At 34.1% G+C, this 96,304-nt stretch carries 94 protein-coding genes, 1 tRNA gene and 1 riboswitch (1 of these 96 running past the window's edge); of the genes, 86 read left to right on the forward strand and 9 right to left on the reverse strand.

Features of this window, described 5'->3' with window-relative positions; genetic code table 11:
- On the reverse strand, positions 1-1,041 hold the 5' portion of the coding sequence (locus tag CBF36_RS03385) for an SPFH domain-containing protein (RefSeq protein ID WP_125956635.1). It extends 183 nt beyond the left edge of the window; the window shows 1,041 of its 1,224 coding nt (coding positions 1-1,041); the start codon lies at positions 1,039-1,041; its stop codon lies off the left edge, out of view.
- A gap of 177 nt (positions 1,042-1,218) precedes the next feature.
- Here CBF36_RS03385 and dnaX point away from each other — a divergent pair, with 177 nt between their 5' ends.
- The 22 genes from dnaX to CBF36_RS03495 all read left to right on the forward strand — a co-directional run bounded on the left by dnaX (position 1,219) and on the right by CBF36_RS03495 (position 24,532).
- Entirely contained in the window at positions 1,219-2,943 is a 1,725-nt protein-coding gene (gene dnaX, locus CBF36_RS03390; RefSeq protein ID WP_125956637.1) for a DNA polymerase III subunit gamma/tau, read from the forward strand.
- Positions 2,944-2,966: 23 nt separating this feature from the next.
- Positions 2,967-3,281, forward strand: coding sequence for a YbaB/EbfC family nucleoid-associated protein (locus CBF36_RS03395; protein ID WP_125956639.1), 315 nt, complete (start codon positions 2,967-2,969; stop codon positions 3,279-3,281).
- A 60-nt stretch (positions 3,282-3,341) separates the two neighbouring features.
- Positions 3,342-3,938 (forward strand): recombination mediator RecR, encoded by a 597-nt coding sequence (gene recR, locus CBF36_RS03400; protein ID WP_125956641.1) that lies wholly within the window; start codon positions 3,342-3,344, stop codon positions 3,936-3,938.
- A gap of 17 nt (positions 3,939-3,955) precedes the next feature.
- Positions 3,956-4,621, forward strand: a complete 666-nt coding sequence (gene tmk, locus CBF36_RS03405; RefSeq protein WP_125956643.1) for a dTMP kinase — start codon at positions 3,956-3,958, stop codon at positions 4,619-4,621.
- 5 nt (positions 4,622-4,626) lie between these two features.
- The gene (locus tag CBF36_RS03410) at positions 4,627-4,956 is read left to right on the forward strand and encodes a cyclic-di-AMP receptor (RefSeq protein ID WP_071457136.1); all 330 of its coding nucleotides are present in this window, start codon (positions 4,627-4,629) and stop codon (positions 4,954-4,956) included.
- A complete protein-coding gene (locus CBF36_RS03415) occupies positions 4,956-5,900 on the forward strand; it encodes a DNA polymerase III subunit delta' (RefSeq protein ID WP_125956644.1) in 945 nt (314 codons plus the stop codon). Before CBF36_RS03410 ends, CBF36_RS03415 begins: the two co-directional genes overlap by 1 nt.
- A 12-nt stretch (positions 5,901-5,912) precedes the next feature.
- Positions 5,913-6,731, forward strand: a complete 819-nt coding sequence (locus CBF36_RS03420; protein ID WP_125956646.1) for a PSP1 domain-containing protein — start codon at positions 5,913-5,915, stop codon at positions 6,729-6,731.
- A gap of 12 nt (positions 6,732-6,743) precedes the next feature.
- The gene (locus tag CBF36_RS03425; protein ID WP_125956648.1) at positions 6,744-7,076 is read left to right on the forward strand and encodes an initiation-control protein YabA; all 333 of its coding nucleotides are present in this window, start codon (positions 6,744-6,746) and stop codon (positions 7,074-7,076) included.
- A gap of 45 nt (positions 7,077-7,121) precedes the next feature.
- Positions 7,122-7,988, forward strand: coding sequence for a 16S rRNA (cytidine(1402)-2'-O)-methyltransferase (gene rsmI / locus CBF36_RS03430; protein ID WP_125956649.1), 867 nt, complete (start codon positions 7,122-7,124; stop codon positions 7,986-7,988).
- Positions 7,989-8,159: 171 nt separating this feature from the next.
- Positions 8,160-10,310 (forward strand): coiled-coil domain-containing protein, encoded by a 2,151-nt coding sequence (locus CBF36_RS03435; RefSeq protein ID WP_125956651.1) that lies wholly within the window; start codon positions 8,160-8,162, stop codon positions 10,308-10,310.
- A 17-nt stretch (positions 10,311-10,327) separates the two neighbouring features.
- Positions 10,328-11,998, forward strand: a complete 1,671-nt coding sequence (locus CBF36_RS12255) for a glucosaminidase domain-containing protein (protein WP_165865369.1) — start codon at positions 10,328-10,330, stop codon at positions 11,996-11,998.
- A riboswitch (purine riboswitch) is annotated at positions 11,986-12,083 on the forward strand. Its footprint overlaps the gene before it by 13 nt.
- Positions 12,084-12,135: 52 nt before the next feature.
- Complete coding sequence (locus CBF36_RS03445; protein ID WP_125956653.1) at positions 12,136-12,708, forward strand: xanthine phosphoribosyltransferase; 573 nt, start codon at positions 12,136-12,138, stop codon at positions 12,706-12,708.
- Positions 12,709-12,890: 182 nt separating this feature from the next.
- On the forward strand, positions 12,891-14,060 hold the full coding sequence (locus CBF36_RS03450) for an ATP-grasp domain-containing protein (protein ID WP_125956654.1): 1,170 nt from the start codon (positions 12,891-12,893) through the stop codon (positions 14,058-14,060).
- Positions 14,047-14,673 carry a GntR family transcriptional regulator gene (locus tag CBF36_RS03455; protein ID WP_165865370.1) on the forward strand — a complete coding sequence of 209 codons (627 nt, stop codon included), beginning with the start codon at positions 14,047-14,049 and terminating at the stop codon, positions 14,671-14,673. Before CBF36_RS03450 ends, CBF36_RS03455 begins: the two co-directional genes overlap by 14 nt.
- 12 nt (positions 14,674-14,685) lie before the next feature.
- Positions 14,686-15,603 carry an aldo/keto reductase gene (locus CBF36_RS03460; protein ID WP_125956658.1) on the forward strand — a complete coding sequence of 306 codons (918 nt, stop codon included), beginning with the start codon at positions 14,686-14,688 and terminating at the stop codon, positions 15,601-15,603.
- Between the two features lie 18 nt (positions 15,604-15,621).
- Entirely contained in the window at positions 15,622-16,500 is an 879-nt protein-coding gene (locus CBF36_RS03465; RefSeq protein ID WP_125956659.1) for an ATP-binding cassette domain-containing protein, read from the forward strand.
- A 1-nt stretch (position 16,501) separates the two neighbouring features.
- Positions 16,502-17,257 carry an ABC transporter permease gene (locus CBF36_RS03470; RefSeq protein ID WP_165865371.1) on the forward strand — a complete coding sequence of 252 codons (756 nt, stop codon included), beginning with the start codon at positions 16,502-16,504 and terminating at the stop codon, positions 17,255-17,257.
- A 179-nt stretch (positions 17,258-17,436) separates the two neighbouring features.
- Positions 17,437-18,414 (forward strand): GMP reductase, encoded by a 978-nt coding sequence (gene guaC / locus CBF36_RS03475; protein WP_125956663.1) that lies wholly within the window; start codon positions 17,437-17,439, stop codon positions 18,412-18,414.
- 156 nt (positions 18,415-18,570) lie between these two features.
- A complete protein-coding gene (locus tag CBF36_RS03480) occupies positions 18,571-20,301 on the forward strand; it encodes an ABC transporter ATP-binding protein (protein WP_125956664.1) in 1,731 nt (576 codons plus the stop codon).
- Positions 20,294-22,069, forward strand: coding sequence for an ABC transporter ATP-binding protein (locus CBF36_RS03485; protein WP_416340691.1), 1,776 nt, complete (start codon positions 20,294-20,296; stop codon positions 22,067-22,069). The genes CBF36_RS03480 and CBF36_RS03485 overlap by 8 nt, the downstream gene beginning before the upstream one ends.
- Before the next feature lie 226 nt (positions 22,070-22,295).
- A complete protein-coding gene (locus tag CBF36_RS03490) occupies positions 22,296-22,985 on the forward strand; it encodes a response regulator transcription factor (RefSeq protein ID WP_125956668.1) in 690 nt (229 codons plus the stop codon).
- The gene (locus tag CBF36_RS03495; protein ID WP_125956670.1) at positions 22,985-24,532 is read left to right on the forward strand and encodes a HAMP domain-containing sensor histidine kinase; all 1,548 of its coding nucleotides are present in this window, start codon (positions 22,985-22,987) and stop codon (positions 24,530-24,532) included. Before CBF36_RS03490 ends, CBF36_RS03495 begins: the two co-directional genes overlap by 1 nt.
- Before the next feature lie 51 nt (positions 24,533-24,583).
- On the opposite strand, the gene CBF36_RS03500 is transcribed toward CBF36_RS03495, so the two are convergent.
- The 3 genes from CBF36_RS03500 to CBF36_RS03510 all read right to left on the reverse strand — a co-directional run bounded on the left by CBF36_RS03500 (position 24,584) and on the right by CBF36_RS03510 (position 25,954).
- A complete protein-coding gene (locus CBF36_RS03500; protein ID WP_125956672.1) occupies positions 24,584-25,090 on the reverse strand; it encodes a thioredoxin domain-containing protein in 507 nt (168 codons plus the stop codon).
- 17 nt (positions 25,091-25,107) lie between these two features.
- On the reverse strand, positions 25,108-25,701 hold the full coding sequence (gene clpP, locus CBF36_RS03505; protein WP_125956674.1) for an ATP-dependent Clp endopeptidase proteolytic subunit ClpP: 594 nt from the start codon (positions 25,699-25,701) through the stop codon (positions 25,108-25,110).
- A gap of 181 nt (positions 25,702-25,882) precedes the next feature.
- Positions 25,883-25,954, reverse strand: a tRNA-Arg gene (locus CBF36_RS03510).
- Between the two features lie 62 nt (positions 25,955-26,016).
- On the opposite strand from CBF36_RS03510, the gene rpoN reads away from it, so the two are divergent.
- From rpoN to CBF36_RS03565, 11 genes are all read left to right on the forward strand, one after another.
- A complete protein-coding gene (gene rpoN / locus CBF36_RS03515; RefSeq protein WP_125956676.1) occupies positions 26,017-27,360 on the forward strand; it encodes an RNA polymerase factor sigma-54 in 1,344 nt (447 codons plus the stop codon).
- Positions 27,361-27,532: 172 nt separating this feature from the next.
- Positions 27,533-28,570 carry a sugar-binding transcriptional regulator gene (locus CBF36_RS03520; protein ID WP_125956677.1) on the forward strand — a complete coding sequence of 346 codons (1,038 nt, stop codon included), beginning with the start codon at positions 27,533-27,535 and terminating at the stop codon, positions 28,568-28,570.
- A 43-nt stretch (positions 28,571-28,613) separates the two neighbouring features.
- Positions 28,614-29,618, forward strand: a complete 1,005-nt coding sequence (gene gap / locus CBF36_RS03525) for a type I glyceraldehyde-3-phosphate dehydrogenase (RefSeq protein WP_079348009.1) — start codon at positions 28,614-28,616, stop codon at positions 29,616-29,618.
- 90 nt (positions 29,619-29,708) lie between these two features.
- A complete protein-coding gene (locus CBF36_RS03530; protein WP_125956679.1) occupies positions 29,709-30,896 on the forward strand; it encodes a phosphoglycerate kinase in 1,188 nt (395 codons plus the stop codon).
- A 21-nt stretch (positions 30,897-30,917) separates the two neighbouring features.
- On the forward strand, positions 30,918-31,673 hold the full coding sequence (tpiA, locus tag CBF36_RS03535; RefSeq protein WP_125956681.1) for a triose-phosphate isomerase: 756 nt from the start codon (positions 30,918-30,920) through the stop codon (positions 31,671-31,673).
- Position 31,674: 1 nt separating this feature from the next.
- A complete protein-coding gene (gene gpmI / locus CBF36_RS03540) occupies positions 31,675-33,201 on the forward strand; it encodes a 2,3-bisphosphoglycerate-independent phosphoglycerate mutase (RefSeq protein WP_125956683.1) in 1,527 nt (508 codons plus the stop codon).
- 103 nt (positions 33,202-33,304) lie between these two features.
- Entirely contained in the window at positions 33,305-34,606 is a 1,302-nt protein-coding gene (gene eno, locus CBF36_RS03545) for a surface-displayed alpha-enolase (protein ID WP_125956685.1), read from the forward strand.
- Between the two features lie 174 nt (positions 34,607-34,780).
- Positions 34,781-35,719 carry a restriction endonuclease gene (locus CBF36_RS03550; RefSeq protein WP_243637966.1) on the forward strand — a complete coding sequence of 313 codons (939 nt, stop codon included), beginning with the start codon at positions 34,781-34,783 and terminating at the stop codon, positions 35,717-35,719.
- A gap of 211 nt (positions 35,720-35,930) precedes the next feature.
- The gene (locus tag CBF36_RS03555; RefSeq protein ID WP_125956687.1) at positions 35,931-36,878 is read left to right on the forward strand and encodes a hypothetical protein; all 948 of its coding nucleotides are present in this window, start codon (positions 35,931-35,933) and stop codon (positions 36,876-36,878) included.
- Positions 36,879-36,920: 42 nt separating this feature from the next.
- Entirely contained in the window at positions 36,921-37,274 is a 354-nt protein-coding gene (locus CBF36_RS03560) for a hypothetical protein (RefSeq protein WP_125956688.1), read from the forward strand.
- A gap of 176 nt (positions 37,275-37,450) precedes the next feature.
- Positions 37,451-37,777 (forward strand): hypothetical protein, encoded by a 327-nt coding sequence (locus CBF36_RS03565; RefSeq protein WP_125956690.1) that lies wholly within the window; start codon positions 37,451-37,453, stop codon positions 37,775-37,777.
- 256 nt (positions 37,778-38,033) lie between these two features.
- Here the strand turns inward: CBF36_RS03565 and CBF36_RS03570 are convergent, their stop codons facing one another.
- Entirely contained in the window at positions 38,034-38,975 is a 942-nt protein-coding gene (locus CBF36_RS03570; RefSeq protein ID WP_243637967.1) for a sugar-binding domain-containing protein, read from the reverse strand.
- A 211-nt stretch (positions 38,976-39,186) separates the two neighbouring features.
- On the opposite strand from CBF36_RS03570, the gene CBF36_RS03575 reads away from it, so the two are divergent.
- The 18 genes from CBF36_RS03575 (at position 39,187) to CBF36_RS03660 (ending at position 59,929) form a co-directional block, all read left to right on the forward strand.
- On the forward strand, positions 39,187-40,323 hold the full coding sequence (locus tag CBF36_RS03575) for an NAD(P)-dependent malic enzyme (protein ID WP_125956693.1): 1,137 nt from the start codon (positions 39,187-39,189) through the stop codon (positions 40,321-40,323).
- 18 nt (positions 40,324-40,341) lie between these two features.
- On the forward strand, positions 40,342-41,646 hold the full coding sequence (locus CBF36_RS03580; RefSeq protein ID WP_125956695.1) for a 2-hydroxycarboxylate transporter family protein: 1,305 nt from the start codon (positions 40,342-40,344) through the stop codon (positions 41,644-41,646).
- A gap of 25 nt (positions 41,647-41,671) precedes the next feature.
- A complete protein-coding gene (gene citC / locus CBF36_RS03585; RefSeq protein ID WP_125956697.1) occupies positions 41,672-42,712 on the forward strand; it encodes a [citrate (pro-3S)-lyase] ligase in 1,041 nt (346 codons plus the stop codon).
- A 17-nt stretch (positions 42,713-42,729) separates the two neighbouring features.
- Positions 42,730-43,026, forward strand: coding sequence for a citrate lyase acyl carrier protein (gene citD / locus CBF36_RS03590; RefSeq protein WP_125956699.1), 297 nt, complete (start codon positions 42,730-42,732; stop codon positions 43,024-43,026).
- Positions 43,026-43,916: a citrate (pro-3S)-lyase subunit beta gene (citE, locus tag CBF36_RS03595; protein WP_125956701.1), complete on the forward strand. Its 891-nt coding sequence runs from the start codon at positions 43,026-43,028 to the stop codon at positions 43,914-43,916. The genes citD and citE overlap by 1 nt, the downstream gene beginning before the upstream one ends.
- Positions 43,917-45,452, forward strand: coding sequence for a citrate lyase subunit alpha (citF, locus tag CBF36_RS03600; protein ID WP_125956703.1), 1,536 nt, complete (start codon positions 43,917-43,919; stop codon positions 45,450-45,452). It begins immediately after the preceding gene.
- Positions 45,453-45,464: 12 nt separating this feature from the next.
- A complete protein-coding gene (citG, locus tag CBF36_RS03605; RefSeq protein ID WP_125956705.1) occupies positions 45,465-46,865 on the forward strand; it encodes a triphosphoribosyl-dephospho-CoA synthase CitG in 1,401 nt (466 codons plus the stop codon).
- Positions 46,866-47,050: 185 nt separating this feature from the next.
- Positions 47,051-47,818: an ankyrin repeat domain-containing protein gene (locus CBF36_RS03610; protein ID WP_125956707.1), complete on the forward strand. Its 768-nt coding sequence runs from the start codon at positions 47,051-47,053 to the stop codon at positions 47,816-47,818.
- A 223-nt stretch (positions 47,819-48,041) separates the two neighbouring features.
- A complete protein-coding gene (secA, locus tag CBF36_RS03615; RefSeq protein ID WP_125956709.1) occupies positions 48,042-50,570 on the forward strand; it encodes a preprotein translocase subunit SecA in 2,529 nt (842 codons plus the stop codon).
- 64 nt (positions 50,571-50,634) lie between these two features.
- Positions 50,635-51,730, forward strand: a protein-coding gene (prfB, locus tag CBF36_RS03620) for a peptide chain release factor 2 (RefSeq protein ID WP_125956711.1) whose coding sequence is annotated in 2 segments (ribosomal slippage) — positions 50,635-50,706 and positions 50,708-51,730 — 1,095 coding nt in all. Because the reading frame shifts where the segments join, the coding sequence is not laid out codon by codon here.
- Between the two features lie 125 nt (positions 51,731-51,855).
- On the forward strand, positions 51,856-52,542 hold the full coding sequence (gene ftsE, locus CBF36_RS03625) for a cell division ATP-binding protein FtsE (RefSeq protein WP_125956712.1): 687 nt from the start codon (positions 51,856-51,858) through the stop codon (positions 52,540-52,542).
- On the forward strand, positions 52,535-53,422 hold the full coding sequence (gene ftsX / locus CBF36_RS03630) for a permease-like cell division protein FtsX (protein ID WP_125956791.1): 888 nt from the start codon (positions 52,535-52,537) through the stop codon (positions 53,420-53,422). Before ftsE ends, ftsX begins: the two co-directional genes overlap by 8 nt.
- A 117-nt stretch (positions 53,423-53,539) precedes the next feature.
- A complete protein-coding gene (rapZ, locus tag CBF36_RS03635) occupies positions 53,540-54,436 on the forward strand; it encodes an RNase adapter RapZ (RefSeq protein ID WP_125956714.1) in 897 nt (298 codons plus the stop codon).
- Entirely contained in the window at positions 54,433-55,425 is a 993-nt protein-coding gene (locus CBF36_RS03640; RefSeq protein WP_125956716.1) for a gluconeogenesis factor YvcK family protein, read from the forward strand. Before rapZ ends, CBF36_RS03640 begins: the two co-directional genes overlap by 4 nt.
- An 18-nt stretch (positions 55,426-55,443) precedes the next feature.
- A complete protein-coding gene (gene whiA, locus CBF36_RS03645; RefSeq protein ID WP_125956717.1) occupies positions 55,444-56,376 on the forward strand; it encodes a DNA-binding protein WhiA in 933 nt (310 codons plus the stop codon).
- Between the two features lie 153 nt (positions 56,377-56,529).
- Positions 56,530-56,871, forward strand: coding sequence for a putative DNA-binding protein (locus tag CBF36_RS03650; RefSeq protein ID WP_125956719.1), 342 nt, complete (start codon positions 56,530-56,532; stop codon positions 56,869-56,871).
- Between the two features lie 12 nt (positions 56,872-56,883).
- Complete coding sequence (ffh, locus tag CBF36_RS03655) at positions 56,884-58,317, forward strand: signal recognition particle protein (RefSeq protein WP_125956721.1); 1,434 nt, start codon at positions 56,884-56,886, stop codon at positions 58,315-58,317.
- Between the two features lie 166 nt (positions 58,318-58,483).
- Complete coding sequence (locus CBF36_RS03660; RefSeq protein WP_125956722.1) at positions 58,484-59,929, forward strand: amidase family protein; 1,446 nt, start codon at positions 58,484-58,486, stop codon at positions 59,927-59,929.
- 21 nt (positions 59,930-59,950) lie between these two features.
- Here the strand turns inward: CBF36_RS03660 and CBF36_RS03665 are convergent, their stop codons facing one another.
- Positions 59,951-61,165, reverse strand: a complete 1,215-nt coding sequence (locus CBF36_RS03665; protein ID WP_125956724.1) for an FtsW/RodA/SpoVE family cell cycle protein — start codon at positions 61,163-61,165, stop codon at positions 59,951-59,953.
- A 190-nt stretch (positions 61,166-61,355) separates the two neighbouring features.
- Between CBF36_RS03665 and CBF36_RS03670 the strand changes: the two genes are divergently transcribed.
- Positions 61,356-62,519 (forward strand): MFS transporter, encoded by a 1,164-nt coding sequence (locus CBF36_RS03670; RefSeq protein WP_125956726.1) that lies wholly within the window; start codon positions 61,356-61,358, stop codon positions 62,517-62,519.
- A 78-nt stretch (positions 62,520-62,597) separates the two neighbouring features.
- On the forward strand, positions 62,598-63,566 hold the full coding sequence (locus CBF36_RS03675; protein ID WP_125956728.1) for an asparaginase: 969 nt from the start codon (positions 62,598-62,600) through the stop codon (positions 63,564-63,566).
- 194 nt (positions 63,567-63,760) lie between these two features.
- Here the strand turns inward: CBF36_RS03675 and CBF36_RS03680 are convergent, their stop codons facing one another.
- Positions 63,761-63,952 carry a YjzD family protein gene (locus CBF36_RS03680; RefSeq protein WP_125956730.1) on the reverse strand — a complete coding sequence of 64 codons (192 nt, stop codon included), beginning with the start codon at positions 63,950-63,952 and terminating at the stop codon, positions 63,761-63,763.
- 132 nt (positions 63,953-64,084) lie between these two features.
- Between CBF36_RS03680 and dnaE the strand changes: the two genes are divergently transcribed.
- The 20 genes from dnaE to CBF36_RS03780 all read left to right on the forward strand — a co-directional run bounded on the left by dnaE (position 64,085) and on the right by CBF36_RS03780 (position 84,968).
- Complete coding sequence (gene dnaE / locus CBF36_RS03685) at positions 64,085-67,405, forward strand: DNA polymerase III subunit alpha (protein ID WP_125956731.1); 3,321 nt, start codon at positions 64,085-64,087, stop codon at positions 67,403-67,405.
- A 176-nt stretch (positions 67,406-67,581) separates the two neighbouring features.
- A complete protein-coding gene (gene pfkA, locus CBF36_RS03690; protein WP_125956733.1) occupies positions 67,582-68,544 on the forward strand; it encodes a 6-phosphofructokinase in 963 nt (320 codons plus the stop codon).
- A gap of 37 nt (positions 68,545-68,581) precedes the next feature.
- Positions 68,582-70,336 (forward strand): pyruvate kinase, encoded by a 1,755-nt coding sequence (gene pyk / locus CBF36_RS03695; protein WP_125956735.1) that lies wholly within the window; start codon positions 68,582-68,584, stop codon positions 70,334-70,336.
- Between the two features lie 171 nt (positions 70,337-70,507).
- A complete protein-coding gene (locus CBF36_RS03700) occupies positions 70,508-71,668 on the forward strand; it encodes an MFS transporter (RefSeq protein ID WP_125956737.1) in 1,161 nt (386 codons plus the stop codon).
- A gap of 170 nt (positions 71,669-71,838) precedes the next feature.
- Positions 71,839-72,585, forward strand: coding sequence for an NADPH-dependent oxidoreductase (locus CBF36_RS03705; RefSeq protein ID WP_125956739.1), 747 nt, complete (start codon positions 71,839-71,841; stop codon positions 72,583-72,585).
- Positions 72,586-72,616: 31 nt separating this feature from the next.
- Positions 72,617-73,525, forward strand: coding sequence for a YitT family protein (locus tag CBF36_RS03710; RefSeq protein WP_243637968.1), 909 nt, complete (start codon positions 72,617-72,619; stop codon positions 73,523-73,525).
- Positions 73,526-73,745: 220 nt separating this feature from the next.
- Positions 73,746-74,186, forward strand: a complete 441-nt coding sequence (fabT, locus tag CBF36_RS03715; protein WP_117972919.1) for a fatty acid biosynthesis transcriptional regulator FabT — start codon at positions 73,746-73,748, stop codon at positions 74,184-74,186.
- Positions 74,187-74,204: 18 nt separating this feature from the next.
- The gene (locus CBF36_RS03720) at positions 74,205-75,173 is read left to right on the forward strand and encodes a beta-ketoacyl-ACP synthase III (protein WP_125956741.1); all 969 of its coding nucleotides are present in this window, start codon (positions 74,205-74,207) and stop codon (positions 75,171-75,173) included.
- A gap of 20 nt (positions 75,174-75,193) precedes the next feature.
- Positions 75,194-75,439 (forward strand): acyl carrier protein, encoded by a 246-nt coding sequence (locus CBF36_RS03725; protein WP_125956743.1) that lies wholly within the window; start codon positions 75,194-75,196, stop codon positions 75,437-75,439.
- A gap of 67 nt (positions 75,440-75,506) precedes the next feature.
- On the forward strand, positions 75,507-76,481 hold the full coding sequence (fabK, locus tag CBF36_RS03730) for an enoyl-[acyl-carrier-protein] reductase FabK (RefSeq protein WP_125956745.1): 975 nt from the start codon (positions 75,507-75,509) through the stop codon (positions 76,479-76,481).
- Between the two features lie 3 nt (positions 76,482-76,484).
- A complete protein-coding gene (gene fabD / locus CBF36_RS03735) occupies positions 76,485-77,429 on the forward strand; it encodes an ACP S-malonyltransferase (RefSeq protein WP_125956747.1) in 945 nt (314 codons plus the stop codon).
- Positions 77,430-78,164 carry a 3-oxoacyl-[acyl-carrier-protein] reductase gene (gene fabG, locus CBF36_RS03740; RefSeq protein ID WP_125956748.1) on the forward strand — a complete coding sequence of 245 codons (735 nt, stop codon included), beginning with the start codon at positions 77,430-77,432 and terminating at the stop codon, positions 78,162-78,164.
- 10 nt (positions 78,165-78,174) lie between these two features.
- Positions 78,175-79,413 (forward strand): beta-ketoacyl-ACP synthase II, encoded by a 1,239-nt coding sequence (gene fabF / locus CBF36_RS03745; RefSeq protein ID WP_125956750.1) that lies wholly within the window; start codon positions 78,175-78,177, stop codon positions 79,411-79,413.
- 1 nt (position 79,414) lies between these two features.
- Positions 79,415-79,885 (forward strand): acetyl-CoA carboxylase biotin carboxyl carrier protein, encoded by a 471-nt coding sequence (gene accB / locus CBF36_RS03750; protein WP_165865372.1) that lies wholly within the window; start codon positions 79,415-79,417, stop codon positions 79,883-79,885.
- A gap of 12 nt (positions 79,886-79,897) precedes the next feature.
- Entirely contained in the window at positions 79,898-80,326 is a 429-nt protein-coding gene (gene fabZ, locus CBF36_RS03755; RefSeq protein WP_117972911.1) for a 3-hydroxyacyl-ACP dehydratase FabZ, read from the forward strand.
- Positions 80,327-80,329: 3 nt separating this feature from the next.
- Positions 80,330-81,691, forward strand: a complete 1,362-nt coding sequence (locus tag CBF36_RS03760; protein ID WP_125956753.1) for an acetyl-CoA carboxylase biotin carboxylase subunit — start codon at positions 80,330-80,332, stop codon at positions 81,689-81,691.
- A 20-nt stretch (positions 81,692-81,711) separates the two neighbouring features.
- Complete coding sequence (gene accD / locus CBF36_RS03765) at positions 81,712-82,578, forward strand: acetyl-CoA carboxylase, carboxyltransferase subunit beta (protein WP_125956755.1); 867 nt, start codon at positions 81,712-81,714, stop codon at positions 82,576-82,578.
- On the forward strand, positions 82,571-83,359 hold the full coding sequence (gene accA, locus CBF36_RS03770) for an acetyl-CoA carboxylase carboxyl transferase subunit alpha (protein ID WP_125956757.1): 789 nt from the start codon (positions 82,571-82,573) through the stop codon (positions 83,357-83,359). Before accD ends, accA begins: the two co-directional genes overlap by 8 nt.
- A gap of 84 nt (positions 83,360-83,443) precedes the next feature.
- Positions 83,444-83,779: a metal-sulfur cluster assembly factor gene (locus CBF36_RS03775; RefSeq protein ID WP_416340690.1), complete on the forward strand. Its 336-nt coding sequence runs from the start codon at positions 83,444-83,446 to the stop codon at positions 83,777-83,779.
- A 190-nt stretch (positions 83,780-83,969) separates the two neighbouring features.
- On the forward strand, positions 83,970-84,968 hold the full coding sequence (locus CBF36_RS03780; RefSeq protein WP_125956761.1) for a tyrosine-type recombinase/integrase: 999 nt from the start codon (positions 83,970-83,972) through the stop codon (positions 84,966-84,968).
- Between the two features lie 667 nt (positions 84,969-85,635).
- On the opposite strand, the gene CBF36_RS03785 is transcribed toward CBF36_RS03780, so the two are convergent.
- Complete coding sequence (locus CBF36_RS03785; protein ID WP_125956763.1) at positions 85,636-86,166, reverse strand: hypothetical protein; 531 nt, start codon at positions 86,164-86,166, stop codon at positions 85,636-85,638.
- A gap of 631 nt (positions 86,167-86,797) precedes the next feature.
- Between CBF36_RS03785 and CBF36_RS03790 the strand changes: the two genes are divergently transcribed.
- From CBF36_RS03790 to CBF36_RS03850, 13 genes are all read left to right on the forward strand, one after another.
- Positions 86,798-87,202: a hypothetical protein gene (locus CBF36_RS03790; protein WP_125956765.1), complete on the forward strand. Its 405-nt coding sequence runs from the start codon at positions 86,798-86,800 to the stop codon at positions 87,200-87,202.
- A gap of 971 nt (positions 87,203-88,173) precedes the next feature.
- A complete protein-coding gene (locus tag CBF36_RS03795) occupies positions 88,174-88,731 on the forward strand; it encodes a helix-turn-helix domain-containing protein (protein ID WP_125956767.1) in 558 nt (185 codons plus the stop codon).
- A 24-nt stretch (positions 88,732-88,755) separates the two neighbouring features.
- Positions 88,756-89,124 carry a hypothetical protein gene (locus CBF36_RS03800; protein ID WP_125956769.1) on the forward strand — a complete coding sequence of 123 codons (369 nt, stop codon included), beginning with the start codon at positions 88,756-88,758 and terminating at the stop codon, positions 89,122-89,124.
- Between the two features lie 149 nt (positions 89,125-89,273).
- A complete protein-coding gene (locus CBF36_RS03805; protein WP_125956771.1) occupies positions 89,274-89,513 on the forward strand; it encodes a hypothetical protein in 240 nt (79 codons plus the stop codon).
- A gap of 67 nt (positions 89,514-89,580) precedes the next feature.
- Positions 89,581-90,045, forward strand: coding sequence for a hypothetical protein (locus tag CBF36_RS03810; RefSeq protein WP_125956773.1), 465 nt, complete (start codon positions 89,581-89,583; stop codon positions 90,043-90,045).
- A complete protein-coding gene (locus CBF36_RS03815) occupies positions 90,046-90,618 on the forward strand; it encodes a hypothetical protein (protein WP_125956775.1) in 573 nt (190 codons plus the stop codon).
- A 2-nt stretch (positions 90,619-90,620) separates the two neighbouring features.
- Positions 90,621-90,953 (forward strand): sigma factor-like helix-turn-helix DNA-binding protein, encoded by a 333-nt coding sequence (locus tag CBF36_RS03820; protein ID WP_125956776.1) that lies wholly within the window; start codon positions 90,621-90,623, stop codon positions 90,951-90,953.
- Complete coding sequence (locus CBF36_RS03825; protein WP_125956778.1) at positions 90,946-91,410, forward strand: hypothetical protein; 465 nt, start codon at positions 90,946-90,948, stop codon at positions 91,408-91,410. The genes CBF36_RS03820 and CBF36_RS03825 overlap by 8 nt, the downstream gene beginning before the upstream one ends.
- A gap of 16 nt (positions 91,411-91,426) precedes the next feature.
- Positions 91,427-92,287 (forward strand): major capsid protein, encoded by an 861-nt coding sequence (locus CBF36_RS03830; RefSeq protein WP_125956780.1) that lies wholly within the window; start codon positions 91,427-91,429, stop codon positions 92,285-92,287.
- Between the two features lie 70 nt (positions 92,288-92,357).
- Positions 92,358-92,801 (forward strand): hypothetical protein, encoded by a 444-nt coding sequence (locus tag CBF36_RS03835; protein WP_125956781.1) that lies wholly within the window; start codon positions 92,358-92,360, stop codon positions 92,799-92,801.
- Positions 92,801-93,148 carry a hypothetical protein gene (locus tag CBF36_RS03840; protein WP_125956783.1) on the forward strand — a complete coding sequence of 116 codons (348 nt, stop codon included), beginning with the start codon at positions 92,801-92,803 and terminating at the stop codon, positions 93,146-93,148. The genes CBF36_RS03835 and CBF36_RS03840 overlap by 1 nt, the downstream gene beginning before the upstream one ends.
- Positions 93,149-93,183: 35 nt before the next feature.
- Positions 93,184-93,636 carry a phage major tail protein, TP901-1 family gene (locus CBF36_RS03845; RefSeq protein ID WP_125956784.1) on the forward strand — a complete coding sequence of 151 codons (453 nt, stop codon included), beginning with the start codon at positions 93,184-93,186 and terminating at the stop codon, positions 93,634-93,636.
- Positions 93,637-93,679: 43 nt separating this feature from the next.
- Complete coding sequence (locus tag CBF36_RS03850; RefSeq protein WP_125956786.1) at positions 93,680-94,081, forward strand: phBC6A51 family helix-turn-helix protein; 402 nt, start codon at positions 93,680-93,682, stop codon at positions 94,079-94,081.
- 1,913 nt (positions 94,082-95,994) lie between these two features.
- On the opposite strand, the gene CBF36_RS03855 is transcribed toward CBF36_RS03850, so the two are convergent.
- Positions 95,995-96,304: transposase (locus tag CBF36_RS03855; RefSeq protein ID WP_165865373.1), on the reverse strand; the 310-nt coding region annotated here is incomplete at its 5' end.

A 96,304-nucleotide genomic window follows, 5' to 3' on the forward strand; every position in this document is an offset into this window, starting at 1 on the left:
ACATGTCCAAGTGTCATTATTTGTTTGTTTGGCCTGTTGCTGTTGCATTTGTTCTTGGTTTCCTTTAGAACTTTGGCTTAAATAATCACCCGTTGCATTCATTCCCATTCCGACACCCATAAAGCCATTGACGCTACCGTTAGGATTACTACCAGCATCTTGTAAACCTTGCGCAACAGAACCTTGTACAAACCCTTCACGAATTGATGCATCAGAAAGCATAGCACCTTTATTTCTCATATTAATTAGTTCTTGAGAGTCATCTGTGTAAGAAATGCTTGCAACCCCAACACTAACAATTTCCATTCCGCGAAGATTTGTCCATTCTTCATCTAGGGCAGAGGACATAAATTTACTTAATTCCATACTTTTAGATGGAACGTATGAAATCCGTTCACCCATCATAGACATTTGATTAATAGATGTTTGGAAGGCAGATAAAAATTCAGATAAAAATTGGTCATTGATTTCTGAGATGGTGACATGATTTTTATTTTTTGGTAAGACATTTTTATAAAAGAGAATTGGGTCAACGACTTTGACAGAATAGGTTCCATGAGCACGTAAAAATAATTCTGCATTATAGAAATTATCAAAATAATTTAAAGGACTTGGTGTGCCAAATTTAATGCCTTTAATTTCTTGTAAGTTAATGTAAATAACTTGTTGTGTTTGTGGAGGCAGACCACCAAATTTAAACCGATTAAATGATTCTTCAATGGCTCCTTTTAAATTACCAGTAAACATAGAAGGGGCACTGGCGTTGTTGACAGTGTAATAACCTTCTTCAGCTGTGAAGTCGATGATTTTACCACCATCAACTAATAACATCATAGTATTTGGGTAAACATAAACAACGGAACCGTCTGTAATAAATCCTTCTGTTCCTTTTTTATTTCCTTGACGTTTACTATCTTTTCTGACTGGTACCCCAGTTGTCATGACAGTGTCATCACTTAAATTATATGGTTCAATGACTTCTAACCATTGGTCGGCCAATCCACCGCCAACAGAGTTAACTGCAGCTTTTATTAATCCCATTATTATCCCTACTTTCATTTTTGTGACTCGATTTAGATAAGTTTACCATAGATAAAAAAACGCGACAATCGGGCGAAAGAATGATTTATTTGGTAAGGGATTGTGTAAGACATGGCTAGAAATTTTTGAACTTTTAACATATAATAGAGAAGATTGAAAATAGAGAGGAGTGTTGATGTGGCATATCAAGCATTGTATCGTGAGTGGCGACCACAAACTTTCGATGATTTAGTTGGTCAAGGCATTATCACACAAACGTTAAAACATGCCATTATGCAACAAAAAGTATCACATGCTTATCTCTTTACTGGCCCTAGAGGAACAGGGAAAACCAGTGCCGCTAAAATTTTTGCAAAAGCTATAAACTGTGAACATTCGACTAATGGTGAACCTTGCAATGAGTGTGATAATTGTAAAGGAATTACAGAAGGTAGAATTAACGATGTATTAGAAATAGATGCTGCAAGTAATAATGGTGTCGAAGAAATTCGTGATATACGAGATAAAGTAAAGTATGCACCAACACAAGTACCATATAAAGTGTACATTATTGATGAGGTACATATGTTATCAACAGGAGCATTTAACGCCTTATTAAAAACACTTGAAGAACCACCCGAACATGTTATTTTTATTTTAGCAACAACCGAACCACATAAAATACCAGCTACAATTATTTCAAGGACGCAACGATTTGATTTTAAACGAATTAATACACGAGATATCGAGCAGCGTTTAGCTTATATCTTGCAAGAAAAAAATATTTCGTTTGATGATAAAGTATTGAAAATCGTCGCTCGCTCTGCAGAAGGTGGCATGAGAGATGCGTTAAGTATTTTAGATCAGTTGATTTCATTTAGTGATGGAACATTGAGTGTGGCGGACGCTTTAGAGGTAACAGGTAGCTTAACAAGTCAAATGATGGATGATTATTTTTTAGCTTGTTTTCACTCTGATACTCAAAAATCATTAGAGTTAGTTGACAGCATGCTAAATGAAGGCAAAGAAAGCAACCGAATTGTTGAAAATTTGTTGATTCATTGCCGAGATATCTTAATGTATCAACAAGCTCCACAAGTAGTGGAAAGTCAACTACCTTCTATTAGTGAGTCATTTAAGTCGTTGAGTGAAGCGATTGATAGTCGTGTGTTGTATCAATGGATTGAAGAGTTGAACGAGATGCAAAAAAACATGAAGTTTACGTCACAACCATCCATTTATTTAGAAGTATTAACAATCAAACTATCAGAAATAATGGCAGTAAGACCCAAAAAACAGGTGAATGATTTGCCTACTCAATCAGTTACACCGACTGATATAGAAGGAAAAAATTATCAAGAGCTTGTCCAAAAAATTCAACAATTAGAAAAAAAATTGGAGACATTACAAGAAAAGGGAAGTCTTCAACAAGAAAAAAAAGCCAAAAGTAGTTCATCTAAAGCGAAACAACCTCTTTATAAAGTACCAACTGAACGAGTCTATCAAGTGTTAGAAAATGCAACAAAAGAACACCTAGTAAATGTTAGAGACGTTTGGGTTGATTTACTTCAGTTACTATCGGTTACACAGCGAGCTATGTTAAAAGCATGTGAACCTGTAGCAGCGAGTGAAACAGGATTAGTTATAGCGTTTGATTATGATATTTTGTGTCAAAAGGCAAGTAATGATGAAGAACTTCAGCAAGCGGTGTATAATAGTTTAAATCGATTGATTGGGTATACACCTAGTTTAATCAGTATTCCAAAAGATAGTTGGCAAGAATTAAGACAACAGTTTATCTCGCAAACCGATAGAACACATGACTCTGATGAAAATAAGGTAGAGCAAGTTGAAGAAGACGTGTTAATCAGTGAAGCGAAAAAAATGTTTGGAGAACAAAATATTCAAATAATAGAAGATTAAAAATAGAAATGGAGACGATAATTATGATGCGTGGAATGGGAAATATGCAAGGAATGATGAAACAGGTTCAAAAAATGCAAAAAGAGATGGCAGCAGCTAAAGAAACATTAGATGCGCAAGTCTTTGAAGCTGAAGCAGGAAATGGATTAGTAAAAATTACCATGACTGGTGAAAAGAAAGTGACAAGTATTGAGATTAATCCAGATGTGTTAGATCCAGAAGATCCTGAAATGGTTCAAGACTTAGTACTTGATGCAACGAATAAAGTCATTGAAAAAATAGACGCTGAAACGGAACGAGTAATGGGTAAATACGCAAAAGCTATCCCAGGATTATAATAAGTAAGGAAAAACAGGAGGGAGACTTCCTGTTTTTTGACAGAAAAAGGAGGGTTTTGCATGCAATATCCAGCCCCTATTGCTAAATTAATTGATAGCTATATGAAATTACCAGGTATCGGTGCCAAAACGGCGACTCGTTTAGCATTTTATACACTCAATATGAAAGAAGAAGATGTTACAGATTTTGCCAAATCATTAATAAGTGTGAAACGCGATTTGCATTTTTGTGAGATATGTGGAAATATCACAGAAGAAAAATCATGTGATATCTGTCGTAATCCAAATCGTGACCAATCAACGATTTTAGTAGTAGAAGAAACCAAAGATGTTATGTCTTTAGAGAAGGTAAGAGAGTACAAAGGATTATATCATGTACTTCATGGTGTGCTCTCTCCAATGGATGGAACAGGACCAGATGATTTAAACATTGCTAGTTTAATCAAACGATTACACAACAATGAAGTAAATGAAGTCATTATTGCAACGAATGCGACAACTGATGGTGAAGCAACAGCCATGTATTTGTCTCGTTTAATTAAGCCTTCAGGAATAAAAGTGACACGCTTGGCGCATGGATTATCTGTTGGTAGTGATATAGAGTATGCAGATGAGATTACATTGTTAAAAGCAGTTGAAGGACGAACTGAATTGTAATGGAGGATAATAAATAAATGTCACGAAATGGAGTATTTATTACGATAGAAGGCCCAGATGGCGCTGGAAAATCAACAGTTATAGAAGAATTATTAAAAAAAATGTCTCATGAGTTAAAGGTTGATGTAGTGACAACAAGAGAACCAGGAGGCATCCCGATTTCTGAAAAAATCCGTGAGGTTATTTTAAATCCAACTCATACAATGATGGACGAGCGAACAGAAGCGTTATTATACGCAGCAGCTAGAAGACAACATTTAGTTGAAAAAATATTACCAGCTTTAGAAACAAATCGTTTGGTTGTGTGTGATCGATTTATCGATAGTTCCATCGCTTATCAAGGTGCAGCAAGAGGTATTGGAGTTGAGGCAGTTCGTCAGATTAATGACTTTGCTATTGAAGGAAACTATCCTGATTTGACACTATACCTAGATGTTGAAGCATCAGTCGGACTAAGTCGCATCAACAAGGGACGGAGTGAAGCAGAGTTGGACCGTTTAGACAAAGAGTCATTGGATTTTCACGAACGAGTTCGTTCAGCTTATTTAACCTTACTAGAATCAGAATCAAATCGAATAAAAAAAGTCGATGCAAGTCAATCAATAGAAAACGTCGTAAATACTTGTTATAATTTAATTAAAGAAACTTTTCCAAGTATGTTTATTAAATCAAGTAAAGGGTGATAACAATGAAATTATTATTAGCAATTATTCAAGATAAGGATAGCTCACGTTTACAAAACAAGTTTAACAAAGAGAATGTTCGTGCGACAAAATTATCCACAACAGGCGGTTTTTTAAAATCAGGAAACACGACATTTATTATTGGGATTGAAGATGAGCGTGTGGAAGAAGTGTTATCTATCATCAAATCAGTGTGTCATTCAAGAGAACAATATATGACCCCTCCTATTTCTTTAGACATTGCTATGGATGCTCATTCCACTCACCCGATTGAAATACAAGTTGGTGGAGCGACTGTTTTTGTACTTCCTGTAGAAGGGTTCTATCATTTTTAATGAGTATGATGAAAGAAAAAGTACAGATGACACAACCGTTACTCTACTCAAAATTTAATAAGGTATTTCATGATAATATGTTGAGTCATGCTTATATTATTCAAGGAAATAATGTTGAAGAAGAAGTCTTTGCTCTATTTCTTTGCCAAGGATTATTTTGTGAGAGTTTAGATAGTGATGGTTCACCATGTGGACATTGTCGGTCATGTTTACGTATTGAACAAGATGAGCATGCAGATATTGCTAAAATTGAGCCAGATGGACAAACGATTAAAGTGGATCAAATTAGACAAATAAAATCATTTTTTACAAGTAGTGGAGTAGAATCAAGAAGGAAAGTCTTATTGGTCTTAGAATCCGAAAAAATGACTGTACAATCTGCTAATAGTTTATTAAAGTTTATTGAAGAACCAGATGGAGAAGTCTATATCTTTTTCTTGACAAATAATGCTATGTCACTGTTACCAACTATCCAATCAAGATGTCAGCTCATTCTTTTAAAGCAACTTGCAAAAGATCATTTAAAACAAGAAATACTAACATTAGATCAGCCACTAGCTCATGTTGATTTATTAGTTGAGTTAACTAATTCAGTACAAGAGGCAACAGATTTAGCAAATGATGAATGGTTTAATGATACGAGAGATTTACTATCTAGGTGGTTGGAATATTTTGAAAAGAATGATACAAGAGCGTTTCTCTTTGTTCAACAATATTTGATAAAACACGCGCAAGATAAAACACAGCAACGGCAATTATTAGATATTCTAGTAGCAATGATGAGGATAAAGATGCGCAAACAAATCAATACACAGTTTTCTAATGGTATTGACTATGTTAGAATGATTATGAACGCGACACAAGCAAAACAAAAACTAGCATCAAATGTTAGCTTTCAAAATACATGCGAACAACTAGCTTTGAGAATCATGACATCTCATTAGGAGGAATGCACTGTGATAGAAGTAGTGGGTGTGAGATTTAAACCATCAGGTCGTATTTATTATTATTTGCCAAAAAAAGGTGAACAGTATTCATATAAACAAAAAGTTGTTGTTGAGTCACAAAAAGTTAAAAATGTGGCAGAAGTTGCCTTGCCTAATAAAGAAGTTGCAAAAAATGATGTACCTGATGAATTAAATACCATACTTCAGATAGCCACTGAAGCACAACTTGAACAGGTCAAAAAAAATGAACAAGATGCACTAAATGCTTTTGATATAGCAAAGAAAAAAATACGAGAACATCAATTAGAAATGAAATTAGTTGATGTTGAGTATACGTTAGATAGAAGTAAAATGATGTTTAGTTTTACAGCTGATGGTCGTATTGATTTTCGTGAATTGGTTCGAGATTTGGCCTCAATTTTTAAAACACGAATTGAATTAAAACAAATTGGTGTCCGGGATGAAGCGAAAAAATTAGGAGGCATTGGTCCTTGTGGTAGACCATTGTGTTGTAGTACCTTTTTAGGTGACTTCGTTCCTGTTTCTATCAAAATGGCAAAAGACCAAAATTTATCATTAAATCCAACAAAAATTTCGGGCTTATGTGGTCGATTAATGTGTTGTTTGAATTACGAAAATGATGAATACGAGAGACTTCGTAAAATGATGCCAGATTTTGGTGAAAAAGTTCAAACACCTGATGGTATGGGAAAAGTAATTGGATTGAATCTTTTAAGCGAAGTGATTAAAGTAAAATTAGTCTCAAGAGAAACACCTGTTGAGTATCAATATGATGAGTTAGTAGCCAGTCAGAAAGAAAATGATTAAAGGAAGAATAGCATGGATAAAATGAAATTATATGATGAATTAGTCAATGTTGAACGTCAATTAGAAACCATGTTATTTCAAGTCAAAGAGATGAAACCGATTGTTGATAGTTTAGTGGAAGAAAATTTGAACTTAAAACTAGAAAATCAGCATCTCCATGATAAATTGGATAAATTAGAAAAGCAAGAAGCTGCAGACGACGGAAAACAAGAATTATCAAAATCAAGATTAAATTTAGAAAAATTATATGAACAAGGGTTTCATGTTTGCAAAGATTTTTATGGATCTAGACGTGAAAATCAAGAGGAATGTGTGTTTTGTTCTAGCATGATTTATGGTAAATAAGCTGGATGGGAGTATCTCCCACCAGCTTTTTTAAGGAGGAAAATAATGAACACCCAAAAAAGTTTTTCCATACAAGATACTAAAGGAAAACTCTATCTAGTTCCCACGCCAATCGGCAATTTAGAAGATATGACATTTCGTGCAGTGAGATTATTACAAGACGTGTCCTTAATCGCAAGTGAGGATACTAGAAATACTCAGAAATTGTTAAATCATTTTGACATTAAAACAAAACAAACCAGTCTACATGAACATAATTCGCATGATAAAATTCCTACACTAATTGAGTTACTAAATGATGGTCAAGATATCGCACAAGTAAGTGATGCGGGCATGCCTTCTATTAGTGATCCAGGACACGATTTGGTAGTGGCTTGTATTAAAGAAGGTATCTCAGTTGTATCCATACCAGGAGCGACAGCTGGGATGACGGCCCTTATTGCTAGTGGACTATCTCCACAACCATTTTATTTTCATGGTTTTTTACCTCGAAAAAAGAAAGACCAATTAGATGAATTAATGCGTTTGAAAACAATTAATGCAACTATTATTTTTTATGAATCACCTTATAGAGTGGAAAAAACACTTGAAACAATGAAACAGGCTTTTTCAGAAGAAACACAAGTTGTTCTTTGCCGAGAATTAACTAAATTACATGAAGAATACATCAGAGGTAGCATTAAGGAAGTGCTTGATTATTTATCAGAGCATACCATAAAAGGGGAATGTTGTTTGTTATTAGAACATGTAATTGAAGAAGAAGTGATAGCTTATGATTGTGATATGTCTATTGTGGATCATGTTAATTTAGTCTCTGAACAGGAAAGTTTGACAGTGAAAGAAGCAATTAAAGAAGTATCTAAAATAAGAGGGTTAAAAAAACAAGAAGTATACAAAGAGTATCATGCATGATTAGATTTGCTTGATGAACAGTGCGAAAAGGAATGCCCTAAAAAATCTTGCATAATAATGACTGTGTGATATAATTTCATTATATATGTACAATTTCTATAATCAACTTTTTATGCTTAATTATAGAATAGAGATACAGTAGATAGGTAAATATAGCGAGGTGAAAGTTGGTTGTTTAATAAATGGCTAAGAAGACAAAACGATAATCCAGAAAAGGATTATGAAGAAGATTACGAGTCAGAGAGCTTGCCACAAACAACAGATGAGTTGTTTTATGACAGTGATGATGATGACGATTATTATTACTACTATTATTACGAAGAAGACACAGAGACTGTTGAACCAAGTATCCCTTTAATAGAAGATGATGAACTTGAGTTTGATACTCCAGAAGAAGAAACAGGTGACTTAGAAGAGGTGACAGATCTCTATGATGAACCATTAACGGAGTATGATGAAAATACATCTTCTGATACGCAAGAAATATCTTCAACGACTGCTGAAGACGAGAGTTCTCCATCGTTCCTTGAAAGGATTGACCTAGTCGTATTAGAAAATGAAAATGCGCAACTGAAAGCGCAACTTGAGCAACTAGTGGCAGAAAAACAAACTTCTTTTGAAGAGATAGAAGAATTAAAAAGTGTACGTGAAGAAAATAAAGCACTAAACAAACAATTACAAGATTTTTCACAGTTAGTTGAAGAAAAAGAGCAGCTAACAAAAGATTTAGAGGAAACAAAAGCGTTGTTTGAAAATAGTGAGACAAAGCGCATCGAGTTAGTTGCCCAATTAGAAAATCGAGAAACAGAAGTAAATGAGTTGAAATTGGTTATTAGTGAAAATGATGCTCAACTTGCTCAACTGAATGAGGAATACACAACTTCTAATGAACAATATGATTTACAAAAATCAGAAATTATTTCTTTAACGGATGAATTAAGTAATAACGAACAAGAAATAAATACTCTGAAGGAAAGTATTTCAGAAAAAGAAATAACTATTACAAAACTTGTAAATGATTTAGAAGAGAATAGAAAAATGGTTTCAGAGTTAGAACAGTCATTAAAAGAAGTGGTTGAGCAACAAGATGATAATGAACAATTAATGAATGAAATCACTACTCTAAAAAATCAGTTGCTTGAGCAAACAGCAACTATTTCTAATCAAGAAGCAACTATTAATGAGTTAACAGAACAAAGCAATCTAACTGAAAAAGAAAGATTGAAAATAAAAGAACTTGACGCTCGCATAGTAGAACAAAATGCTATTATTTCTGAGCAAGAAGAACAGATTCAAGCATTGAAAGAAACAAATAGCATTAGTGAAGAACAACAAAAACAACTAGAAGAGATGAATCAAGTACTTGCTAAGCAAGAGTCTATTATTATTGAACAAAAAGAAAAAATTATTGAATTAACAAATGAAAATAATGATAAAGAAGAACATCACAATAAAGTGATTGAATTAAATAATCGTTTGACAGAAAAAGAACAATTGGTTGTAGAACAGCAAACGACAATTAACAAATTGTCTGAGGAAAATCGCACGTTACAAATGAAAGTTTCTGATATTGAAGAGGAATTAGAAATTACAACAATTGAATTGCTTGAATTAAAAGATATTCAGCGAGAGTTAAACGACCTACAAGAAGAACTCCAACAGTCTAAGAAATTAGAAACTGATTTAATGATAAAATATGAAGAAGAGTTAAAATTAGCACAGGAAGCTGATGAAAAACGCGAAGAAACGGAACAGGAGTTAACGAAAATGACTGAAAATCTTGAAAATCAATTAAGCAAAACAGAAAAATTAGAAAAAGAATTGGCTGAATTACGAGAAAGTCAAAGAATTATTGACGAGTTAGAACAAGAAATAAATGGTATGCGTACGCAACAAGAAAGATTAACTGCTAGTTTAACAGACTTAAGTAGTGAAAGAACGCGAGCACAAGAGTTGGAAGAAGAGGTTCAACAATTACGTGCAGGAGCTTCTCCGGATGTGGCGATGTTACAAGAAGAGCTTAGACAAACACAAGAAGAACTTAGACGTGCAAGAGCGAAATCTCAACAACAATTGGGAATGAATCAATCAGATATTGCACAAGTTATGATTGAAGCTCAAGCGAAAGCTCGCGAAATAGTTGAATCAGCTAATCAAGAAGCAAAACGAAGAATTGTGGATGCTGAATCAGAATTAAGCATTATTAGCCAAGAAGCTCGCAATTACTATAGAAAATTAGAATCAATTAAATATGAGTCTGAAAGTGTCTTTTCAGAATTACTTAGAAAACTTGAAAAAATTGGTGATATTGACCGTATATAAGGGAAGAGGGGAATACAATGAGGAAACAAGATAAAAAAGATAAAAAAATATCGAAGAGAGTCATAACGAATACTATTTTAGGTGTTAGTTTATCTGTTATGTCTGTTTGTACACCAGTTTTAGAGGTACTTGCCATCTCTAAATCTGAGAGTACATCCTCTGCCCCAAAACCGTTGTATAGTTTACATGTTAATGAAAATATTTTAAAGAGTGCCACAAGAGAAACTGAAAAAACAGAAGAAAAAACGGAAGATACAGTTCCTGTTTCTGAAGCGCCGTCATCTAGTGCTGAGTCAGAAACCACATCACCGTCTAATGATACGGGATCGACTGGAGGAGAAACTTCTAGTTCTAGTGAAGGAACATCAACATCCAGTTCTTTACAAGGAACTAGTAGTTCAACAGGAAGTAGTACCCCGTCTGGAGGAAACTCATCAACTAGTTCTAGTGCTAATAAAAAACCAGCCAGTTCATCAGCTAAACCTAGTTCATCTGGCAATTCATCGTCTAGTAGCACGAAGCCTAGTAGTTCATCGTCTTCTTCAACGAGTAGCACAAAGAAAGATACTTCAACAATTAGTTACTCACGAAATCAGTCAACAGCTGAGTTTATTGAAGAAATTGGAGAAGATGCTAGAGAAATAGGACAACAAAATAATCTTTATGCATCCATAATGATCGCACAAGCCATTCTTGAAAGTGGATCAGGTAACAGTAGTTTAGCTAGAACACCAAATTACAATTTATTTGGTATTAAGGGGTCGTATCAAGGAAATTCGGTGGAAATGGCTACTTTAGAAGATGATGGTGATGGTGGTCTATACACAATTAATGCGAAGTTCAGAAAATACCCAAGTTATAAAGAATCCCTTGCTGATTATGCGATGCTGATGTCAGGTGGTGTATCTGGACGTTCGACTTTTTATCAAGGTGCATGGAAATCTACTACGTCTGATTATAAAGAAGCCACAAAGTATTTAACAGGTCGTTATGCGACAGACTCTAGATATCATGAAAAATTAAATGGCTTAATTGAAACATATGATTTAACGAAATATGATTCAGCAAAAGTTAAAAAAGAATCTGTTAAGAAAACAAAAGAAACAGAAAAATTTATTAAAGAAATAGCACCAAAAATTGAAGAGGTAGCAGATAAAAATGATGTTTATGCATCAGTTTTAATTGCAGAAGCTATCATGAAAAGTAATTCAGGTAATAATGAATTAATGGAAAAATATAATATTTATCAAACAACAGGTAAGTTTAAAGATCAATCGGTTAAAGTGGAAACATTAAAAACAGACTTAGAATCGAATAAAACGTCATTAGATAGCAAAGAGTATAAAGTTTACAGTAGTACGGATGAAGCGATTGAAGATTATATTAGTGAGTTAAAAAAAGATGAAACAACTTTTATAGAAATGACAAGAATCAAAAAAGACACACCTAAAAAAGTTACGGCTTATTTAACTGCTCAAAACAAAGAAGATAGACGTTATCATAAGAGATTAAATGGGTTGATTGATACATATAACTTAACTAAGTATGATAAATTACCTAAAACAGTAAAAAAAGAAACTGAAGAAACAAAACCTGTTGACGTAGTCAATGAGTTAGGTGCGAACATGGTTGCTCAGTTAGCAGAAAGTTTCTCACCAACTAAATTATCATCATTAACAACAAAATAATCATCACTTATATATGGCTTTAATATGGGAAGCCGTCTCTACCTGATACCGTAAATATCAGTCTATAGGTAAATAAAGGATATAAACCTTTTTTACTTATGTAAAAAAGGTTTATTTATATTATTGGAGGAAGAAAATTGGAATTATTAAAGCAAGCAATCATTGAGCAGGGTAGAGTATTGGACGAAAATATTTTAAAAGTGGATAGTTTCTTAACACATCAAATTGATCCAAGTTTAATGAATGAGATTGGTAAACATGTTGCTGAAACTTATAAAGATAAAGGTGTGACAAAAATTGTTACCATTGAATCTTCAGGAATTGCGCCAGCTGTATTTATTGGGCTACATATGGGGTTGCCAGTTGTTTTTGCTAGAAAACAAAAAAGTTTGACAATGAATAGTGAGTTATTAACCTCAGAAGTTTATTCCTTTACAAAACAAGTGACAAATACTATTGCTATTTCAAATAAATACCTTGAAGAAGGCGATAATGTATTGGTTGTGGATGATTTCTTAGCCAACGGTCAGGCTGCTTTAGGCTTAATAGAATTATGTAAACAAGCAGGAGCTACGATTGAAGCTATTTCTATTGTTATTGAAAAATCTTTCCAAGATGGTCGTCAACTTTTAGAAGAAAAAGGATACGTTGTTGATTCGTTAGCAAGAGTTAATTCTTTAAAAAACAATAAAATAGAATTTATAGACTAAGAGTGACATCATGACCGAAAGTTTGTTGTTTGGTATAGTTAAAAAATAAATAGGTATTTATAGATGAAGCAAGCGATAGAGATAGTCTATCCTTGCTTTTTTCGTGTTTTAAGCTTTACACATACACAATAGATTGATACTATTAAAGTGTTTTAAAAGAAAAGGTGAAGGTAGTGAAAAATTTGTCGGAAATAATTTTACCTGGTAGCACAATAGGTATAATTGGCGGAGGGGTTGTATCCTATCAATTAGTACTATCTGCTAAAAAAATGGGGTATAAAGTAGCTGTTTTATCAGAACATCAAGATTGCATAGCAGGAAAAGCAGCCGACACACATTTTATTAGTGATATAAATGATGCAGTTAATTTATTAAAATTTGCAGAAATATCAGATGTTGTGACAGTGATAACAGAAAAACTGGACAAAGAAACATACAATCATTTGGGAGAAAAAACAATCTTTTCTCAAAATATGTATTCGCATTCTATAATAAAAAATCGTTATTTACAAAAACAATTTTTAGACGGTCATTCTATTAATATAGCACCATATGAATCAGCAGTTGTTGTATCAGATGTTTATGATGCAGCAGAGAGGATTGGTTATCCTTGTATTGTTAAACAAGAGCAACGTCGATTATACGGGTGGGATAATAATTTAATCATCCATAGTGCGTTTGAGATTAATCAAACAGTTCCTTTGATTCAACAAGGATTATGTGTAGTAGAATCTTATATTGAAAAACAAAGTGAGTGGGAAATAACACTCTGTGTGAATGATGAAGGTTACTACACGATATTTCCTCCTATGAGAATAGAGCCAACCAATATGGGGGAAATACCCTATATTGAATCATTTGAAAAATGGGCTGATTTAAAAAAAGAAACAGTGGCACAAATGGAGTTAATTACTAAAGTGATTGCCTCAGAGTTAGGAGTATCTGGGACAGTTAAGGTGACTTTCTTTTTAACCAATGAAGACAATTTATATGTGAATAATATCTACACGTTTCCAAGAGAGCATGATATCTTGACGATTCATTCATGTAGTTTATCTATATTTGATTTACATATTAAAAGTATTTGCAACTTCTCCTTACCTACTGTCAGACAATTAGCGCCAACTTATTTACTACCTCTTTATAAAGGAGATAAAAAAGAGCTTTTTGATTTGATGGAGAAGAAAAACAAATGGCAGTTTTATATCAATGAAGGTTTTAAAAATGATAAACAACTTGGTTTTGCCCAAGTGTTTCCAATTAACAAGCAAGAAAGTTTACAAGAAATAAAATATGCAGGATTAATCAGTGATTCTGTTGATGTTCAGGATGGTCAGAGTGAGAAAAGGTAAAACACAGAAATTAGTTTATGAGTATGTAAAAAAACAAATTGAAACAGATACATGGTTAAATGGCTATCACATTGTGGAACAAGATTTAGCCAACGAATTACAAGTTAGTCGAACGCCAATTCGATCAGCAATTGATCAATTAATTGATGAAAAGTACTTAAGAAAAGAAGCTAATCGTGGCGTCGTGGTAAAAAAAGAACGAATAAGCAATAAAGAATTTATGGAACGAACGCAGTTGATTGAGTTGCTTTGTTCGCATTACCTTTTCCAGTTGCAAATTAAAGAGTATTTGATTGATGATCAATCATTTTTACCTTTAGAAGATTTAGAGAAGCAATCATCAGATAAAGAGTATCATTATGATTTATTCTGGCGAAAATTTTTATCCCCTCTAAGTAATGAATTAATGAAGTTAACTATTTTAACACAGATAGCCTCTATAAAGTTAGTTGATTTTCCAAATGTTTCCGTAGAATTTTTATACGATGAAACGTATAAATTAAGTCAGAAATTGCCTATGTTATTATTAGAAAAAAAATTTGAAGTAGCGAGAAAAGAAATTCGTGTTTATATCAATCGCTTGAATTTAGAACTAATTGATCAACAAATATAAGGAGGAATTATCATGAAAAACATTCAACTTGGAACGTCATCAATCGAGGCGTCTCAACTTGCACTTGGTTGTATGAGAATGGCAGGTTTGTCATCAGAAAAAGCAAAAGACGTGGTGACAGCGTCAATGGATGCTGGGATTAACTTTTTTGATCATGCAGATATTTACGGTGATGGAGAGTCTGAGCGTCTTTTTGGTGAAGTCATCAAGGACTTAAATGTATCAAGAGACCAATTTTATCTTCAATCAAAATGCGGTATTAGAAAAGGGTACTATGATTTTTCCAAAGAACACATTATCTCATCAGTTGAAGGAAGTCTACAACGTTTACAGACAGATTACCTTGACGTATTAGCGCTACATCGACCAGATGCGTTGATGGAACCAGATGAAGTTTCGGAAGCTTTCTATGAATTAAAAAAATCGGGTAAAGTTCGTTTCTTTGGGGTAAGTAACTTTGCACCAAGCACGGTAGAATTGTTACAACAATCATTATCGGATAAATTGATAGTCAATCAATTACAATTTGGTTTACAACATGCTGGGATGGTGTCGACCAATATGAATGTTAATATGGAGAACGAAACAGGTATTAATCGTGATGGCTCAGTATTAGATTATATGAGACTAAAACAACTAACTGTACAAGCTTGGTCTCCGTATCAGTTTGGTTACTTTGAAGGAGTATTTATTGATCATCCAGATTTTAAAGAATTAAATGATTGTTTACAAAACATTGCTAATCGTTATCAAGTGACACCAACAGTCATCGCAACGTCATGGATAAATCGACATCCAGCTAATATCCAAACAATCGTTGGTAGTATGAATCCAAAAAGAATTAAGGAAATATCACAATCAACTGGTGTTGAATTAACACGTCAAGAATGGTATGAATTATATCAAGCATCAGGATTTACATTATTATAAAGGATAAAGGGAAAAGATATGGATATCAAAATCAATCAATTAGTAAAAAAATACGGTTCTCTAGAAGTGTTATCTGTCGATCATTTGGTGTTTGAAAGTGGAAAATCTTATGGTGTGATAGGTCCAAATGGGGCTGGAAAAACAACGTTATTTAAATGTATGACCAATATTGTTACAGATTATCAAGGAGATGTTAAAATCAACGAGGTATCTGTAAGAGAGGATAATGGTATCTTATCTAATTTAGGTATTGTATTAGATGGTGTGTCAGTTTATAAAGAAAGAACAGGCTGGTTTAATATTGAGTACTTTTCTGGATTACGTGGTGAGTATAATTTAAACAAAGCTGAGGCGTTAGCTAGAGAGCTAAACATTTCAGAATACCTTGGTAGTAAAGTGAAAACCTACTCTTATGGTATGGTTAAAAAACTTATTTTATTGATTGCACTATTACATGATCCTAAAATCTTAATTTTAGATGAGCCGTTTAGAGGATTAGATAGTGAAACGGTTGACTGGTTTAAGTTTTATTTGAAGAAAATGACCTCACAAGGTATGACATTAATCATCTCCTCACATGTCAAAAGCGATATTGAAACATTATGTGAAGAAGTGATTGTCCTTAGAAAAGGCCATCCTGTTCAGCAGATTTCTTTATTAGATATGGAACAAAAGAAGATACGCGATATAGATACATCCAATCAAGAAGCTTTCTTAGTTATTTTAGAGAATTTGAATTACTATTCTAAAGTACTTCCGAATGGTTATGTGCGATTAGATATTGAGGACGAACGATGGTCAGAAGTGAAACAATTGTTAAATGTCCAAAATATTGATATCTATGAAATGAAAAAAGTCACATTGTTGGATAATCATTTAAATGGAGGGAATAACTAGTATGACGGGAACACAAATTTTTAAAATGGAATTATTTAAATATGTACGAGATAAAACGTATATTATGTCAACAGGTATTTTAGCAGTCATTAATATTTTTGTGACAATATATTTTACGAATATTATTGATAATTACACACAATATAGTGGTCTAGAAGATAACTATTTCTTTGGTTTTATGGTTGTGTTTTTAGTATTAACAATTTTTGCCAATATGATTTTTATGTTCCTTTACCCATTTCATTTAGTGTCAATGGATTATAAAAATAATGTGATGAGCATGTTAGTATCATCTGGTGTCAATCGAACTCAGTTGTTTTTTGCTAAAATAGGCGCTATCTTTTTGTGGACTATTTTATTAACATTAGTGTTAGTTTTTATCCCATTTGCGTTAATTTTATTTAAATTATTACAAGTCGTTGATGTCCAATCGCTGATTTCAGGAATCACTCAAGGGATTAATATGGCTGGATTTTCCTTTTTAGGAATGATGGTATCTAGTTTTATTTCTTATATTAATAGTTTAGTTATCATCGCAACAGCAACGATTATGTTAAAAGGAAATAGTTTAACCTTTTTCTTATTTATAGGATTAGGAATGGTGCAATCAGCTGTAGCTAGTCTGTTGTCATTTGTTCCACTATCATTGAACTTTTCAATGACGGGTATTTTGATTATGAATAACCTTATTACAGTTGTGATGACATTAATTTTTATTTTAATTTCGTTGCATTTTATGAAGACTCAAAATCTATAATTTGTCATAAACACGAACAATAATGATATAGAAAGCAAGAACTTTAATAAAAGTCCTTGCTTTTTTTTGTTATATGGTGTAGATTATCATAGGAATGAGAAACAATATATTATTATTTTTATATAAATATTCGTCTTTTTGTTCCCTATATCACGTTTTGACTCTCTAGGAGGATGGAAATGAAGATTTTTGATTATGAAGACGTTCAATTAGTACCAAACAAGTGTATTGTTAATAGTCGTTCGGAATGTGACACAACAGTGAGCCTTGGCGGAAGACAATTTAAAATGCCGGTTGTCCCAGCTAATATGCAGACTATTATTGATGAACCAATCGCTGAATACTTAGCTTCAAATGGTTATTTCTATATTATGCATCGTTTCAATGAACAAGCGAGAAAACAATTTATTAAAGATATGCATGCTAAAAATTTATTTGCTTCAATCAGTGTAGGGGTTAAACTGGCAGAGTATGATTTTGTAAATGAATTAAAAGCAGAAAACTTAATCCCTGAATACGTGACAATAGATATCGCACATGGTCATTCTGACTCAGTGATAAATATGATTAAACATTTAAAAGAACAACTACCTGATACCTTTGTTATTGCGGGAAATGTCGGAACACCAGAAGCGGTAAGAGAATTAGAAAATGCTGGAGCTGATGCGACAAAAGTTGGAATTGGTCCTGGTAAAGTATGTATTACTAAATTAAAAACAGGATTCGGTACTGGAGGTTGGCAACTTGCTGCATTAAGACGTTGTAGCAAAGCTGCTAGAAAACCGTTGATAGCAGATGGTGGTATTAGAACGCATGGTGATATTGCAAAATCCATTCGTTTTGGTGCAACAATGGTGATGATTGGGTCATTATTTGCCGGTCATGAAGAATCACCAGGTGAAATGAAAGAAGAAAATGGCGTATTGTATAAAGAATATTTTGGAAGTGCTTCTGAATTTCAAAAAGGTGAGCATAAAAATGTTGAAGGTAAAAAAATATGGACACCATTTAAAGGAAAATTAGAAGACACACTAAATGAAATGCAACAAGATCTACAATCGTCTATTTCTTATGCTGGTGGAAAAGATGTTGAAGCCATTCGTAAAGTAGATTATGTTATCGTCAAGAATTCTATTTTTAATGGCGATATCTTCTAAGACTTTTATCAAATAATAAAACTACTAAGCACATATCAATGGCTTGGTAGTTTTTACTTTATAACAGTAAAAAAATCGGTATAAATAAAACATAATAGTAGCAGTCATTTTTTTATTGATGTATCATAAGCTCTGAAAGTAAAGAGGAGGAACAATATGGGGATTTTAATAACAAAATTAAAACAAAATAAATCTCTTGTCGGGTTGTCTTTATTTATGACTGTAATCATGGTGGCATCGCAATTGTGGCAACCAAAATTATTGCAGAAAATAATGAATTCAATTATGACTGAAGATCAAGGAGAGTTGAAAAAAGTTGGAACAATGTTGATTATTGTTGCACTATTTGGTCTAGTTGCTGGGATACTTAATACGATTTTTTCAGCACGGCTCTCTCAAGAAGTTGCATCTGATATTCGTTCAGATGGATTTAAAAAAGTACAAGAGTTCTCATTTGAAAACATCGAAACGTTTTCTACAAGTAATTTGGTTATTCGTCTAACAAATGATATCACGCAAATTCAAAATGTGGTTATGATGATGTTTCAAAGTATTTTTAGAATTCCTATTATGTTTATAGGAAGTTTTATTTTAGCTATGATGACTCTACCAAAATTATGGTGGGTGATTATTTTACTTGTCGTATTAGTGGTGTTGACGGTGATGATTGTGTTTAGCATGATGGGAAAACATTTTGCTAAAATCCAACATTATCTTGAAAAAAGTAACGGGATAGCAAAAGAGAACTTAGCGGGAATGAGAGTGGTTAAGTCTTTTGTACAAGAAAAAAATCAAATTAGCAAGTTTTCAGCCGTATCAGAAAAATTAACCAAACACACCATATCTGTTGGAAATTTATTCTCCATTATGATTCCAAGTTTTATGTTAATTTCAAATTTAGCGATTGTGATGTCGATTTATTTTACAGCAAATATCGCTAAAACAGATATTGAGGCAATTAGTGCCGTGGTATCTTTTATGAATTATTTAATGCAAATTATGATGAGTATTATTATTGGTGGAATGATGTTGATGATGGCTAGTCGTGGAATGGTATCCATTAAACGATTAAACGATATATTGGAAACAAAACCAACATTGACTTACTTACCTGAAAATGAAACCACTCCAATAAAAAATGGTTCCGTTGTTTTTGATGATGTGAGCTTTACTTATGCAGGAGACGATTCACCTACGTTAAAAAATGTATCGTTTCATGTGGATAATGGCATGTCAGTCGGGATTGTTGGTGCAACAGGTTCTGGAAAATCAACACTCGCACAACTGATTGCCAGAATGTATGATCCAACAAACGGTGTGATTGACGTTGGTGGGGCAAATCTTAAAGACGTTAGTAAAGAAGAGTTAAGAAAATCCATCGCGATTGTTTTACAGCGTGCGATTTTATTTTCCGGAACAATAGGAGACAATATTCGTCATGGGGCAAAGAATGCTGACGAAAAAGAATTGTACCGTGCTTCTTCAATCGCTCAAGCGTATGAATTTATTGAACGTCAAATGGACGGTTTTGATAGTCGAGTAGAAGAGAGAGGATCCAATTTTTCTGGTGGTCAGAAACAACGTTTGTCGATTTCTAGAGGAGTAATTGGTGATCCTAAAGTTCTGATTTTAGATGACAGCACTAGTGCACTAGATGCTAAAAGTGAAAAACTCGTAAAAGAAGCGTTAGCTAATGAATTAAATGACACCACAGTTTTTATCATTGCTCAAAAGATTTCATCCGTTGTGCAAGCTGATACTATTTTAGTGCTAGATGAAGGAAAACTAGTTGCTCAAGGAACGCATCAAGAGTTATTAAAAACCAGTGATGTGTACCAAGAAATTTATGAGACGCAAAAATCAAAGGAGGTCGAGGAATTTGACTAAGGAAAATCCAAGTGTATTGAGTTTCTTTTGGAATTATCTAAAAGTGTATAAAGTGAAGTTCTTTATTATCATTGTTGCCATCATTTTCTCGACTTACTTGCAAGTAAAAGCACCACAGTATACTGGTAAAGCAATTGAGGAATTAGCCAAGTATGCTGGAGCGTACCTATCTGTTGGACATGCTGATAAATCACCTTTTACTAGTGTGATCAAGTTATTGGTTGGATTGTATGTATTAAATGCTATTTCAATGTTTATCCAAAATATTTTAATGTCACGAGTAACCGGACAGTCTACAAATAGCATGAGAATTGGTTTGTTTAGAAAGTTACAAACAATGACCATTCGCTTTTTTGATACACACCAACATGGGGATATTTTAAGTCGCTTTACGAGTGATTTAGATAATATTTCAAATACAATGAATCAAGCGTTAATTCAAGTGTTAACCAATGTATCCATGCTAATTGGTGTCACGTTTATGATGTTTCGTGAAAATACTACAATGTCATGGATTACACTCGCTATGTCTCCTATAGCCATCATTTTTGCGATTGTTATTATTAAACAAGCCGAGAAAAAAGTTGGAATTCAACAAGAAAGTATCGGGCGTTTGAATGGCTACATTGACGAAAAAATTTCTGGTCAAAAAGTGATTATCACAAACGGACTAGAAGAAGAAACCATTGAAGGATTTGAAAAAGTTAATAATGAAGTGAAGGAAGCAACCTTTAAAGGTCAAGTTTATTCAGGGTTACTGTTTCCAACGATGCAAGGTATTTCTTTATTAAACACTGCGATTGTTATTTTTGCCGGTGGATGGTTAGTGAACAGTGGGAGTATTGAAAAAGCAGCAGGTTTGGGTTTGATTGTCACATTCATCCAGTATTCACAACAATTTTACATGCCACTAACACAAATATCATCTCAATTTAGTATGTTGCAATTAGCCTTTACTGGAGCAAAACGATTGAATCAAGTATTTGTTCAACCAGATGAACCAGATGATAAAAATTTAGAAAAATTAACAGGACTAGAGAAAAACGTCACACTGTCTCATGTTGATTTTTCATATGAAGAGGGTCGACCTATATTAAAAGATATTTCGATTGAAGCCAAAAAAGGACAAATGGTTGCTTTGGTTGGTCCAACAGGTTCTGGTAAAACAACTGTCATGAATTTATTAAATCGATTTTATGATGTCAATTCAGGTGATATCACCATTGATGGTAGAGATATTAGATGGGTGACATTAGATAGCTTACGTTCTCATATTGGGATTGTATTACAGGATTCTATTCTTTTTTCTGGAACAATTCGAGATAATATTACGTTTGGAAAGCCAGATGCAACAGATGAAGAAATTATCTCAGCTGCTAAACAAGCGAATATTCATGACTTCATTGTATCACTTGAAGATGGATATGATACACTTGTAAGTGATGAAAACAGTGTCTTTAGTGTCGGGCAAAAGCAGTTGATTAGTATTGCTAGAACAATTATCACTAATCCTGATTTATTAATATTAGATGAGGCAACTAGTAATGTTGATACAGTAACGGAAAGTCGTATTCAACAGGCAATGGAAACAATTATTGATGGAAGAACAAGTTTTGTGATTGCCCATCGTCTGAAGACAATCCTAGATGCAGATTTTATTGTCGTGTTAAATCAAGGAGAGATTATTGAATCTGGAACACATGAGTCATTAGTTGCACAAAATGGCTTTTACGCCGAATTGTATCACAATCAATTTGTATTTGAGTAGCAAACAAAGAGAGGTTTGTCATAGACGACCTCTTTTTTATGCATTATCCGTTCAAATAACATGGTATTTTAATTAAATTAAATTATAATAAGACCCGTCTATCCTAGTGAAATAAGACTTTAAGTAAATTTTAGAAACAATTATAATAGATTTTTAATCAAATTATCGTTATAATAAATAAGACTGTGAAGAATACTATAAGTTCATAAGAAAGGCATGTGTGTTTATGTCAAATAAAATATTGATTATTGAAGATGAAAAAAATTTAGCTCGTTTTGTCGAGCTTGAGTTAAAGCATGAAAAATACGAAACGGAAGTTCATTATAATGGACGGACTGGACTAGAAGCTGCATTATCACAAGATTGGGATGCGATTCTACTTGATTTAATGTTACCTGAGCTAAATGGCTTAGAAGTATGTCGTCGTATTCGACAAGTAAAAAATACACCGATTATTATGATGACAGCAAGAGACTCTGTCATTGACCGCGTATCAGGATTAGACCATGGAGCAGATGACTATATTGTTAAACCATTTGCGATTGAAGAATTATTAGCACGACTTCGTGCATTACTTCGCCGAATTGATATTGAAGGCGATAAAAATGTGGCAAAACAAACAACATTATCTTATCGTAATTTAACCATTGAAAAAGAAAATCGCGTGGTTCGTCGTGGTGATGAGATTATTGAACTAACAAAACGTGAATATGAGTTACTACTGATTTTAATGGAAAACGTCAATGTGGTGTTATCAAGAGATGTGCTGTTAAATAAAGTGTGGGGCTATGAGATAGAAGTTGAAACAAATGTTGTCGATGTATATATTCGCTATTTGCGTAATAAAATTGATGTACCAGGAGAAGATAGTTATATTCAAACGGTTCGTGGTACAGGGTATGTTATGAGATCGTGATGAGGCGATTAAAAACCAAGTTTAATTGGCCCCCTAAGTTTTCTTGGAAATCCATTACATTAAAATGGACTATTTTAACCTCATTAGTGATTTCAATATTATTTACTTTATTTGCGATTATTTCCTATCAAATTAGTACGAGACTAATGATAGAACAAGAAGAGTTGACGTTTAATCGAACGGTATCAGAAGTTACCACTCGTCTATCAAGAGGAACAGAATCATTAAGTTTTAATAGCTCTGTTTTTTATTTAAAAGAATCAACAGGCGAGTATGTAGGCGATAGGTACTATGGTGCGAACACATTAGAATCCAGTATGATGAATTTGAATAGCTTTATCTCTGAATTGTCACGACCTGAAATGGATTTAAAAGTATATAATGTTGATGGTGATTTGGTATTTGAAACGAAAAATCGTTTTGTACCGTTCAATAAAGAGGAACAATCCGAAACAAGCATAAAAACGTATGAATACGTCACAGGATTAGTTTTGTTAAAACCTGTATACTCTGACCAAACAGGTAAGTTGATTGGTTATGCTCAGGGATTTTATGACTTAGGATTTTACTATAAATTTCGAAAAGAACTGTTGCAAAATTTAATTATGATTGGCATATGTGGGTTACTAGTCAGCGTGATTGTGAGCTTTTTACTATCAACATATTTTACTAGTCCATTAAGAAAAATGGTAAAAACGTTAAATAATATTGAAACAGCTCATAAAACCGGACTTAGAATGCCTGTGCCTAAATCAAATGATGAAATCTATGACTTAGCTATGGCGTTTAACGACATGATTGAGCGTATGGAGCGTTTTATTACCCAACAGCAACAGTTTGTTGAAGATGTGTCGCATGAGCTGAGAACGCCTGTTGCAGTCATTGAAGGACATATGAATTTGTTGAATCGTTGGGGAAAAGATGATCCAGAAGTGTTGGAAGAATCTTTAAGTGCCTCATTACAAGAAATCACACGTATGAAAAGTTTGGTTCAAGAGATGCTTGATTTATCTCGTGCAGAACAATCGGACTTTCATTATAAAAATGAAACATGTATGGCAAAAGAAACCATTCAAACAACAGTTAGTAACTTTCAAATGTTGTATCCAGATTTTGTGTTTAATTTAGATGACGATGATTTAGATCATTCAGTTGAAATCAAAATGTATCGTAATCACTTTGAACAAATTTTAATTATTTTAATGGATAATGCAGTGAAGTACTCTAGAGATAGAAAAGAAGTCATTATTTCAGCATCGAAATCATATCAATATGTTGATGTGATGATTCAAGATTTTGGTGAAGGAATCTCAGAAGAAGAAATTGAAAAAGTGTTTAATCGGTTTTACCGAGTAGATAAAGCAAGAGCACGTCATACAGGAGGCAATGGGTTGGGTTTATCCATTGCTCAACAGTTAATTGAAAATTATCATGGCACAATAAATGTTAAAAGTCATGTTAATTTAGGGACAGCCTTTTATTTATCTATCCCTTATGTGGTAAAAGAACCAGCTGAACCATCAGCTCAAAAAGATGTAACAGAATGAAAAACGTATCAATCAAGGAGTTAGGTAAACTCATGATTGATACGTTTTTTATTATTTGAATAAAGCTAAAAAATCTTGGTTTGATATCTTTTGGTCAAAATCTGTCTCATCAACAATAAGTGTCGGAACAAAACGAATGGATGCGTCAAGAGCTTCTTTTACAATACTATCTAACATGTCACGGTTTTGTTGTTTTACTAAACCTAATGTTTCCTCGGCAAAGAGCTCTACTTCATCAGGAGAAAATAAATTACCCCAATCATTTTGAGTATGATATATTTTTGTTATAACATCGACTGCTTGTTCATTTGTTGGCACGTATTGATGCATGACATTACCAAGAGCTAAACCTGGAGATTCTTTGTTAAAAAGTTTGATGACATAATGAAGAATACCAGTAGATACTTCATGTGTTATCAAGTCTAATTTTTCATCCCACCATTGACGGCAGTATGGACAACGTAGATTCACAAATTCGATTAATGTATTTGGTGCTTCTTTTTGTCCGATTTTAATTCCGGTTGTGCTAGTAACTTTTGATGTGTCAATTTGTGTCATAGGTGTGACTCATCTCCTTACTTTAAAGCGGCACTATTAACCATGACTTCATCAATTAAGCCGTATTTTTTTGCATCTTCAGCTGACATGAAGTTATCTCGATCTGTATCTTTTTCAATCACTTCGATTGGTTGCCCAGTGTTTTCAGCTAAAATTTTGTTTAATCTCTCTCTTGTGTTAAGGATATGACGTGCGGCAATTTCGATTTCTGTCGCTTGACCTTGAGCTCCACCAAGAGGTTGGTGAATCATAATCTCAGCATTAGGTAAAGCAAATCGTTTACCTTTTGTTCCAGATGATAATAAGAAACTACCCATTGAGGCAGCCATACCTAACACGATTGTTTGAATGTCAGATTTGACAAAGTTCATAGTGTCATAAATCGCAAGACCTGCGGACACACTTCCACCAGGAGAGTTGATATAAAGGTAGATATCTTTTTCAGGATCTTGAGCATCTAAAAATAATAATTGTGCGATAACACTATTTGCAACGTTATCATCAATTGGACCGCTTAACATAATAATACGATCTTTTAGTAAACGTGAATAGATATCATAAGCACGTTCACCTCTAGCTGATTGTTCAATAACTGTTGGTATTAAATTCATATAAATTCCTCCTAATAGTAACGCTACTAGCCATATTTTAACATAATCTTTTTAATCTACCTAGAATTTAGTGTCATTTTAGTCAAAAAAGGTCAAAATAATAAAAAGTAAAATAAAAAGGACCAATGTCCCTAAAAATATTATGATAAAATATGATATACTTCTCTTAAAAAGAAAGTAACACGCCCTAAGGGAATCGAACCCCCGTCTCAAGAACCGGAATCTTGCGTGATATCCACTACACTAAGGGCGCATCTACTTTTATTAGTTTACCAAAAATAACGTAAATAGCAAGACGAAAAGGAGGAAAAGCCAATGAAAATGTCACAAAACTTTAGGCAAGGTCAAAGTCAAATTCAAACACAAAAATTAGCGATGACCCAACAGCTTCAACAATCGATTAAAATGTTACAATATGGCACAGAAGACCTACTTTCTTTTTTAAATGATAAAATGTTAGAAAATCCACTGATTGATGTATCCGTTTCCGAGATGGATACACAATATTTAGAACCTAAAAATTATGATGCGTCAAAAAGTGATGGAAAAACGGACTGGATCAATCAGATTCCAGAAACAACCCAGTCATTGTTTCACTATTTGATTGAACAAATCCATTTGAATTATCGTGATACCGTGTTGAGAAGCCTTAGTTTATTTCTTGTTGAGTTTATTGATACAAATGGCTATTTAACGATTTCGATAGAGGAAGCAATGAAGTTAAGACAAGCGACTTATATTGAAGTGCTTGATGCGTTGACGCTTATCCAGATGCTTGAACCTGCTGGTGTTGGTGCAAGAAATCTACAAGAGTGTCTCATGTTACAGACTGAAAGAGATAATGCAGCACCAAATCAAGCCTATCTTGTGTTAGAAGAATATTTTGATGAACTGGCTAATAGAAAGTGGCAAAAAATTGAGAAAAAATTAGGCATTTCATTAGTTGAGATTCAAGAAATTTTTGACTATATTCAAAAATTGCACCCAAATCCAGGTGCGATGTTTCATTCAGACGAAGATAGTATTATTTATCCCGATTTAGTAGTAAAAGTAGATAGAAAAGAACAGGCTATTTCTATTTCTTCAACGAAAGTGGGGAAACCAACTATTAGTTTTCAAGCAAATTATTTTGAAAAGATGTCTCGACAAGGTGGGAAAGAAGTTGAAAAGTATCTAAATGATAAAAAAAGTGAATTTGAGTGGCTAAAAAAATCATTAGATCAACGTGGTGATACTATTTTAAGAGTAGGAGAAGAAATTGTTAAAAAGCAATCCGCCTTTTTCTTAGAAGAAACCCATCCGCTCATCCCAATGAAGTTAAAAGACGTTTCAACAGCATTATCACTCCATGAATCAACTATCAGTCGAGCAGTTAATGGTAAATATTTAACAACTGATTTTGGTGTATTTGAATTAAGAAGTTTCTTTTCAACCGGAATTGAACAACAACATTCTAATGAATTAATTGCAACAAATGATATTAAACAAGTAATCAAAGCACTGATTAGTGAAGAAAATAAAGCAAAGCCACTATCTGATCAAAAAATTGTGGATCTATTAAAAGAAAAAGATATGCAAATTTCCCGTAGAACTGTGGCTAAATACCGTGAAGAATTGGGGATTCAATCATCATCTAAACGAAAAAGATTTGATAATTAAAAGAAAGTTTGAGTATCAGACTTGTATTATTTACTAAGACTTGTTATTATATGCGTGTAAGGGTTGGACAAAATAAAGGATATTTTGAATCAACCCTATCAAAATACAATACGTGGGTCAAAAAAAGTCTATGTTGGACTAGAAATGTCCCTAGGGTTGAGGAGTATCATCTATGAGCAATGATTTTGATATTATTGAACAGATTGCTCCTGACATGATTCAAGTGATTGAACAACGATTTCGTATCATGCGAAATATTTATTGGAATCAACCAGTTGGGCGTAGAAAGTTATCTGAAAAGGTTAATTTAACTGAACGAATACTTCGAAGCGAAACGGAAGTATTAAAACAATTAAATTTAATTGATGTGTCTAAAATTGGGATGTCGCTTAGCGAAAAAGGATTAAGTCTTTATAGTAATTTAGAAATAGTCATGGCAGAGCAAACGGGCAATCGCGTCCTTGAAAAAAAATTAGCAAGTAAACTTGGTATTGAACGGTGTTTGATTACGCCAGGAAATAGCGATGTTGAAAGCAAAGTGTTAGAAAAATTTGGCGAGTTAATCTCTGATATACTTTCAGCACGTTTACCTGATGGTGAAAATATTATTGCCGTCATGGGTGGGACAACAATGGCAACTGTTAGTCGGTGCATGTACAAACTAGAAACACCTGAGAGACATAATATTTTTGTTCCAGCAAGAGGTGGGATTGGTGAAACCATCCAAACTCAAGCTAATTCAATAAGTGCAACTATGGCAGAACAAACTGGTGGCGAGTTTAAAGTATTGTATGTTCCAGAGCAAGTCAGTTCTGAAACGTATGAGCTATTACTTCATGAGCCAACTGTTCAACGTGTACTAGAGTTGATATCCAAATCAAATGTTGTGATTCACAGTATTGGACGAGCACTTCATATGGCGAAACGTCGTAATATGAGTGCAAATGATTTAGCCATGCTTTCCAATGAAGGAGCTGTTGCTGAGTCGTTTGGATATTTCTTTGATCAAGACGGAGAGGTCGTCTATAAAATACCTCGAATCGGTCTTCAAATGAAAGATCTTCAAAAAATACCGTATGTCATTGCTGTTGCTGGTGGTAAAACAAAAGCTCGTGCAATAGAGGCATACATCAAAAATGCTCCTAAACAAACGTGGTTAATCACAGATGAGGGAGCTGCAAAACAGATTTTAAAAGAGGAAACTCTTTAAAATAAATAAATTTTTTTCGATTTTCTAAAGGAGGAAATCTCACATGACAGTTAAAGTAGGTATTAATGGTTTTGGACGTATCGGACGCTTAGCATTCCGTCGTATTCAAGAAGTTGAAGGATTAGAAGTTGTAGCAATCAATGACTTAACAGATGCACAAATGTTAGCTCATTTATTAAAATATGATACAACTCAAGGACGTTTCAATGGTGACGTTGAAGTTCATGATGGATTTTTCAAAGTAAACGGAAAAGAAGTTAAAGTAACTGCTAACGCTAACCCAGCTGAATTACCATGGGGAGAATTAGGCGTAGACATCGTTTTAGAATGTACTGGATTCTTTACATCTAAAGAAAAAGCAGAATTACATTTACAAGCTGGTGCTAAACGTGTTGTTATCTCTGCTCCTGGTGGAAATGACGTTCCAACAATCGTTTATAACACTAATCATGAAATCTTAACTGGTAAAGAAACAGTTATTTCTGGCGCTTCATGTACAACAAACTGTCTTGCTCCAATGGCAGACGCTTTAAACAAAAACTTTGGTATTGTTGAAGGATTAATGACAACAATTCACGCATACACTGGTGACCAAATGACATTAGATGGACCACATCCAAAAGGTGATTTCCGTCGTGCTCGTGCAGCTGCTGAAAACATTGTACCTAATACAACTGGTGCTGCTAAAGCAATTGGTTTAGTTATTCCAGAATTAAATGGAAAATTAGACGGAGCTGCTCAACGTGTTCCTGTTGCAACTGGTTCTTTAACTGAATTAGTAACAGTTTTAGACAAACAAGTTACTGTTGAAGAAGTTAACGAAGCAATGGAAAAAGCTGCTAACGAATCTTACGGTTACACAATCGACCCAATCGTATCTTCTGATATCGTGGGTATGACTTACGGATCTTTATTCGATGCAACTCAAACTAAAGTAATGACAGTTGGCGACAAACAATTAGTTAAAACTGTTTCTTGGTATGATAACGAAATGTCATACACAGCTCAATTAGTTCGTACTTTACAATACTTTGCATCATTAGCTTAATTTTAATACACCCTATCAAGATTATGGAAGCGGGGAAGCTATCGCGCTTTCTCGCTTTTTTTGTTAATTCATAAGGAGGCGTCAACAAGCATGGCAAAAAGAACAGTTGAAGATTTAGAATTAAATGGTAAAAAAGTCTTAATACGTGTTGATTTTAATGTTCCTATTAAAGATGGAAAAATTACAAATGATAACCGTATTGTTGCTGCTTTACCAACAATTAATTATGTTATCGAACATGGTGGAAAAGCAATTCTTTTCTCTCATTTAGGTCGTGTAAAAACTGAAGAGGACAAAGAAGGCAAATCATTACAACCAGTTGCTGCTCGCCTATCAGAATTACTAGACAAACCAGTTTCTTTCGTTCCCCAAACACGTGGAGCTGAACTTGAAAAAGCTATCAGTGAAATGAAAGATGGAGATGTGTTAGTTGTTGAAAACACTCGTTTTGAAGATATTGATGGTAAAAAAGAAAGCAAAAATGATCCAGAATTAGGTAAATACTGGGCTTCTTTAGGGGATGTCTTTGTAAATGACGCATTTGGTACTGCTCATAGAGCACATGCTTCAAATGTTGGCATTGCATCAAACTTACCTTCAGCTGCAGGTTACTTAATGGAAAAAGAAATCAAATTTATCGGTGGTGCTGTTGATGAGCCTAAACGTCCATTTGTGGCAATTTTAGGTGGAGCAAAAGTATCTGATAAAATTGGTGTTATTGAAAACTTAATTGATAAAGCAGATAAAATTCTTATTGGTGGTGGAATGACTTATACATTCTACAAAGCTCAAGGGAAAAATATCGGTAAATCAATTTGTGAACCAGATAAAGTTGATTTAGCTAAAGAATTACTTGAAAAAGCAGCTGGAAAAATTATCTTACCAGTGGATACTGTTTGTGCACCTGACTTTGATAATGATGCACCAACTGAAATTCATGAAAATAATATTCCAGATAACTTAGAAGGATTAGATATTGGTCCAAAAACAATTGAATTGTTCACTAAAGAATTACAAGGTGCTAAAACAGTTGTATGGAATGGTCCAATGGGAGTCTTTGAATTACCTACATTTGCTAAAGGAACAATTGGTGTATGTGAAGCTATTGCAAACTTAAAAGATGCTACTACAATTATTGGTGGTGGAGATTCAGCAGCTGCTGCAATCCAATTAGGTTTTGCTGATAAATTTACACATATTTCAACAGGTGGTGGCGCATCACTTGAATACCTTGAAGGTAAAAAATTACCAGGTGTAGAATCTATTTCAGATAAATAAGACTAATAAGGAGTCGAGAACATGCGTAAACCGATTATTGCAGGAAACTGGAAAATGAATAAAACTGTCTCAGAAGCTCGTGACTTTGCTGAAGCAGTAAAAAATAAAATCCCTAGTAACGATGTAGTGGATTCAGTGATTGGCGCACCAACTTTATTCTTAACAGATTTAGTTGAGATTGCTACAGGAACTGATTTAAAAATCGCTGCACAAAACTGTTACTTTGAAGACAATGGAGCATTCACTGGTGAAACGTCTCCAGCTGCTCTTGAAGATTTAGGTGTTGACTATGTGATTATTGGTCACTCTGAACGTCGTGAGTATTTCCACGAAACAGATGAAGACATCAATAAAAAAGCAAAAGCAATCATCGCTCACAACATGACACCAATCGTTTGTTGTGGTGAATCTTTAGAAACTTATGAAGCAGGAAAAACTGCTGAATGGATTAAAGGACAAATTACAGCAGCATTAGAAGGGTTAACAGCTGACCAAGTATCAAACTTAGTTATTGCTTATGAACCAATCTGGGCTATTGGAACTGGTAAATCTGCTGACGCAACAATCGCTGATGATATCTGTGGTGTTGTTCGTCAAACAGTGGCAGATCTTTATTCAGATGACGTAGCTGGAAAAGTTCGTATTCAATATGGTGGATCAGTTAAACCTGAAAATATCGCTGAATACATGGCTAAAGAAAATGTTGACGGAGCACTTGTAGGTGGCGCAAGCTTACAACCTGATTCATTCTTAGCATTATTGGAGGCATTAAACTAATATGGAAAAAGCACCAGTAGCAATTATTATATTAGATGGTTATGGTAAACGTGATGAAGTTACAGGTAATGCTGTTGCACAAGCGAACACACCTAACTTTGATCGTTATTGGAATAACTATCCTCACAACACACTAAAAGCATCTGGCTTAGATGTAGGATTACCTGATGGTCAAATGGGAAACTCTGAAGTTGGACACACTAATATTGGTGCGGGCCGTATAGTTTATCAAAGTTTAACTCGTATCGACAAAGCAATCGAAGACAAAGAGTTTCAAACAAATGTTGCCCTAAATAATGGGATTCAACATGCGTTAGACAATGATTCTGCGCTTCATTTATTTGGTCTATTATCTGATGGTGGGGTTCATAGTCATCAAAACCATTTATACGCTCTTTTAAAAATGGCAAAAGACAGTGGCGTAAAAGAAACTTACGTCCATGCTTTCTTAGATGGTCGTGACGTGGCACCAACTTCAGCTTATGGCTATATGGAAGAATTGCTTAACGAAATGAAAAAATTAGATTACGGAAAAGTTGCGACAGTTTCTGGACGTTTCTATGCAATGGATAGAGACAAACGTTGGGAACGTGTAGCAAAAGCTTATGAAGCGATTGTTGATGGCATTGGCGTGAAAGCGACTGATCCATTACAAGCTATCCAAGAATCTTATGACAATAAAGTAAATGATGAGTTCTTAGTGCCAGTTGTGATTGAAGAAAACGGCAAACCAGTCGGACAAGTAAAAGATAATGACTCTGTTATCTTCTTTAACTTTAGACCAGACCGTGCGATTCAATTATCAAATGCTTTCACTGACAAAGAGTGGGAACACTTTGAACGTAAAAATCATCCTGAAAATGTTAAATTTGTGACAATGACTTTATTTAATCCAAGCATTGTAGCAGAAGTAGCATTTCCACCAATTGAAATGAAAAATGTGATAGGGGAAGTTTTATCAGATGCAGGCTTAAAACAATTAAGAATTGCTGAAACTGAAAAATACCCTCACGTAACATTCTTCATGAATGGTGGACGTAACGAAGAATTCCCTGGTGAAAGTCGTATTTTAATCAACTCACCTAAAGTTGAAACATATGACTTGAAACCTGAAATGAGTGCTTATGAAGTCACTGATGCTTTATTAGCTGATATTAAAGCTGACAAACATGATGCAATTATCTTGAACTTTGCTAATCCAGATATGGTAGGACATTCTGGTATTTTAGAAGCAGCAATTAAAGCGATTGAAGCCGTGGATGAATGTTTAGGTAAAGTAGTAGATGCTATCATTGCTAAAGGTGGCGCAGCAATTATTTTTGCTGACCATGGTAACTCAGAAACAATGACAACACCAGAAGGTAATCCACATACTGCTCATACAACTGTTCCAGTTCCTGTCATTGTGACAAAAGCTGGCGCAACTCTTAGAGATGGTGGTCGTTTAGCAGACGTGGCTCCGACAATGTTAGACTTATTAGGTATTAAAAAACCTGAAGAGATGACAGGTGAGTCATTAATTAAATAATTCACGTGCTTTTCTTTGAAAGTAATCGTGAAAATGGTACAATGTTTATGGAAGATTCCTTCCGTAGCTATAAAAACAATATTCCTAAAGGAGAGAAATGTTAATGTCAATTATTACAGATATTTATGCTCGCGAAGTCTTAGATTCACGTGGTAACCCAACTATTGAAGTAGAAGTTTACACAGAAAGTGGTGCTTTTGGTCGCGGTATGGTGCCTTCTGGAGCATCAACTGGTGAACACGAAGCTGTTGAATTACGTGATGGAGATAAATCTCGTTATTTAGGTAAAGGTGTTTTAAAAGCTGTTGATAACGTAAATAACATCATCGCAGAAGAATTAATTGGATATGACGTAAGAGACCAAATGGCTATTGACCGTCGTATGATCGAATTAGATGGAACTCCAAACAAAGGTAAATTAGGAGCTAACGCTATTTTAGGTGTGTCAATTGCATGTGCTCGCGCTGCAGCTGATTACTTAGAAGTACCTTTATACCATTACTTAGGAGGATTTAATACTAAAGTATTACCTACTCCAATGATGAACATCATCAATGGTGGTTCTCACTCTGATGCACCAATTGCTTTCCAAGAATTTATGATTGTTCCTGTAGGAGCTCCTACATTTAAAGAAGCTTTACGTTGGGGTGCTGAAGTATTCCACGCATTAGCTAAAATCTTAAAATCTCGTGGATTAGAAACTTCTGTTGGTGATGAAGGTGGATTTGCACCTCGTTTTGAAGGAACTGAAGACGGTGTTGAAACAATCTTAGAAGCAATTAAAGCTGCTGGATTTGTACCAGGAAAAGACATCATGATTGGATTTGACTGTGCATCATCAGAATTCTACGAAAATGGCGTATATGACTATACTAAATTTGAAGGCGAAGGTGCTGCAAAACGTACTGCTGCTGAACAAGTAGATTACTTAGAAGAATTAGTTAACAAATACCCAATCATCACTATTGAAGATGGTATGGATGAAAACGACTGGGATGGTTGGAAACTATTGACTGAACGCTTAGGCGAAAAAGTTCAATTAGTTGGTGACGATTTATTCGTTACAAACACTGAAATCCTTTCTCGTGGTATCGAAATGGGCGTAAGTAACTCAATCTTAATCAAAGTTAACCAAATTGGTACATTAACAGAAACATTTGATGCTATCGAAATGGCTAAAGAAGCTGGATTTACAGCTGTTGTATCTCACCGTTCTGGTGAAACTGAAGATTCAACAATTGCTGATATCGCAGTTGCAACAAACGCTGGACAAATCAAAACTGGTTCTCTTTCTCGTACTGACCGTATTGCTAAATACAACCAATTATTACGTATTGAAGACCAATTAGGCGAAGTTGCTGAATACAAAGGTTTGAAATCTTTCTACAACTTAAAAAACAAATAATTAATCTTTAAATAAAGCTTATTCTAATGGAATTAAAACTGTTCGGACGTAGAGCACCCTCTAGGAAACTGGAGGGTGTTTTTTTATAATGTCTACGATATAATATAGACGAGTAATAGTTAATGTGTTTAGTCATATATTTTATAAAAGAATCGTTATGAGAGGAAGTTAAAAATGAATGAGCTAATACCAGAGTTTATGAATGTACCATTATTAGAAAGAGAAGATAGAATTATGCCTGAAGTAATCAGGTGTTTATTATCATTAGGTGGAGAAGCAAGTAAAAAAGAAATTGTTAAAGAATTAATATTGACATCAGAGACAATACCAGAAGATTATATTGAATATACACGAGTATCTAAGCAATCAGGTAAAAGTTATAAGCCGTTTAACTTTCAGTTTAATTTTGCTGTCAAAAATTTAGAATATGCTGGTTATGTAACGATACCTAAACGAGGAATAATTAAACTAACCGACAAAGGACAGTCGACAAATTTAGAATCGTTCAACAGCGATGAGATGGTAAGACAATTATCAGAGCCTGTTTTTGAAGCTAATCGGAAGAAAAAATTAGAGGTCAATAATTTACAAAATGAATATGAAAACGAAGCAGGAAAAAATGAAGAAATTGAGTTTGATAATAGTCCAGTTGATACTTGGAGAGATGTATTGATAGAAGCGTTAAAAGTTATGTCTCCTAAAAAATTTGAACTGTTTTGTCGAAGACTAGTTAAACAAATGGGTGTTGAAATAGATACTAAGATTGGTGTTCAGTTTGTGGCAGATGGAGGACTAGATGGATTTGGTTATATTACCTCTGACGAATTTAGAACAACTCGAGTGGCGATTCAAGCTAAAAGATGGGAAGGAAGTGTCTCTTCTCCAGAAATAGATAAATTTAGAGGGTCTATGGATAAGCATAACGCAGAGTTTGGTGTGTTTATTACAACATCTTCTTTTACTAAAAATGCTATTGAAGCTTCAAGAATTGGTACAAGAGTGATTACACTGATTGATGGAGATACCATATGTGATTTAGTGGCAAAATACGAATTAGAAGTCACACCAGTTATGACATATGAATTGAATGATTTTTATTTAACCGAGGAATAAGTATTTCTTACACAAATGATGAAACATAATAGACAAAAAGCGTCTCGAGAATTGAGATGCTTTTTGTCTATTATGTTTTATAAGAGTATTATTTCCTCTTACTTGTATTAACAATCAATAACAAAATAATGAACACTTTTGTTATTAATTGAATAATATGATTTGTCTTTATGTTATACTTTTCATAGAATTATTTAGTTTGGAGGAAAATATGATAAACAATAAAGAAGAATTAAATCGTTTGTTGGAAGAATTAAGTCAAAAAAATAATCAGGATAAAAAGTATATCATTCAACTTGAGTTAGCTAATACAACAGATGAAACAATAAAATCAGTATTGCAAGAAATGCTTGTGGATTTAGAAAAGGCAGAAAAAAAGAAGAAAATCCGATTATCAATTGTTGGGGTTTTGATAATTGTTATGGCTGGATTAGTATTTGGTATCAAAAAAAATGAAACTAAAAGAACAATGCCATCATCTAATGTAACAGCTATACAAACATCTCAAAGTACATCAGAAGTAGGTTCAACAGAAATAGAAACAACAACAGAATCGAGTATGATTGACGAAAAGAATTTAACAACGTATCAGATGAAACGGTGGGTAGGTGCTGTATGGGAAAAACGTTTTGAAAATTTTCCTGACTTACAAGATTATCGTTTAACCATATGTAGTGATGAAAAGGATCGACTAGTATACATTGATGTGTTGCCACCAGAAGATAAGCAAGTGGATAAGTACTGCGTGTTTAGGATTAACGAAAATGGACAACTAGAAATATCTGGTTATTATTTAGGAAAAGGTGATGTCACTGGTTGGGAAGTGATATCAGATAAATACATGGATACAACTAATGTTGAAGTAAAACCCAAAATATCTAAGCAAACTCAACAAATAACAACTAGTGAAGCAGAGACTTGGGTGAAAGATTACCTTTCTTCATCAGCCACTGAGCCAATAAATTTTGAAGACATTGGCCTTCAGTCAGAAACGGATAATGAAGGAATGATTCGAGTATCTCTTTATACATGGAATCCAGCTCATACATTCAGAACGCTATCGTCTGTTTTCCGTGTGACGAAAGATGGTAAGTTACAACAAGGCTCACCGTACTCGGAAGATGAATGGCGTGTGGTGAGTGATGAATTTATAAAATAATGTCATAGCAATTATACAAGTTAATGTTTAGAGGAGAAGTAAATGAAAAAGAAAGCTAACTATATCATTTTATTCAGTTTAATTGTTTTCTTATCAGGCTGTGGTAATCACATCGGTCAAAAAATGGAAGAAATGAAAAAAGAGAAGACTAGTCAAACAGATATCAAACCAAAAGTGACGAAACATGAAAAAAAGACGGGGAAGATTATTAACCAACCGATTGAAAATTATTCTGGGAATACTTTAACAATGCTAGACTGGGTTGTGATGCCGCAAAAAATGGAATCAAATGAAGAAGATAAAGCCAATTTTGTCTTTTATTATACTATTGATAAAACTGTCTCAGAGAAATTAAATCCCCCTAGTGAGTTTTTTAGTGTGTTTAGAATTTTTTAGGACGGAAAAGAGCTTCCTGTTGCAAATTATTCGTCACAGAACTCAGTACATGATGCTTTTTCAACAAAAACGGATAGTCCCTTTGATAATTCAGGCTTGAAAAAATTTATGCTAAGCAAGGAATTTACCTTTCTAATGATCAGTCGTCTGTTACGGTAAAGTCAAAAATAACGAATTTGGAATATGAACAAACCTTTAATATTAAAGAAAGTGATCATTTATTTAAAGTTGAAGAAGCTATTGATGACAAACCAACCGAGTCTGAAATTTTAGATATTTATGCCAGTCAAGAAGTTGGAAATATAAACCGTTCAATGTTGTCTGTCAAACAAAAAAATGAAGATGGTTCGGTAGATATTAGTATTGATACGGCGAATGGATACGTTCACTCATATTTTGAAGGAGATTATTTAATATTTGAAATGAAATCATTTGAAAATATTGAGTTACATTTACAAACAAAGTATAACTATAAAAATGGAATAGTTGAAAAGAATGAGTAAAATAGAATGATGATAGAATATATTTATCATATTAATAGTCAAAGATTTTATGTTAATGATAAAATCTTTGGCTATTTTTATATTAATTAAACAAATAACCTATTTTAGATTTAAAATATACTTTAAAATCATTTGGAGTGCATTTTTAAACAAAAATACACAATAAGTGTTATAATATATTTATTAGTTAAACATTTAATGGGTTTTGTTTTTTATTTTTATGAAAAAAGACTAAAAAAAGTTTAAGTCATCATAATTATCTATCTAATTGATCTAGTATACTAAGTGCGCTTTTTTCGTTTAAGAACATATGAGTAAAGAAGTTTCCTCTTAATGCCCCAATTAGAGCACCAGTTTTAAATTTATTATTGTTAACACATATTCTTTTTGGAATTTGAAAAATTTGTTCAAGTGACAAACCAAATGTTTTATCGTTTTCTAAATTTAAAAAATGTCCATATTGATCAAAAGGTCTACCGTAAGCAAAACCACATGTTTGATTAAAAGAATCACCAAAAAGTAGGTGCTTGTTTTGATTCCATGAATCAACGCTTGTGATGGAAGCAGGTGTTGCAACAGCTGTTAGAATAATATCTGATTTTTCAGCAGTGATTAATGTTTTTTGTAACAATGGTTCTAGTGCAAGAAGCTCTCTTGCTTGATTGTTAATAATATAAAGAGGGGCGGTGAGTGTTAGATAATTTGCTTCAAATTTTGCAGCAGCTTTTTGAACCAATCTCGTAGATCCTGCTAAAGAATGATATTTCCCTATTTCACCTACAAATTGTGTGAAAACTAAATTTTCGGTAATGGCAGGTTTAAATTGTTCGATAATTTGATAAATAGAATCCCCCCAAGATAACGAGACAACATTTGATTGGATAATATAGTCCTCAATAATTTCAGCAGAAAATTTCCAAAAATAATAATTTGAGTTTGTTAGATCTTCGTTTTCTTTTAGGATGAAAAAGGACGTGTTAAACATAGAACCCAATAATCTCTCTAGTTCATAATTTCGTTCATAAGGTGCCTGGATGTTAATCGTGATAATGCCTTGTTCTTTGGCATCGTTTAAATGTTTTAATATTTTGTAGCGGCTTAATTCATATTTTTCCGTGAGAGTTGTGATGGGGATGTCCTCAATATAATAATCTTTGGCTAAATTAATCATTAACTGATTGATGTCATTTTTTTCCATAGTAATGCTCCTTGATTTGTTATTTCTTTTATTATAGCAAAATCCTCATGTATATTCTTTATAAAAATGAAAATAAGTCATTAATTTTTTGAAAATATTAAAAAATACATACCTATAATTTTAAATATTTAAAAAATAACAATAATTATTTACAAAATTTAAAATAAAATGTATAATGTGTTTATAAAAATACAAAAAGGAGCTGAGAATTTTGAATAATGAAATTCTAGAACTACATCATGAACATATCGGCGTTTTAAGTATCCAATCAGAATTACCTGTAAAAAATGGGATTGATTTAGCAAAAGCTTATACACCAGGTGTTGCTGAATTAAGTAAACTAATCGAAAAACACAATGAACTGGCTAGAGAGTACACGATTAGTGGAAAATTAGTTGCGGTGATTTCAGATGGTTCTGCAGTATTAGGTCTAGGAAATGTTGGCCCACAAGCTGGATTACCTATTGTTGAGGGCAAGTCACTTTTATATAAAACATTTGCCAACGTTGATGCTATTCCAATGGCTGTTGATCAAGTAGAAATCGATGAGTTTGTGAAAACGATTAAAAATATGTCGCATAGTTTTGCTGGAATACATTTAGAAGATATTCAAGCTCCTAGATGTTTTGAAATAGAAGACAAGTTAAAAGAGTTGTTAGATATACCTGTTTATCATGACGATCAAGAAGGAACCGCTATTGTTGTACTAGCAGGACTTATCAACGCAGCAAAAGTAAGCAACCGCAAATTATCAGATTTAAAGATTGTGTTAAATGGTGTTGGGGCTTCAGGTGTTGCCACAGCAAAATTACTTGCAGCAGCAGGGATTACTAATGTGACGTTAGTAGACAAAGAGGGGGTATTAACCAAATCATCGGATCAATTAAATCCTTATCAGGAGCAATTATTATCATTATTTACTAAAAGAGAAGCTGGAGATTTGGCTGAGGCTGTTGTAGGTCAAGATGTATTTATTGGATTATCAACAGGCAAGGTTTTAACAGAAGAGATGATTCGGACAATGAATGACAATCCAATTATTTTTGCCCTAGCTAATCCTGTCCCTGAAGTGACGCCTGAAGAGGCTAAAAAGGGTGGAGCGAAACTAATTGCGACTGGTAGCTCGGACCATCCTAATCAAGTGAATAATGTTTTAGCATTTCCCGGATTATTTGCAGGGCTTCTAGAAGCAAAGGCAAAATCTGTTGATGAGACTTTACAATTACATGTAGCTAAAACATTAGCTGATTTAGTAGAAAATCCAACAGAAGATTATTTTATTCCAAATGTATTCGAAACTAGAATTGTTCCAGCTGTCAAAAAATCTGTCGTTGAGTTTTTTAATTAAAAGAGAAGAGGAATAACAATGGAAGAAAAAAAACAACAAACTTTTTTTGAAAAAGTATCAAAAATAAAAGTAGGCTTTATTCCGCTACCTATTTATCTTATCTTAGTTGTCGTTTATTTATTACTAACAGTCAATAAAATTATGCCAAATGACATGATGGGTGCCATTGGTATTATGACACTATTTTCTTTTATTTTAGAAGAAGTAGGAAAACATATCCCTGTGTTAAATTCATTGGGAGGGAAAGTATTAGTTGTAACGTTTTTGCCATCATTTCTAGTTTATAAATCTTGGCTACCTGAATCTTCTGTTGAAACAGTGACAGCATTCATGAAAAATAATAACTTTTTATCTTTCTTTATTGCCTTGCTGATTGTCGGTAGTATTTGTTCAATGAATCGTAAAACATTATTAAAAGCAAGTTCACGTATTATTTTGATTTTAGTGATTTGTGATATTGTCGGAGCCTTAGTTGGAACTGGTGTTGGGATGTTACTAGGTTTATCAGCATTTGAAGCATTCTTCTTTGTAGTAGCACCGATCATGGCTGGAGGTGTTGGAGAAGGGGCATTGCCTCTATCAATAGGCTATGCCGGTCTTATTGCGACTCAACAAGCGGATATTTTTGCTTCGATTTTACCATGTGTCATGTTAGGTAGTTTAGTAGCAGTTATCTTTGCTGGACTATTAAAAAAACTTGGTGAAAAACGTCCAGAGCTAACTGGTAATGGACAATTAATTGATGGAGATGACGAGCACCTAGATAATTTAAAAGGTGGAAAAGTAGATGTTGATATTGAAAAAATGTTAGTAACAGGTGTATTGGCAATTACATTGTATCTTTTAGGTGTGTGGGTGAACGATATGATTCATTTGCCAGCACCAATTGTTTTATTAGTCGCTGTTATGGGTGCTAAAATGTTAGGTTGGATTCCAAAAGATATTGAAAATGGTGGTCATTCACTTTATTCTTTAACTGTTAAAGGCATTACTCCTCCACTTCTTTTTGGTGTTGGGGTTGCGATGACACCTTGGGGATCTTTGGTTAAAGTCTTTACACATGTTCCTATGTTAATTACTATCTTTGCAACAGTATTAGCCATTGTGTTAACTGCTTATTTTGTTGGAAAAGCATTAGGTATGTATCCTGTTGATACAGCCATTGCGGTTTCTTGTTGTAGTGGACAAGGTGGTACAGGAGCATTAGCTATTTTAGCTGCTGGAGATCGTATGGAACTCATGCCATTTGCACAAGTTTCAGTCCGTTTAGGTGGTGCGATGATGGTGACAGCTGCTATATTTTTAATGAGTTTATTTGTTTAGATAGTTAGAGGAAGGGGGAATAATCATGGGTGATGAATTAAATATTAGTACACTGTTTTTAAAAGATAAACAAACGCGGCATCAGTGGGAAAGTCTTTTGCATCACCATGGTATTCTTTCAGTTACAGATAAAGATATCTTAATGCTTGATCAAACATTTGGTATTTATGATAATCAACAACTAGTTGCGACTATTTCAACTGCTTCAAACGTATTGAAATATTTAGTCATTGAGGAAGAGTATCGTGAAAATGGGAGATTGTTTAATCTGCTCGTTTCTCATGCTATCAATGTATTAGCTAGTCAAGAAATTTTTCATGTACTAGTCTTTACCAAATTAGACTATGCAAAATCTTTTCAATATTTAGGGTTTTTCAACATCATGACCACTGAGTATGGTGTATTCCTAGAAAAAGGCGATCAGTCGATTGACACGTTTCTATCACAATTGCCATTAGTGATAGGTGATTATACGATTTCTGCAATCGTGATGAATGCTAATCCATTCACTAAGGGACATCTTTATCTGATAGAAGAAGCATTGAAAAAAAGTGACTATGTTTATGTGTTTGTTGTGAGTGCAAATCAATCACTCTTTACGTCAGAAGAGAGATATCAGTTAGTGTGTCAAGGAGTTGAAAATTTAGAACGTGTTATTGTGTGTCAAGGTGGAGAATACATGGTCAGTTTAGCTACCTTTCCTTCTTACTTTTTAAAAAATAAAGAAGACATTATTTCTCACCAAACACAGTTAGATGCCTTATTATTTAAAGAGTACATCGCGAAAACCTTACATATTACCAAACGCTTGTTAGGTGAAGAACCATTATCTGAAACAACGAAGCATTATAATGAAGCCTTATTAACTTATTTACCACCAGAAATAGAAGTAGAGATTATCCCAAGAAAAACGATGAATAATCATCAAGTTATTTCGGCAACAAAAGTCAGGGAATGCATTCAAATTGGAGATTTAAAGAGGATAAAACAATTGGTTCCTACGACGACTTATGATTTTATTGTGGAACATTTAGATGAATTGCAGGAACGATTGGATAATAATTAAAGAAAAGGAAGAGAATTATGGACATAAAAAAAACAGCCATCGCAGGAACACTTGAATCCAGTGACATTCAAATCATGGTATCAACTGGTGAAAATGGCATTCAACTAGAATTAGAAAGCCAAGTCATTGAACAATTTGGAAAACAAATCAAAAAAGTTATTTTAGAAACGTTTGAAAAGTATGGTATTAAAAATGCGACCGTGAAAGCAGTTGATAAAGGGGCATTAGATTGTACCATTAAAGCACGTACAGAAGCAGCCATTCAACGTGCGATTGAAAAAGATCATGATCTAAATTGGGAGGCGTTAATCTAATGGAACGATTAAGAAGAACAATGATGTTTGTGCCAGGAAATAATCCTAGCATGATTAAAGATGCGGGTATTTACGGAGCAGATTCTATTATGTTTGATTTAGAAGATGCTGTGTCCATGACAGAAAAAGATGTCGCAAGGTTGCTTGTATTTGAAGCGTTACAAACAGTCGATTATGGTGACACTGAATTAGTGGTGCGTATTAATGATTTGCACTCAGAATTTGGTCGAGCTGATATTTTTGCTGTGGTGAAAGCTGGAGTAGATGTTATTCGACTTCCTAAAACAGAAACAGTAGAAGACATTGTTGAAGTCGAAAAAGTGATTGAAGAGGCAGAAAACTTTTTTGGCATTCCAGTAGGTACAACAAAAATGATGGCTGCAATTGAAGGAGCTAAAGGGGTATTAAATGCACCTGCTATTGCTGTTGCAAGCAATCGTTTAATTGGTATTGCAATCGGAGCAGAAGATTATGTGACAAATATGAAAACCAGACGTTATCCAGATGGAAAAGAATTATTCTTTGCTCGTAGTATGATTTTACATGCAGCAAGAGCAGCTGGTATCGCCGCATTTGATACAGTATACTCTGATGTTAATAATGAAGAGGGATTATTAGATGAAGTGAAATTAATTCATCAATTAGGATTTGATGGTAAATCTGTCATTAACCCAAGACAAATTCCTATTGTTAATAGCGTATATCGACCAACTGAAAAAGAAATCAAACATGCTAAAGATGTCGTTTATGCGATTGAAGAAGCGAAGAAAAAAGGATCAGGTGTTATCTCATTAAATGGTAAGATGATTGATAAACCGATTGTTGAACGTGCTGAACGTGTGATTATGTTGGCAAAAGCATCAGGACTTTTGGATGAAGGAGAGTTTTAAATGAAAAACAAAGTGAATCGTGACATACCAGATGAATTTTTAACAGAGTATTCTGTTTTTGAAACAACCGTAATTGATCATCAAAAAATTGATTATAAAGCCCCAACTGTCAAAGTGGTTTCTCAAAAAGATACAAAATTGGTTCATAGTATTAAAGACGTCATTGAAAAAGTTGGATTAGAAAATGGCATGACGATTTCATTCCATCATCATTTCAGAGAAGGGGATTATGTCTTTAATCAAGTGATGTCTGTCATTAAAGAGATGAGATTTAAAGACTTAACGTTAGCACCTAGCTCTTTAACAAACGTGATGAATGATATGGTTGTTGAGTGTATAAAAGAGGGTGTGATTACGCATATCACCTCTAGTGGAATGCGTGGCTCATTGGGAGAGTTTATTTCTCATGGCGGACTGGATAATCCTGTTATTTTAAGATCACATGGTGGTCGGGCAAGAGCAGTCGAACAAGGTGAGATTAAAATTGATGTGGCCTTTTTAGGAGTACCAAACGCAGATGAATATGGTAACGCGAATGCTATTCACGGAAAAGCAGTTTTTGGTTCTTTAGGATATGCGATGGTGGATGCAAAATATGCTGATAATGTCGTCTTAATTACTGATACCGTGGTACCATACCCATGCACCCCAATTAGTATTCCACAAACACAAGTTGATTATGTTGTGAAAGTGGATGAAATTGGGAATCCTGAAAAAATTGGAGCTGGCGCAACTCGTTTTACAAAAGATCCGAAAGAATTAAAAATCGCACAATTAACGAATGATGTGATTACACAATCACCATATTTTAAAAATGGTTTTTCTTTCCAAACAGGTACTGGAGGAGCTGCATTAGCAGTTAGTCGGTATTTAAAAGAAAGCATGGAAAAAGAGAACGTTAAAGCCTCTTTTGCTTTAGGTGGTATCACTAAACCAACTGTTGATTTGTTAAGTGAAGGATTTATTGATAAAGTATTAGATGTACAAGATTTTGATAAAGGTGCTGCTTTAGGAATGGCAGAACATGAAAATCAACAAGAAATTGATGCCTCATTCTATGCTGATCCATTTAATAAAGGCGCTGTAGTTAATCAATTAGATATTGTCATTTTATCAGCGCTTGAAATTGATACAAAATTTAACGTGAATGTGATGACAGGTTCTGATGGTGTATTAAGAGGTGCAATTGGTGGGCATCAAGATGCCGCTAATGCTAAATTAACAATTATTACGGCACCACTTGTACGTGGCAGAATCCCAACAGTCGTAAATGATGTAACAACTGTGATTACACCAGGAGACAGTATTGATATTTTAGTGACTGAAATAGGGATTGCCATTAATCCTAAACGTGAAGATTTAAAAGAAATTTTTGCTCAGTCAAAAGTACCAGTTTTTACAATTGAGGAATTACAAAAACGTGCTGAAACAATTGTTGGAGTGCCTGAAAAATTAGAATTTACAGACCGTGTTGTGGCACTCATTGAGTACCGAGATGGGACACTAATTGATGTTGTCAAACAAATAAAAAGATAGGTGTGAGTGTTAATGAAAAATGTATTTGAAAAAGGACATGAAATAACTTTAATGGATGCGTTAGATAATCGAGAAAATCGTGTGTCTTTACAAAAAGAATTATTAGAACGTTATCCTACAAATACATTGATTTCATTAAAAATGAACATACCTGGACCAATTAAAACAAACAATGCGATACGAAAAGTGTTCCATTCTGCAAGTGGTATTCTTCAACAGTATTTAGTGAAAAATGACGTGATACTACTTGCAGACACTAATCGTGATTTACCAACTGGGCCAGAAGGTTACTTTATAGTTGAGATGAATGATGTTGAGGCAAAAGCATTGTGTATAAAACTAGAAGATGATTTTTTGCTAAGTTCTATGGTGGATTTAGATGTTTATACCTTAACAGATGATGGGATTCAAGATATCTCTAGGCAGTCATTGAATATCCCACCTAGAAAGTGTTTCGTTTGTCAACACGAAGCAAAAGCTTGTGCTAGAAGTAAACAACACACGCTAAAAGAAATCCAACAAAAGTTAGTGACGTTGTATACTGATTATTATTTTTCTGAGATAAAACAGTCTGTTGCTCAATGCGCACAAAAAGCGTTATTGTATGAAGTAACCTGTACCCCAAAACCTGGACTGGTTGATGCAATGGATTCTGGTTCGCATGATGATATGACGATATATACATTTATAAATAGCAGTTGTGTGTTAACGCCATTCTTTGCTTCTTTTTTTGAAGAAGGATATCATTATCCTAAAGAGAAACCATTAAACGAGTTATTTGCCATGATACGTCCAATTGGAATTGAGGCAGAAAAGTCTATGAATGAGGCTACCCAGCAAGTGAACACACATAAAGGGGCAATCTTTTCTTTAGGCGTGTTAATGACAGCTTTAGGATATGCCTTTGCTCAATCGGGTTATTTTGATTTAAAACACATTCAAGACATCATAAAAGACATGTTATGTCATTTGATGGATGATTTTGATGGCGTGGGAAATAAACGTTCTGAAGACTTAACTATTGGTGAAAGATTATTTTTAGATTATGGTATTTCAGGGATTCGAGGAGCAGCAAGTAGTGGTTACTCACTAGTCTTTAATCATTCGTTGCCTTATCTAACTACCCAAACCGCTGGAAACTTTAATGAGCGAATGATTGATACGTTGTTGTATTTATTACAGTTTTCTAAAGATACAAATCTTATTAAACGAGCAGGTACTGTGGAAATATTAGATGACGCTAGAAAAAGTGCAACGGATATTTTAGCTTTCGGTGGTGTAAAATCAACTAAAGGCAATGAATTATATCTTGAGATGATACATGAATACAAAGAGAGAAATTTAAGTATTGGTGGAACGGCAGATTTATTAATTATGACGTTATGTCTTTACTTTATAGAACAATTATCATAACAAGGCTACCTATAAAATGGGTAGTTTTTTTATTTTAGGATGACATTAATTATGATTGTAAGACTTAATGTGTTTATGACACTTATTATTTTGAAAATCAAGCAGAAAAGTAGGGAATAAAATGAAAATATGGTACTATTTTATAAAAGTTACTTTTAGTAAGTAATAAAGGGAGGTACCAATTTATGAAAAAACTATTTGGATTAGTCTTTATTTTAACAACACTAACTGCTTGTTCAGATAAAGTGGTGAAAGAACAAGCGACCACTTTTGAAACGAGTACGATTGAAACAATTAGCTCTTCTACTTCTCAATCGGTTGAAGCAACAGAACAATCGTCAAGTCATGTTTTAAAGAAGTTTGAATCAGGAATGTTACTTCAAGCAGTTGGGAATAATGACGTTAATCAAGTTAAAGAAATATTATCTGATTATGATTATATAGTCGACGAGCAAAATGAGAAGGGCGAAACACCTTTAGTCATAGCGACACATAACAATCAGGTGGAAATTGCAAAATTATTAGTTGATGCAGGAGCGGATGTTAATAAACAAGATAACATTCAAGATAGTGCTTATCTGTACGCTGCTGCTCAAGGTAAGACAGAGATTTTAGCTTATATATTAGAAAATAGTACACCAAATCAAGCGATTTATAATCGTTTTGGTGGGAATGCTATTATTCCAGCAGCTGAAAAAGGGCATCTAGAAAATGTTAAATTGTTGATTAATGATGGGAAAGTAGATATTAATCATCAAAATGATTCTGGCTATACAGCTTTAATTGAAGCAGTGGCTTTAAGAGATGGATCAAAGGTCTATCAAGACATTGTGGCTGAATTGTTAAAAGCAGGAGCAGATAAAACATTAAGAGATAATTCAGGAAGAACGGCTGAAGATTATGCTAAGCAATTAGGCTATGGAAATATTCTGAAACAATTGCAACAATCATAAGTGACGTTATATTAATGAACGTGAAAGTGAGAGTAATCTTAACTTTTCACGTTTTTTTGTCTTTAGAGTTAGAAAATTTTAAAGAAATATCACTTAATCGCCCCTTTTTTTTCTTAAAGAGTTTTATTTTTCATAAACAAATGATAGAATGTATAAGATGACCTTATTATGTAAGATGTCAGTACTTCTAGGAGAATAAGGATGAGAGGGTAGGAAAGAATTCATGGCTAATTTTTTAAAGCAATTAATTGAAAATGATAAAAAAGATTTAAAACGCTTAGGACATATGGCGGATAATATTGATAAATTGGCGCCACAAATGTCAGAGTTAACAGATGATCAACTTAAAGCAAAAACAGAGGAATTTAAAGCACGTTATACAAAAGGTGAAACGTTAGATGATTTACTTTTTGAAGCATTCGCAGTTGTTAGGGAAGCGGCAAAACGTGTTTTAGGTTTGTTCCCATATAAAGTGCAAATGATGGGTGGGATTGTGTTACACGAAGGCGGTATTCCAGAAATGAAAACCGGTGAAGGTAAAACATTAACTGCCACAATGCCAGTGTATTTAAATGCCTTATCAGGTGAAGGGGTACACGTTGTAACGGTAAATGAGTACTTATCAACACGTGATGCTAGTGAGATGGGTGAGTTATATAACTTTTTAGGCCTAACAGTTGGTTTAAACATTAACTCAAAATCTTCAGATGAAAAACGTTTAGCTTATGCTTGTGATATCACTTATTCAACAAATAATGAATTAGGATTTGATTATTTAAGAGATAACATGGTTGTTTACAAAGAACAAATGGTTCAACGTCCATTAAACTTTGCGGTAGTGGATGAGGTCGATTCAATTTTAATTGATGAAGCTAGAACACCCTTGATTATTTCTGGTCAAGCTGAAAAATCAACTGCATATTACACAAGAGTGGATAATTTCATTAAAACATTAACTGAAGAAGAAGATTACAAAATTGATGTTCAATCAAAAACAATCAGTTTAACAGAACAAGGGATTACAAAAGCAGAAAAATATTTTGATGTTGAAAATCTTTACGATATTGAAAATACTTCTTTAACACATTATGTCGATCAATCTTTACGTGCCAACTATATCATGTTACGTGATATTGATTATGTGGTTCAAGAAGGTAAAGTATTAATCGTTGATCAATTTACTGGTCGTATCATGGATGGTCGTCGCTATTCAGATGGTCTTCATCAAGCAATCGAAGCCAAAGAAGGCGTAGAAATTGAAGATGAAACAAAAACAATGGCAAACATTACATTCCAGAACTATTTCCGTATGTATAAAAAATTATCTGGTATGACTGGTACAGCGAAAACAGAAGAAGAAGAGTTTAGAGAAATTTATAACATGCAAGTTATTCAAATTCCGACAAACAAACCAATTATTCGTGATGATCGTGCGGATTTATTATATCCAACACTATCAAGTAAGTTTCAAGCAGTAGTGAAAGATATTAAAGAGCGTCATGAAATTGGCCAACCAGTTTTAGTTGGTACAGTAGCTGTTGAAACGTCAGAATTATTATCTGATTTATTAAATAAAGCCAAAGTACCACATCAAATCTTGAATGCGAAAAATCACTTTAAAGAAGCCGAAATTATCATGAATGCTGGTCAAAAAGGTGCTGTAACAATCGCAACAAATATGGCCGGTCGTGGTACAGATATTCGTTTGGGTGCTGGTGTACGTGAAGTAGGCGGATTGGCTGTTATTGGGACTGAACGCCATGAATCTCGTCGTATTGATAATCAGTTACGTGGTCGTGCTGGTCGTCAAGGAGATCCAGGTATGTCACAATTCTATCTATCACTTGAAGATGATTTGATGAAGCGTTTTGGTTCTGAAAGAATTAAAGTGTTCTTAGATCGTATGAAGTTAGAAGAAGAAGATGCTGTCATTCAAAGTAAGATGTTATCTAAACAAGTAGAATCAGCTCAAAAACGTGTAGAAGGAAATAACTATGATACACGTAAGAACGTCTTGCAATATGATGACGTGATGCGTGAACAACGTGAAGTCATTTATAAACAACGTCGTGAAGTGATTATGTCAGAAGTTGATTTACAACCTGTTTTACTTGGAATGGTTGAAAGAACTGTAGATCGCTATGTTGATGGACACACTCAAGGTGAGAAAAAAGATTGGAACCTTGAAGGATTAGTAGACTTTGTTGGTTCAGCTATTACGCATGAAGATGCCATTAGCTTATCTGATTTTGAAGGTAAAACACCTGAAGAAATGAAAACATTCATTTATGACAAAGCAAAAGCTATCTATAATGAAAAAGCCGAAATTTTAAGTAGTGAAGAACAGTTATTAGAATTCCAAAAAGTAGTTATCTTAAGAGTAGTCGATACAAAATGGACAGACCATATTGATGCAATGGATCAACTAAGAGAGTCTATTGGGTTGCGTGCTTATGGGCAAAATAATCCATTGGTTGACTATCAAACTGAAGGATACGACATGTTTAATAATATGGTTGGAGCGATTGAATATGAAGTGACTCGTTTATTCATGAAATCTGAAATCAGACAAAATGTTCAACGTGAACAAGTAGCTCAAGGCGAAGCGGTCAAACCAACATTAGAACAAGGTCAAGTATCTAATGATGAGAAGAAACAACCAATTCGTGTTGACGAAAAAATTGGACGCAATGATTTATGTCCATGTGGAAGTGGCAAGAAATATAAAAATTGTCATGGTAAACCATCATAATAAATCAAGAAGCGACTTAGTCTAACTGAGTCGCTTCCCTTATTTAAAGAAAGGGAGATAAGCAATGGAGATTAGCGATATAAAAAATGAATTAAGTAAAATTGAAACAAAAATAACAAATTTTAGGGGGTCTCTTTGACTTAGAGTCTCTAGAAGAACAAATCGCTGAATGCGAGTATGAAATGGCTACACCTGGCTTTTGGGACGACAATGAATCTGCTCAGATAGTTATTGATAAAGTGAATCAATTAAAATCACAATATGATACTTTCAAAAAAACAGAAGAAGCCTATGAAGAATTAGAAATTTTATTGGAAATGGCTGAAGAAGGCGACGAAGAATCTCAAAAAGAATTAGAAGAAAAATTAGCAAAGACAACTCAAATCGTAGAAGAATACGAATTAGCACAACTACTTAATGGGGAATATGACCAAAATAATGCTGTGTTAGAACTTCATCCTGGAGCTGGTGGAACAGAGTCACAAGACTGGGGAAGCATGCTTCTTAGAATGTATACTAGATGGGCTGAATCAAAAGGATTTCAAGTTGAAACAGTTGATTATCAAGCTGGAGATGAAGCTGGGATTAAAAGTGTGACACTCTTAATCAAAGGATATAATGCCTATGGTTATTTGAAATCTGAGAAAGGCGTTCATCGCTTAGTTCGTATCTCTCCATTTGATTCTAACTCAAGACGTCATACATCCTTTTGTTCAGTCGATGTGATGCCAGAATTAACAAATGATATCAATATTGAAGTCAAACCAGATGATATTAAAGTTGACACATTTCGTGCCAGTGGAGCTGGTGGTCAGCATATTAATAAAACCGATTCAGCTGTCAGAATCACCCATATTCCAACAGGATTTGTGGTGTCTAGTCAGGCGCAACGTTCTCAATTAAAAAATAGAGAGCAAGCAATGAGTATGTTAAAAGCAAAGTTATATCAATTAGAAATTGAAAAACAAGAACAAGAAGCAGCTGCGATTAAAGGCGAGCAGTTAGAAATAGGCTGGGGTTCACAAATACGTTCTTATGTGTTTCATCCATACTCGATGGTTAAAGATCATCGAACGAATTATGAAGTGGGGAACACTCAACCAGTAATGGATGGAGAGCTAGATGGGTTTATTGATGCGTATTTAAGATGGAAATTATAATACTTTTATTTGACAGTTAACAAGTAATTGATATATATTTGTAATCAAATCCTAAAGAAGGCATGTTATACTATATTGGGATTGATTATATATTAGTCAAAATAACAAGTTGGAGAGATAAACTTATGATAGAGATGAAAAAAGTAACAAAGAAATACTCCAATGGGACAACAGCGATTCGTAACTTATCCATAACAATCAATCAAGGTGAGTTTGTTTATGTCGTTGGTCCAAGTGGGGCAGGTAAATCAACTTTCATCAAATTAATGTATCGTGAAGAAATTGCAACAAAAGGAACATTAAATGTTTGTGGATATGATTTATTGACAATTAAAAATCGTAACGTCCCTTATTTACGTCGTGAAATTGGGATTGTGTTTCAGGATTATAAATTATTACCGCAAAAAACAGTGTACGAAAACGTTGCTTACGCTATGCAGGTAATCGGAAAAAAACCGCGTGAAGTAAAACGTCGTGTTTTAGAAGTACTTGATTTAGTTGGTTTAAAACATAAGGTTCGCGTTTTTCCAGATGAACTATCTGGTGGGGAACAACAACGTGTGGCGATTGCACGTGCGATTGTTAATACACCTAAAGTACTGATTGCCGATGAGCCAACAGGTAATTTAGATCCTGAGAACTCATGGGAAATTATGGAGCTACTAGAGCGAATTAATAATCAAGGAACAACTGTTGTTATGGCAACACATAATAGTACAATTGTAAATAGAATTCGTCATCGCGTCTTAGCTATTGAAAATGGTCGTATTACAAGAGACCAAGATGAGGGGGATTATGGCTACGATGATTAGTAATTTTTTTAGACACATAGGTAGTGCATTAAAGAATCTAAAACGAAATGGTTGGATGACGTTAGCGTCAGTCAGTGCTGTAACTGTAACGTTAACACTTGTTGGAATTTTTCTAGGTGTTATTTTAAACGTTGCAAAAATTGCAGATGACATCAAAGACAATGTAGATGTTTCAGTATTTATTGATATTGGGACACCTGAGAGTGAAGTAAAAGAACTAGGTGAAAAGCTAAAAGATATTGATGGAGTAAAAGATGTTACTTTCTCTAGTAAACAAAATGAATATAAAAAATTAGTAGATAAATTAGGCGATACATGGAAACTTTTCGGTGAAGATGAGAATCCATTGTATGACGTGTATGTTTTAACAGCGGCTAATGCAGAGGATATTCCAGATATTCAAAAAGCGGCATCTGCTTTACCAAGTGTACAAAAGGCCGATTACGGTGGACGAAATTCTGATAAGTTATTTAAGATTTCTAAAGATGTGAGATTATGGGGAACGATTGCAGCTATCTTCTTACTAGGTGTGGCGGTATTCTTAATTTCTAACACCATCCGTATTACCATTATTTCGAGAAAACGCGAAATTCAAATTATGCGTCTTGTAGGAGCAAAAAATAGCTTTATTAAAGGACCATTCTTCTTAGAAGGAGCGTTTATTGGTCTTTTAGGATCAATCATTCCCGTACTACTTGTAACCTTTGCTTATCCAAGAGTGTATGTGATTTTTACGAAAAGTATGATTGCTAATGCCTCATATGATTTGATTGCACCAAGTAGTTTAATGTGGCAATTAAATACATTGTTGGTTGTTGTTGGTGTTGTCATCGGATCTATGGGTTCAGTGATGTCTATGAGACGATTCTTAAAAATATAATTTATAGGAAAGAAATAGGACAATTGTCTTATTTCTTTTTTTATACTTTTCTTTCACAGATGATACACCAGGTATGTTATAATTGAGAACAGAGAATATGAAGAAGGAGTGATGTAAATGACTGAAAACCAGATTGATAGTTTGCAATTAGTTGTCATTACTGGAATGAGTGGTGCTGGTAAGACGGTTGCAGTACAAAGTTTTGAAGACATGGGCTATTTTTGTATTGATAATTTGCCACCGACACTAATCCCTAAATTTTGGGAATTAATTAAAGAGTCAGGTAAAATCACTAAAATTGCGTTAGTTATTGACTTACGATCACGCGCATTTTTTGAAGAAATTCAAAGTATGTTAATTGAAATAGAAAATACAAAATTAGTGGATACAACCGTGATGTTTTTAGATGCCTCAGATCAAGAATTAGTGTCTCGTTATAAAGAAACAAGACGAGCGCATCCACTTGCAATGGATGGACTAGTCACAGAGGGAATCAAGAAAGAAAGAGCTTTACTTGAAGAATTAAAAGGAGAAGCACAGTTAGTGATTGATACAACAGAACTAGCTCCTAGAGAATTAAGAGAACAGATTATGAAAAACTTCAAGAAACACGATACAAATACGTTTCGTGTTGAGATGGTTTCATTTGGATTTAAGTATGGCTTGCCAATTGATGCAGATATTGTAATGGATGTCAGGTTTTTGCCTAATCCTCATTATGTGGATGAGCTGCGTCCATTAACCGGTAAAGATAAACCGGTGTATGATTATGTGATGAATTCTCAGATGACAGAGTCTTTCTATCAAAAATATGAAGAATTAATTTTGGATATTTTACCAGGTTATATAAAAGAAGGAAAAATGAGTTTAACGATCGCGATTGGTTGTACTGGAGGACAACATCGTTCGGTGGCTTTAACTGAGAGATTAGGTAAGAAAATCTCTGCAGACTATAAAACCAATATTACCCACAGAGATATGATGAAACGTAAGGAATCAGTTAATCGTTCATGAAAACGTATCGTATAAGAAAGCCTAAAATTGTAGTGATTGGTGGCGGGACTGGTTTGCCCGTCATCTTACATGGGCTTAGAGATCAAAGTGCTGATATTACAGCGATTGTAACAGTAGCTGATGATGGTGGAAGTAGTGGGCTTCTTCGTCAAAGCATTAATATGAGTCCTCCAGGTGATTTGAGAAACGTCTTAGTAGCATTATCTGATATGCCACAGATGTATGAAGATATTTTTCAATACCGTTTTAAAAAAGAAGATAATTTTTTAGCTAATCACACCATTGGAAATTTAATCATTGCGGCGATGTCTGAGATGAAAAATAGTACTTATGAAGCGATACAATTGTTAAGTAAATTTATGCATGTAGATGGACATATTTACCCAGCAAGCGAGCAATCCATGACATTGCACGCTAAATTTTCTGATGGAACAGATGCAACAGGAGAAAGCACCATCGCAAAAGAACGAAAGAAAATTGATTATGTCTATGTGACCAATACAGCAGATGGCACGCCTGTTAAACCTGCTAGAAAAGTTATTTCAAGTATTCGTGATGCAAATATGATCGTTCTTGGACCAGGTAGTTTGTTTACTAGTATTTTACCTAATTTGATGATTAAAGATTTAGGTGAAGCTGTATGTAAATCAGAGGCAGAAGTAGTGTATATTTGTAATATTATGACGCAAAAAGGCGAGACAGAACATTTTTCTGATGCGGATCATGTCCGTGTATTACATCATCATTTAGGTAAACAATTTATTGATACCGTATTGGTGAATACAGAGCCGATACCTGATAACTACATTGATCCAACCATCTATGATGAGTATTTATTACAAGTTAAGCATGATTTTCAAGGGTTGCGTGATGAAGGGTGTCGTGTGATATCGACTGACTTTTTAGAGTTAAAAGATGGAGGAGTTTTCCATGATCGCACAAAAGTAGTGGAAGAACTATTCCGTTTGGTTTTTGGAGCAAAATATTAAAAGAATGGGGTGCTTAGTGTGTCTTTTGCATCGGATGTTAAAAAAGAACTGACTACTTTGGAAGTTCATAAAGAACATGCAAAGGCTGAATTGGCAGCTTTAATTCGAATGAATGGTTCTGTAACGTTAGCTAATAGACAATTTGTATTAAATGTTCAAACGGAAAATGCTGCAATAGCTAGACGAATATATACATTGTTAAAAGATCACTATGAAGTAAATAGTGAGTTGTTAGTGCGACGAAAAATGAAATTAAAAAAAAATAATGTTTATATCGTTCGTTTGAAACAAGGAACAAAAGAAATCTTAAATGATTTAGAAATTATGGATGGCGTGATGTTTAACACGCATGTTTCAGATAGTATTATGGGGAATGAACAAAAAATGCGTTCTTATTTACGAGGGGCATTTTTAGCAGGTGGCTCAGTTAATAATCCTGAGACAAGTCGTTATCACTTAGAAATTTATTCGATGTATGAAGAACAATGCATTGATTTATGTGAGATGCTGAAATTTTATGGTTTAAATGGACGAGTGGTTGAAAGACGTACAGGTTTTATTACTTATCTAAAAGGTGCAGAAGAAATTGCCGATTTTTTAGTGTTAGTTGGGGCGACAAACGCTATGTTAAAATTTGAAGATGTTCGAATTGTGCGAGATTTACGAAATTCGGTTAACCGACTAATGAATTGTGAAAATGCCAATATGAATAAAACCGCAGATGCTGCAAAACGTCAAATTGAGAACATTCGATTAATCAAAGAAACGGTCGGTTTAGAACAATTACCCGAAAAATTAAGAGAAGTCGCAGAAATACGTTTGGAAAACCCAGAAATTAGTTTAAAAGAGCTAGGGGAGATGATTCCGTCTGGTCCAATAACCAAATCAGGTATTAATCATCGCATCCGAAAAATCAATGAATTTGCTAATAATTTAGTTCAAACAAAGTAAAAGAGGATTGACCAGTGACCTTATCTGTTAAAAAGTGTTGTTTGTTTAGCGGATAAGGGTTTTTTATGTTTTTTTCTTCTCAATATCTTGATATAAATATGGTATAATGTGAAAGTGATTGTACTAAGATAGTCAAGTTAAAGGAGGGAAAACATGGAAATTGAAAAAACCAATCGAATGAATGCTTTGTTTGAATTTTATTCAACTCTTTTAACGGAAAAACAAATGAATTATATTGAACTTTATTATGCAGATGATTTTTCTTTAGGTGAAATAGCTGAAGAATATGATGTGAGTCGTCAAGCAGTGTATGATAATATTAAACGCACAGAAAAATTACTAGAAACCTATGAAAAGAAATTACATTTGTATTCTAATTATGTGGTACGTCAAGAGATGATTGATGAAATCAAATCATTATTAAAAGCATCATACCCAGAAACAGATATGATTAATGAGTTACTAGATAAAATTCAAGAAATAGAAGAAGAGTAGGAGTTTAAAAATATGGCTTTTGAAAGTTTAACAGATCGCTTACAGGTAGCGATGAGTAAATTAAAGAAAAAAGGGACGGTAAAAGAAGAAGACGTAAAAGACATGATGCGCGAGATTCGTCTTGCGTTACTTGAAGCCGATGTTAACTTACAAGTTGTTCGTGGCTTTGTCAAAAGTGTAGGCGAACGTGCAGTCGGAGTTGAAATTCTTGAGTCTTTAAATCCAACCCAACAAATTGTTAAAGTAGTAGATGAAGAATTAACGAAAGTATTAGGTTCTGAAGCTGTTGGATTAAATAAATCACCAAAAATTCCAACTATTGTGATGATGGTTGGTCTACAAGGTGCTGGTAAAACAACGTTCACAGGAAAGATTTCAAACTTTTTAAAACAAAATGAAAATGCTAGACCTTTACTGATTGCAGCTGACGTGTATCGTCCTGCTGCGGTCGATCAATTAAAAGTCATTGGCCAACAACTAGATATCCCAGTTTTTGATATGGGAACAGATGTTGATCCAGTTGAAATTGTTCGCCAAGGGTTAGAACAAGCTAAAGAAAATAAAAATGACTATGTATTTATTGATACGGCAGGTCGTTTGCATATTGATGAAAACCTAATGGATGAGTTGAAACGTATTAAAGACTTTGCTCAACCTAATGATATTTTACTAACTGTTGATGCGATGACTGGTCAAGATGCGGTGACGGTAGCTCAAAGTTTTGATGAACAATTAGACGTAACAGGGGTTGTGTTAACAAAACTTGATGGGGACACTCGTGGTGGTGCGGCACTATCAATTCGTGCGATTACTGGTAAACCAATCAAATTCATTGGTACCGGTGAAAAATTAACTGATATCGAAGTATTCCACCCAGATAGAATGTCTAGTCGTATTTTAGGTATGGGGGATATGTTAACCTTAATTGAGAAAGCTCAAAAAGAATACGATGAAGAAAAAGCAGAAGAATTAGCGCAAAAAATGCGTGAAAATAATTTTGACTTTAATGATTTTATTGAACAATTAGACCAAGTAATGGGAATGGGTCCATTGGAAGATTTGATTAAAATGATTCCAGGGATGAACAATGTCCCAGGACTAGATCAATTACAAGTTGATCCAAAAGATGTGGCACGTAAAAAAGCCATTGTTTTCTCAATGACGCCAGAAGAACGTGAAAACCCAGAATTATTAAATCCTAGCCGTAGAAGACGTATTGCAGCAGGTTCGGGTAATTCAGTCGTTGAAGTTAACCGTATGATTAAACAATTTAACGAATCACGTAAAATGATGCAACAAATGACTAAAGGAAATATGCCAGCTGGATTAGAAAATATGATGGGTGGCGGTGTTCAAGGTAAGCTTGGTAAAATGGCCATGAACAAAATGATTAAGAAAAACAAAAAGAAAATGAAAAATAAAAATAAGAAGAAAAAGAAAAAATAGAAGGAGGCCATGAGCCTTCTTTTTTTATAAAAACAATGTTGTGTTTTTTAAGTTATTGTTATCACTTAAATCGTTTAATTAACATAATTTAATCTTATTTTATAGTAAAATCGACACCAACTAGTTAGACTTTATGTATCTTATTAAATAAAAGGAGTGTTGACGGATGAAAGATGCCACTTTTTGGGCAAATGAGATTAAACAAAAACACATATCAGTGGAAGAATTGTTAAATGAAACATATAGTAAGGTTATCAAACACAGTGAATTAAACTGTTTTGTTGGATTTGATGAAGAAAGCTATCACCAACTATTACAGTCTTTAAAAACTTCTAATCAAGAAAGTCCATTTTATGGGGTGCCTTTTCCATTAAAAAATATTGGTCAACAAAAAAAAGGTTGGATTAATACTGCTGGAGCGAAATTGATGACGGGTAATCAATCATTATTAACTGATAATTACGTGAAACAAATAGAAGCAGCTGGATTTATTCCGTTTGGTAAAACCAATGCACCTGAATTTGGATTTAAAAATGTGACGGATCCTTTACTCTATGGCGCAACAAAAAATGCGTGGAATGAAGATTATCATGCAGGGGGTAGTAGTGGTGGTGCTGCTTCAGCGATCGCTTCAGGTATTGTCCCATTAGCTGGAGCAAGTGACGGTGGTGGCTCTATTAGAATTCCAGCGAGTTTTTCTGGATTATTGGGATTAAAACCAAGTCGAGGAAATATTGTGACAGGGCCTGATGAGTGGCGAGCTTGGCAAGGCGCTTCTGTTAATTTTGTGTTGGGTGTTTCAGTAAGAGATGCAAGAGCGATGTTAGATATATTAAAACCGACACAACAAATCTCACCATTTTTAATCCCACAGACTTTTTATCAACAGAAAAAAACATTGAAAATAGCTGTTTGCAATGACTCGCCAGTTGGAAACAATGTCTCACATGCAGCAAAACAAGCAGTGGAGAAAGCTATTAAGTTTTTAGTGAGCGAAGGACACGATGTTGTTGAAATTCCCTACCCGATTAATGGAGACGAATTAATTCGAAGCTATTATACAATGAATGGTGGAGAAACATCTGCTATGATGGATTCGTTTAAAGCGCATTTGAAGCGAGATCTATCGATCAATGATATGGAGCTGATGACGTGGACGTTGTATCAATATGGTGAAACATTATCAGCTTCAGACTATGTTCAAAGTTTTTATGCATGGGATAAAGCCACTCAAGTTATGGAAGAATTATTTGAGGAGTATGATTTGTTTTTATCACCATCAGCTACCACAACAGCTCCGAAAATAATGGAGGATTTGCAAAGCAATCAAATTCGCCAATCAATGAGGATGGCACATGAATTGACTAAAAAAGAATTAGCAGAGCTAGTTTATGCAATGTTTGAAAAAAGCTTACATATAACACCTTACACTCAGTTAGCTAATTTAACAGGTCAACCTGCGATTAATTTACCAATCTATGTGGCAGAAAATGGACTACCAATAGGGGTGCAATTTATGGCAGCCAAAGGAAATGACACCCTTCTTCTTGATGTGGCAAAATTATTTGAATCTCATCAACAATTTATTTTACCAACGTACTATCATCAGTAAAAAAACATGACTAAGAGATAGCTAAATCTCATTAGTCATGTTGATTTTTTTGTAAGGTTTTATTTCTAAAGAAGAACCTTCATATAATTGATGCCGTTTTTCATCGGCACTAATATTCAGAGCAATCCCAACCAATATGGACAAGGTCATTAAGTTAGACCCACCATAACTCATGAAAGGAAACGGGACACCAGTCATTGGCATAATACTTAAAATACCACCAAGGTTGACAAACAGTTGAAGTAAAATTGCTGTGCTAATTCCAATACAAGCCAAAGAGTTAAAGGCATTAGTTGAACGAATCCCAATTGATAAAATTCTTAAAATTAGATAGAAAAGAATCATCAAAATGATAATACTGGCAATTAACCCAAGTTCTTCCATGGTGATAGAGAAAATGAAGTCCGTTTCAGCAACTGGTAAAAAGCCTTTTTTCTGAATGCTTTTCCCTAAGCCTTTTCCAAACCAGCCACCATTATAAATCGCAAAATACGAGTTAACTAATTGAAACCCATTGTTTAACTTATCTTCAAATGGGTTACTCATTACAGAAAAACGTTTATACACATGAGAAAAACGTTCAGGTATCAGCATTCCACCGTTAAACATGACAATTTGCCAGACTAGCCCAATAAACACGACAAGTCCACCAAAACTGAGAAAAGTGTATCCAGCTGGAATCCCACTTGAGAGAACCAATACAGCAAATAAGAAGAAAATAATCGCTGCTCCACCAACGTTTGGTTGGATTAACACTAATAAAATCATCCCACCAATAATGGCAGTTGGCACCATGACCGACTTGAAAAAGTCTTGATTAATGGTTTCTTGTCGCCTTGAAAAAATAAACGCACAGTAGAGAATGGTTGAAATCATAACAAACTCTGACGGTTGAAAACTAAAGCTCCCAATAGAAATCCATCTCTGTGCCCCACTTATTGTTTTTCCAAGACCTAAAACACTGGTCGCAACGAGTAAAATGTATGTGATACCAAGCATGATTTTTTGAAAGACACCAGTTTGATAAACGGTTAACTTTGTTTTATAAATAATGGCAATCAAGATTAACGAAATAACAAAAAAGATACCTTGTTTGGTTGCAATAGAAAAAATACTTTTTCCTTGTTGGTTGAGTTTATAAGAGCTAGCGCTAAAAATCATGATGATACCAATGATATTTAGTACAATATATGGAATCAAAATTTTAAAATCAATAAATTGTAATTTTTTTCTCATGGAGTAATCCCCTTTATTACGAATACATTTTTATACATACTAGACTAGTATAACAAAAAATAACGCTAAAAAAAGATGATTTAACAAAAAATAATAATTTTATAAGGAATAGGAAGAGCTTAAAGTATCCCTATCTGAACTATTAGATTAATGGTATTATAATGGAGTTGATAGCTAAGGAGAGTGTGTCATGAAAAAAAAGGTTGAAATGAATTCTTTCACAGCGATTGCCATTTTATCGATTTCATTTATTTTGACAAGTGGGGTGTCGATAAATGGCACGTTACCATTTATAAAAAAATCGCTGGAATTAACGCAAATCAAAGCAGAGTTACTTAGTACCGTTCCAAGTATTACGGTGATAATCTTTATATTATTATCTTCCAGTATCTCTAAAAAAATAGGAATGAAAAAAACAGTGGTTATTGGATTATTGCTCGTTTGTTTTGGGGGAGTATTACCAAAGTTTACCCCAAATAGTTATCTGATGATATTTATTGGTAGGTTGTTATTAGGTGCAGGATTTGGTATGTATAATGCGTTATCTGTCAGTTTTATAAATGGATTATATAGTGGAAGAAAACGTTCTGAATTGTTGGGGATTAGAAACGCGGTCGAAGGGCTTGGTCAAATGGTTTTAACGTTTGTTGCAGGATTACTTATTACCCCAAATTGGACCAATGCCTATCTCATCTATTTCTTAAGTTTACCCATCGCGTTATTTTTCTACCGCTATGTTCCAGAAGTTGCGACACAGACAGATAGAAAAAAAGCTCCCTTTTCATTAAGCAAGCCACTTGTTTTGACTGCTATTTTTGCTTCAAGTTTGGTGATGAATTCAATTGCAGTGGCTGTTAGATTTCCGTCATTAGCGATTGAGTTAAAAGGAGAAACGATTAATACTAGTCTGTTTTTATCTATTATGCCAGTTTTGGGCATTATTGCAGGATTTCTTTTTGAAAAAGTCATTCGATTATTTCGTTTTAAAGTCATCTATGTGGCATTAGGTATTAATATTCTATTTAACTTATTTGTTTATTTATCTGATTATTCTTTTAGTTTACTACTTATTGGGTTATTTATATCAAGTGTTCCAGTGGCATGGATATTACCTTATATTTTTAACCATATCGAACAAATTGCTAAAGGCGTAGATATTAATCAGTCAACATCGGTTATTTTTATTGGTTGTAATCTAGGTGTCTTGTTATCTCCGGTTATTATGAGTCTATTAAATGGATTATTTCATACAACAGATTTAAAATTCCCTTTTCTATGTTTTGTGGTATTTTATCTAATGGTATTATTAGTGATTCGAACAAATCATCATAAGATTGAGAAATTCATGAATTAAAAATGAGAATTTATTCGCCTTAGCGTTTTATGATAAAAATAAGTCTATAATGGTTTTAGAAAATGATGAGGTGAAGAGATGAAAAGAGTACTCGTTTTACACACAGGCGGAACGATTTCTATGACACAAGAAGATGGTGTAGGGGTTAGCTTATCCAATAAACATCCACTAGGCGATAAGTTTTTACCATTACCAAAAGACATAGAATTAGTGGTTGAAGAGGTGTTTAATCTACCCTCGCCACACATTACTCCTAAAGAGATGTTATTATTAAAAGAGCGTATCGTAAAAGCGCAAGCAGAAAATTTTGTGGGTGTTGTGATAACTCATGGTACAGATACGTTAGAAGAAACAGCCTATTTTTTAGAATTGACATTAAAAAATAATTTAGCCATGGTGTTAACAGGAGCGATGAGAAGTAGTAATGAAATAGGATCAGATGGATTGTATAACTTTAGACAAGCAATTATTACAGCTGCTCATGAATCAGCTCGCGATAAAGGTGTGTTGGTTGTCATGAATGATGAAATACATGAGGCGCGATTTGTTACAAAAACCCATACAACAAGTGTCGATACCTTCCGTGCCCCAACGTTTGGTCCAATTGGCATTTTATCCAAAAACAAACCTATTTTTTTAAAGGATGTTATCGAAGAAGAAGTTTACCCAATTACAACAGTGGAAGGAACCATTCCTATTATCAAAGCTTATGCAGGTATGGATGGAACATTGTTTGATTTATTAACAGAAAGAAATGTTGATGGGATTGTCATAGAAGCTCTTGGTGCAGGAAATTTACCACCTGCTGTGTTACCTAGTTTGGAAAAAGTCCTGCAAAAAAATATTCCTGTAGCACTTGTTTCAAGATGTGCGAATGGTATAGCAGAGGATATATATAGCTACGTAGGTGGTGGGGTAGAGTTAAAAAGTATGGGTGTGATGTTTGTTAGAGGCATTACCGGACCTAAAGCACGATTGCGTTTATTAGTGGCTTTAAATGCAAACTTAGATTCAACTTCTTTTAGACACTATATGACAGAGATTTAATAACTAACAAATACTGGTTTATTCATTGTTAGCTATTTATCTTTTTTAACAGTGTTTCTAATACGTTTTTGAGTAGAGAAATCTACTCTTTTTTTATACAGTTGTTTATTGTGTTACTATAAAAAAATACCCTCATATCGCTAGATGTTTATTCTAACGATATGAGGGTATTGCAAAAACTTTTTGACATGTTTTTATTTTTTCGCTTTTTTATTGTCACTTGGTGCTGCTGCTTCACCAATAAGCATGACAATAGCACAAGCAATTAAAGATACAATCACAGTTCCAGTGAAGTTATAATCAGTGACTCCGTGAAGTGCTCCACCAATATAACTAACCACTTGTCCTAATAAAATTGCCCAGATAAAAACAACAATTCTTCCCATGTTTAATGCACCTCTTTTCAAGAATTAGTTTACCAATCTTTACTTTAAAAGTAAAGGATTCATAGAGTAGTTTATGAAGAGAGAAAGGATTATTATGGTATACTAAAAAGAGAAGATTAATGGAGGGGTTTCATGAGTTTGGGACAGTTACAAGTTAGATCAGAGTATTCATTATTATCAAGTACTAATCGTATTGAAGAGCTTGTTCATGAAGCTAAAAATCGTGGTTACACAAGTTTAGCAATAACAGATATTGATACCCTTCATGGTGTCGTCATATTTTATCAAGAATGTTTAAAACAACACATCAAACCTATTATTGGAATGACGTTAACTTATAGAACAACAGAACAAATTGAAGCAGAGATCTTACTTCTAGCCAAAAATTTGTCTGGATATCATCATCTAATGAAACTTGCAACAAAAAAATCAATGACTGAAAGGCAAGAATCTTTTTCGTTAGGGGATGTATCTCATGATTTAAATGACTTGATTGCCATCCTACCTTGGCAAAAGAATGAGTTATATCAATTGCAACGAGCGACAAGCAGTGAGCAAATGGAGAAAAGAACAATAGAATTACTAGACATATTAAAGCACTGTGATGTTTATGGTGGTATAAATGTTTCGCGAGCGAAAGAGGAAGAACTAGATTTTTGGGGTTATTATTATAAAAAATATAACCTGCCGCCAGTTGCCTTACAAGATGTTCGGTATTTAAATCCTAGTGATGATTTCTCTGTTACAGTGTTAGAACACATTGACAGTGGAGAGCTGATAACGCTTGATTTTGAACAATTATCTGGTGATTATTATTTACCTCAAGCAGCAGATTTTACTAAATGGTATCATGAAAAAAATTTAGATGAGGCTTTGTCAAATATTGAAACGATTGTGTCATCCATTGATTTACAAATCCCACTACAACAAAAATTATTGCCAAGTTTTCCAGTTCCAGATAATGAAAAGGCTGATACCTATCTGCGTAGATTATGTCAAGAGGGGTTATCATTTCGCTTAAATGGTCAAGTGAATGAAACGTATCAAGCACGTTTGGATATGGAGTTAGACGTCATTCATGAGATGGGCTACGATGATTATTTTTTAATCGTGTGGGATGTGATGAAATACGCTAGAGATCATCATATCGTGACTGCCTGCCGTGGTTCTGCTGCAGGATCTCTTGTGTCTTACGTATTACAAATAACAAATGTTGATCCGATTCAGTATCAGTTACTGTTTGAACGATTTTTAAACAAAGAACGTTACACCATGCCTGATATTGATATGGATATACCTGATAACAGACGGGAAGAATTACTTCAATATGTTAACCATAAATACGGTGAAAATCGTGTTGCACAAATTGCAACGTTTGGTACCTTAGCAGCGAAAATGGCTGTCAGAGATGTTAGTCGAGTCTTTGGTTTGTCGCAAAACGAAGCGAATAAATGGGCAAATGCCATTCCAAAAGATTTAAAAATTACCTTAAGTGAAGCGTATGATAAATCAAAGACGTTACGCGAGTTAGTGGGACATTCCTATAAGAATAAATTGTTATTTGATACAGCAAAAAGAATTGAGGGTCTACCTAGACACGTATCAACTCATGCTGCTGGTGTTGTGATTAGTGATCAAGATTTGACAAACTTAATTCCATTACAAGAAGGGAATAATGGAATTCCTTTAACGCAATTTGCTATGGGAGAAGTAGAAGAAATTGGTTTATTAAAAATGGATTTTCTAGGATTGAGAAATTTATCCATTATTGGAAACGCCTTGTCATCTATCGAATACCAGACAGGCAAGCACTTTTCTTTAGAAGATATTCCTTTAGATGATGACAAAACGTTGGATCTATTTAGACAAGGAAATACCGTTGGCGTGTTTCAATTTGAATCAAAAGGAATTAAGAATGTACTACGTAAATTAGGTCCGACATCTATTGAAGATATTGCTTCAGTGAATGCCCTCTATCGTCCTGGACCAATGGAAAACATTGATACGTTTGTTAAGAGAAAAAAAGGTATTGAAGCAATTCATTACCCACATGATAGCTTGAAAGACATATTAGGCTATACATATGGTGTGATTGTTTACCAAGAGCAGGTTATGCAAGTTGCTTCAAAGATGGCAGGATTTAGTTTGGGAGAAGCAGACATTCTACGCCGAGCGATTAGTAAAAAGAGCAAAGAAGTACTTGATACCGAGCGCGAGCATTTTGTCAGTGGGGCATTGGGTCAAGGCTATACAAAAGAAGTTGCGATGCAAGTATATGATTACATTGAACGTTTTGCTAATTATGGGTTTAATCGGTCTCATGCAGTAGTCTATTCAGTGATTGCTTATCAAATGGCTTATCTAAAAGTCCATTATCCGACTGCTTTTTTTCAAGCAATCTTGCATTCGGTGAAAAATAATCCTGCAAAAATGAATGCATACATCGTAGAAGCAAAAGAAGCAGGTTTGACCATTATCCCACCTGACATTAATAAAAGTGAGTATAGTTTTACTTTTTATAAAGGATCCATTATTTATGGATTTTCTTCAGTCAAAGGAATTCGTAAAGATTTCATTCAACATATGTTGATGGTTCGAAAAGAAGGAGGACCATTTAAATCACTAGAAAATTTTTTAATTCGTTTAAGTGGAAAATGGTTAAAGAAAGCGAATATTTTACCATTAATTTATATAGGTGCATTTGACAGATTACATCAAAATCGAAAACAATTAATTATCGACTTAGATAGTATGATACAAAATATTGAATATAGTGGTGGTAGCGTAGATTTATTAGATATGTTAACCTTGAAGAAAGAAACGTGTGAAGACTTTACAATTGAAGAAAAATTAGAACAAGAAGTTGACTATTTAGGAACCTATGTGTCTGCTCATCCGGTTGATTTTTATACAAGTAAATTGGTTAATCTTCCTATTGTAAAAGCCAAAGATTTGGTGGCAAATCAAGAAGTGACAGTATTACTTTATTCATCTAATATTAAAAAGATACGTACAAAAAAAGGTGAATCCATGGCATTTATAGAAGGAACCGATCAAACTGGAAAACTATCTGTTACGTTATTTCCAACTGTTTATCGAAGTGTACAATCTATCCTTAGTGAACATGAGGTCTATGTTGTTCGTGGTAAAGTGGAGAAAAGTAAGTACAATCAAGAAATGCAAATCATAGCCAATACAGTTGAGTTAGCTAAGGATATGAAAGATATTATGAAATGTTTCATAAATATAACAGCTGAAAATGACAAAAATCAATTGTTAGCGGATTTACAAAGTACGTTATTATCGCACCATGGTGAAAATCCTGTTATTCTAGTATTTCGTCATAAAGGTCAAAATACCTTGTTAAATCAATCCTACTGGGTAGAGAAAACACCAAGTTTAATAAAAGAAGTTAGTTCTTTATTAGGTGAAGGAATGATCATATTCAAGTAATCTGTTTCTTAAAAAAACATTAGAAGAAAAAATGTATTTTCAATTTTTTTTCAATTTTTATAGGATAGGCAAAGACATTTCAAGAAAATAATGGTAGAATAGTCTTTGGATTTAAGTATTTTTTACATAATAAAAAATACAAAAGTAAGTACAACTTAGTAAAGGTGGTTATGACTATGAAACGCATCGGTATTTTGACGAGTGGTGGAGATGCACCGGGTATGAATGCGGCTATTCGCGCGGTAACACGTAAAGCCATTCATGAAGGTATGGAAGTTTATGGTATAAACTATGGATTTGCTGGTTTAGTCGCTGGTGATATTCGTAAGTTAGATGTTCCAGATGTAGGGGATATCATCCAACGTGGAGGAACTGTGTTATATTCAGCACGTTATCCAGAGTTTGCAACAGAAGAAGGTCAACTTAAAGGGATTGAGCAATTAAATAAATTCGGTATCGAAGGTTTAGTTGTTATCGGTGGTGACGGAAGTTATCATGGAGCTTTAGCATTAACAAAACGTGGATTCCCAGCTGTTGGTATTCCAGGAACAATTGACAACGATATTCCAATGACAGATTACACTATTGGATTTGATACAGCGATTAATACTGTATTAGATGCGATGGATAAAATCCGTGACACTGCAACATCACATGTTCGTACATTTATTATTGAAGTAATGGGACGCGACGCTGGAGATATCGCTTTATGGGCAGGAGTTGCCGGTGGAGCAGATGATATTATCATTCCAGAACATGATTTTGATATGGCACAAGTAGCTAAAAAAATTCGTGAAGGCCGTGACCGTGGCAAAAAACATTGTTTAATTGTTTTAGCTGAAGGCGTTATGTCAGGTCATAAATTTGCTGATCAATTAGCTGAGTATGGTGATTTCCATGCACGTGTTTCAGTATTAGGACACGTTGTTCGTGGTGGTTCTCCATCAGCACGTGACCGTGTGTTAGCAAGTAAATTCGGAAGCTTTGCTGTTGATTTACTTAAAGATGGTCAAGGTGGACTATGTATTGGTTCATTAAATAATGAAGTTGTGGCAAATGATATTGTTGCAACATTAGAAGAAAAGAAACATCAGCCAGATTTGAGTTTGTATGATTTAAATCATCAAATCTCATTCTAATATATATAAATAAAAAATACTAAGGAGCGTTTTTTACATGAAAAAAACAAAAATTGTTTGTACAATCGGTCCAGCAAGTGAATCTTTAGACACATTAGTTGAATTAATGAACTCAGGGATGAACGTCGCTCGTTTGAACTTCTCACATGGAGATTTTGAAGAACACGGAGCACGTATTAAAAACATTCGTGAAGCCGCAAAAATTACTGGTAAAACAATTGCGATTTTACTAGATACAAAAGGTCCAGAAATTCGTACTCATAATATGAAAGATGGCATCGTTGAATTAACTACTGGGGATATCGTTCGCATTGCAATGAGCGAAGTGGAAGGAACAAAAGAAAAATTCTCAATTACATACCCAGGTTTAATTGATGATGTTCATGTAGGAAGCCACATCCTTTTAGATGATGGATTAATCGACTTAGAAGTTGTTGAAATTGATTCAGTTAACAAAGAAATCGTAACAAAAGTATTAAACGAAGGCGTATTGAAAAACAAAAAAGGTGTTAACGTGCCAAACGTAAGTATTAACTTACCTGGTATCACTGAAAAAGATGCGGCTGATATTCGTTTTGGTATTGAAAACGATGTTGACTTTATCGCAGCAAGTTTCGTTCGTCGTCCAAGTGATGTATTAGAAATTACAGAAATTTTAGAACAAAACAATGCAACTCATATCCAAATTATTTCTAAAATCGAAAACCAAGAAGGTATTGATAACTTAGATGATATCTTAAAAGTATCTAGTGGTTTAATGGTTGCTCGTGGTGACATGGGTGTTGAAATTCCAACTGAAAATGTACCAGTTGTACAAAAAGAAATGATTAGAAAATGTAATGCATTAGGAAAACCAGTTATTACAGCAACACAAATGTTAGATTCTATGCAAAAAAATCCTCGTCCAACACGTGCAGAAGCAAGTGACGTGGCCAATGCGATTTATGATGGAACTGACGCAGTTATGTTATCTGGTGAAACAGCTGCTGGGGAATACCCAATTGAAGCCGTTAAAACAATGAGAAACATTGCTGTTCGTACTGAAGCTGATTTAACTGATCGTGATGCATACGCCCTTAAATTACATAGAAAAACTGATATGACTGAGTCAATTGGTCAAGCAGTTGGACATACAGCTAAAAACTTAGATATTCAAACAATTGTCGCTGCGACAGAATCAGGACATACAGCTCGTATGATTTCTAAATACCGTCCAAAAGCTCACATTGTGGCTGCAACATTTACAGATCGTGTAGCAAGAAGTTTAGCATTAAACTGGGGAGTATTCCCAACTGTTACAACTAAACCAGATTCAACTGATGATATGTTTGGTTTAGCAACTAAAATAGCCAAAGAAACAGGATTTTCTAAAGATGGTGATTTAATTATTATCACTGCAGGAGCTCCTATTGGTGAAAGAGGAACAACTAACTTAATGAAAATTCAGTTAATTGGTTCTAAATTATGTAATGGTCAAGGAATTGGTGACTCTGCTGTCTCAGCTAAAGCTGTTGTAGCTTCTTCAGCTGATGAAGCAAACAAATCAATGGAAGATGGCGCAATTTTAGTTGTCAAAACAACTGATAAAGATTATATGCCAGCTATTTCAAAAGCTTCAGCTATCATTGTTGAAGATGGTGGATTAACTAGCCATGCTGCAGTTGTAGCCATTGCTGAAAATATTCCAGTAGTTGTTGGAGTGGAAAATGCAACATCACTTATTTCTAGTGGAACAGTTTTAACAGTTGATCCACGTCAAGGATACATCTATGAAGGCGAAACAACTGTTTAATTAACAAAATAATGTTGTTTAATCAAATAAGGGTGGGAGTTGTTAACTCCTGCTCTTTATTTGTCTATGTGTATAAAAAGAGGGTTAAAAAAATATTTAGAATAACTATGGCTTTTTTTAATAGGGGTGTGTAGAATGGTCTAGATTAGACTTTTGGAAAGGAGAAAACGTATGACAAATAAAAAGAGTATGATGTATTTAGCCATTTCAAATCTATTTTTAGTGTTTTTGGGAGCAGGTTTGGTTATTCCAGTTATGCCAATGTTAAAAGAAGACATGCATTTATCAGGTTCAACAATGGGATTGATGATTTCGGTTTTTGCTGTTTTACAGTTAATCGTATCCCCCATTGCAGGTAGTTTATCAGATAAAGTTGGTCGAAAATTAATTATTGCAATTGGTATGTTAATCTTTGCTATATCTGAACTCATTTTTGGTTTGGGGCAAGTTGTTAGTTGGTTGTATATCTCTCGTGGATTAGGTGGTGTTGCAGCAGCATTAATTATGCCATCAGTGACGGCATATGTAGCAGACGTCACAACGTTTGAGGAACGACCTAAAGCAATGGGGCTTGTTTCTGCAGCCATAAGCGGTGGCTTTATTATTGGACCAGGTGTCGGTGGCTTTTTAGCGCATTTTGGGATGCGTGTGCCATTTTTTGCAGCAGCTTTTTTATCTTTTGTAGGATTTATTATGACGATGTTAATCTTAAAAGAGCCTGAAAAACAGTTGGTTCATGGACAAGTTGCAGAAAAAGGGTCAGTCATGGATATTTTAAAAGATCCAATCTTTACATTTCCGTTTGTTGTGATTCTAATTTCGTCATTTGGCTTGCAATCATTCGAATCCATCTATAGTATTATGGCAACGATTAATTTTAATTTTAGCACATCAGAAATTGCTGCAATTATTACAGTTAGTGGTGTATTGGCTTTAATTTGCCAAGTGGTATTTTTTGATGGAATCATTAAGAGAATTGGTGAAGTAGGTTTGATTCGCGTATCTTTTTTTGCGAGCGCTATATTTGTTGGTGTCATTGCTTTTACAGATAGTAAGTGGGTCGTTGTATTATCAACATTTGTGGTGTTTTTAGCTTTTGATTTATTGCGACCAGGTATTACAACTTATTTATCAAAACATGCTGGTGACAGACAAGGAACAGTAAATGGCTTAAATTCAACATTCACAAGTTTTGGGAATATATTAGGTCCTATGGCATCTGGAATGTTGTTTGATATCAATCACTTTTATCCGTATTATGTATCTGCTGTAGTACTATTATTGACTAGCTTTTTGTCATTAATGTGGAAAAAAGAATTACCAGAAAAATAAGTAAATACATTAAAAATAAAACACTTTAAATAAACATATGTTAAAAGCAAGGGATAGCTAGTCTCTTGCTTTTATTTTATGGATTCTAACCTGTTCATCATGATTTTTAAACCGACCAATGTTATACTACGATTAGTTACATGAAATTTTTCTAGAAAGGAAGTTTTAAGATGAATGAAGTGATTAATTTACAATTAAATCATAAAAGTATTAGAAAGTTTAAGGATGAAAAATTACCGCAAGATATTGTGGAAACATTAGTCGACGTTGCCCGACATACTGCAACAAGCAATTTTATGCAGTCATATAGTATTGTGTGTTTAACATCAAAAGAAAAGAAAGCAAAATTGGCTACTATTTGTAATCAACCTTATGTGGCTGAAGCAAGCCATGTATTTATTTTTGTGGCAGATCAATATCGAAATAAACAAATTGCGACAGAAAATAATCAAGAGACAACTGTCCTACACAATATGGATCGTTACATGGTTGCAATGACCGACGCTATTTTAGCTGCACAAAATGTTAATTTAGCTGCAGAAAGTTTAGATCTTGGTACTGTCTTTTTAGGAAGTATTTTAAATGATAATGAGGCAGTAAAAGAATTATTAGAATTACCAGAATTAACCTTTGCTGTTCTTGGTCTAGCTATTGGTTATAAAGATCAAGAGCCGCAGTTGAAACCACGTTTACCAAAAGAGATGATGTTTTTTGAAGAACGTTATCAAACATTTGACAATTATGTGGATAAGTTAAAAGAATACGATGATGTTGTCACGACTTACTACGATTTACGTGATGCTAATACACGTATTGACTCATTTACTCATCAGATTACACAAGGGATGAATAGAAAACCTGTGAAACGATTAAGAGTAAAATCAGACATTGAAAATCAAGGGTTTATGACAGAATAATTTAAGGATGAAATAAAGGGAGGCAGTTCGTTTGGGAAATATTACTGAAGCATATCGTAAAAATGAAGCAATTAAGCAAGGGCTAATTATTATTATTGCCGGTTTAGCCATCGCTGTTGGATTAAATATGTTTTTGATTCCCGCTGATGTTTTTTCAGTCGGCGTAAACGGGATATCGCAATTAATTTCTGGTGTTTTAGCTAAAGCTTTTAATATAAATATTGGGACAGGGGTTTGGATTTTTATATTAAACATCCCAATTGCTATTTTAGGTTGGATAAAATTAGGTCGTTCAGCTACTATTTTAAGTTTGTTAACGGTTTTGTCTGTATCTGTGATGACCATCGTTATTCCTGTTGTACAAGTGACAGATAATCCTTTAATGAATGCAATCATTGGTGGGGTATTGTCTGGGTTAGCTATTGGACTTACGATGAAATATGGATTTAGTACTGGTGGTATGGATATTGTCTCTTTAGTTTTATCAAAGACAACTGGTCGAACAGTAGGCTCATTGATGTTTATTATTAATCTGTTCATTATTGCAGCTGCTGGATTCTTATTTAGTTGGGAATCAGCATTATATACTATTATTTCAATTTTTTGTACAACGCAAGTAGTGGATAAAATACATACAAGTCATCAAAAAGTGACAGCTTTTATTATGACAAATAGAACGGAAGAAGTTATTTTTTCTGTTCAACAATCAATTGTACGTGGCATGACTTTGTTACCAGGAACTGGAGTATTTTCACGTAAAGACGTTTCGGTTATTATGATGGTTGTGACTCGCTATGAATTATATGATTTAGAACAGGCCGTCTATAATGCAGATGATAAAGCCTTTATTAATATTATTCCAACTCAAACAGTTTTCGGACAATTTTGGAGTGAAGATGATCAAAAGAAAATTAGAGCATCCAGAGTGGAGGGGTTATAAACCTCTCTTTTTTTATATTTAAAAATCTTATTATATCAATGTTTAGCACGATAATTAAGTGATGAAATAGAAATTTTATAAAAAAAAGCTTGCATTTTATAAAACTATTCCATATACTTTGATTATCAAATCATTTGATTATCAAACTATTTCACATTGCTTTTTCTTTTTTTTACCCATATACTTTGATTATCAAACAATTAAAGGAAGAGGCAAGCATATGGATGAGAAAATTACGATTGTCAATTCGCAATTAGTCAAAGTATTTAATGACATTTTAACCATTGAAGAAACTGAACTAAAAAAGAGTGATTTTTCTGATTTATCAATTAAAGAAATGCATACCATAGAAGCCATTGGTATGGGTGGAAACAAAACAACAGGTGAAGTAGCAAAAGAATTGTCAATAACCGTCGGAACATTGACTGTTGCAATCAATAATTTGGTGAAAAAAGGTTATGTTGATCGTGTGAGAAGTGAAAGTGATCGCCGCATTGTTCGATTAAAATTAACAAATAGGGGTCGATTATTTTATCGCGTCCATCAGCATTTCCATAAAAAAATGGTTGAAGCAGTGCTAGAGGATATGTCTGAGGAAGAAAAAAAAGCATTGGTTAAAGGCCTTAGTAGCTTGCATCATTTTTTAAAAAAATATTATTAAGTAAGTAGGGAGTAAGTGATGCTATATCCTAAGATAACAAAAACAGCGAAAGCATTACCGAAAAAGAAAGTCACGAATAAAGAGCTAGAAATATTTTTAGAAACTAGTGATGAGTGGATTGAGCAACGAACAGGAATTAAAGAGCGACGTATTGCTGTAGAAGAAACGACAACATCATTAAGTATTGAGGTAGCAAGAAAATTAGTAAAAGATATTGATGCTAACTCAATTGATTTAATTATCGTTGCGACAATGTCAGCTGATATGTCAACACCATCTGTTGCGTGTCTAGTACAAGAGAGTATTGGGGCGTACCAAGCACTTTGTTTTGACATTAATGCTGCTTGCTCTGGATTTATTTATGCCTTATCAGTGGCAAATAACTATTTGTCAGGAGAACATATACAACGTGCTCTTGTGATAGGAACAGATGTGATGAGTCGGCTAGTTGATTGGTCAGATAGACAAACAGCGGTATTGTTTGGCGATGGATCAGGTGGTGTTTTAATAGAAAAAACATCCGATACACCTAGTTTTATAGGAGAATTGATCCAAGCAGACGGTCGCAGATCAAGTGCTTTATATGGCCATAGTAATATAAAACAAAATCGTTTTAGTAATGTAACTGGACAGCCTTATTTGACAATGAATGGGAAACAAATTTTTGATTTTGCATTAAGGGATGTCTCGAAAAATATGGTACAGATTTTAGAAACCAATAATAAGACATCTGACGAGATTGATTTTGTATTAGCTCATCAAGCCAATTATCGTATTCTTTTAGCTCTTTCGAAAAAAACGGGAATCAAGAAGGAAAAATTTTTAACTAACGTGGCACAATTTGGTAACACGTCAGCTGCATCTATTCCTATTTTATTGGATGATGTGGTGAATAAAAAAATAGTGACACTATCTGGTAACTCATTGTGCTTATTAACAGGATACGGTGCAGGTCTTACTTGGGGAAGTCTATTAATTAAATTATAAATTTATTGGAGGAAACAACTATGACAACATTTGAAAAAATTCAGGAAATTATTGTGGATCAATTAGGGAAAGAGGAAGAAGAAGTACAATTAACAACAAACTTTAGAGAAGAATTAGATGCAGATAGTTTAGATTTATTCCAAATTTTAAATGATATTGAAGATGCTTTTGAAGAGTATGACGTCAAGATTGAAACAGATGAAGGATTAACAACGGTTCAAGACTTAGTTAATTTCGTTGACAAACAAATTACTGCAAATAAATAAGACATAAATAGCATTGGCTGTTATTAGCCGATAGCTATTTTTTTAAAACCAAAAAAGAGGTGAATCGATGAAACAATCGACAATTTGTCAACTTTTAGATATAGATTATCCCATCATTCAAGGAGCAATGGCTTGGGTGGCTGAAGAAAAATTAGCTAGTGCAGTTTCTAATGCAGGTGGCTTAGGTTTGATTGCATCAGGCCATGCACCCAAAGAGGTGATTCAAGAAAAAATTCAAGCGGCAAGAACGCTAACTGATAAAACATTTGGAGTTAATATCATGTTAATGTCTCCATTTGTTGAAGACATCGTTGACTTAGTGATTGAAGAGCGAGTAAAAGTGATTACAACAGGTGCAGGTTCACCAGGTAAATACATGAAACGTTTTAAAGAAGCAGGCATTATCGTGATACCAGTTGTTGCGTCAGTGGCACAAGCTAAACGTATGCAAAAAGAAGGAGCAGATGCGGTTGTGGTTGAAGGAATGGAAGGTGGCGGACATATCGGGAAATCTACGACCATGACGCTAGTTCCACAAGTAGCTGACGCAGTTAGTATCCCGGTTATCGCTGCAGGAGGAATTGGGGATGGACGAGGCGTTGCAGCAGCATTAATGCTTGGCGCACAAGCTGTTCAACTTGGAACTAGATTTTTAGTATCAAAAGAATCCATTGCACATGATAATTTTAAAACAAAAGTAGTTAAAGCGAAAGATATAGATACCGTTGTGACAGGAATGCTAACAGGTCATCCAGTTAGAGGGCTTCGAAATAAATTGACTCAAACATTTGAAAAAGCAGAACGCTTTGAAGGTGGTAAAGAACAACCTGATTTTGATCGATTGGAAGATCTAGGTAAGGGCGCTTTAAAACGAGCGGTCATTGATGGGGATATAAAAAATAGTTCCATGATGGCAGGCCAAATTGCCGGCATGATTAAAACAGATGAGCAAACGTGTGAAGAAATTATTCAAGAGCTCATAACTGAAACACAGGATGTTTTGAAAAATCGTTACACTGAATGGATATTGGATAAGGAGTAAATTATGACAATCGGATTTATGTTTAGTGGTCAAGGTAGTCAATATATTGGTATGGGAAAAGAATTATATGATGAATTTCCGATATTTAAGGAGCATGTTGAGTGTGCTAGTGATGTCTTATCATTTGATATGGCTCAGTTATTGTTTGAAGAAAATGATCAGCTACATCTGACAAAATACACACAACCAGCGATTTTAACCATGAGTTGTGCCACGTCAGCTGTTGTTAAACAAGAATTTGGCATAGCAGCTTCTATGGTGGCAGGTCTTAGTTTAGGTGAGTATAGTGCTCTGGTAGAAAATCAGTCACTTTCTTTTTCTGATGCGGTGGCGTTAGTTTTCAAACGAGGTGATTTGATGGCATCAGCTGTAAAAGAAGGTCGAGGGGCCATGAGTGCTGTAATTGGATTAGATAGAGAAACAGTTGAAGCGATTTGTCAGTCGATTACGCAATTAAACCACATAGTGTTACCTGTGAATTATAATATGCCACAACAGATTGTGGTTGCAGGAGATACGTTAGCTGTAACAGAGGCAGAAAAGCAATTAAGTGAGTCTGGCGCTAAAAAGGTTGTTCGTCTTAATGTGAGTGGTCCATTTCATACACCATTAATGACACAGGCAGCAGAAACATTTTTTGAAGCGTTGCAACAGATAAATTTTTCCGCTCCTAGCATTCCTTTAATCACAAATGTTACAGGGGATGTATTACCTGATACGGTTGATATTAAAGAAAATTTGACACACCAAATGATGTCGCCTGTCTATTGGGAAGAAACAGCCCATACATTTAAACGAGAATCAGTTGAAAACTTAATCGAGTTAGGTCCAGGTAAAACATTAAGTCATTTTATTCGAGCAAGTGAGAGTACGTTAAACGTACAAAATGTTGAAAATATAAAAACACTGAATCAACTTGGCAAAAAGTTGATGAAATGGGGGTACTAGATGTTTAAAGGAAAAACAGTTGTGATTACAGGAAGTTCACGAGGGATTGGGAGGCAACTAGCGATTTGTTTTGCAAAAGAAGGGGCAAACATTGTATTAAATGCAAGAAAAGACATACCTCATGATCTGATTGAAAAAATAGAATCATTGCATGTAGAAACGCATGTTGTGATTGGGGATGTACAAGAATTTGACGAGGCTAAAAAATTAATTGATGAAGCACATAATCGATTTGGACGTGTGGATGTTTTAATTAATAATGCCGGAATAACAAGAGATACCTTATTAATGAGAATGACAGAAGAGATGTTTGATGAAGTGGTGTCTGTTAACTTAAAAGGAACATTCAATACCATTCATCATGTGTCAAAATTAATGCTAAAACAACGTTTCGGTACCATCATTAATATGTCGAGTGTCATTGGAGAAATTGGTAATGCTGGACAAGCAAATTATGCAGCGAGTAAAGCAGGCATTATCGGATTAACAAAATCAACAGCCAAAGAATTGGCAGCTCGAGGTATTACGTGTAATGCAATTGCACCAGGATTTATTGAAACAGATATGACGGATCGTTTATCCGACAAAATAAAAGAAACAACGCTATCTCATATTCCGTTAAAACGATTAGGGAAAACAGATGATATTGCAGACACAGCTCTATTTTTAGCCAGTCAGTCATACATCACTGGACAAGTGATTAATGTTGATGGTGGCATGGTAATGAACGGTTAGGAGGAATTTCATGAGACGAGTAGTTGTGACAGGAATTGGTGCCGTGACGCCAATTGGAAATACAGCGCAAGAATTTTTGACAAATATTCAAGCAGGGAAAAATGGGATTGCTCCTATTACTAAATTTGATGCATCAGAGACAGGGATTCACGTTGCTGCTGAAGTAAAGGATTTTGATCCCACTCTTTATATGGAAAAAAAAGAAACCAAACGAATGGATATGTTTTCTGTTTATGGTATCTCAGCAGCTAAGCAAGCAGTTGCTGATAGTAAGATTAATATTGATGAGATTAATGCAGATCGATTTGGCGTTATCGTCAGCTCAGGAATCGGTGGGATGAAAACGATTGAAGATCAAGTTATTCGAATGCATACAAAAGGACCAAAGCGAGTGGCACCATTTTTTGTTCCGATGGCAATTAGTAATATGGCAGCAGGAAATATTGCCATAAAAGTAGGAGCAAAAGGAATTTGTACGTCAATCGTCACAGCGTGTGCTTCTTCAACCAATGCGATTGGTGAGGCATTTAGAAATATCAAACATGGTTATTCTGACATTATTTTAGCTGGAGGGTCAGAGGCAACCATTTGTGAGATAGGTATCTCTGGGTTTGCCGCATTGACCGCTTTATCAAATTCAGATAATCCAGAACGAGCGTCAATTCCTTTTGATAAAGAGCGAAATGGGTTTGTCATGGGAGAAGGTAGTGCTGTTTTAGTATTGGAAGAATTAGACCATGCGAAAAAACGAGGCGCTAAAATATATGGAGAAGTTGTTGGATATGGCTCCAATTGCGATGCAAATCATATCACTAGTCCAAGTAGTGATGGTTCTGGCGCTGGAAAATGTATGATATTAGCTATGGAAGAAGCAGGGATTACACCAGAAGATGTGAGTTATATCAATGCTCATGGAACAAGTACACCAACAAATGATGGGGCAGAAACAACGGCGATAAAATATGCCATGAAAGAATCTGCTTATACTACACCTGTATCGAGTACTAAAAGCATGGTGGGGCATTTATTAGGAGCTGCTGGAGCAGTTGAAGCGTTAGCTTGCTTGGGTGCATTAATGACTGACACTATTCCACCAACTATTGGGTTAGAAGAAGTAGATGAAGCGTGTGATTTAGATTACGTGCCAAACAAAAAACGTAACGTACCTGTTAACTATACATTAAGTAACTCACTAGGTTTTGGTGGGCATAATGCTGTTATCGCGATGAAAAAGTGGCGGGGTGAGTAGTGTGAGTATTGAATCGGTTAAAGAATTAGTGAGTCAATTTGAACAGAGTGACATTCGTGAAATGAACGTCACTGTAGAAGGGTTATCTCTCTATTTGAGTAAAAATGAAGTCAATCATTCTAATGAACCTCAAACGTTATCCAAAGTATTGAAAGAAGAAACGATGGATAGTGTAGAAGAGATAAAATCAGTTTCAACGAAAGAAAATCCTACTGATATAGAAAGTGAACCATTAGATGGAAAAATTATCACCTCACCAATTGTTGGAGTCATTTACACGTCAAGTGAACCTGGAAAACCATCTTTTGTATCAGTCGGAGACAGTGTATCTGTTGGTGACACGCTATGTATTATTGAAGCCATGAAGATTATGAATGATGTCGTGAGTGATACGTCAGGAACTATATCAGAAATATTTGTGGAAAATGAGCAAATTATTGAATTTGGTCAACCATTATTTAGAATTTCTTAGGAGGAAGAACACATGCAATTAAATGTACAAGAAATTATGGAAATCATTCCAAATCGTTACCCAATCATGATGGTTGATAGAGTATTGGAACTAGAACCTGGAAAATACGTCAAAGCAGTAAAAAATGTGACCTACAATGAACACTTTTTCCCTGGACATTTTCCTGGTGAGCCAGTAATGCCTGGCGTATTGATTTTAGAAGCACTAGCACAAACTGGATCTATTCCTTTATTAAAAAGTGAAGAATTTCAAGGGAAAACTGGTTACTTAGGAGGAATAGACAAAGTAAAATTCCGTCAAAAAGTTGTACCAGGTGATGTATTAATCATGGAAATGGAAATCATTAAACAAAAAGGGAATATTGGCATAGGAAAAGCAACGGCAAAAGTCGAAGATAAAGTTGTTTGTCAAGCGTTGATGACCTTTATTATAGGAGCATAAAAGATGTTTGAAAAAGTACTAATAGCAAACCGTGGAGAAATCGCTGTTCGGATTATTCGTGCTTGTCAAGAACTTGAAATAAAAACAGTTGCCATTTATTCTGAAGCGGATAAAGAGGCTCTTCATGTGGCGTTAGCTGATGAAGCCATTTGTATTGGTCCAGCTAAAGCAACAGATTCTTATCTTAATATGCATAATATTTTAAGCGCTGCCGTTATAACAGGTGCTCAAGCCATTCATCCTGGATTTGGTTTTTTGGCAGAGAATAGCTTGTTTGCAGAGATGTGCGAAGAATGTCAAATTACTTTTATCGGTCCAAAAGCGAAGACAATTGATGAGATGGGAAATAAAGTGAACGCAAGAAGACTGATGATTGAAGCGCAAGTCCCTGTCATACCCGGTAGTAATGGTGCTATAGACTCAATAGAGGAAGCAAAAAAAATCGCCAAAAAAATTGGTTACCCTCTGATGCTAAAAGCCGCAGCAGGCGGTGGTGGAAAAGGGATTCGTAAAGTGATGAGTGAAGAGGAGTTAGCCACTCATTTTTCATCTGCCCAAAAAGAAGCCTTAGCAGCATTTGGTAATGGTGACATGTATATTGAAAAAATTATTTATCCAGCAAAACACATTGAGGTTCAAATATTGGGTGATCATTTTGGACATGTGATTCATTTAGGGGAGCGAGATTGTTCGCTTCAAAGAAATAATCAAAAAGTCTTAGAAGAAGCCCCTGCCCATTCCTTAACAGATCAATTGAGACAAGCAATTGGTGAAACAGCGATAAAAGCGGCGAAAGCTGTGAACTATCAAAATGCTGGAACGATTGAATTTTTAGTAGACGAATACAATGAGTTTTATTTTATGGAAATGAACACACGAATTCAAGTAGAACACCCTGTGACAGAAATGATTACAGGAGTAGATATTGTTAAATGGCAATTAAAAATTGCAGCGAATCAACCTTTACTACTAAAACAGAAAGATATTCAGTTGACAGGTCATGCCATTGAGTGTCGCCTAAATGCGGAAAATCCAGCATTTAATTTTGCGCCATCGCCTGGTACTGTTTCAACGTTATTTTTACCTTCTGGATGTTTAGGTTTAAGAGTTGACAGTGCGATGTATCAGGGTTATACAATTCCACCATTTTACGACTCTATGATTGCGAAAATTATTGTACATGGAAAGACTCGTGAGGAAGCCATACTCAAAATGAATCGAGCTTTATTAGAATTGGTGGTAGAAGGTGTGACAACAAATCAGCTGTTTCAAATTGATTTATTGACCCATCCGTCTGTTGTAAAAGGTGAGTATGATACCTCATTTTTACAAACGACTTTTTTGCCAAATTGGTCTAGTGAGTAACATGCAAAAGGAGGATAAGTATGGGATTATTTAAAAAAAGAGATTATATACGAATCACTCCTGTAAAAAAAGAAACTAAATCGAGTGACAAACCTCATGTCCCTGATGGTGTATGGGAAAAATGCCCAAATTGTGCCAAAGCACTTCATCAAAAAGAATTAGGTCAAGAACGAACGTGTCATCATTGTGGTTATTGCTTCAGATTAGATGCTTATAGTCGATTAAATATGATTTTAGATGAGGGAACATTTGAAGAGATGGATACAAATTTACCTTTTAAAAATCAGATTGAGTTTCCTGGTTATGAAGAAAAGCTAAAGCAAGCGAAAGAAAAAACCGGATTAGATGAAGCTGTTGTGACAGGAATAGGACAAATTAATCAACAAAAAGTGATGATTGGTGTCATGGATAGTCGATTTATAATGGGGAGCATGAGCCATATTGTTGGAGAAAAAATCACTCGTTTATTTGAAAAAGCAACAAAAGATAAACAACCAGTTATCATCTTTACAGCGTCTGGTGGTGCACGCATGCAAGAAGGAATCATTTCTCTCATGCAGATGGCTAAAATATCTGGTGCTGTCAAACGGCATAGTGAAGAAGGATTACTTTATATGACAGTTCTCACAGATCCCACAACAGGTGGTGTGACAGCAAGTTTTGCTATGCAAGGAGATATTATTTTAGCAGAGCCGCAAGCGTTGATTGGTTTTGCAGGCCGACGTGTCATTGAGCAAACCATTCGTCAAACATTGCCAGATGATTTTCAACGAGCTGAATTTTTATTAGAACATGGCTTTGTCGATAAAATTGTGAAACGACAACATCTCAAATCTGTGTTATCACAACTATTACATTTGCATCAAGGTGGTGAAATGTGTGACTAAAAAAACAGCCAGTGATATTGTTCAATTAGCACGAGATAGTAAACGACTAACAACACGTGAGTTGATAGATGGATTAGTTGATGGATTTATCGAATGTCACGGAGATCGATACTATGGTGATGATAAAGCCATTGTAGGTGGTATAGGATTCATTGAAAAAATACCGGTGACAGTTATCGGAATCCAAAAAGGTCAAACATTAGAGGAAAATGTCCAAACAAAATTTGGCTCACCAACACCTGAAGGGTATCGAAAAGCACTTAGATTAATGAAACAGGCAGAAAAATTTAAGCGTCCTATTATGACATTAGTCAATACACCCGGAGCTTTTTGTGGAATTGAAGCAGAAGAAAGAGGTGAAGGTGAAGCTATTGCCAAAAATTTATATGAAATGAGCCAACTCCAAGTGCCTATCCTGTCAATTTTAACAGGCGAAGGCGGTAGTGGTGGTGCATTAGCATTAGCTGTAGCCAATGATGTATGGATGCTAGAGAATAGCATTTATTCGATTTTATCACCTGAAGGGTTTGCGTCAATACTTTGGAAAGACAGCAGTCGCGCTTCAGAAGCTGCTGAAATAATGAAATTAACCGCTCCTGACTTAAAGAGGTTAGGAGTAATTGATAAAATAATAAAAGAAACAGATGAGATAGGTGAGTTATCAAATGCTCAATTAATAGGTCAGTTAAAGCAAGAAATCTTAAAGCAACTTGATTATTATAAAACATGTTCCGTTTCAGAACTGCAAGATCAACGCTATGAACGATTTAGAAAATTTTAATAAAGGCATTATCTAAGTCATTTACAAACATTCATTTCTCGGTTAATATAAAAGTGAGTTTATATTGAGGGGGTAAGAATGAGTATGAGTGAATCAAAATGGACAGATGAAGAATTGAGTGCTGTACAAGAAGATATTATTGCTGCTCTTGAAACAGTTATTGACCCAGAGCTTGGGATAGATATTGTTAATTTAGGATTGATTTATGAAGTGAATTTAGATGAAGAGGGTTATTGTGAGATTAAAATGACCTTAACAACGATGGGATGTCCATTGGCAGATGTCATTACTGAACAAATCCATGATGCATTAAGTGATATAGATGAAATCAAAAAACTAGAAGTTAAACTAGTTTGGTATCCTGCCTGGACAACTGATAGAATGAGCAGATATGCCAGAATTTCTTTAGGGATAAGATAAGGCTGATATAACAGTGTTTTAACAGGTTTTTATCAGTAATCTAATCAGTATAGAACAGAATATTTTTAACAGTTACTCAGGTATCTCAGACACTTTCTGAATTACAGATGGTTATGAGGGTACTCAGAGGCAACAGTTATATAAAAGAAAGACTTTCTCTACATGTAAAAATGTAAAGGAGGTCTTTTTTGTGTTATATACAGATATTTTACTTGCTGACCTGTTACTAGAAATGGAAATAACAGACAAAGCAAGAGGACTTACAGACAAAACAGTTAAAAAGAATAGAAAGTTTTTACTTATGTTCTTTAGATATTTAGACAGTGAGTACTCTGTAACAAGTTTAAGAGAGTTACAGCCAGTTCATATAAAACAGTTCATGATCTATAAAAAGAATGAAGGGGCAGCTGAGTCTTATGTCAATGTCTTTCTAAGATGTATCAGGGCATTGTGTAAGTATGCAGAGGGTGAATGTTACATTACTGCAGAGCAAAATCCTACATTGAGAGTTAAGTGGATGAAAGAGCAAAAGAGAATTATCAGAGCATGGTCAGATGAGGACATTATTAAAATGATTAATTATTCAGAACAGAAAGTCAGAGATAGAAGAAAAAAACTTACTGGTAAAAGAGGAGCATATTCTTTGTTTATAGCAGAAAGGGACTTGCTAATGGTTCTCTTGTTAATTGATACAGGACTTAGGGTAGGTGAGTTGATGAACCTATCAAACAAGAATTTAACATCTAAAGCTGTATATGTAATCAATGGAAAAGGCAAGAAAGACAGAGTTGTTTACTGTTCCCCAAAGATTACTAAACAAAGAATGAAATATGAGAGAGCAAAGCAACTGTATTTCAATAGTAAGGAAGATATAAGTGTTCAAGATTATGTATTTGTTAATAAGGATGGCAATAGATTATCAGTTGATATGGCAGAAAGAATTGTAACAAAAATAGGACAGAATGCAGGCTGTGATAACAGTATCAGAATGAGTCCTCACACTTTTAGACATTACTTTACTCAAAAACAACTTGATTTAGGAGCTAATGTCTATGATCTACAGACACTGTTAGGACACTCATCAATAAAGACAACAGAAACTTATTTAAAATCAATCAGTTCTAAAAAGGTTTTAAAAAGAGGGCTTGAGAAAAGTCCACTCATGAATTTAAGTATAAAGAAAAACTAGATTAATTAAAGGCATAAAAAAGACTCCTGTTACAGCAGGAGTCAAGTTTGACAGTTTTACCCAGAGTTTAATTGAATAAACCAGTCATTTACTGGAATAACAAAATAAACCAGTACACTACCATTATAAAGAGTTAGGAAACTTTTATCAAGATATAGGTAGACTGGTCAGCCTCCTATTTGGACTTTCATGGGCTGAAAGAAATAACAGTAACCAGTGAGTTACATTTCATTGAAAGTGAGTCTGCTACAGGACTGATGCAAAAAAACTAGTAGGGAGTTAGATTTATGACAGTTATGTCTGACTCATACCCCCTGGAGAATGCTGCCAGTCTGTTAAAAAGTGCAAGGAAGGAGTCCTTTTGTGGGCTGCTTTTCCAACTGTATCTATACCCAAGCAGTGTTTTTAAAGTCTTGACTGCTTTGGACAGTAGGTCCTGAAATAATCTCAAGGTGGTACAGTTTGGTTTCTCAAGGGCAAGGTGAGAGAGTAAAAAGCAGTTAGTCTATACTAAAACTAGTGTTTTAAGACAGTTTTTGCTGTTCTTAGGGTAGAGTCTGCCTAAAAGCCTTGCAAGCAAGACTTGAAACAGTATTACAATGATGTATGTGTATCTGTTGTGATTTACAGATAATAAAAAAGAGCCTAAATTAATAGACTCTTAAAACTATTTATCTTTTACTGTATAGTGTTGAGTTTTAACAACTGCAGGCTCTGAAGATGAGTCATCTTGCTCAGAGAATTGAACAAGTTGTATAGTGTGTTCTCCTTCTGTAAGTTCTTCTGATCTCTTTCCAAGTTCATCTGAGTCAAGGATAACATCTGTTTGATTATGTGAGAATTGTTCTGTATCAATTTCTTTTCCATCTACAAAAATATGTGTCAGTTTTGAACCATCAAACCCCTCAACATATAGTGAAAGACCTTGTCCAAAAGTATCTTTCTTATAGAAAATAATGATTTCATCTCCATCAGCAGTGTTTCCAGATGGACTACCAATATTAAATGTACCTCCATCTACATCCTCTGGCTTAAATGTTTCTTTTTTGACAGTTTCTTTCTCTGTAGTGTCTTTCTCAATAGTTTCAACTTTTTCAGAAGAACTTTCTTTTGTTTCTTTATCTGATTTACCAGAACAACCTGCCAATAAAATTAAAGATAATAGGCTGATTGCAGATAGTTTTGTTATTTTATTCAATGCTTTCTCCTCCATTTAGTAAAGTGTTTTCATTGTTATTATACCACTAATGTATATAATTATTAAACAGTAATACTGTTATTTATATAATACATATGTAAGATTGAAATCTTGTTTGAATATAAATGAAATGTTATAGTTAAATATAAATAAGCTCTGTGTTATTGGTTGGGTGCTATCTGTTTATTCTTTATCACAAAAGCTGTAAACTGGTTTCTGCATGTTTAGGGTGGGAATGCATTGCTTATTCATTGACTTACATTAAATCAGTTTTTACTGGTTATATGTAGTCTTTTTTTTGTATAAAAATTTAAATGGCATATATGTATTTGGTCAGTAGTTGACTGGTTTTTATAGACAATTATAAGGTACTGGATACATGAGTATGTGAGTTGTTTAGATAGTGATTTTCTACTTAAAATATTTATATTGGTTATACAACTATATAATATTTCTTACACAGCTGTGTAAGTTTTCTTATACAGTTAACATTTATATTGTATTTTATTTATATATAAAAATGCATATATTAGATAATTTGCTCATAAAATTCTTGTGTTTTTTCTAAAAATTTGATATACTTATTTTGTGATAAAGAAAAAATAAAAGCAGAATTAGGAGAGATTGATTAATGATTACAGAGAATGAAAAAGTATTTAATAATGTAAAGGTTTTATTTGGTGATATAGAAAATGGTATAGATGAATATGCTGAGTTAAAAGAGGTAGTAGATGCTTTTTATCAGGACTATAAAGAGTTAACAAGCAATAAAGAAAAGTATGGTGATAGACAGGTATTGGGAATAAATATTGTATTAGCTAAACATTGTGAAGATAGTAATGTTTATGACATAGAGGCAGAGTTCAAGACAGATAGTATAAAAGAAGAGAATGGCAAAGTTATAACAGAATTTGAATGTTTAATGTCTGAGTTAAAATGGAATAGTAAAGCAGAGGTAGCAGATAGGTTGTTTAAACAGATAACTGCAGATGCTGCCATTAATGTTCCTGTAGATTTATTTGAGGTTTACAATTAAATGAGTAATACAGAGTTGTTCATGACTGGTGGACAGCTCTTTTTTTTGTGGTCTTTTTTACATAAATCACTGGATAATTCTAATTAAAATATAATGAAAAATACACTTTAAAACAGTTAAAAAGATTACTAGTTAAAACATTTTATAAAAGGATCAACAGAAAGATATAAAAGTTAAAATTGAATGGCAAACTGGCAGGCAGGGGCAAGGATGTAATTCTTTTTATTTTTATTCTTTTTTCAACAGCCTATACACTGAGTAACTGATTATCTGATTATCTATACACTGTTATATAAAAATTAAGTACTAATGTTTTTATTTAAGTTGGTCCATTCATGGACATATTTTATTACTTACTATTTTTAAAACAGTAAATACTATTATAACAAGGTTTACAACACTATATGTTTGATAGATAACCCTTAAGTACTTGCTTATATCTGTCTAACTATATATTACTGTAATACAGTATTACTGTATATACTGTAACTACAGAGTTACAACAGAAACTCACAGGGATGATTGTTGACAGATGAGCAGATGAGTAGTTGACCAGTTGGGCAGTCAATGTATGTTTACTAGAGTTATGAGCTTGTTTAAACTGGTTTACTAGAGTTGCAGTTACTGTCCTAGTCTACAATAGTTCTAATTATCCATATAATGCTGTTTAAGGTGTTTTATTGTTTATTTAATATAAATACATGTGAAATAAAATAAAAGCTCTTAGAAAGCAAATAATAGCTTTTTAAGTGTATGTGAGAATTTAACAGTTGCTTATTAGTGTTGGAACTCCTTCCAATGCTCTTTTTTTATGCCTAAAACAGTTTTAGTTAAACCAGTAAACATAATAGTGCATCAAGAAAACTTTATTTAAAAAGATTTTATATATCTGTCACACAAGCAAATAAAAAGACTATGTATAAGTATAAGACAAAATTACTAGAAAACTAGAGTAAGAAAAGGAGTTAAAAATGAGTGAAAATAAAAAGCAATTAATCAGAAAAATAACAAGAGAGCAGTTTGTTAAAGAATTACAACAATCTGAAATGCAGAAGTTACATCAACCTGAGTACAAATACATTGCCAATACTACAAAAAAGATAACTAACTATGTTGAAGATATGCCAATGCTAGTTAAATCAGAGCCAGTTGAGTTCCTGAATAACAATGATGATGTCTACAAAGATGTATTCATTCATTTCTCAGCTAATCAAGTCAGAGCTGGAATTATCAAGGAATTAGTACCTGAGGGAATTGAAAAAGGTGGAATGATTGGGGCTAGAAACTTCACTGTTTTAATGGCAATTGCAAGTTATATGGATGCAGAGGGTAAGGCATTCCCAAGCCAGAGACTATTACAAGAGATTACTGGCTTGGGAAGATCATCAATAGGAAAAGCCACAGCAGATTTGGGACAGATAAGAATAGCAGGACATAAGCTACTGACTATTGTAAAAGAAAGAGGATACAGAAATGTAGAAAAGTCTGTGTATTTTTTTAATCCTGATGCAGTCATTGAAATGATTTAATTATTAAGAGAAAGAGGTTAAATAATGGGTGAAGATAATTGGAAAGATGATGTACTAAATAAAAAAGCTAGTGGCTGGACAATCAGAAAAACTCAGGGAGATATGTTTGCAATCATAGATACAAGTAAAGCAGTTCCTTATCTGACAAAGGAAGAAATACAAGCACTTAAATCAATCACTAAACCAACTTTAGAAGATTTTGAAATATTTTATAAAGAGCTTATGGCTGATATTCATGGTGAGAATATTGTATTTGTTACAAGTAGTCTAAAGCAGGCAGAGGATGTTTTGTATGGCAGATTGTCTATAGATGATTTAAATAAGTTTCATGGCTTTGCAACACAAGAGGATCAGGAAAGAGTTAGAAATCTAATAATTGAAAGTGGATTGTGAGACCTATTTATTTTTAGATGTTTTTTTAAATAAATATTTCAAATTAGAAACTTATTACTTGAATATCTGTCATGACATAGCACCTATATATGAAAGAGTGAGACATGGTCTTAATTAATCAACCAATTCAAAATATTAGGAGGTACATGATGAGCAAAAAAGATAATCAACACAGTAAACTTTTAGATACCTATTGTCCCAAGAAACAGACAGATTATGAAGTGGCAGAAACTGTTTATTTTTTAAAAAACACATGTAAAGTCCCTTATTCAAAAATTATTAAGAGACTGGGAATATCCTTTAACACTATGAAAAGATTTTTAACTGAGCATGAAGATGAAATAAAAGCAAACCAGAAAAAAGAATGGAACAAGCAAGGCAAGAAATAACAGAAATAGCAGAACAACACAAAGACAGTAACAAGTAAATAAAAAAACTAAAAGGAGTTTATTAAAAATGGCTAATCAAGACAACAAAGTAAGCAAGAACACAAAAGGAATTGACATCTTAGCAGCAGGATTAAATCAATATTCTGAATTAATACAGGCAGAGGCAGATAAGAAAGAAAAGTTCAAAGCAGAATTTATTGAGTCACCAGAGAAATTCATTTCAAAACATGAGGTAGAGATTTACTTGAACACTCTAAATGTTAGAACAGATATTTTAGCCATTCTACAGGAGCAGCTAAATAGCTTCCAAAAAGATGCATTAGAGTTTGAAAAATACATCTATAACTCAGAGTTTGCCAATAAATCATATATGACAGCCTTAGAGCAGGTCAGCAGATTTACTGGATTAATTCAAACAGTGAACACTCTAAACCCTGTTACTTTATCAGATAAAGCAAGTATTGTTGTATCAGATGTCAAAGCAGGAACAGTAACACAAATTGATAATGCATTTGTACAAGGGGGTAAGTAGATGGCAGTTCAAAAGCTGATTTATGAAGTAGATAAAATCAAAATGCCCAGTTCAACTAAACTAGACAAAGCATTTCAAGAACTTGAAACAGTTGTAACTGACACTGATAGTTTAAAGCAAGAGCTAATAAAAAAAGTAACAGGTGAGCCAGTAAAGAAACCAACAGCCTTATCTGATTTAAAAGCACTTGTTACTAAGAAACCAACAGACAGCAAGCTATCAGAGGCAGAAGTTGGTGAGAGGATGGCAGTTCTAAATCAGTATCTGCAGGACAATGCACCTGACTTAGTGGCAACAGTAAAACAAGAATACTACAGCTATAAAAAAGCTGTTAATGATATTTGGGATCAATATGTTAAACATTTATGTATTGCTAACTCAGATGATACTGAGCAAGTAGCCACCCACCTAAGACTCTTAGTTAACAGCTATACATGGAAAATGAGACAAATTGAAGAAATTTTAAATAAGGATTTTGATGCCTACACTAGCATCAACTGTTTTATTGTTGAGTCCAAAATTGATGTAGACCTAGCTGAGGTTGAAACAGCAATCTATGGAGCTACTTTTTAACTTTGTTAAAAGACAATGGCAGATACTCACTATCAGAAATTGAGTTCTGTTTAAAGAATAAAAGTGTGTTACAGCAAAGAGCAGAGGCAACAGGCAATATGTCAGCAACAGTTGAAACAGTTATTGATGCAGAGAATTGTCTTTCTAAAGCTAATTTGACTGCTAATCAGTCTGTAGTGTTACAACTTAGATGGCTTTATAATTTTACATTAAAAGAATGTGGAAACATCTTAGGAGTGTCAGTAGAGGCAGTAAGGCAATCAGAGAACTCAGCAAAAATAAAAATACAAAAAGTATTAGATGTTTGGAATGAGGAGCTGTTAATCAATGGATAATGCAGGGTTAAAATACACCAATGCAAAAGAGTTTACTGTAAAAGTCTGGACAGGTTTAGATCAATGTAATAATAGAGCAAAGGCAAATACATATCTTTTAGATACTGTTTGTCCTGAATTACTTGCAACTCCTTTAGAACAGTTACCATCCATTGAAACAAGAAATCAGACAGTTAATGATATTACAGAAAAATATTTTGAGCTATTTAACAAGTTCCCAAGTGGGTACATTTTAGAACTGCTAGGCAATTATTTACTGTTGGACTACATTAAAGATAAAACAAAGACTAAGAATGATGAGTTGCAGTTTCTAACCCCTACCCAAGCAAAGAGAAGACACCAAAAAGAGTTCTCAGCAGTTGAAGATACTATGGATTTTCTTAAAAGTAAGCATGTCAGAAAGATGGACAGTTTAAAAAAGAAAGTAACAATTGAGAAAAAAGAAAATATGGACTAAGAAAGCAGGAAAATGAATGTCAGATAAAGATTTAACAATGTCACTTGCAGATAGCTTAAAGCTAACTCAAGACACATTACAAGCTGGAGTAATTGAGATTTTAGGAGAGGAGTCAAAGTTACTGGCTAACTTGCCTTTCAGGTATATTGATGGATCAGGACTGACTTACACAGTACAGAAAACACAAGCTAAACCACAGTACAGAACTGTTGGAGAGGCATATAAACCATCTGAAGTTGAATATGAAAACAGAACAGAGTCATTATCAATTCTAGGTGATGAAGCTGTTATAGATACATATCAAAATCAAATTGTGGCTGATTACAATGATTTAATGGCAATTGAAGTTGCTTTAAAAACAAAAGCACTTGCTCATGCCTATCAAAAAGCCTTTTTGTATGGCAATACAGAGAAAGATATAAAAGCATTTAATGGGTTAAATAAAAGATTAATTAAAAACCAGATGTTCCAGTCATCAGGTATTGTTGCAGATGATTTGGACATTTTAGCAGATGCAGTTAAAGATGCAAACTTTGCTATTATGAGTAAGTCAAAAAGAAGAAAGTTGACAAATGAAAACAGATCACTAATAACAAAATCAACTAATGAATTTGGTGTACAGGTTACACAGTATGGTGAGATTGTTATCTGTGATTTGGATGATGAAGTATTTCAAGCTGGTGATGAAGGTAGTATCTATGTTATGAGATTATCAGATGTGGATGGTGTCTGTGGCTTACAAAATGGTGGTATTAATGTAACTCCTTTAGGTCATATGACAGGGTCACCAAAGCTGAAAACAAGAATTGAGTGGTTCACTGGTATGGCTGTTTATGATGATAAATCACTTGCTAAAATTACAGAAACTAAAGAATAAAATAAAACAGATTGGGACAGTCTTACTTATGAGGCTGTCTTTTTTTATATATCAATTTAGAGGTGTATATATGATTAAAGTAAACCATGTTGAGAGCTATATTACTGACAATGTACTCCATTCTAAACAGTGGGATATGAGTTCTGAGGATGTAAAGACAAAGGCAGTAAATAACTCAATAGCCAAGCTAAAACAGATATTAAAGCCTGAGATAGAGCAAGGCTATGAGTTAGAGATTGAAGATGTAGCTTTACAAGCTGTATGGATGTTAAAAGTAGATGATAGTTTTCAGAGGGCAGAAATGGGAGCAACTTACATTGCTGTTGATGGCATCATGTTAATGTTTAGTGGCAAGGATAACACTCTTAGTCCAGATATTGCCAATAAGTTTGGTATATCACTGTTTAATGGTGTCAGAAGAAAAGCAGGCAGTTATAGAATTGCACACAGTACAAACTATAGAATACCTGTATCAGATAGTCAGAAACTAGCAAGTCAAAGAGTGAATGACTAATGGTATTAAATCTTTTCCCAACTAACAATAAGGCTATAGTATTCAGTAAGGGAAATTTTGACAGGTGGGGAGTTCCTATAAATGATAATAGAACAGGAACTGAGTATAACTGTATTGTACTAGAAAATACTAAACTTGAAAAAGTACCTGCAGGGATGGACAAGTATCAGGGCAAAGAGATAACTTTTAATGCTGTTGTTTACTTTCCTGAATTTGTAAAAGTTAAATCAGAGGACACTATTCAATATACAGATGATTTAGGGCAGACACACAAAAGAACTGTGATACAAGTTCAGGTAAAAAAGGACTTTGGGGGCAGTGTATTAGCAGTGAAAGCCTATGTATAAAACTATTAAATAGATATTAAAAAGGAGAGAAATACATGGCTAAAATAGCAGGTGTAGATGTGTTGCTTTATGTAACAGATGATAAAAAGAAAGAGGTAGCTGTTGCAGGGCAGACAGGTACAGACTTAGAACTGTCAGCAGATACTATTGATGTAACAGATAAAAACAGTAATGGATGGAAAACAGCTCTAGCAGGGTTAAAATCATGGAGCATGTCAAGTGATGGCTTTGTTGATTTAGGTGAGAATAGTTTACCACTGTTAAGAAAGTCATTCTTAGATAGAAAACCTATTCCTGTAACAATCAGAATGGGAGAAAGTACAGATGTTAAAGGAGTTACCTTTTCAGGAGATTGTTATATTACCTCATTCCCTCATTCATTTAAACAAGATGATGCAGTTACTTACTCATTAGATTTAGAGGGTGCTACTGGTTTGACTATTAAAGAGGGAGCAGATGTGACTGTAGAGTCTTTAAAAGCTAAATAAAAGCCTGTAGCTAATAAAAATGAAAGGGGGTGATATGTAATATATGAGTAATGAAGTACAAGCAAGTACAAAAGATTTGACTGTACAGCAATTAAAGGCAATCACTTTTCTTGTGGCTAAAGATGTTTATAGACTAACTGATGCACAGATTGCTGAACAGGTTGGAATTTCTACTGTAACATTGTATAACTGGAAAAGGCTACCAGAGTTCAATAAGGAGCTGCAGAAACAAGCAAGAGAACTGAACAAAGCAACTCTTGCAGATGTGTACAGTTATATCAGAAAGACTTTAAATAACCCAAAAGCAACAGATACAACTAAGGTAAAAATTGCTGAGTTAGTCCTGAAGAGCCAAGGGGAATTTAAAAACCAACAGATTGATCACTCTGTTTCTGTTACCTCAGAGAAACCACTAGATGAACTGTTTAAAGAGCTGGGAGTCTAGTAATATGTATTAAATTGAGATTATTGAACAAGTTGAAAAGTAACAATAAATATAAAAATTAAAGAATACTCTTATTGGTTAGTGTGTGGGTATGTATGGTCTACAGAGTACACATTTCTATTAGTATCTCTGTTCTTTTTTTAAATCTGATAATACCTGCCTCAATCAGAGGCTCAAGTAATGAAACACTTACTGAAATAAATAAAAAAATGTTAATGTCAAAGGGGCTACTGTGTGGAAAGCAGTGGCTCTATTCCTTTGGTTATATGTACAATAAAAGTATATTATTTATAATAGGAATACTGTTAATTACAGTAGTGAACTCTAATTTAAAACAGTGGCTACAGTTGACTACAGAATGAACTGAGAGCCTTTTAAAGTGTTCTGTAAGAATGGCTGTAACACCTGATATATAAATGTTTGTAGCAGTATTTAAACTGTCTTAGACAGCAATATAGGTGCATTCTTTTTTTAAGAGGGGGCAGGCTTTACTTTATATTTCTTCACATCTATAGATTTTAAAACAGTAGTGGGTACTTAGTTTAAACAGTGGCTATCAGTTTAAAACAGTAGGGATCATTTTAAAAGGAGGCTACCAGTCTTTAAACAGGGGGTACAGTTAAAGATACAGGGGTGCTCTTTGTTACAGTGATATACAGTAGGCTACAGTGAGGAGGTAGTAAGATACAGGTAGTAAGACACAAGCAGTAAGACATAAGCAGATAGATACTGTTGAGTACAGGTAACTACTGGTAGAAATACTAGGGAGAGTTGCCTCCTGCCCTATGTGGTAAATACTTTTATCTACTGCTTATAGTTCCAACAGATAGTGACAGATAAGTGAATAGTAGTAACAGTTAGTAACAGTGAACTCAGTTCCCTAATGCATGATACTACTGTTGGATATCACTGCATAAAGGCATGAATATACTGTATATATCACTGTTAGTTACTGTTGTTTGGTAACAAATCAATAAAATCAATGTTTTCAGTTCACTATTTTGCTCATAAAAGTGAACTCAGAAATTAAACTAATTTATTTATAACTGTTAAAACAGAACAGACAGAAAGACAAAGGGGGGCATCTGGGGGGAGGGGGGCTAAAGGCTGGGCATACTGCAGTATCACCTTACACACAATGGTTTTTACTTTAATGTTCATTTAGTTAAACAGATAGTGAACAGTGATCAACAGTAAATGACTAGTTATTAGTACAGTGATAGCAGACAAACAACAGAAAATAAATCCTACCACTAAGAGCATCCTCAAAAGTTTCTACTATAAATATACTATTTATTTACTTACTCAACTGCTCAGTATAACTACTGATAAGATGAGAAGTTAAAAAGTCTGTGGGATGCTCTTTAATACTGATGACTGTCTAGTAAAATGAATTAGAAGTCTGTCATTGGGTACTTAACTGTTTAACTGAATTTAAAGTGATTAGAATGCTCCTGTGTGCAGTAAGTTAATGTTGGATGGGTACTGGAGAGAGTTGCATGTACTTCACTGTGAAATGTCTTAGTATTCCTGTTGTTTTCTGTTATTTTTACTGGTATAATCTACTGTATAAGTACTGTAGTTGGAAGAATTTCTACTGTACTATACTGAACTGTAAAACATATCCTGCCTGGACAACTGATAGAATGAGCAGATATGCCAGAATTTCTTTAGGGATAAGATAAGGCTGATATAACAGGTTTTTATCCAGTATTTTAACAGTGAAAATTGAGCAATATTATAGTTAAGTCAGAAGTCCAGCAGAAAGTAGTTTTTGCAGTGGACTATGACCAGAAAAGTTGAGAGACTTCTCTGCCTTTTAATTTAAAAGGCTCTTTGTCAAATAGGACTGATGAGTTAAATCTATAAGATGATGAATTTGAGAGTAATCTCAGATTTATCATCTTTTTTAGTTATTTAATTTTTATAAGACCGTTTATCAAGAAAATTCTTATTCTCATGTTGCTGAATGATTTGAATCCGTATGATACTCTTTTAAGGGTTTTTATATGAGTATTCTTAGCTTCAATTTTTCCATTGGAAAAATCATAAAGAAGGGCATTGCGAATACCAGTTTCATATGCAAGTAAGTTTTCTAATTTATCTTTAAATAGCCTATCTAAGCTATTAGGTAAGTTTTTCAACAGTTCAAAAAATGAATCAGCATCTTTATTTCTAAAATGATACGTTAGTAATTGGAAGCTATCGTAGGCTTCTTTTAGA

The organism is Vagococcus bubulae, from assembly GCF_003950315.1.
Lineage (GTDB): Bacteria > Bacillota > Bacilli > Lactobacillales > Vagococcaceae > Vagococcus > Vagococcus bubulae.

Excerpts from the sequence above, each read along its gene's own strand:
- CBF36_RS03395 (WP_125956639.1), top strand. The coding sequence starts at position 2,967 with ATGATGCGTGGAATGGGAAATATGCAAGGAATGATGAAACAGGTTCAA.
- recR (WP_125956641.1), top strand. The coding sequence starts at position 3,342 with ATGCAATATCCAGCCCCTATTGCTAAATTAATTGATAGCTATATGAAA.
- tmk (WP_125956643.1), top strand. The coding sequence starts at position 3,956 with ATGTCACGAAATGGAGTATTTATTACGATAGAAGGCCCAGATGGCGCT.
- CBF36_RS03410 (WP_071457136.1), top strand. The coding sequence starts at position 4,627 with ATGAAATTATTATTAGCAATTATTCAAGATAAGGATAGCTCACGTTTA.
- CBF36_RS03415 (WP_125956644.1), top strand. The coding sequence starts at position 4,956 with ATGAGTATGATGAAAGAAAAAGTACAGATGACACAACCGTTACTCTAC.
- CBF36_RS03425 (WP_125956648.1), top strand. The coding sequence starts at position 6,744 with ATGGATAAAATGAAATTATATGATGAATTAGTCAATGTTGAACGTCAA.
- rsmI (WP_125956649.1), top strand. The coding sequence starts at position 7,122 with ATGAACACCCAAAAAAGTTTTTCCATACAAGATACTAAAGGAAAACTC.
- CBF36_RS12255 (WP_165865369.1), top strand. The coding sequence starts at position 10,328 with ATGAGGAAACAAGATAAAAAAGATAAAAAAATATCGAAGAGAGTCATA.
- CBF36_RS03460 (WP_125956658.1), top strand. The coding sequence starts at position 14,686 with ATGAAAAACATTCAACTTGGAACGTCATCAATCGAGGCGTCTCAACTT.
- CBF36_RS03465 (WP_125956659.1), top strand. The coding sequence starts at position 15,622 with ATGGATATCAAAATCAATCAATTAGTAAAAAAATACGGTTCTCTAGAA.
- CBF36_RS03470 (WP_165865371.1), top strand. The coding sequence starts at position 16,502 with ATGACGGGAACACAAATTTTTAAAATGGAATTATTTAAATATGTACGA.
- guaC (WP_125956663.1), top strand. The coding sequence starts at position 17,437 with ATGAAGATTTTTGATTATGAAGACGTTCAATTAGTACCAAACAAGTGT.
- CBF36_RS03480 (WP_125956664.1), top strand. The coding sequence starts at position 18,571 with ATGGGGATTTTAATAACAAAATTAAAACAAAATAAATCTCTTGTCGGG.
- CBF36_RS03490 (WP_125956668.1), top strand. The coding sequence starts at position 22,296 with ATGTCAAATAAAATATTGATTATTGAAGATGAAAAAAATTTAGCTCGT.
- CBF36_RS03495 (WP_125956670.1), top strand. The coding sequence starts at position 22,985 with ATGAGGCGATTAAAAACCAAGTTTAATTGGCCCCCTAAGTTTTCTTGG.
- CBF36_RS03500 (WP_125956672.1), bottom strand. The coding sequence starts at position 25,090 with ATGACACAAATTGACACATCAAAAGTTACTAGCACAACCGGAATTAAA.
- clpP (WP_125956674.1), bottom strand. The coding sequence starts at position 25,701 with ATGAATTTAATACCAACAGTTATTGAACAATCAGCTAGAGGTGAACGT.
- rpoN (WP_125956676.1), top strand. The coding sequence starts at position 26,017 with ATGAAAATGTCACAAAACTTTAGGCAAGGTCAAAGTCAAATTCAAACA.
- CBF36_RS03520 (WP_125956677.1), top strand. The coding sequence starts at position 27,533 with ATGAGCAATGATTTTGATATTATTGAACAGATTGCTCCTGACATGATT.
- gap (WP_079348009.1), top strand. The coding sequence starts at position 28,614 with ATGACAGTTAAAGTAGGTATTAATGGTTTTGGACGTATCGGACGCTTA.
- CBF36_RS03530 (WP_125956679.1), top strand. The coding sequence starts at position 29,709 with ATGGCAAAAAGAACAGTTGAAGATTTAGAATTAAATGGTAAAAAAGTC.
- tpiA (WP_125956681.1), top strand. The coding sequence starts at position 30,918 with ATGCGTAAACCGATTATTGCAGGAAACTGGAAAATGAATAAAACTGTC.
- gpmI (WP_125956683.1), top strand. The coding sequence starts at position 31,675 with ATGGAAAAAGCACCAGTAGCAATTATTATATTAGATGGTTATGGTAAA.
- eno (WP_125956685.1), top strand. The coding sequence starts at position 33,305 with ATGTCAATTATTACAGATATTTATGCTCGCGAAGTCTTAGATTCACGT.
- CBF36_RS03550 (WP_243637966.1), top strand. The coding sequence starts at position 34,781 with ATGAATGAGCTAATACCAGAGTTTATGAATGTACCATTATTAGAAAGA.
- CBF36_RS03555 (WP_125956687.1), top strand. The coding sequence starts at position 35,931 with ATGATAAACAATAAAGAAGAATTAAATCGTTTGTTGGAAGAATTAAGT.
- CBF36_RS03560 (WP_125956688.1), top strand. The coding sequence starts at position 36,921 with ATGAAAAAGAAAGCTAACTATATCATTTTATTCAGTTTAATTGTTTTC.
- CBF36_RS03570 (WP_243637967.1), bottom strand. The coding sequence starts at position 38,975 with ATGGAAAAAAATGACATCAATCAGTTAATGATTAATTTAGCCAAAGAT.
- CBF36_RS03580 (WP_125956695.1), top strand. The coding sequence starts at position 40,342 with ATGGAAGAAAAAAAACAACAAACTTTTTTTGAAAAAGTATCAAAAATA.
- citC (WP_125956697.1), top strand. The coding sequence starts at position 41,672 with ATGGGTGATGAATTAAATATTAGTACACTGTTTTTAAAAGATAAACAA.
- citD (WP_125956699.1), top strand. The coding sequence starts at position 42,730 with ATGGACATAAAAAAAACAGCCATCGCAGGAACACTTGAATCCAGTGAC.
- citE (WP_125956701.1), top strand. The coding sequence starts at position 43,026 with ATGGAACGATTAAGAAGAACAATGATGTTTGTGCCAGGAAATAATCCT.
- citF (WP_125956703.1), top strand. The coding sequence starts at position 43,917 with ATGAAAAACAAAGTGAATCGTGACATACCAGATGAATTTTTAACAGAG.
- citG (WP_125956705.1), top strand. The coding sequence starts at position 45,465 with ATGAAAAATGTATTTGAAAAAGGACATGAAATAACTTTAATGGATGCG.
- CBF36_RS03610 (WP_125956707.1), top strand. The coding sequence starts at position 47,051 with ATGAAAAAACTATTTGGATTAGTCTTTATTTTAACAACACTAACTGCT.
- secA (WP_125956709.1), top strand. The coding sequence starts at position 48,042 with ATGGCTAATTTTTTAAAGCAATTAATTGAAAATGATAAAAAAGATTTA.
- ftsE (WP_125956712.1), top strand. The coding sequence starts at position 51,856 with ATGATAGAGATGAAAAAAGTAACAAAGAAATACTCCAATGGGACAACA.
- ftsX (WP_125956791.1), top strand. The coding sequence starts at position 52,535 with ATGATTAGTAATTTTTTTAGACACATAGGTAGTGCATTAAAGAATCTA.
- rapZ (WP_125956714.1), top strand. The coding sequence starts at position 53,540 with ATGACTGAAAACCAGATTGATAGTTTGCAATTAGTTGTCATTACTGGA.
- CBF36_RS03640 (WP_125956716.1), top strand. The coding sequence starts at position 54,433 with ATGAAAACGTATCGTATAAGAAAGCCTAAAATTGTAGTGATTGGTGGC.
- CBF36_RS03650 (WP_125956719.1), top strand. The coding sequence starts at position 56,530 with ATGGAAATTGAAAAAACCAATCGAATGAATGCTTTGTTTGAATTTTAT.
- ffh (WP_125956721.1), top strand. The coding sequence starts at position 56,884 with ATGGCTTTTGAAAGTTTAACAGATCGCTTACAGGTAGCGATGAGTAAA.
- CBF36_RS03660 (WP_125956722.1), top strand. The coding sequence starts at position 58,484 with ATGAAAGATGCCACTTTTTGGGCAAATGAGATTAAACAAAAACACATA.
- CBF36_RS03665 (WP_125956724.1), bottom strand. The coding sequence starts at position 61,165 with ATGAGAAAAAAATTACAATTTATTGATTTTAAAATTTTGATTCCATAT.
- CBF36_RS03670 (WP_125956726.1), top strand. The coding sequence starts at position 61,356 with ATGAAAAAAAAGGTTGAAATGAATTCTTTCACAGCGATTGCCATTTTA.
- CBF36_RS03675 (WP_125956728.1), top strand. The coding sequence starts at position 62,598 with ATGAAAAGAGTACTCGTTTTACACACAGGCGGAACGATTTCTATGACA.
- CBF36_RS03680 (WP_125956730.1), bottom strand. The coding sequence starts at position 63,952 with ATGGGAAGAATTGTTGTTTTTATCTGGGCAATTTTATTAGGACAAGTG.
- dnaE (WP_125956731.1), top strand. The coding sequence starts at position 64,085 with ATGAGTTTGGGACAGTTACAAGTTAGATCAGAGTATTCATTATTATCA.
- pfkA (WP_125956733.1), top strand. The coding sequence starts at position 67,582 with ATGAAACGCATCGGTATTTTGACGAGTGGTGGAGATGCACCGGGTATG.
- pyk (WP_125956735.1), top strand. The coding sequence starts at position 68,582 with ATGAAAAAAACAAAAATTGTTTGTACAATCGGTCCAGCAAGTGAATCT.
- CBF36_RS03700 (WP_125956737.1), top strand. The coding sequence starts at position 70,508 with ATGACAAATAAAAAGAGTATGATGTATTTAGCCATTTCAAATCTATTT.
- CBF36_RS03705 (WP_125956739.1), top strand. The coding sequence starts at position 71,839 with ATGAATGAAGTGATTAATTTACAATTAAATCATAAAAGTATTAGAAAG.
- fabT (WP_117972919.1), top strand. The coding sequence starts at position 73,746 with ATGGATGAGAAAATTACGATTGTCAATTCGCAATTAGTCAAAGTATTT.
- CBF36_RS03720 (WP_125956741.1), top strand. The coding sequence starts at position 74,205 with ATGCTATATCCTAAGATAACAAAAACAGCGAAAGCATTACCGAAAAAG.
- CBF36_RS03725 (WP_125956743.1), top strand. The coding sequence starts at position 75,194 with ATGACAACATTTGAAAAAATTCAGGAAATTATTGTGGATCAATTAGGG.
- fabK (WP_125956745.1), top strand. The coding sequence starts at position 75,507 with ATGAAACAATCGACAATTTGTCAACTTTTAGATATAGATTATCCCATC.
- fabD (WP_125956747.1), top strand. The coding sequence starts at position 76,485 with ATGACAATCGGATTTATGTTTAGTGGTCAAGGTAGTCAATATATTGGT.
- fabG (WP_125956748.1), top strand. The coding sequence starts at position 77,430 with ATGTTTAAAGGAAAAACAGTTGTGATTACAGGAAGTTCACGAGGGATT.
- fabF (WP_125956750.1), top strand. The coding sequence starts at position 78,175 with ATGAGACGAGTAGTTGTGACAGGAATTGGTGCCGTGACGCCAATTGGA.
- fabZ (WP_117972911.1), top strand. The coding sequence starts at position 79,898 with ATGCAATTAAATGTACAAGAAATTATGGAAATCATTCCAAATCGTTAC.
- CBF36_RS03760 (WP_125956753.1), top strand. The coding sequence starts at position 80,330 with ATGTTTGAAAAAGTACTAATAGCAAACCGTGGAGAAATCGCTGTTCGG.
- accD (WP_125956755.1), top strand. The coding sequence starts at position 81,712 with ATGGGATTATTTAAAAAAAGAGATTATATACGAATCACTCCTGTAAAA.
- CBF36_RS03775 (WP_416340690.1), top strand. The coding sequence starts at position 83,444 with ATGAGTGAATCAAAATGGACAGATGAAGAATTGAGTGCTGTACAAGAA.
- CBF36_RS03790 (WP_125956765.1), top strand. The coding sequence starts at position 86,798 with ATGATTACAGAGAATGAAAAAGTATTTAATAATGTAAAGGTTTTATTT.
- CBF36_RS03795 (WP_125956767.1), top strand. The coding sequence starts at position 88,174 with ATGAGTGAAAATAAAAAGCAATTAATCAGAAAAATAACAAGAGAGCAG.
- CBF36_RS03800 (WP_125956769.1), top strand. The coding sequence starts at position 88,756 with ATGGGTGAAGATAATTGGAAAGATGATGTACTAAATAAAAAAGCTAGT.
- CBF36_RS03805 (WP_125956771.1), top strand. The coding sequence starts at position 89,274 with ATGAGCAAAAAAGATAATCAACACAGTAAACTTTTAGATACCTATTGT.
- CBF36_RS03810 (WP_125956773.1), top strand. The coding sequence starts at position 89,581 with ATGGCTAATCAAGACAACAAAGTAAGCAAGAACACAAAAGGAATTGAC.
- CBF36_RS03815 (WP_125956775.1), top strand. The coding sequence starts at position 90,046 with ATGGCAGTTCAAAAGCTGATTTATGAAGTAGATAAAATCAAAATGCCC.
- CBF36_RS03825 (WP_125956778.1), top strand. The coding sequence starts at position 90,946 with ATGGATAATGCAGGGTTAAAATACACCAATGCAAAAGAGTTTACTGTA.
- CBF36_RS03830 (WP_125956780.1), top strand. The coding sequence starts at position 91,427 with ATGTCAGATAAAGATTTAACAATGTCACTTGCAGATAGCTTAAAGCTA.
- CBF36_RS03835 (WP_125956781.1), top strand. The coding sequence starts at position 92,358 with ATGATTAAAGTAAACCATGTTGAGAGCTATATTACTGACAATGTACTC.
- CBF36_RS03840 (WP_125956783.1), top strand. The coding sequence starts at position 92,801 with ATGGTATTAAATCTTTTCCCAACTAACAATAAGGCTATAGTATTCAGT.
- CBF36_RS03845 (WP_125956784.1), top strand. The coding sequence starts at position 93,184 with ATGGCTAAAATAGCAGGTGTAGATGTGTTGCTTTATGTAACAGATGAT.
- CBF36_RS03850 (WP_125956786.1), top strand. The coding sequence starts at position 93,680 with ATGAGTAATGAAGTACAAGCAAGTACAAAAGATTTGACTGTACAGCAA.